Here is a 113,444-nt window from a genome sequence, read left to right as displayed (position 1 = left end):
GGGGTGACGGAAGCGAGAACCATCTCCGATTCCCTTCAAACAGGGCGAACGCTAATCCACCATCCGGACCATTGGCAGGCCCACGCCAGCCGCTACCCGTTCGCGCAGCACATCGCGGCGGAAACGGTGCAGTTCCGCCGGGCGACCGCCGGTGCGGGCTTCCTGGGCGCCGGTGGCCTCCACCAGCCCGCCGGCCAGCACCAGCCGGCGGAAATTCTGCTTATGCAACTGCACGCCCGACAAAGCCTCCACCGTCCTTTGCAGGCGGAACAGGGTGAACTGGGCGGGTAATAGTTCAAACACCAGGGGGCGGTATTTCAGCTTGCCGCGCATGCGGCCCAGCGCCACCGCCAGGATGCGGCGATTATCCTGCGCCATGGGCGTGCCCAGGGCGGCGGCCAGTTCCGGCTCGTCCAACTGGGCGCTGTCCAGCGCCAGGCCCAGACGGGCGCGGATGGCACGGTCGCGCCGTGCCTCTTCCACCAAACCGGCGCTGTAGAGCAGTTCATAGCGCTCCAGCACCCGCTCCGTATCCCACAATTCCTCTTCCGCGAAGGTGGTGGAGACACGCTCGGCCCGCTTGGCCGCCGCCGCACTGTCCGGGGCCGCCGCCACCCAGCGCCGCAGCGCCGGGGTGATGAGGCGGGTCAGGATGTCGGGCTTGCCGTCGCGCCAATCTTCCCAGGGGAAGTAATCGTACCAATCATGCCATTCGGCCGCCCCACTGCCGGACAAAGGCGCTTCCTGCACCAGCGCCATATAGCCGACCGTGACCACCCGCGCCCCGCCCTCCAGTTCCCGCGGGTCGCGGTAACGGTCGCCGAATGTGTAAAGCTGCTCGACATAGCGCAGCGGCAGGCCGGTCTGTTCTTCCACCCAGCGGCGCAATCCCTGTTCCAGGGTGCGGTCACGCTCGGCAGCGAAAGGGCCGAAAGGCAGGGAATCCAGTCCCGCCGTGGCGTCGCGCTGTTCCGGGGTGGCCAGATTATGCGTCATGCGCCGCACCACCAGCACGCGCGGCACCTCCTCCGTCACGGCGACGATGACGGCGGTCAGACCCAGGACGGTCGAGTCGGCCACTGGCACGGTACGCATCCTCCCTGGTTCATGGATGAAACGGGGGGCGATGCTGTCCCCCGCCTTCGAAAGCAAAGCCGTAGCCGCTTGTAAAGCAATGGAATGCCCGATACCAGCCCGTAGGGGAAACAACCGTTTCGGATCATACGAATGGCACCGGTAAGCCTTTGAGACGTTACGTCAGTTGGGGCAAGCTGCCTTGCCGCGAAGCCGGGCCGGGGACGCTTACCCCCCGGCGAGAACCGGCATTTTTTGGGAGAAGCGTCATGGCGTTCAAGCTCGAACAGCGCAAGTCCGAGCTGGTCGATCAGGTGGTGGCAAGGGTTCATGCCCGCCTGTCCAAGGAAAAGGCCCCGCTGGCCGAGGCTTTCGTCCGTCAGTTCTACCGCAACGTCTCACCGGTGGACATGCTGCATTCCGGCGCGGATGAACTGTATGGCGCCGCCATTGCCATCTGGCAGTTTGGCTGCACCCGCAAGCCCGGCGAAGCCCTGGTGCGGGTGCAGAACCCGCGCGTGGATGCCGATGGCTGGCACGCCCATCATACGGTGGTGCAGATCGTCAATGACGACATGCCCTTCCTGGTCGACAGCGTTTCGGCCGAACTGAACCGCCATGGGCTGACCGTGCATCTGGTCGTCCATCCGGTGATCCGCGTCAGCCGCAACGGGGAAGGCCGGATCACGGCCATCCATAGCGCCCAGGATGCGCCCGCCGATGCGGTGGCCGAATCCATGATGCATATCGAGGTGGATCAGGTGGGTGATGCCACTGATCTGGCCAAGCTGCGCAACGACGTGGCCGCCGTGCTGGCCGATGTGCGCGCCGCCGTCAGTGATTTCACCGCCATGCGGGAACGGCTGGCCGCCACCATCGCCGCCACTCCCACCCTGCCCACCCCCGTGGCGGGCGAGGATATCGCCGAGGGCCTGTCCTTCCTGCGCTGGATGGATGAGGAACATTTCATCTTCCTGGGCGCGCGGGAATATCGCTTCGGCCGCGACGGGAATGAGGAAACGCTGGATATCCAGACCGGCCAGGGGCTGGGCATCCTGCGCGATGATGATGTCAGCGTCTTTGACGGGCTGCGTCATTTCTCCTCCCTGCCGCCGGAGGTGCGGTCCTTCGTCCGGCAGCCGCGCTTCATGATGGTGACCAAGTCCAACAAGGACAGCACCGTTCATCGCCGCGCGCCGCTGGATGCGGTGATGGTGAAGCTGTTTGACGAAGCCGGCGCGGAGATCGGGGAGCGGCTGTTTGTCGGCCTGTTCACCAGCACTGCTTATAACCGGTCGGTGCGCGATATCCCGTTCCTGCGCCAGAAGGTGACGCGCCTGTTGAGCCGGGCCGGCTTCGACCCGCGCGGCCATGATGGCAAGGCGCTGGTCCATATCCTGGAAACCTTCCCCCGCGACGAGCTGTTCCAGATCAGCGATGATGAGTTGGCCGATATCGCGCTGGGCGTCCTGCATCTCCAGGACCGGCAGCGGGTTGCTTTGTTTGTCCGTAAAGACCCGTTTGAGCGGTTTGTCTCCGCCCTGATCCATGTGCCGCGGGACCGGTACGATACCGACCTGCGCAAGCGCCTGCAGGCGCTGATCGAGCGGGCCTATGAGGGCACGACCATCCAGGCCAATGTGACGCTGGCGGAAAGCGTTCTGGCCCGCGTGCATCTGATCGTGCAGACCAATACCGGCAAGGTGCCGGATGTGGATGTCGCCGATCTGGAGCGCCAGTTGATCGAAGCGGCGCGCGGCTGGCGCGACCGGCTGTCCCAGGCACTGGTGGAGGAAAAGGGCGAGGCGGCGGGGCTGACCCTGGCGCGTAAATATATCGCCGCCCTTCCCGCCTCCTTCCAGGAAGCCTACAGCGCCGATCAGGCCGTGGCCGATATCCTGTGCATTGAGCGGGTGCTGGCCGATGGCAAGGTGACGCTGAACCTGCACCGCCCTGTGGAAGCAGACAGCAACCAGCTTTTCTTCAAGGTTTATCAGGCAGGCTCCCCGGTGGAACTGTCGCAGGTTCTGCCGATGCTGGAGCATCTGGGCCTGCGCATCCGGGCCGAGGGTGGCCCGTTCGAGGTGGAGATGCCGGGCGACACGCCCAACATCTTCCTTCAGGATTTTGACATGGTGACCGCCGATGGCCGCGCCGTGGAACTGGAGAAGGTAAAGGCCGCCTTTGAGGAGGCGTTCCTGCGCGTCTGGACCGGCGATGCGCAAAGCGACGGCTTCAACCGTCTGGTTCTGATGGCGGGGCTGACCTGGCGCGAGGTGGTGGTCTTCCGCGCCTATGCCAAATATCTAAAACAGGCCAAGTTCGATTTCAGCCAGGAATATATCGAGAATACGCTGGCCACCCACAGCGCCATTGCCCGGTTGCTGATGGACCTGTTCCGTACCAGCCACGATCCGGACACCCTGGCCCGGCTGGGCCGGGACGAGGTGGATATGCGGCGCAAGGGCCTGATCCTGGAGATCGACCACGCGCTGGATGCCGTCTCCAACCTGGATGAGGATCGCATCCTGCGGCGGATGCTGAACATCATCCGCGCCACGCTGCGCACCAATTTCTTCCAGAAAGACGCAGACGGGCAGCCCAAATCCTATGTCAGCTTCAAGCTGGATAGCGGCGCCATCGATGATCTGCCCCTGCCCCGCCCCTGGCGGGAAATCTGGGTCTATTCCCCACGCGTCGAAGCCATCCATCTGCGCGGCGGCAAGGTGGCGCGCGGCGGCATCCGCTGGTCCGACCGGCGGGAAGATTTCCGTACCGAAATCCTGGGCCTGATCAAAGCGCAGATCGTCAAGAATGCGGTGATCGTGCCCGTGGGCAGCAAGGGCGGCTTCGTGGTGAAGAACCCGCCGTCACCCGCCGCCGGGCGCGAAGCGCTGATGGCTGAAGTGGTCGAATGCTACAAGACCATGATGCGCGGCCTGCTGGACATTACCGACAATCTGAAGAAAGGCGAGGTGATCCCGCCGACCGATGTGGTGCGGCTGGACAGCGACGATCCTTACCTGGTGGTGGCTGCCGACAAGGGCACGGCCAGTTTCTCCGACATCGCCAATGGCGTGTCGCGGGATTACGGCTTCTGGCTGGATGATGCGTTTGCGTCCGGCGGGTCCGCCGGGTACGACCATAAGGGCATGGGCATCACCGCCCGCGGCGCGTGGGAGGCGGTGAAACGCCATTTCCGCGAACGTGGCAAGGATATCCAGAACCAGGATTTCACCGCCGTCGGCGTGGGCGACATGTCGGGCGACGTGTTCGGCAATGGCATGTTGCTGTCCCGGCATATCCGGCTGATTGCCGCCTTCGACCATCGCCACATCTTCATTGATCCCAACCCGGATGCGGCGACCAGTTGGCAGGAGCGCAAGCGCCTGTTCGATCTCAGTCGCTCCTCCTGGGCCGATTACGACACGGCCAAGCTGTCGCCCGGCGGCGGCATATTCGACAGGGGATCGAAATCCATCCAGTTGACGCCGGAAATCCGCGAAGCGCTTGACCTGCAGGTCGACCGCATCACCCCGGCCGATCTGATGCGCACCATCCTGAAAGCAGAGGTGGAACTGCTGTGGCTGGGCGGCATCGGCACCTATGTGAAGTCACACGCAGAAAGCAACGCCGATGCCGGCGACAAGGCCAATGACGCGATCCGCATCAATGGCCGCGATCTGCGGGTGAAGGTCGTGGGCGAAGGTGCCAATCTGGGCTTCACCCAGCGCGGCCGGATCGAGGCGGCCCAGGCCGGTATCGCCATCAATACCGATGCCATCGACAATTCCGCCGGTGTGGACACCTCCGACCATGAGGTGAATATCAAGATCCTGCTGCGTGACGTGATGGACCAGGGCGGCATGACGCGCGAACAGCGTGACGTGCTGCTGGCCCAGATGACGGATGAGGTCGCGGAACTGGTCCTGGCCGATAATTACAAGCAGACCCAGGCCCTGACCATCGCCCAGGCCAGCGCAGTGGACACGCTGGAAGATCAGGCCCGTTTTGCCCGCGCCATGGAAAAGGCCGGCAAACTGTCCCGCGCCATTGAGTATCTGCCCGATGACGAGGAATTTGCCGCCCGCACCGCCGCACGCCAGGGCCTGACCCGGCCGGAACTGGCGGTGCTGCTGGCCTATGCCAAGATCGACCTGTATGACCAGTTGCTGGCCACCGACCTGCCGGATGATCCGGCGGTGGAACGCGACCTGACGCGCTACTTCCCCAAGGCGCTGCAGGAACGGTTTGGCGATGCCGTCGCCCGCCACCAGTTGCGGCGGGAGATCATCTGCACCGCCGTCACCAACGGCATGGTCAACCGGGTGGGCCCCACCTTCACCTGGGAAATGGTGGAGCAGACAGGGCGCGGTTTCGGCGATGCTGCCCGTGCCTATCTGATCGTCCGCGATGCCTTCGGCCTGCGTGGCATCTGGGACGCGGTGGAAGGGCTGGACAATAAGGTGCCCGCCGCCACCCAGACGGCGATGATGGCCTATACCGGGCATCTGATGCGCCGCGCTGTGCCCTGGGTGCTGGCCCATGGCACCTATCCGCTGGATATCGCGGCGGAAACGTCGCGTCTGGCCCCGGTGGTGGAGGAACTGGCCGGCAACCTGACCGATATCCTCTCTCCCCCTGCCCTGAAATGGGTGACCGAGCATGCCAGCCTGTGGACAGAAGCCGGAGTGCCGGCGGATCTGGCCAACCGCATCGCCTGCCTGCCCGGCCTTGCCGCCGCCACCGACATTGCCGAGGTGGCGAAGGAGATCGGCCATGCCCCTGCCGAGGTCGCCCGGATTTATTTTGAGCTGGGCGATTATCTGGGGCTGGATTATCTGCGCACTCGCACGACCGATGTGAAGGCAGAGAACCACTGGCAGCGGCAGGCCATCGCCGCCACGCTGGATGACCTGTTCAACCTGCAGGCCCGGCTGACCGCGCGGGTGCTGGCCCAACCCGCCGACGACCCGATGGCGGAATGGAGCCAGACCCGCCAGGGCCCGCTGGACCGGATCAACAGCCTGTTGACCGATCTGCGCAGCGTCGCTCAGATCGACATCGCCATGCTGGCAGTGGCCAGCCGGCAGTTGCGGGGCCTGCTGGCGGGTTAAGGCACCTACGACAGGAAAGTCATGAAGGGGGGCTGGTGGCGACACCGGCCCCTTTTCACATCCAGGCGCCCGGCAGCGCATTGACAAGGCAGCCGCAAAGTCGCAACGATAATGGTCTAATAATATATCATTATGGTGAACGGGATGGTTCAGGTGAGACGGGCCTATGTGGATGGGCCTTACGGGCAGATGCATCTGCGCATCGCACAGGCAGACAAAAGCGACAAGCCCCCCCTGCTCTGCATCCATATGAGCCCGATGAGCGGGCGCGTTTTCGAGCGGTTCCTGGGCTTGATCGGGACCGACCGCACCGCCATCGCTTTCGATACGCCGGGGTTCGGCCTGTCGGATTTCCCGCCCGCCCCGCCCTCCATCGCTGACTATGCAACGGCCCTTCTGGCGGGCCTGAAGGCGCTGGGCATTGACGGGCCGGTGGATGTGATGGGCTATCACACCGGTGCCATGACAGCGATTGAGATGGCCGCCCAGGCCCCCGGCACCGTCCGACGGCTGGTCATGGTGGCCGCCCCCATCATCACGGAGGATGAACGGGCGCAGTTCCACGCCTTCTATAAGGAAAAGCCCGTCCTGGCCGATGGCAGCCATATTCTGGATCGCTGGAAGGGCTTTGTTTATCACCATATGCGTCCCGGTGTGGATCTGGAGGAGATTGGCGAGAAATTCCCCGATGCGCTGTTGGGCGGGCACCGGGCAGCCTGGGGGCATCAGGCCGCCTTCGCCTATGACCTGGCCGGGCGGATGCCACAGGTGGCGCAACCCGCCCTGATCTTCGTCACCGGCGATGATCTGGATGTGCAGAGCCGTCGCGCCGAAGGGCTGGCCCGCAACAGCCTGCTGCTGGAATGCCCCGGCTGGGGCCATGGTTTCCTGGATATGTATGGGCAGGATGTCGCCGGTCTGGTCCGGCAGTTCCTGGATGCCGAAGGGGCTGACCCGCTGGCCGGGATCACGGCACCGGCTTCCGCCCTCGGCCCCCGCTACCCGGCCCGCGTCGGCGCTTTCCGCCCTCAGGATGGGGAGGGCTGATTACCGACAGGTGGTCAGTTCACAAAGCGAAGCATCCCCTGCCCCCGCCTTACCCCCACTCTGGACCGGCGGGAGAGACTGCCCCGGCATCCTCTCCCGCCCAACAGACAAGACGGACAAGAACAGGGGGATAGGCGATGTTTCATGAAGCGATTTTCAAATCCCTGACCCGGCGGTCGCTTTTCGGGGGTATGGCCGGGATGGGCGCCATGGCGGCGGCCCCGGCCCTGACCCCGGCCAAGGCCGCCAAGGGCGATATCCGCCCGCTGGACGTGATGGACCCGCGGGAGAACCTGTACGCCTTCGGCAAGATGTGGGGCACGCTGGGGCCCAAATCCGTGCTGTCCGGCTATCAGGGTGTGCAATATGCCATTGTTGGCGATAAGCGCGCCGTGCCGCTGTTCGGCTATTGCGGCTTTGGCAATAACCGCAACATCGTGCAGTCCGATGGATCACTGAAGGTTCTGGGCAAGGAATGCGGCTATTTCACCGATCTCGCCACCGGGGAAATCCTGGATTACTGGGACAATCCCTGGACCGGGGAGCGGGTGGAGGTTTTCCCCTTCCTGAATGACCGCTGGCGCGGCACCCTGACCCTGGAACAGAAGGTCTTCAAGATCGGGGACAGCGAGACCATCAATAATGACAATGGAACCAAGGGGCAGAAGGGCAAACCCTTCCTGCTGCCCTGGCAGCCCATTGGTGACCAGTATCTACTAAGCTGGGATTATGCCCATGAATATACCAACCCGGTGACGCCGGAGGGCTGGCCCAAGGCCTCCACCGGCCGGCGCGTCAACCCGTCAGAACATTTCACCATTTTCACACCGAGGGGCGAGATCGACGACCGGTCCCTGCCATCGGCGCGTTTCACCGCCGGCTTCATGCGCCAGGCCCCCTGGTGGCCCTGGATGCTGATGGGCAAAAGCGGCGTGCATGGCGTGCTGATGGGCCGGATGCACAGCTACAAGATCACCGGCACGGTAGAAGATATCCCGAAGGCCGTCCTGAAGCGGGTGGAGCGTGACCGGCCCGACCTGCTGGAAGAACCGACCGACGGCCCGGATGAGGGCGTGCGCGGCACCCTGGAAGCCTATGCCGAAGACGTACCGCCGGAAGTGCCGGGCTATGTCTCGCCCCTGGCGGAAAAGCGCAAGGCGATGTTGAAGGATCAGTAAGTGCATTGGGGTGGCCCGTCAACGAGCCACCCCCTCCCCACCTCACCCCCGCTCGTTCGCCACGCGCGGCATGGGTGTTACCATCTCAGCCCCCAGGCGGGCGAAATCGGCGCCGCTGGGGCTCTGGAATACGCGCAGGCCGAATTCCGGCAGGCTGGCCAGCAGATGGTCGAAAATGTCGGACTGGATCGCCTCATACGCGGCCCAGGCGACCGTGTTGGTGAAGCAATAGATCTCCATCGGCACGCCTTCCGGCGTCGGCGCCATCTGGCGCACCAGCAGGGTCATCTCCTGATGGATGCCGGGATGCTGGCGCAGATAATTTTCCAGATAGGCCCGGAAGGTGCCGATATTGGTCAGGCGGCGGGCGTTGAACGGGTCGGCATCCCCCAGGCGGGCGTTCCATTGCGCCAGTTCCAGTTCCTTCTGGTCCAGATAGGCGGTCAACGGGCGGAAGCGGCGCAGCCGCGCCATCTCTGCCGGGGTCAGGAACCGCACGCTGTTCTGATCCAGCAGGATGGACCGGCGGATGCGCCGGCCACCGGATTCCTGCATGCCCCGCCAGTTCTTGAACGGTTCGGAAATCAACTTGCGGGTCGGCAGGGTGGTGATGGTCTTATCCCAGTTCTGTACCTTCACCGTATGCAGGGCGACGTCGATCACATCGCCATCAGCATTCATCTGCGGCATCTCGATCCAGTCACCCACGCGCAGCATGTCGCTGGACGAAATCTGCACACTGGCCACCAGCGACAGCAGCGTATCCTGGAACACCAACATCAAAACCGCCGCCAGGGCGCCAACCCCCGATAGCAGGATCAAGGGCGACCGGTCCATCAGGGTGGCGATGATCAAAATGGTGGCGATGGCGAAAATCGCCAGCTTCACCAATTGCACATAGCCCTTGATGGGGCGCCGGTGCGCATCCGGCCGGCGGGCATATATCGCCGTGATGATGTTCAACAGCGCGCTGATCGCCAAGGTCAGGGTCAGGATGATGAAGGCGGCGCAGACATTGCGCACCACCAGCGTCACCGCCCCAGGCAAGGCCGGCACAAAATTGATGCCATACATGATCACCATCGCCGGCATCACATTCGCCAGGCGCGGGATCAACCCATATTGCGTGAAGGCTTCATCATGCCCCAGCCGGGTCATGGACATGGCACGACGAATACCAGAAAGGACCAATCGCTTAACAACAAGATTGGTAAAGGATGCCGCCAATATCAGCGCCACAACCCCCACGACCATACGGATGAGACCGTTATGTTCTGTCAAGAGATTATGAATATAATCCAATTCCATTGCGATTTCCTTCACCAAATAATCTCAACAAAGCACCTAAGATGATCCGAATTCGAGGTATCGGACAATGATTGTTATAACAATATTCTAAAATATGTGAACCCCTGGCATCCCTAGCGATGACCTGCGGGTCTGCCCCTTCGCACACCACCCCTGCCCGGCCGGGGCCACGGCAATCATTGCCAGACGGGCGGTCTGCCCCTATCTTCCGGCCATCCCTGAAGCTGGCCCGTGCTCCATGACCGATCTGTCGAAAATCCGGAATTTCTCCATCATCGCCCATATCGACCATGGCAAGTCCACGCTTGCCGACCGGTTGATTGAATTCTGCGGCGCCATCGAGGCGCGCGACATGAAGGCCCAGTTGCTCGACAATATGGATATCGAGCGGGAGCGCGGCATCACCATCAAGGCGCAGACCGTGCGCCTGGAATATAAGGCCAAGGATGGCAACACCTATCAGTTGAACCTGATGGACACGCCGGGCCATGTCGACTTTGCCTATGAAGTCTCCCGCTCGCTGGCGGCCTGCGAAGGCTCGCTGCTGGTCGTGGATGCCAGCCAGGGCGTGGAGGCGCAGACACTCGCCAATGTGTATCAGGCGCTGGACGCCAATCACGAGATTGTGCCGATCCTGAACAAGGTCGATCTGCCGGCTGCCGACGTGCCGCGCGTGAAGACCCAGATTGAGGATGTGATCGGGCTGGATGCATCCGACGCGGTGGAGATTTCGGCCAAGACCGGCCTGAATATCGAAGGTGTGCTGGAAGCCATCGTCACCCGCCTGCCGCCGCCCAAGGGCGACCGCGAGGCGCCGTTGCAGGCGCTGATCGTGGATAGCTGGTACGATGCCTATCTGGGCGTCATCATCCTGGTCCGCGTGGTGAATGGTGAGTTGCGGCTGGGCCAGAAGGTGCGCTTCATGGCCACTGGCGCCACGCGCGAGTTGGACCGCGTGGGTATCTTCACGCCGAAGAAGATCGCGCTGGAAAAGCTGGGCCCTGGCGAGATGGGCTTCGTCACCGCCGCCATCAAGGATATCCGCGACACCAAGGTCGGTGACACGATCACCGAGGAGCGCCGGCTGGCGCCCACCGCCCTGGCCGGCTTCAAGCCCTCCATCCCCGTCGTGTTCTGCGGCCTGTTCCCCGCCGATGCGGCGGAGTTTGAGCATCTGCGCGACAGTCTGGGCAAGCTGGCGCTGAACGATGCCAGCTTCCAGTATGAAACGGAAAGCAGCGCCGCGCTGGGCTTCGGCTTCCGCTGCGGCTTCCTGGGCCTGCTGCATCTGGAAATCATCCAGGAGCGGCTGGAGCGCGAGTTCAATCTCGACCTCATCACCACCGCCCCGTCGGTCGTGTACAAGATGCACATGACCAATGGCGATGTGATCGAGATGCACAATCCGGCTGACATGCCGGATGTGGTGAAGATCGACCATATCGAGGAACCCTGGATCAAGGCCACGATCATGCTGCCGGATGAATATCTGGGCGGCGTGCTGCAGCTCTGCACCGAACGGCGCGGCGTGCAGAAGGACCTGACCTATGTCGGCGGTCGGGCGATGATCGTCTATGAGCTGCCGCTGAACGAAGTGGTGTTCGATTTCTACGACCGGCTGAAGAGCATCAGCCGCGGCTATGCCAGCTTCGATTATCAGCTTGAAGAATATCGCGAAGGCGATCTGGTCAAGATGTCGATCCTGGTCAATGCCGAACCGGTTGACGCGCTGTCGATGATCGTCCATCGCAGCCAGGCCGAATATCGTGGCCGCCAGTTGTGCGAGCGGTTGAAGGACCTGATCCCGCGCCACCTGTTCAAGATCCCGATCCAGGCTGCCATCGGTGGCAAGGTTGTGGCGCGCGAGACCATCGCCGCCATGCGCAAGGACGTGCTGGCCAAGTGCTATGGCGGCGATATCAGCCGCAAGCGCAAGCTGCTGGACAAGCAGAAGGAAGGCAAGAAGCGCATGCGCCAGTTCGGCGAGGTGGAAATCCCGCAGAGCGCCTTCATCGCCGCGTTGAAGATGGGCGATAATTGATCGCCTGTGTCACAACAGGTTAAGAGGGGCGGTCTGCGGGCCGCCCCTTTTTCTTTCAGCCCACAGCCGCCTTAAGGGCTGAGATGTTGGCATCACCCGTAGCACAGAGCAGAACCCGGTCCAGCACACCGGGGTGCCCGGTGATGAAATCGCGAATGGTCGCCACGGCAATGGCCGCCGCCTTGTCCTTGGGGAAACGGTAAGCCCCAGTGGAGATGGCAGGAAAGGCGATGCTGCGCGCCCCCTTCTCCACCGCCAGCTCCAGCGCGCGGGTATAGCAGCGGGCCAGAACCTTATCCTCCCCCATCTGGCCGGTGACATAGACCGGTCCGATGGCATGCACCACCCAGCGGGCGGACAGGTTGAAGCCGGGCGTGATGCCGGCATCGCCACGCCGCGTCAGCTCCAGGGCTGAGGCCGCCTCGAACAAAGCCGGGCCGGCGGCATCATGGATGGCGCGCGACACGCCGGTGCCCCCGCCCAGGCCCGGTGCGGCGGCATTGACAATCACATCCACCGCCTGGGCGGTGATGTCGCCCTGGACAACGGTCAATTCGGTCATGGATCGCTCTTCAAATGGCAAAACGCAGGGTGGCGGTACGCCCGCCATCGCTGACAGTCAACCCATGCGACATGACCCGCATGATTTCCAGTCCCCGGCCGGACTTGGCATCTGGCGTGGCCGGCTGGCGCACCAGGTCACTGTCATAGCCATCGCCCTCATCGGCGATCCGGACATGAAGATGGGCCTCGGCAATCCAGGCGGACAGGTCAATCCGCTTGAGCGCACGCTCAGGCTCCGCCAGTTTTGCGCTCAAGCGCTGGCAAAAGGCATCGAACTGGCGCGGATCATCGACCAGGGAACCGCCCATGGCGAGATTGCCATGCAGCACCGCATTGATGATGGCCTCGTGCAGGCTCAGTTCCACATCATGGCGCAGCCCTTCCGGCATCATGCCACGTGCCATCAATCCTTCACAGAACTGGGCCGCTGTATCCAATGTCCAGGCCATGCGGGTGGTGAGTGACACCAGCAGATGCCCCGCTGCAAGCGCATCCCGCAACGCAGCGGCGGGCAACGCGCCCTCCGTATATTCAATGATCGCAGCGCACCGGGACCGCAGCGCGTTCACCAGTTCCCCGGCGGCGCTTTCTGTCACCAATACCACCTGAACCGCCTGGGGCGCCTTGTCAGCCAGGGGCAGGCCGAATGACGCGGATGCCCGTGCCAGATCCCCCTTTTCAAGCGAACCGCTGGCCAGCCGATAATCCATAGTGCGTAAGCCCCTCATCCGCGCTTGCCGGTCTTTAGGTCTACCGCGTTCCCGCCCGGCTCGTCACCCGCAAGATCGATCATATCGACATGGCCGGTCATGAAACCTTCAGCCGGAGGATAATGGGCCGTCAAGCGTTGACGGAAATCCTCCCCAGTGCGGGCGAAACCATAAATTTCACGGCCTTCATTCCAGGCGCCTGCGCCGGGGCCGCGACCGACTTGACGGCCCAGACTGGGGTTGATGACAAGCACGCACCAGAGACGTTCGAATCGGTGCCACTCCCGATCCAGCAGATTGACCGTGCGGCGGCGTATCCCCCGCAGATGCGCCAGACGCGCTTCTGCCTGCGCCGATTGGGACTGGAGCTGTTCGATATGGGCCTCCGCCTCCTGAATGGCATCACGGATGGCGTGGCTTTCCTTTTTTCCCGCGCGCAGGGCAGCGGCAACAACATTCTTCTCATCCACCGTGCGGGACAGGCGCCGCTCCACCTCCCGGATCACCCGCATGACACGCCGCCCGGACAGGATCAGCGCCGAACCACACACAGCAAGCGCAAGAAGGCTGACAATATTCAACCAGGTCACGATCATGGTTTCGCCACCTCCCGGTTCCCGCTGACAGCATTGATTTCCAGGACCGCATACCCATCGCGCGACGGGAATTCCGCCGCCAGCATCTGCCGGGCACGCTGTTCCGTGGGTGCCCAGATGCGAACGGAATTATCGTAACGCCAGATGACCGGCGCACTGTCAAAATCGCGCTGCGCCATATCGGCCAGCCGCCGGTTGCCCAATTTGGCGACGAACAATGTATCGCCAATGACCTGCTGCCCCAGTTCGTGCCACACCTCGGCCCGCGCCTTCTCCGCCGCTGCCAGCATCATCTCCAGCCGGCTCATCTGCGATTTCAGGCGGAAACGTTCGGCATTGCGACGATCCCGCAGGCCAGCCTGTTCCTGGTTCTGCTGGTACAGCTTTTCCAGCAGAGCACGCCCCTCCCGGATTTCCCGCTTCACCTTTTCATGGTCGGCGATCCAGGCATAGACCTCCGGCAGGACGAAGCGGATCATCTCCAGAACCACCACACCGACCAGACAGGCCGCCGCAATGGCAAGGATGATGACATCGGATTGCGCAAATTCCAGATGCATCGGTCCGGTCCCCCTCCCAAGGTCGCGCACCATGTCGCGCAACCATGATAACGCGCCATAGGCCGGTGGGAATGAAATTTTTACGCGAATTGCTGAAGGTAAGTCGCGCATTGAACCATTCAGCAGGCGGGCCGTGACAGGGCCCTTCGGCTTCGCCTATGCTGCCCGCCAACCATTGCCGCTTAATGACAGTCGAAGGTCGCAATCATGGATAAGGCCGTTCTCGATACGGGCTCTCCGAAAGCCATCCTGTTGCGGGACTATGCCGCACCGCCCTTCTGGATCGACAAGGTCGACCTGACCTTCGACCTGCGAGAGGACGAGACGATCGTCACCTCCCGCCTGACCCTGCGTCGGAATGCGGATGTCGCTGCCGCACCGCTGGTGCTGGACGGCCAGGAAATGGAACTGATTTCTGTCGCGCTGGGGGGCCGGGGGCTGACGGACCGGGACTATATCCTCACCGCCGACACCCTGACCCTGACCGGGCTGCCCGATGATGGTCAGGTAACCATCGTCACCCGCATTCATCCGGAAAAGAACACGGCCCTGGAAGGTCTTTACAAGTCCTCGGGCAATTTCTGCACCCAGTGCGAGGCGGAAGGCTTCCGCAAGATCACCTATTTCCTGGATCGCCCGGACGTGATGGCCCGCTATTCCGTCCGGATCGAGGCGGACAAGGCAGCCTATCCGGTGCTGCTGTCCAACGGCAACCTGACCGGCGAAGGCGATCTGGAAGGCGGGCGCCATTGGGCACAGTGGGACGACCCCTGGCCCAAGCCCTGCTATCTGTTCGCGCTGGTAGCCGGCAAGCTGGTTTCCATCGAAGATCATTTCACCACCGCGTCGGGCCGCGACGTGACCTTGCGCATCTATGTGGAGCCAGGGAACGAGGATAAGTGCGGCCATGCCATGACCAGCCTCATCAACTCCATGAAATGGGATGAGGAGGCTTATGGCCGCGAATATGACCTGGATATTTTCAACATCGTCGCCGTGGGCGATTTCAACATGGGGGCGATGGAGAACAAGTCCCTAAACATCTTTAATACCAAATACATCCTGGCCCGCCCCGACACGGCAACCGATACCGACTTTCTGGGCATCGAAACTGTGGTGGCGCACGAATATTTCCACAACTGGACCGGCAACCGCGTCACCTGCCGCGACTGGTTCCAGTTGTCGCTGAAGGAAGGGCTGACCGTCTTCCGCGACCAGCAGTTCAGCGCGGACATGAATTCCGCCCCGGTGAAGCGCATCCAGGATGTGACGCGCCTGCGCCAGGTGCAGTTCGCAGAGGATGCCGGGCCGACCGCCCATCCGGTCCGCCCGGAAAGCTATATCGAGATCAATAACTTCTACACCCCCACGGTTTATGAAAAGGGGGCGGAAGTTCTGCGCATGTACCACACCCTGCTGGGGCCGCAGGGCTACCGGCGCGGGACGGACCTTTATTTCGACCGTCATGACGGGCAGGCCGTGACGACGGATGATTTCCTGGCCGCGATGCGCGACGCCAACCCCGATAAGGTGGTTGATTGGGAACAGTTCCGACGCTGGTATGCCCAGGCCGGCACGCCCAAGGTGGAAGGGGAAGGCAGCTATGATGCCAGCAGCCACACCTATACGCTGACCCTGCGCCAGTCGCTGGCCCCGACGCCGGGCCAGCCGGAAAAGCTCCCCATGCTGATCCCGGTCGCGATGGGGCTGGTAGGGCCGGACGGCACCGACCTGCCCCTGCGCCTGTCCGGGGAAGCCGCGGCACAGGGCACGGAACGGGTTTTGATCCTGTCCCAGCCGGAACAGAGCTTCACCTTTGTTGATGTCGGCGCCAGCCCGGTGCCGTCGCTGTTCCGCGGTTTCTCCGCCCCGGTGAAACTGTCCTTTGATTACAGCGATGCGCACCTCGCCTTCCTGATGGGCCATGACAGCGACCCGTTCAACCGGTGGGAAGCCGGCCAGACCCTGGCCGCCCGCCTGTTGCTGGGCATGGTGGCCGACCGCGCCGCTGGCCGCGACATGGTGGTGCCCGACAGCTATATTGCCGCATTCGGCCATGTGCTGGACCGGGTGAGCGAAGATCCGGCCTTTGCCGCCCTGGCGCTGACCCTGCCGTCGGAAAACTATCTGGGTCAGTTGATGGATATCATTGATGTCGATGGCATCCATGCCGCACGCGATCAGGTGCGCGCCGCCATCGGCCAGACCCACCGGGACAAGCTGCTGGCCACCTACAGCGCCTGCCTCACCAACGGCCCCTTCAGCGTCACGCCGGATGCCATCGGGCGTCGTTCAGCCAAGAATGCGGCCCTGGCCTATCTGATGGCCGCCGGCGATGCGCAAGGCAAGGCGCTGGCCCTGGCGCAATATCGCGACGCCAGCGGCATGACGGATGTCATCGCCGCCCTGGCGCTGATCGCCGATAGCGACATGCCGGAGCGGGAAGCCGCCCTTGCCGCCTTTGCCGACAAGTGGAAGGATGAAGCGCTGGTCATGGATAAGTGGTTCATGATCCAGGCCATCAGCAGCCGCCCGGATACGCTGGACAATGTGAAGGCGCTGCTGGCCCATCCCGGCTTCACTATCCGCAACCCGAACAAGGTCTATGCCCTGGTTGGCAGCCTGACCGGCAATGCCCCCATCTTCCATGCTGCCGATGGGTCAGGTTACGAATTCCTGGCCGACCGGGTGATTGAGCTGAACAAGCTGAACCCCCAGGTCGCCAGCCGCATGGCCAAGGCCTTCGCCCGCTGGCGTCAGTATGATGCCCAGCGACAGGCCGCCGCCAAGGTGGCGCTGGAGCGGGTGGCCCACACGCCTGACCTGTCGCGCGACGTGTACGAGATCATCTCGCGCAGCCTGGAAGGGTAAGCATGATGATGCGACCTGCAGGGCCATGCCCGCAGGTCGCATCGCATCCACAGGAAATCCGAAATCCGCGCGCGGGACGGCAGCGATTAGAAGCGCAGCTTGGTCGCCAGCATGACACGGGTGTCGCCGTCCTCGTGCCAGGTCATGTCGGCGTTCAGCCGCATGGCGCTGACCTTCACCACCGGTACGGGGGCTTCCAGGCCGAAGCTGCCGCCTGCTTCGGCAAACTGGGCACGCACCGCTGACAGGCCGGTCAGGTTTGCCACCAGACTGCCCGCGACGGGGCGATATTCCATACCGATATTGGCGCGGGGGTCGATACCCAGATCGTTCATCCCGGCGGTCAGGCGCCAGCCGGCTTGGCCGCTGTTACAGGCATTGCCCCAACTTCCCTGGACACTGCCCGTCAAGGCACCAAACCCGCCGCCAACATCGCCGGAAACGGAATTTGGCAGCCAATCCTCTTCACAGCCCCGCGACAGGCGCACGGTCTGCTTCAATTCTTCTGTGCCGAGGCGCATGCCGACCTTGGAATTCATGCCCAAAGCGGAAAGCTGGGCATCGGCCTTGATGCCGGCCGCCTGATAGGCGCGCGGATCAGCCGCCAGCTTGATCGGGGTCGGCCCCGCAACATTGGGACGGTCGCCGGTGATCTTGGCCAGCACACCTTCATAAACCTTGCCCACCCAGTCGGACACCGTGGCCATCATGGCCTTGCGCCCCTCCTCCGGGTCACTTGCGCTGGCGCTGGGCGCATCCGCAAGGGCAGCCGGATATCCCAGCACCGCCGCATCCGTGCCCTGATACTGGGTCTGGCTTGGTGCAACACCGTTGAAACGGATGGCAAAAATGGTCGGCGGCTCCTCAGCGGCCAGCACAGGCAGGGTGGCTGCCGTCAAAGCCACCACGGAAAGGGCCGATGCCATGCCGGTAAGCGTCCGCATACGTTCTTCCCCTCTCCAGTCCCCAGCACCACTCGCCGTCATGCTGCACCTGCGAACAGATTGCCGCAATCCCGATCGGCGACTGCCGCCCCGGCGCATGCGGAGTACCCCACCCCTTTGGCGGGGAAATGGGGCAGAGCTATGGCAGCCGGGCAACAGTCCCAAGATTTATATGCTAAAAATTCAGGAAGAGGATGGCAACCCGCCTTTTCCCTTTTTCACCGAGAAAATCATTTTCAGCAGCGCAAAATTCATGAACTGACATAATTTGCGCCGTCAGGCGATGGGAACGCTACCATTACCCCATCGCCGCTGATCAATTCTGTCCGCCCCTCCCCTTTTCAGAGCGGACCGATTCGCCGTGAACGGCCAGGATCACCCCGGCCGCACCATCTGGGCCGGTACCACCCATTGATGGAACTGTTCCTCATTCAGCAAGCCCAGCGCCAACCCCGCCTCCAGCAGGGTCGTGCCCTCGTGATGGGCCTTCTTGGCGATCTTGGCGGCATTGTCATAGCCGATATGGGGGTTGAGCGCGGTGACCAGCATCAGGCTCTCGCCCATCAGCTTGGCGATGCGGTCCGTGTTGGCCGTGATCCCGACCACGCAATTCTCGGTGAAGCTGCGGCTGGCATCGGCGATCAGCCGGATGGATTGCAGCAGATTATAGATCAGCACCGGCTTGAAGACATTCAGCTCAAAGTGGCCGGTGGCACCGGCATGGGTGATGGTGACATGGTTGCCCATCACCTGGGCACAGACCATGGTCATGGCTTCCGACTGGGTCGGGTTGACCTTGCCCGGCATGATGGAACTGCCCGGCTCATTCTCCGGCAGGGAAATCTCACCAATGCCACTGCGCGGGCCGCTGCCCAGCAGGCGAATATCATTGGCGATCTTCATCAAGGACACAGCCAGCGTGTTCAGCACGCCCGACGCCTCCACGATGCTGTCATGGGCGGCCAGCGCCTCGAACTTGTTGGGCGCAGTGACGAAGGGCAGCCCCGTGATGGAGGCGACCTCCCCCGCAAACGCGGTATCGAAGCCGATGGCCGTATTCAGCCCCGTGCCCACCGCCGTGCCGCCCTGGGCCAGCCGCAACAGGGCGGGCATCACGGATTTGGCCCGCTCCACCCCATAGGCAACCTGCTGGGCATAGCCGGAAAATTCCTGTCCCAGCGTCATGGGTGTGGCATCTTGCAGATGCGTGCGCCCGATCTTAACAATGTCGGCGAATTCCGCCGCCTTGGCAGCCAGCGCCGCGTGAAGCTGCTCCAACGCCGGCACCAGATCATGGTGAACCTGCTCGGCCGCCGCGATATGCATGGCGGTGGGGAATGTGTCGTTGGAGCTTTGGCCCCGATTGACATGATCATTGGGGTGAATCGGCTTTTTCGATCCCATCTCCCCGCCCAGCATTTCGATGGCGCGGTTGGAGATCACCTCATTGGCATTCATGTTGGTCTGGGTGCCGGACCCGGTTTGCCAGACCACCAGGGGGAAATGGCTGTCCAGGCTGCCGTCAATCACCTCATCGGCGGCCTGCATGATGGCCTGGCCCAGCTTGGCCTCCAGCGCGCCCAGGGCCACATTGGCCTTGGCCGCCGCCTTCTTGACGATGCCAAGCGCCCGGATCAGGGGGGGCGGCATCCGCTCGCCGCCGATCTTGAAATTCTGGAGCGACCGCTGGGTCTGCGCCCCCCAGTAACGGTCGGCGGGCACCTCGATGGGGCCGAAGCTGTCAGTCTCGGTGCGGGTGGTGGTGGCCATCGGGCCAATCTCCCTGATCGTGGTAGGGACGGAACAAGCGGCGCCGGCCGCGTGTCTTCGATATGGGAAACCTGTTCCACTATTGGAGGGGCAAGCCGATGCAATGCCAAGTGGGAAATAGTCGCGGTCGCTGGCTGGCGCTCTGCTGCGCAGGCTGGCTGCTCGCCGCACAAGGCCCCGCCCTCGCCGCACATGCGCAGCCGGCCGGCAGCAGCCACGCGGAAGGGCTGGCGCAGTTCAAGCTGAAAAAGACCGCCAAGCCCCTGACCGCTGGCAAGGTGCGGGAACGGCCGCCTGTACCGGCCCGCAAGGCCCGCGTACCGGATACCGGGGCGCCTTCTTTGGCTGGCGAGGCAGCCCCCCCGGAAAACCCGTTATTGCCCGATGCACCGGGCCGCAATCCCTTTGCGGACGCCCCGCCTGAGGCTGGGGAAATGTCCAGCCGGGTCGGCGTGGCCGGGCGCGGTGTCACGCTGGGGGTGGCGATGCCGTTCTGACCGGCCTTGGCCGGCCGTACAGGGAACCGGTGCACGGGGTCACGCGCCCCGCGACTATTCCAAGTCCCCGACCGCGCAGCCCAGATGTGCGGGGAGGTGCTGCTTGACCGCCCCCGCCGGCACTGCCTACATTCCCAGATGACAGGCGGCCATCCGGTCGCGAGACAACAGGTTTTCCAGAGGATATTATGGCTGCTCCGATCGACGTGACCGACGCCAGCTTCGACGCCGACGTGCTGAAGGCATCCGGCCCCATCCTGGTCGATTTCTGGGCTGAATGGTGCGGCCCCTGCAAGGCCATCGGCCCCAGCCTGGTGGAAATTGCCGGCGCACTGGACGGCAAGCTGACCGTCGCCAAGGTGAATATCGATGACAACCCGATGACGCCGGGCCGTTATGGCGTGCGCGGCATCCCGACCCTGATGATCTTCAAGGATGGTCAGGTCGCCGCCACCAAGGTGGGCGCCCTGCCCAAGGCCCAGTTGCAGAACTGGATTGAAGCCAATCTCTGATATCCGGTCCTTGTCGGACCCTATCGTTGAGTGGCGAAGGCCGGCCCTGATCGGGGCCGGCCTTTTTGCTAGCTTTTTGCTGTAATGGCGCTACCCCCGCCCCGTCATTCATGCCCCCACGGGGCGGGCGGGACGGCGACCGGGCGCGTCAGGTCAAACGTGACGCGGAAGACACGACCGGGCCGCGCCAGTTCATAGACAAATTCCGATCCCGGCCGCACCTCCATCGCCCAGACATTCTGCTGGGCACCGGGGGCCAGTTTCTGTTCCGTGAACATCGCCTTGGAAAAGGCATCAACGGGGAATTCCTGCCGTTCCGCCGTGCCGGGGCCAGCCGTGTCACCACCATATTGGGTCACCGCATCCTCCGACCCGTCGGCATGGCGGTGATCATGCTTCAGCCGCAGCCCCTCTGCCGTGCGCGTGATAACCCAGGTGCGCGACCGATCGTCCCCCACATGGAATGGCACTTTCACGGCATCCGCCGCACATTCGCGCACATGCATTACCAGCCGCTTGCCCGTGAAGGGATCATTGGCCGCCGCCGCAGCGCTGGCCCCTGCATCCTCATTGGCGGTGATCCGCCCTTCAAAAGCCTGCCCGCACAGGCCGTTCAGCCGCGCCAGAAAATCATCCGCCGGTGCAGCAGCCACCGGCAGGGAGACGGAAAGGGAAAGGGCCGCAAGGGCCAGGAACGTGCGCATGGATCCAACCTTGTTTTTATCCACGGGCCACAAACGCGACCCGCCCGGCCCATTGCGGGCCGGTGCGCTGATCCTACTGGGAATGGGTGGGAGAGGACAAACGGCTTGGTGTGTTTATATCCTCAAGGCTGGAAAAGGGCCGCAGATTTCGCTCAGTCCCACCAGAAAGTCCACCAGTTGCGCGTTACCATGATTGCCGCAAGGGTCGACAAATTACCCGGCCCTTGATCGACAATATCTGGACAATAAAGATAAATATCTTTTGCTACAGATATTGCCTCATCCTTGTCTTTTGGAGGTCTGGAGATGCGCATATCCATGCTGTCGCCATTGATGCCAACCAGCTCAAGCCCATATTTTTCATGCCAATGCTTCAAAGCCGCGACGTGGTACTCTGGCGGGGGACAGGCATTCCAGCCTCCCCAGTATAGGAAGGCTGGTATTTCCCAGCTATTCTCTGTTGGAATAAAAATCACCTGAACCTTGTCGAGAGGCTTTCCAGTCAATGAATCGGATGCCAGGCTGATACCAGGAGCATCATCCGAAAACTCTCCTAGATTCGGCCAGTCGCCAACTTTCGCAGATAATTCCTCGGGGCTATAGGCTCCAGGCGCCTTTGAAATATCATCCGGAAATCTAATGCTGTTCGATATTTTAAGTATTTCTTCGACTGAGCGCGGCTTTGGAAAACCTTCAATATTGGATAATTCTTTATAACCTTCAGGACTAAAAATATGATATTGGTCTGCAAGTTTAATAAACTTATCCACATTCCCGACAATGACAGGCCAGCCACGCCCGAGCTTCCGAAGGCGCTCCCACTCTCCAGCGATGTCGGCGCCCGGAACCTCTATTCTTTCATAAGGAAATTCCGCAATCAGCTTCTTATAGGCGGCTTCGGCACTAGCCCTGAATTGTTCCGGAACATTACTCAAATCAGGCAGCATATCTTCTTGTCCTTGGGCTGGGATACTGGTTGCTGTACCGCTTGCCAATAAGCCGATAATGACATTGCGGCGGTTGAGTATTTTTTTCATTTAATAATCATACCAACGGTAAGCGTTTGATGAGGATGATACCGACTCTTCTCTATCACCTTATAATAGGATGACGTACCACTTAGCAAGTGGCGCAAGAAAGATACTTTTTAACCAGAAGAAAAATAAGAAATTTGCAAATTATTTTAAAATCCAAACAGTCGTTTATCAAACGGCACCCGCATCACCTCTTCGATTCTGAACATGCCCGCTTCCCGGTGAAGCGGATTCAGGATTATGTTCCACACGCCAGGGATGATAGCACTTGGCACACGGAACAAGCAGGTTTCTCCACTGGCCAGCCAGTCATCACCGACCCGGCGGGTTATTTGCGGATTGTCCAGCCAACCCTCCGCCAGCGTGGGGCAGGTGGCGATGGGGGCATCGCCGGACACTTTCAACAGGGTGTAATGGCTTGGTAAATCCTCCAGTCTTGTAACCTCAATATGGACCAGAACCTCCAGCAAGGCACCGGGCTGGCTTTCAGCCAGATAGACCACGGGGCGCCCCCGGCTGTGCCAGCGACCTGCCGCCTTGAGACCGCCAATACCGCTCAGATCGGCATGGTTGCTGATCCGCCAGAGGATCAAGCGAAGTAGCCTTCATCAATGGTGTAAAGAAGTTCTTCTACAGCCCTAGCACCGGGTTCAGTATCCAGCATGTCCATCGGTGCCTCCTCCCCCAAGCTACGCTTGGGTGTGGTAAGCCAGGACAAGGCCCGGGATCGGTCGCCCATGACGGTTTCGGCCAAGGCCAGTATATTCGCAACGCGGTAGGCCCGCTCGCTCTCTTCCTGCGTCAGGGGTTCTTGCCGTTGGCGGCGATGTTCTAAAGTGCGGCGGGGAATGACCCGGTGCAAAACATCGGTGCTGATGCCCGCACGGCCCAGTCGGGCGATCACCTCCGGCTGGAAACGCTTGCGCACCAGCCGGACGGCATCAAGATCAGACAAAGGCCGTTCCGACACCCCCAGAAGGGTGCCGACAATTTCCCACTGGCGGGATTGCAGCGACAGACCGGCCATGTACGCCTCCACAAAATGCGCACTTCAATATGGCAAGTTGCGAGGCGGTGAGCAAGGCAGCGGATGTACAGAAATGAAAAGGGGAACAGGCACGGATTGTAAGGGAGCGTAACCCGCCCCCTTACGCCGCCGTCACCGCCGCCCGATCCTCCGTCCCCGGTTCGTAATTCAGGTTGGGAGCAAGCCAGCGTTCCATGTCGGGCAGGCTCATGCCCTTGCGCTGGGCATAGTCGGCCACCTGATCGCGCTCCACCTTGGCGACGCCGAAATATTTGGCGTCCGGGTGGGCGAAGTACCAGCCGGAGACGGCGGCGGTGGGCACCATGGCGAAGCTTTCCGTCAGGGTGATGCCGGCTTGCTCCGTGGCGCCCAACAGGCGGAACAGGGTGGATTTTTCCGTATGGTCGGGGCAGGCGGGATAGCCTGGGGCCGGGCGGATGCCGCGATAGGACTCGGCAATCAACTGCTCATTCGTCAGGCTCTCGCCTGCTGCGTAGCCCCACAGCTCGGTCCGCACCCGTTCATGCAGGCGTTCGGCGAAGGCTTCGGCCAGACGGTCGCCCAGGGCCTTCAGCAGGATGGCGCTGTAATCATCATGGGCCGCCTCAAACGCCTTGGCGCGTTCTTCCAGCCCATGGCCCGCCGTGACGGCAAAGCCACCCACCCAATCGGCCAGACCGCTGGATTTCGGGGCCACATAATCGGACAGGCAGAGATGGGCGCGGTCGCGGCCGGGGTCGCGGGCCATCTGCTGGCGCAGCATATGCAGCCGTTCCAGCACCGTGCCCCGGCTATCATCCGTGTAAAGCTCAATATCATCGCCAACGGCATTGGCGGGCCAGAAGCCGACAACGCCGCGCGCCGTCAACCATTTCTCCCCCACAATCCGTTGCAGCATGGCCTGGGCATCGGCCCACAGCGCGCGGGCACTCTCGCCCACCTTGTCGTCTTCCAGGATGGCGGGGAAATTGCCGTGCAGTTCCCAGGCCTGGAAGAAGGGCTTCCAGTCAATCCGGGCCACCAGTTCGGCCAGATCATAATCTTCCAGCACCGTCAGGCCGGGCTTCAGCGGCTGGGGCGGCTGGTAGCCGGCCCAATCCAGCTTCAGCGCGTTGGCGCGGGCCTGGGCCAGGGGCAGGCGCGCGCGGGTCAACTGGTTGCGGGCGTGGGCTTCGCGCATCGCTGCGTAATCGGCCTTGATGCCGGCGATGTAGCCGGGGCCGTTATCGGCATGCAGCAGGTTCTGCGCCACGCCCACCGCCCGGCTGGCATCCAGCACATGCACCACCGGGCCGTCATAGTTGGGGTCGATCTTGACGGCGGTATGCACCTTGGACGTGGTGGCCCCGCCGATCAGCAGCGGCATTTTCAGGCCCAGGCGCTGCATCTCGCGGGCCACGAACACCATTTCATCCAGCGATGGGGTGATCAGGCCGGACAGGCCGATAATGTTGCAGCGATGCGCCTTGGCCTCATCCAGGATTTTCGCGGCGGGGACCATGACGCCCAGATCCACCACCTCAAAATTATTGCACTGGAGCACAACGCCGACAATGTTCTTGCCGATATCATGCACGTCGCCCTTCACCGTGGCCATCAGCACGCGGCCGGCGGGTTCGGACTTGCCGCCGCCCTTCTCCGCCTCGATATAGGGCAGCAGCCAGGCGACGGCCTTCTTCATCACGCGGGCGGATTTCACCACCTGGGGCAGGAACATCTTGCCGGCGCCAAACAGGTCGCCCACCACATTCATGCCATCCATCAACGGGCCTTCGATGACATGCAGGGGGCGCTCAGCAGCCAGCCGCGCCTGCTCCACATCATCGTTGATGAATTCGTCAATGCCATGCACCAGGGCGTGGGCCAGCCGTTCATTCACCGGCAGCGACCGCCAGGACAGGTCGGCGGCCTTCTTCTTCTCACCGCCCTTATATTTGTCCGCCACTTCCAGCAGCCGGTCGGTGGCATCGTCGCGGCGGTTGAGGATGACATCCTCCACCCGCTCGCGCAGTTCCTCCGGGATATCGTCATAGACCGGCAGTTCGCCGGCATTGACGATGCCCATATCCATCCCCGCCGGGATGGCGTGATAGAGGAACACGGAATGCATCGCCGCGCGCACACTGTTGTTGCCGCGGAAGCTGAAAGAAACGTTGGAGAGACCGCCGGAAATATGCGCGCCGGGGCAGTCGCGGCGGATATCGCGCGTCGCCTCGATAAAGTCGACGGCGTAGTTATTATGCTCCTCAATGCCGGTGGCGACGGCGAAGACATTCGGGTCGAAGATGATGTCTTCCGGCGGGAAGCCCACCTTGTTCACCAGCACATCATAGGAGCGCTTGCAGATTTCCAGCTTGCGGGCGCGGGTATCGGCCTGCCCCGTCTCATCAAATGCCATCACCACCACGGCGGCACCGTAGCGGCGGATCTTCTTGGCCTGGGCGATGAACAGGTCTTCGCCTTCCTTCAGGCTGATGGAATTGACGATGGCTTTGCCCTGGACATTCTTCAACCCGGCCTCGATGACACTCCATTTAGAGCTGTCGATCATCACCGGCACGCGGGCGATATCCGGTTCCGAGGCGATCAGGCGCAGGAAGCGGACCATTGCCGCCTCGCTGTCCAGCATCGCCTCGTCCATGTTGATGTCGATCACCTGGGCGCCATTGGCCACCTGATCGCGGGCAATATCCAGCGCCGCCTCATAATTCCCTTCCAGCACAAGCTTCTTGAACTTGGCCGAGCCGGTGACGTTGGTACGCTCGCCAATATTGACGAAACTGGCGGTGCGGGGGGCGTTGGTCATGGCGGCGGCTCGGGGGTTGGGGTGCTTGGGGGGAAGGAGGGGGCGTGTTATATTAGGAAATTGGCCGACCGGGAGGTGGCGATGGGATATGTGACTGTACTGACAACAAAGCTGGATGCCGATACGTTCGAGCGGTTAACCGCCCGTGCCCAACAACATGGGCGTTCGCTCGATGCTGAGGTCGAGGCCATATTGGCCGACGTTGCCAGCACCGTGCCGGACGCGGTGATGCCGGTAAGGCCCTCCAATCAGGAAGGGTTGGGGACGCGCATCGCCAACCTGTTTGCCGGCTCCGGCTATGGCTTCCGCGAAGGGGAAGTGCAGGAGTTAAGGGGCGGAAACTGGCAGACGCCTGATTATTCCAAATGATTGTTCTGGACACCAACATCATTTCCGCCGTTACAGCGGAACGGCCAGACCCGGTGATTATCAACTGGCTGAATGCGCAGAGCCCGAGTGAGCTTTTTACCAGCACAGTCACGGTATTTGAACTCTGGATCGGGGTGGAAGGCCTTCCACCTGGACGCCGCCGGGATGAGTTAGGGCATCGCACAGCCCAAATGCTGAGCGTTTTGTTTGTACAGCCCCCACTGGTTCTGTCGGAACAGGCGGCGCGGTTGGCGGCAGCCTTGATGGGCCGCCGCCGGCGCGCCGGTATCGTCGTGGACCACCGGGACACCATGATTGCCGGCATCTGCCTTGCCCATGGGGCAACACTCGCCACCCGCAACATCCGGCATTTCGCCGATGCGGGGCTGGTTTTGATCGATCCTTGGGACGAGGCGGCGGGCACCTGACGGGTTTCCCCTTAAAACGCCGGCATGGTGAACGGCTCCAGCCCCGACAGGCGCATCTGCCGTTCCGGCTGGGCTGGCTGACGGGGCGGGACACCCTTCACGCTTTCCGCAATCGCGCGGATATGGTCGGGTGTGGAGCCGCAGCAGCCGCCGACAATATTCACCAGCCCATCCTTGGCCCAGCCCTGAAGATCGCTGGCCATATGTTCGGGCTTTTCATCATACTGGCCGAACTCATTCGGCAGGCCGGCATTGGGGTATGCAGAGACATACACGTCAGCGATACGCGACAATTCCTGGATATAGGGACGCATCAGGTCGGCACCCAAGGCGCAGTTCAGCCCGATGGAGAAGGGCTTCACATGGCGCAGGCTGTTCCAGAAAGCCTCCGTCGTCTGGCCGGACAGGGTGCGGCCGGAACGGTCGGTGATGGTGCCGGAAATCAGCACCGGCAGCACCAGCCCCTTTTCCTCCAGCACTTCCTCAATCGCGAACAGGGCTGCCTTGGCGTTCAGCGTGTCGAAGATGGTTTCCACCATCAGCAGATCGGCCCCGCCATCGATCAGGCCGGCGGTCTGTTCCTTATAGGCCAGCCGCAGCTCATCAAAATCGACATTGCGGAAGCCGGGATCGGTGACCACCGGGCTGATGCTGGCCGTGCGGTTGGTGGGGCCCAGCGCGCCGGCAACATAGCGCGGGCGGCTCGGGTCGGCGGCCTCCGTCGCGTCGGCGGCCTGACGGGCCAGCTTGGCGCCGGCGAAATTCAGTTCATAGGCCAGTTCCTCCATGCCGTAATCGGCCATGGAAATGCTGGTCGAATTGAAGGTGTTCGTCTCAATGATATCGGCACCAGCGTCCAGATATTGCTGGTGGATGCCCTGGATGATGGCCGGCTGGGTGATGGAGAGCAGGTCGTTATTGCCCTTCACATCGCTGGGCCAGTCCTTGAACCGTTCCCCCCGATAATCATCCTCTTCCAGCTTGTGGCGCTGGATCATGGTGCCCATGGCACCGTCGATCACCAGGATGCGCTCACGCGCAATATCATCCAGGCGTTTCAGGCGTTCATCACGGGTCATGTCAGGTTCCTCCGCCGGCGGGCATGGGCATAAAAGCCGCTCTATCGTTTCTACCCGCCCGACGCGCCACATGCAAAGATAAAGATATCTTTATGTGATGATGGCAGACATGCCCTTTCCCTCACCTGATAGTTCGGTCCCGGTATTGATGCCGGGCAGGCGCACGGTGGCACGGGTGCCGCCGCCGGGCCTATCGGTGATGCTGATCGTGCCGCGCAGACGGCCCGCCACCAGCGTATAGACCATGTGCAGGCCCATACCCGTCCGGCCATCGGCGCGGGAGGTTGTCACGAACGGCTCAAACAGGCGGGGCTTCACCTCCGGCGCGATGCCGGTACCATTATCTTCCAGCGTCAGTTCTACATCCCCTTCCGGCGTGCGGCCAGCGACCACACGGATACGTCCGGAACAGCCAAGGGGAAAGGCGTGGTCCAGACTGTTGGTCAGAAGCTGTCCCATCACCTGGGTCAGGGCCCCGGCATAATTCTCCACCAGCAGGCCCGGCCGGGATTCCACGGCCAGTTCAATATCCGCCCCTTGAAGGCGGGCTTCCATGGCCGGGCGCATATCCGCCAGCAACTCCGCCACATCAAAACGGCGCAAACGGTCATCGGTACGGTCAGCCACGGCCAGCTTGAAGCTCTGCACCACGGCGGCGGCACGGGCCACCACGGATGTGATCAGGCCCGACGCCTCCCGCGTTTCGGCCAGAAATTCGGCCAGTTGGCGCCGGGTCAGGGTGCCGTCGCGCATGGCCTGATCCGCCTGTTCCACCTGAAGCGTCAGATGGGTGGCGGTGGTCAGGGCCGTGCCGACGGGAGTGTTCACCTCATGCGCCACGCCGGCTACCAAGCGGCCCAGACTGGCCAGTTTCTCCGACTGGACCAGCCGGTCCTGGGCCAGACGCAACCGGTCCACCGTCTCCGTCAGGTGGCGGGTGCGGTCAATCACCTGATCTTCCAGCGCCTCGTTCAAGGCGGCCAGCCTTTCATTGGCCTGCGTCGCCTGATCCAGCAGACGCCGCAGCCGGTCGATCAACAAGGCCGCCTGAAGGAACAGCATGAAGCAATAACCCGCTTCCATCACCCCGGTGAAGCCCACCCGATGGACAAGCGCCAGATTGGCCGCCCCCATTACCCCCCAAGCCAGGGCCATGGGCAGGGCCAGCCCGTCCCGCCGCCGCGTTGCCGTGATCGTCACATCCAGCAGCGTCCCCAGGGCCATGACCAGACCCAGCGTCGCCGTTGCCGTCAGCAGGCTGGGATAGGCCAGGGTCCAGAAACTGACGATGGGAACCGTCGCGATGATGATGATGGTCGGCCAGAGCAAGGCCCGCCGCATGGCGCCGGGAAACATCAGGGCGGCGGAAACCAGGGCCGAAATCCAGACGGCCGGGAACATGATATTGTTCAGCAGCCCCAGCACGCGCCCAGGCATGAAGCCGACCAACTGGTTGCCCAGCGGTGTGTTGGCGGTAAGCTGCACCATGCCAATGGACAGGGACATGATGGCGAAGACCAGACATTGCCGGTCGCGCGGGCGCAGCAGGAACAGGATCAGATACAGAATGCCGATCGACAGGCAGAGGCTGAGAAAGGCGGAGCGCAGCACCAGTTCCCATTCCCAGTCCTGATACATCGCTTCCGCATGGCCCAGTTCCAGCGCGCGCGGCATGCCGCCATACCCGCCAAAGGCCGCCACCTGCACCGTGATATCCAGCACCCCATCCACCGGCGTGACCATGCCGATGGCCTTCTGACCCACACTGTCCGTACTGTCCGGACCATAACCGACAGTGCCGGCATAGACGGCCCGGCTGCCATTCACCAGCACGTTCCAGGCGACGAAACGTTGATTGTGCCGCAAGGCCAGAGGCGGAGCATCAGGCGGCAGCAGCACGCGCAGGTGATAGGTGCCCGTGCCTTCCGACTGGAGCGGCCGGCCATCCACCTGCTGATTGGACCAGCGGCCGGGCACAGCCAGCAAGGCCGGCGGCAGGCTGTTCTCGTCGGTCAGATTTGACGTTAAAAGCCGATCCCGCCAGAACTGCCAATCCCCTTCCAGGGGCAGGCTGGTGTCACGGCGGAAATCCCAGTGGCGCAAATCCAGCACACCATCCACCGCCCGCGGGGGCGGCGAGGAAGATTGTGCCGCAGCGCCGACAGTGGCGAATAGAAAAGGCAGAATAAGCAGGCCCAACAGCGACAGCCACCGGCACACGCAATCCCCTTGGCCGGACAAACGCCGTGCCCCCATGATCAATATCCGTACCCCGTTTCCCCTGCGTGACTGTGCGACACCCATCGATCCGATGCAAATGACACGTTAAGGGAACGGTTACTTTTTCCACCCTTGCCGTGCATGTCGCGTTGGCATTCGGCCGGTGACACCCTATTTATGCGACTATGAATCAGCCATTCCGTCCCAGCGCCATGCGCCCCGCCCCCTGCCCCCGCCATATCCCGCTGGCACTCCTGCTGGGGGCATTCTTGATGGTGGGGTGGGCAACGCCGGCCCTGGCGGCCTGTACCGATCCGGCCGCCGCCGGGGTGAACTGGCGGCGCTGCTATATGGATGGGCGGGATTTGAAAAAAGCGCCCCTCGCCGGGGCGATGCTGCGGGACACGACATTCCAGCGCAGCGACCTGACGGATGCCGATCTGACCAATGTGGATGGCTACCGGGCCAAATTCATGAGTGCCAGCCTGATCGGTGCCATCTTGAAGGATGCCCGCCTGATCGAAGCGGATTTCACCCGCGCCGACATGACCAAGGTCACCCTGACAGGGGCGGATTTACGCAATGCAAAGCTGGTGGGCGCCAAGCTGACGGACGCAGACCTGACCGGGGCGCGGCTGGATGGGGCCGACCTGCGCAACACCGATCTCAGCGGGGCCTTGTGGATCGACGGGCAGCGGCGCTGTGGCGCCGGCTCCACCGGTCAATGTCATTAGATAAAAGCCGGTGGGGCGGGCACCTGCCCGCTCACCATTTGCGTTCGGTTTTCAAGCCACCCGCGTTGAGCGCATCCAGGAAGCTGCTGCCAGACGGCTTCGTCGCGCGGACCAGGCGCGGATTCGGCTTGCGCCGGGCCTGATCCATCAGCTTCACCGCACTGCTGGTTGCATCCCCCTCCACCCGGCGGCGGATATCGGCATCCAGCGTCTCAAAAGCCTGACGGGCGAAATTCAGGGCATTTTCCGACCGCGTCTCCACCACTTGGCGCAGCGCATTGGCCGCCATCAGGCATTCCAGCCGGTCCGGCCCCGTCACATCATCCAGGACGCCCGCCAAAATCCCGATTGCTTCCAGGGTCTTGGGATCGTTCAACTCCACCGACATCTTCTCTTCGCACCTGTAGGATCGGGACCACCCGTTGGCGATATAGTCCCACCGTCAGGTCAAATACGCAATCACCCGCATGCGTGCACTGCATTGCGGCGGGCCTTTACAAGCCGCCAGCGCACCGGCATGGTCACGCCTATGTCCGCGATGATCCTGACCACCACTAAGACCAAAAAGACCACCACCCTTCGGGGCGGTGCTTTTGGCTTGTGCGCGGTTCAGACCCGCTGACGATATAAGCCAGACGCCCCGCCGGTGACGGACGGGGCCACCAGGCACGGAACCCCGCCCCCGGCATTGCCCGAGATGAGGAGTGAGAGGGTTCCATCATGAGTGACAGCATCAATCACAACAACCCGTCCGCCAGCCGCCCCCTTGCCGTGGCCGTGGTGGGCGCCACCGGTGCGGTGGGCGTGGAAATCCGCCAATGCCTGGAACAGAGCGGGTTGAACCTGTCCGACGTTCGCCTGCTGGCGTCCCCCCGCTCCGCCGGGCAGAAGGTGCCGTTTGCCGGCGGCGAACTGACGGTGCAGGCGCTGGGCGAGGATAGTTTTGCCGGCATCGACTATGCCCTGTTCTCCGCCGGCAGCGGCATTTCCAAGCAATTTGCCCCCCTCGCCGTGGCCGCCGGTGCCGTGGTGATCGACAATTCCTCCGCCTTCCGCATGGATGCCGATATCCCGCTGGTGGTGCCGGAGGTGAACCCGCAGGCGATTCCGGACCAGCCCGGCATCATCGCCAACCCCAATTGCGTGGCCATCATCGCTACCGTGCCGCTGGCGGCCCTGAACGCCCGCCACCGCATCCGCCGGCTGAATATCGCCACATATCAGGCCGCCAGCGGTGCCGGTGCGGCAGCGATGGAGGAATTGCGCGCCTCCACCGCAGCCTATCTGGCCGGCGAGGCCTATGCCCCGCGCGTGCTGAAGCATCCTTACGCCTTCAACCTGTTCAGCCATGACGCCGCCATCAACCCCGATACCGGCTATAATGGGGAAGAGGAAAAGGTGGTGGAGGAGACACGCAAGATCCTCTCCCGACCTGATCTCCACATCTCCATCACCTGCGTGCGCGTGCCGGTGCTGCGCGCCCATTCCATGGCGGTGACGGTGGAGTTCGACGAGGTGGTGACGCCGGAAACGGTCAAGGCCCTGCTGGCTGATGCCCCCGGCGTGCGGCTGGTGGATGATTGGGGTGCCAACCATTTCCCCATGCCGAACGAGGCTTCCGGCCAGGGTGATGTGCTGGTGGGCCGTATCCGCCGCGATGCCGGCGATCCGTCCGGCCGTTCCATCGCCCTGTTCCTGGCGGGCGACCAGTTGCTGAAGGGGGCCGCGCTGAACGCGGTGCAGATTCTGCAACGTCTGGCCCGGTAAGGAGGGCGCAAGGGGGCGGGAAACCACTGTGAAGGATCAGCCCGCCCCCTTCTAAAGCGGGGGAATTCTGTATATGTTCTCCCTACCATGAGCGATCTCTTCTCCCCTCCCCCGCCGCCGCCGGCCCCGGCCACCCTGCACCGCCCCTATTTTGAGGGGTTGAACCCCGTGCAACGGGAAGCGGTGGAGGCGCTGGACGGGCCGGTGCTGGTGCTGGCCGGTGCCGGCACGGGCAAGACCCGCGTGCTGACGACCCGGCTGGCGCATCTGCTGCTGTCCCGCCGCGTCAGCCCGTGGAACGTGCTGACCGTGACCTTCACCAACAAGGCCGCGCGGGAGATGCGGGAGCGGGTGGATAACCTGCTGGGCAGCCAGTCGGAAGGCTGGTGGATGGGCACTTTCCACTCACTCGCCGCCCGCATCCTGCGCCGCCATGCCGAACTGATCGGCCTGAAGCCCAGCTTCACCATTCTGGACACCGACGACCAGATCCGCCTGCTGAAGCAGTTGATGGAGGCGGAGAATGTCGATTCCAAGAAATGGCCGGCGCGGATGCTGCTGTCGATCATCGAGCGCTGGAAGGACCGGGCGCTGACACCCGACAAGCTGAAGCCGGAGGAAGCGGGCGACGCCGCCAATGGCCGCATCCTGACGCTCTACCGTCAATATCAGGACCGGCTGAAAGCGCTGAACGCCTGCGATTTCGGTGATCTGCTGCTGCACAATATCACGCTGTTCCAGCAGCATAATGATGTGCTGATCGAGTATCAGAACCGCTTCCGCTATATTCTGGTCGACGAATATCAGGATACCAACGTCGCGCAATATCTCTGGCTGCGCCTGCTGGCACAGAGCCATCGCAACATCTGTTGCGTGGGCGATGATGACCAGTCGATCTACGGTTGGCGTGGCGCTGAGGTTGGAAATATACTTAGATTTGAGCATGATTTCCCTGGCGCCAAGGTGATCCGGCTGGAGCAGAATTACCGCTCCACCGCCCATATCCTGGGTGCCGCCCACGGCATCATCGCCCACAATCAAGGCCGCCTGGGCAAGCAGCTCTGGACCGAGACGGATGGCGGAGAAAAGGTGAAGGTCCGCGGCCTGTGGGACGCGGAGGAGGAAGCCCGGTGGGTGGGCGAAGAGGTGGAAGCCTTGCAGCGCAAGGGCGCCAGCCTGGGCCAGATGGCCGTGCTGGTGCGTGCCGGCTTCCAGACCCGCGAGTTCGAGGAACGGTTCATCACCCTGGGCCTGCCCTATCGCGTCGTTGGCGGCCCGCGTTTCTATGAACGTCAGGAAATCCGCGATGCGCTGGCCTATCTGCGCGTCCTGGTCAGCCCGGAGGATGATCTGGCGTTCGAACGCATCGTCAATGTGCCCAAGCGTGGCATCGGGGCGGCAACGATCCAGAATCTCTATGTCGCCGCCCGCACCCTGGGCGTGCCGGTGACGGAAGCCGCCTGGAAACTGTCCCAGACGGATGAGCTGAAGCCCAAGATGCGCTCAACCCTCTCCGGGCTGATGCAGGATTTCTTCCGCTGGCGGGGGCTGATCGACCGCATCCCCCATACCGAACTGGCCCAGATGGTGCTGGATGAGTCCGGCTATACCCGCATGTGGCAGGAGGATAAGACGCCGGAAGCGCCGGGTCGGCTGGAAAACCTGAAGGAACTCATCAACGCGATGGGGGAATTCGAAAATCTGACCGGCTTCCTGGAACATGTCTCCCTGGTGATGGAAAATGCCGCCGGGGCCGATGTCGAACAGATTTCCCTGATGACCCTGCATGGCGCCAAGGGGCTGGAATTCGATGTTGTCTTCCTGCCCGGCTGGGAGGAAGGCGTGTTCCCCAGCCAGCGCACGCTGGATGAAAATGGCATTGCCGGGCTGGAGGAGGAGCGACGGCTGGCCTATGTCGGGATCACCCGTGGGCGCAAGCGCGTTTATATCAGCCACGCCGCCAACCGCCGCATCCATGGCACCTGGGCCACGGCCATCCCCTCGCGCTTTGTCGAGGAACTGCCCGAAGAGCATGTCGAGACGGAGAATAACCCCGGCATCGGCGGGGCCGGCTTCGGCGGCGGCCGTGGTGAGAGTGGCTATGGCGGCGGATTCGGCGGTGGCTGGGGCGGTGGTGGCAGCGGCTTTGGCGACCGCTTCAACCGCATGGGCCAGAAGGCAGCACAGGCCCCTTCCCGTGGTGCCGGCCGGCTGATCGAGGGCACAGCCCTGGATGTCACGCCGCGATCCCGCCCCAACCGGCCCTACAATCCCGGCGACCGGGTTTTCCACACCAAATTCGGCTATGGCACCGTCAAGGCGGTGGAAAATGACAAGCTGGAAATCAGCTTCGATGCCGCCGGCATCAAGAAGGTGATGGATAGTTTCGTCGTACCCGCCGATCAGGCGGGTTGAGAGGGGCAGGTAAGGATGCTGCCCCCTGAGCCTTGAAAGGCCGCAGGGGGCAGTCACCCTATCCTTACTTGGCCGCTATCCTTACTTGGCAGCGTCCAGCGGCAGGGCCAGGAACTGCTGGTCGCCTTTACGTTCCACCAACAGCAGAACCGCCTTCTGTCCGGCTTCCTTGGCCTTGCCGATCAGCGACTGCACATCGCCGGTGCCGGCAACGGGCTGCTGGCTGACTTCCAGCACCACGTCACCGGGGCGAAGCTGACGCGCCTGGGCGGTGCTGTTCGGCGCCACGCGGGTGATGACCACGCCCTTGGTGCCATCGGCCAGACCATATTGCTTGCGCAGGTCCGCACTGATGGCCGCCACCGTCAGGCCCAGCCCTTCGACGTCAACCTGCCCGGCCTTGCTATCCTTGGGCGCCTCTTCTTCCGTCGCAGCGCTGGGATTGACGATATCCTCAGGCAGTTCGGCCAGGGTAACAGTCACGGTCTGACGGCTGCCCTTGCGGGAGATGACCACGGGCACCTTCTTGCCCACGGCCGTTTCCGCCACCATGCGGGGCAGCGCGCGGTTATTGGCCACTTCCTTGCCGTCGAAGGTCAGGATCACGTCGCCCGGCTTCAACCCGGCGGCAGCGGCGGGGCTGGCATCATTGACGGTGCCGACCAGGGCGCCCTTGTCGTCGGGCAAGCCCATGCTTTCCGCAATATCGGGCGTCACGCTCTGGATCTGCACGCCCAGCCAGCCGCGACGGACCTTGCCGCCCTTGCGCAACTGTTCCACCACCGTACGGGCCATATTGGCCGGAATGGCAAAGCCGATGCCCACCGAATCGCCGGTGCGGCTGAAAATAGCGGTGTTGATGCCGACAATATCGCCCTGGAGATTGACCAGCGGACCGCCGGAATTGCCCTGATTGATAGCCGCATCGGTCTGCAGGAAATCATCAAAACGGCCGGCACCGATATCGCGCGCACGGGCGGAGATGATGCCGGCGGTCACCGTGCCGCCCAGGCCGAACGGGTTGCCGATGGCCACCACCCAGTCGCCGACCTTCAGATCATCGCTATTGCCCCATTTCAGGGCGGTCAGCTTCTTCTTCGTCTCCACCTTCAGCAGCGCCAGATCCGTCTCCTTGTCGGAGCCGACCAGCGTCGCCTTCAGTTCGGTCTGATCGGCATCCTGGAAGATGACCGTGATCTCGTCCGCGCCATCAATCACATGGTTATTGGTGACGATGTAACCCGTCGCGTCGATGATGAAGCCGGAGCCCAGCGACTGCGCCCGGCGCGGCTGGCCCTGATTCTGCTGACGCTCGTAGAAGTCGCGGAAGAATTCCTCGAACGGGGAGCCGGGCGGGAATTCCGGCATCGGAATCGGCGTACGGCCGCCCGGCTTGGACTGGATCGTCTGAGAGGTGGAGATGTTCACCACCGCCGGCAGGGTCTTCTCGGCCAGGGGCGCAAAGCTTTCCGGTGCGCCGCGCTGGGCCATGGCAACGGATACGTCGCCGAACAGCAGCGAGGCCGCCACCAGCGGCAGCGCCAGGAAGCGCCCGGCCCGGGCCATGGCGGACGCCTTCTCCGCGGCGCCGTGGGAACGTGTGGAATGGGTCACGTTAATCTCCATGGGCATACATCCGGCACCGTCCGGCGGATCGCATCCGTCCGGGCAGCGCATCGGCGACCCCGCCCGACAACCGGGCCGCCAATAGCAGGACTATAGGCTGTAGAGCGTTCCGCGCGAAGCATTCCTTCGCACGGTGCGGGCAGTGGCTCCGTGGAAAATCGAGGCGGTGGCCGGGGGAGATCAGCCGCGCAGCAGCCAGACGGCCGCAACCCCGACACAGGCCGTAATCAGGCCATAGCGGCGCAGGGTTTCCGGCGGCTGGCTGGCGGCGCGGCGGGCCATGTCGGCCATGGCACCGGGGGCGATGGCGTAGAGAATGCCTTCAATCACGAAGACCAGGGCAAGGGCGGTGAGAAAGTCGGTCACGCTGTCACAGGCATCAGGTTAGGGGGATCATCCCGTACAAAACACGACCGGCCGGACGGTCGCCCGTCCGGCCGGCAATGGTACGAAGGTAAAGGCTCAGCGGCGCGGCGCAGGCCCGCCGACGCTGTCGAAATAGCGGAAGAACTCGCTGTCAGGCGACAGGACGAGGGAGGTGTTGTCCCCCTTCAAGGCCGCCTTATAGGCTTCCAGCGAACGATAGAAGCCATAGAAATCCGGGTTCTTCGACGCGGTTTCAGCCAGGATGCGGATTGCTTGGTTATCGCCTTCACCGCGCAGAACCTGGCTGTCACGCTGGGCTTCGGCCAGGATCACGGTCCGCTCACGCTCAGCGCGGGAACGGATCTGCTGGGCCTGTTCGTTACCCTGAGCGCGGGCCTCGCGGGCTTCACGCTCACGCTCGGACTGCATGCGCTGATAAACGGCCTGGGACGTGGCTTCCGGCAGGTCGGCGCGGCGGATGCGGACATCCACAATCTCCACCCCGAAGCGCTGGGCCTCCTGGTTCACCTGGGCCTTGATGTCGGTCATCACCTTGGCGCGTTCGCTGGACAGCACGGCCAACAGGGTCACATTACCCAGCACACGGCGCAGGGCGGAATTGACCACGGCGGACAGGCGCTGTTCCACCACCATCTCGCTGCCGGCGGACTGGTAGAATTGCAGCGGATCAACGATGCGATAGCGCGCGAAGGCATCCACCTCCAGGCGCTTCTGGTCGGCCAGGATCACCTGTTCAACCGGCGGGTCGATATCCAGCACGCGGGCATCGACCAGCACCACATTCTGCACCAGCGGGATCTTGGCGTGCAGGCCCGGTTCCTTGATGGTGCGTTTCCATTCACCGAACTGGAGAACCAGGGCCTGATGGGTCTGGTTCACGGTGAACAGCGACGCGGACGCGACAATCGCGGCGATGGCGGCGGTGACGCCGAGGGCGACAAGTTTACGGCTCATGGCTGTATGCCTCCCTTACTGGCGCGGCGCGGCACTGCCGCCCTGGCCGTCGTTCGCGCGCTGCGTCTGGTCCCGCAACTGGCGCGTCAACTCGTTCAGCGGCAGGAAGGGCATTACACCCGTACCGCCCCGCGGCTGATCGATGATGATCTTGTTGGTGCCGCCCAGCACTTCCTGCATCGTTTCCAGATACAGGCGGCGCGCCGTCACTTCCGGCGCCTGGGTATAGGCGGACAGAACCTGGGCGAAGCGCTGCGAATCACCCTGCGCCAAGCTGACAACCTGTTCGCGATAGGCGGAAGCCTGCTGGATAAGCTGTTCAGCCTCACCACGGGCGCGGGGAATGATGTCGTTGCGGTAGGCTTCCGCCTCGTTGCGCAGACGCTCACGGTCCTGCCGGGCGCGCTGCACATCGTTGAACGCATCGACCACCGGGCCCGGCGGGTCCACCTTCTGCAACTGGACCTGACTGATTTCGATACCGGACTGGTATTCGTCCAGCATCGCCTGCAGCAGGGTCTTGGTCGATTGCTCGATATCCTGGCGGGCTTCGGTCAAGGCGGGCTGAATTTCGGTGCGGCCGATCACTTCGCGCATGGCGCTTTCGGCCGCCTTCTTCACTGTCTGTTCCGGATCGCGGATCTTGAACAGATAGTTGCCGGCGTCCTTGATGACCCAGAAGACGGTGAAGTCGATATCGATGATATTCTCATCGCCGGTCAGCATCAGGCTTTCATCCGGCACGTCGCCACCGGCCCGCCGACCGTCACCGCTGGAGCGGAAGCCAATCTCCATCCGGTTGACGCGCGTGACCTTGGGCGTCTCCGCCACTTCGATGGGCGCTGGCAGATGATAGCGCAGGCCCGGCTGCTCGGTGCGGACATATTGGCCGAATCGCCGGACAACACCCTGTTCATCCGATTCAACCCGGTAAATGCCGGACAGGCCCCACAGGCCGACCAGCACCAGCAGACCCAGCGCGATGCCCCGGCCGCCGCCAAAGCCGCCCGGCGCGATCTTCTTGAAGCGTTCCTGCCCTTTGCGCAGCAGGTCTTCCAGGTCGGGGCCACCGGGGGGCTGGCCATTGCCACCGCCACCGGGCGGGCGCCCCCAGGGATTGTTGCCATTGCCACCACCACCCGGTGGTGACCCCCATGGCCCCCCGCCACCGCCTTGACCGCCGCCTTGATTGTTCCAGGGCATATTGATCGACCCTTTGGTAAATAGGATTGCAAACTGCCAAAACACATCCCGGCCCAGGGCCGGCCGTGCCTTCCTTACAGCCCGGAGCCACCGTATATATCACAGGGCTCGCAGGAAAGGCTCTTTGGGCCTCGGACCATAGCGAATATTGGGAAGCAATCAGGGTTTTCAACCATGGCCATACTCACCGAGGCGCAAGTTCTTGATGCTTTGCGCGGTGTCACCGACCCGGACCAGGGTAAGGATATCGTTGCGCTGGGCATGATCTCCGGCCTGGTGGTGAAAGGCGGCAATGTCGGCTTCTCCATCGAAGTGGACCCCAAGCGGGGCCCGGCGCTGGAACCGCTGCGTCAGGCTGCCGAGCGCGCGGTGGATGCGCTGGCCGGTGTCACCTCCGTCACCGCCGTGCTGACAGCGCACCGGCCCGCCCCCACCCTGTCCGGCAATCGCCCGCAGGGCCAGGGCCATAGCCATGATCATGGCGGCCACGGGCACAGCCACGGCGCCCCCGCCGCCAAGCCGGCGCCGGCGGGCAAGGCGGGCGTGCCCGGCGTGGGCGCCATCATCGCCGTGGCCTCGGGCAAGGGCGGGGTCGGCAAATCCACCACATCCGTCAATCTGGCGCTGGCCCTGGCGGCCAATGGCCAGCGTGTCGGCCTGCTGGATGCGGATATCTATGGCCCTTCCATGCCGCGCATGATGGGCATTGCCGGCAAGCCGGAAAGCCCGGACGGCAAGGTGCTGAAGCCGATGGAGAAATATGGCATCAAGGTCATGTCCATGGGCTTCCTGGTGGCTGAAGATACGCCCATGATCTGGCGCGGCCCCATGGTGATGAGCGCCATCCAGCAGATGCTGCGCGATGTCGCCTGGGGGGAACTGGATGTGCTGGTGGTGGATATGCCGCCCGGCACCGGTGATGCCCAGTTGACCATGGCGCAGAATGTGCCGCTGGCCGGCGCCGTCATCGTCTCCACCCCGCAGGACATCGCCCTGCTGGATGCCCGTAAGGGCCTGAACATGTTCCGCCGGGTCGATGTGCCCGTGCTGGGCATCATCGAGAACATGTCCTATTTCTGCTGCCCGAATTGCGGCCATCGCAGCGATATTTTCAGCCATGGCGGCGCCAGGGCAGAAGCGGACAAGCTGGGCGTCGATTTCCTGGGCGAGATGCCGCTGGATATCATCATCCGGGAAACCAGCGATGGCGGCACGCCCATCGTGGTGGAAAAGCCGGACAGCGAGCATGCCAAGGTCTATCGCGGGATTGCTGCCACGGTCTGGCAGAAGATCAGCAGCGGTGGCAGCCGCCGCACCGCCCCCTCCATCACCATCGATTGATGCCTTACCCGCGATGATCGGACCGATATATCGATCATCGCGGGTATAGGGCGCCCATACACGAAGCGCCAGTCACGGAAAGGGCCAATTTCCCTGTCGCAATGCAGCCGCCCGTATGACGGAATGCTGCACTGCGTATCGCGCAATGGATTTTTCCTTTCCCAATTGCACCCACTTTGATACATTTCGTTCGTTCACCGCTGGAGGGCGGACAGGATGTATCACGACGAACCGATCAAAGTTGCATACGCGTTTCGCGACGGGGCCCATCTCTTCCGGGCTGCCGATCCCCGTACCGGTGATGTTCAGGTCGCCCATGGCGTACCGGAAGTCGCTTATGAGGAAGTAACGCGTACGCTATCGGCACGGGTCGCGGACCATCTTGGCGCTTATGCGCAAGCCCGTCCCCAGTTGGCGTTCAAGGAATTCTGGACATGGCTGCAGATGAACCCCATCGCGGCCATGCCGAACACCCCTTGCCATGTCGAGTTCGCCTGGGAAGTCCGACCCTGAACCCGGTGTGGCAAGTCGCCATGTAGGCGGTATGTGTATGGATTGCTGAACAACTGGCACCCGGCCTCAAAACCGGGTGCCTTTTTTTATTTGGGCACCGGCAAGGAAGGGCCGTCAGCCTCACCCTTCCCCCCGGGGCAATCAGCCCTCAGCCAATCCGTGGCAGGCGTCCCGGATCGGCCGCCAACTCACCCAGAATCTCTTCCACCCGCGCCATGAAGCGGTGGATATGGATGCCATCCACCAGCCCATGATGGGCCTGGACCGCGATGGGGAAGCGCAGCAAACCCCCGGCCCTGGTGAATTTGCCGATGGCGATATTGGGGATGGAGCAATCGCCAAAACGCGCCATGGGATGCTGGATGGAGGTAAAGCGCAGCCAGGGCATGCAGGTGGTGAAAAGATAATCCCGGTGGGTCATGGGCAGAAGCCGCATCTCCCGCGCCTGGCGCGCCTGCTCCCGATCCGCCAGATAATCGGCAATGAACCGGCCCAGATCATCGGTGAAGGCGACGTTGGAGAAGTTCAGATTATCGTCCGGGCCCAGAACCGTATAGGACATCATGAGATTTCCCACCCGGTTGACGGTGCCATCCAGCACCCGCAGGCGGAAATTCTCGATCTCCATGCTGGCCCGGCCCACGGCATGCAGCATCAGGGCGAAGGGGGGAATGCCGGCCTGCTTGGCAGCAACGGTATAATCGGCACATTCCGCCTCTGCCGCGATATTGACGGCGGGCTGGTCATACTGGCCGAAAAGCGCGACCTGGCGGCTGCGGTCGATCATGGGGCATCCCTTTCATCGGGTTCTGGCGGGGCTGGATAGCCCGTGCGCCATGATCCGGTCAAGCCATGCCCCCCAGGTCAACCGGGGGTAAGGACGGGGGATAATTGCAACCCGATGGGAGAGAAAACCCGTTCCTGCGCTTCGGAACAGACAAGGTGCAGGCGCAGATCGAAGGTGCTGGCCAGCCGGGCCAGATAATATTTCTCCAGATCCAGGATGATCTGGTCTGAGACATGAATCGCAAACAGCACGACGTCATTACCATGGACGGTGAGGTTATAGGATTTCACCGTGTTGTTCATGGCGTGGTTCGACAGGACGATCTCTGCGGTAGCCCCCACCAGATCCGGGACTTCGACACAGGCCCGGATAGTCCCGCGCAAATCATAAGCGCAGCGCCAGTCCCGCCCCCCTTCATTCCACACCGTATCGAAACGCCTTACCTGAGCGGCGGCGATATCGACATGGATATCATCGACCGTAGCGGGGATATGGATCATCGTGCGGCTCCGGCATAGTGGGCAATGGTGGGCCAACATAGGGACGGCAAGAGGGAAACCGCCTTGATGAAGATCAGAAGGGGGCGGTTTCCAGCATAGTCTCCCTCAGCCTGCCAGCCGCGCCAGAAATATTTCCGGCGGAACCGGCCTCCCCGTCAGCGAGATCAATCCTCGCTCCAGCAGAAGATCAAGGTTTGCCACGAAATTATCGGCACAGGCCGGGCGTTCCCAACCTTCCAGCCAGTTCTGTTCCAGGAACGCCATGATGGCTGGCTGGCCCAGTTCCACTTCCCAGAGGATGCCGATCAGGGAGGCCAGGGCCTCCTCCTCGATCCCCGTCTCCAGGTCCACGGCATGATGCTGGTTGGCCTCTGCGATCAACCCGGTTTCCGGTCCCGCTCCCAGCCCGAAATCCCGCAGAAGACGCCGCTCTGGCGTCGCCACCAGCCAATGCCCCACTTCATGGATCAGGACATAGGCTTCCGACCGGGTGCGGATATTGTGACCATCATAAGAGAAGGCCTGGGCCGGCTCCTCATCGATGGTGCCAATGCCGAAGGCGCGGGCAAGGTCCACGCCGGCCTGACGATGTTCCGGCAGATCCACGCCCAAGGGCACCAGAGCCCAGGTGGCGGCGATCCGGTCGAATACATCCAGCGCCATGCTGCCAGCCGGCAGGTTGGCCCGCACATTTGCCAGGGCCTGGGGCAGGATCGTTTCGGGAATAGGGGTCAACTGCATGATAGGATGGGGTGATGCCAGCAGAGGGACGGAAGCCCCATCCTAGCCGCTTCGCGCGGCAAGCAGGGCATTGATCCCTTCCTGCGACAGGTATTGCCGCCTCGCGCCTTCTGCATAGAGTGCGGCTGGGAACAATGCGCGTGCCGCATCATTGACCGTGACATCCACGGCAATCATCAACCGGTCCTGATCCGTGCCATTCTCCACCTGATGCGGCTGGGAGAAATCGCCCGTCCATAATGTGCCAGCCGGGAAAGCGTGTTTTTCATGCCCGATCCAGGTGAAAGCCCCCGATGGCACCTGGACAGACAGCAGCAGCCGCGCAAGCGGCAGATGCAAGCCCTGATGATCATAATGCCAAGCCAGCACGCCCGCCGCCGGCTGGCGCAGGATATGGACACCTTCCAGCACCAGACCCGACAGGGAGAGAACAGACCGTTCCAGCAACGGCAGGTGATCCAGACCCGGATGGCACCGCAGGGCATGGCCGCTGCCATAGGCACCAGGGTTGCTTAACAGGGAAATAGCGGTCCAACCGCCGGGCGCACCGGCGAAATTGTGCTTTTCCGCCTCCGGCGTCGCTGCGATGGCCGACAGGGTCTGGCGGCGCAGCTCGTCCGGGTCAAGCGTGATCACAGATGGGGCGGCCAGCAGCAGGCCGCTGCCGACCGTCAGACGCTGCCAGGGCAGCAGATCATCCATTGCGCCGCTTCATGCGATGGAAGCGCATGACCCGGAAGGCCGGGCGACCTTCTTCCGGCTCCTGGGTGCCCAGTTCCTCCCCCAGATAACCGGTGCGGTCAAATTCGGGGAAGAAGGTATCACCTTCGGGCGTGGCCGCGATTTCCGTCAGATAGACACGGTCGGCCAAGGGCAGGAACATCGCATAAATCTGCGCACCGCCGATCACCATCACTTCCTGCACGCCGGCCTCTTCGGCCAAGCGCTTTCCTTCTGCCAGGGCGGTTTCCACATCATGGACCACAATGGCGCCCTCGGCCTGGAAAGCCCGATCATTCGTCAGCACGATATGCGGCCGGCCGGGCAGCGGCTTGCCGCCAAAACTGTCCCAGGTCTTGCGGCCCAGGATCATGGGCTTGCCCATGGTCACCTGTTTGAAGAAGCGCAGGTCGCTGGGCAGCTTCCAGGGCATCCGGCCCTGATGACCGATAACCCCATTGCGGGCGACGGCAGCGATCACGGTAATCAACAAGACTGGCTTCTCCGATAGGGGTGCGGCGCAAAAGATGACATTAGCCATGCCCCGCGTTAATGAAAAGGCTCGCAGCACGAAGCCCACCAGCGGAACCAACGATCCATGCGCCATCCTGAATACCAATATCTCGATCTGATGGCGCATATCCTGGAAAAGGGCGACCGGCGGGTGGACCGCACCGGTGTCGGCACCCTGTCCAGCTTCGGCGCCATGATCCGGTTCGACCTGTCGGACGGCACCGCCCCCATCCTGACCACCAAGCGGGTCTATTGGAAAATGGCGGTGAAGGAGATGCTGTGGTTCCTGACCGGCGGCACCAATATCCAGCCGCTGCTGAAGGAGAAGGTGACGATCTGGACGGACTGGCCGCTGGCAGCCTATCGCAAGGCCACGGGTGAGGCGATTTCCCAGGCCGATTTCGAGCGCCGCGTTGTCGAGGATGATGATTTCGCCGCCCGCTGGGGGGAGCTTGGCCCTGTCTATGGCAAGCAATGGCGCCGCTGGCTGGGGCCGGATGGGCGGGAGCATGACCAGATTGCCGGCCTGATCCATGGGCTGAAACACACCCCCGCCAGCCGCCGCCTGCTGTTCCATGCCTGGAACGTGCCGGATGTGCCGGATATGGCCCTGCCGCCCTGCCATATGGTCTATCAGTACCATGTGACCACGGATGGCAGGCTGAACAGCCTGATGTTCCAGCGCTCCTGCGACCTGTTACTCGGCGCACCCTTCAATTTCACCGGGGCCGTCGCCCTGCAATTGATGCTGGCCCAGCAGGCCGGGCTGACGCCGGGTGAGTTTGTCTGGATGGGCGGGGATGTCCATCTCTACCTGAACCATCTGGACCAGGCCCGCGAACAGATCAGCCGTGCCCCGCGGCCCTTCCCCCGCCTGTCGCTGGCCCGCAAGGCGGACAGCATCGATGGCTACCGGATTGAGGATTTCGTGCTGGAAGGGTACGACCCGCACCCGCCGATCAAGGCCGATGTGGCGGTTTGATCCATAACCCCCTTCCATTCCCCGAACCGACCGCCTATATACGATCTTGTCGGGGCAACCCGACTATGGGGATAAACGCGGTGTGGAATAGACGTTGCGGACCCGGGGGCGGTACCCGGCGCCTCCACCATTCCCCCTCCGGTCAAGCGGTTATCGTGGCTGCCGGCGGGTCAATGGGGGCGAACTAGGATCGACGCGCGTAATAAAGGCACAGTCTTCTCCCGGCATGATACCGCCGTTATCGGGTCAAACCTCATAGATGCCAACGATAACTCGGCGTCTGACCTTCGCATGGCTGCCTAATTCCCCCTAAAGGGCGTTAGTCAGTTAGCTTAGTTCGCAGCCCGGGGGGAGCTGGGCAACAGAATCCCCCCACCTTCCTCGATCTGAAATCAACATCACTGGCATTCAGCCGCCCCTCCTTTAAGGGAGCGTCGCGCAAGACTATTGCGCGCCGGTACTGCTGCGCTGCCTGTGCCAGTCAGTTATTCGCGTCCAATGCTTGATTATCGCTCGATAATAGGATTGTCTTGGCAGATATCGGGTGGCGGTCGATGGCCGGCGCCCTTGTCTTGCGGGCGCGATGTCCCGCTTTCGTTGATCGCCAGGGGTTTAGGGTACCGATGTCCGAGGATCTGATCCGCTATGACCGCATGGTCGAGGCCGCCAAGCGCAGCGTCGTGCGCCAGGCCTTGCGCGAAGCCTTGGACAGGGGCGGGGTTCTGCCAGGTGAACATCATTTCTATGTCACCTTTCGCACCGATGCGGATGGGGTGGAGATACCGGATTATCTGCGGGCCAAATACCCGTCGGAAATGACCATCGTCCTGCAGTACCAGTTCTATGATCTGACTGTGGAAGCCGAGCGGTTCGGTGTGACGCTCAGCTTTGGGGGCGTGCTGCGCCGCCTGGAAATCCCCTTCGTCTCTATCGTCACCTTCGCCGATCCGTCGGTGAATTTCGTGCTGCAGTTCCAGCCGGATGATCTGGCGGAAATCCTGCCCGAAGAGGATGAAGAAGAAATGGTCGAGATTGCCGAGACCGCTGACATCACCGCCGATGCGGAAGAAGATGCCCCCCGCCCCACCGGCACGGTTGTGGCACTGGACGCTTTCCGTAAAAAGTAAGCTCTGCATTTACGGGCTTTGAAGGGGCGGCCGCCATGCCGCCCTTTTTTATTTTCCATTTTCGCACGATCGTTCCTTTCCTCTTGACCTGCCCAGGGGCTTCAGGCGTCCTGTGGGAAACTGACAAGATCAGACCCAGGGAGGAAAAGAATGACCGAACATGTACTGGTATCGGACGACAATCGCGTCCGCCACATCACGCTGAACCGGCCGGACAAGCGCAACGCGCTGACCGCCGCCATGTATGCCCAGATGGCCCAGGCGCTGACGGAGGCGGCATCCGGTACGGATGTGCACGCCGTGCTGTTTCAGGGCAGTGGCGGCTTCTTTACCGGCGGCAATGATATCGGCGATTTCCTGGCCAACCCGCCCGCCGACGATAAGGCCCCGGTCTTCCAGTTCCTCTATGCGCTGGTTACCAGCCCGCTGCCGCTGGTGGCGGCGGTCGAGGGGCAGGCTGTGGGCATCGGCACCACCATGCTGCTGCATTGCGATCTGGTCTATGCCGCCCCTGATACCCGCTTCCATGTGCCCTTCGTCGATCTGGGGCTGGTGCCGGAAGCCGCCAGCAGCATCCTGATGCCGCGTACCCTGGGCCATGCCACGGCAGCGCGCATGCTGATGCTGGGGGAGCCGCTGAACAGCGAGGAGGCGAAGGCCGCCGGCCTGCTCTCCGGTATCGTGCCGGCGGCCGATCTGGCCGCCACCGCGAAGGCAAAGGCAGAAGCCCTGGCGGCCAAGCCCGCCAACGCCATGCGCCATACCAAGGCCCTGATGCGACCGGGCCAGGCCGAGGTGCTGGAGACGATTCGCAAGGAGGCCGATATTTTCGGCCGCTGCCTGCGCTCCCCCGAAGCGATGGCCGCGTTCCAGGCTTTCATGAGCAAGGGCCGCAAATAATCACGCATAGGCGGTAAAGGCGGGGCGGTATCACCCCTGCCTTTACCTTTAGTGGCTCTGGCGGTGTGCGTCCCTTTCGGTTAGAGCTTGTGCGCCTTCCGAATAATGGGATCTGAACACCCGATGCGTCGCCTTCTCGCCCTGTTGCTGACCGGGACCGCCGCCTTGGCCGCCTCGTCCCCTGCCCTTGCCCAATCCGCCCTGGTGGGGACGGAAACGACAAATGTCACCGCCCCTCTATGGGAAGCCGGTGTGCTGGCCGCCGGTGGGTATGTTGCCCATTATCCCGCCTCTTCCCAGGGCCAGTTCCGCGGCCTGCCGATTCCTTACCTGATTTATCGCGGCGACACGTTGCGCATCGGCGATAACGGCATCATCCGCGCCCGTAAGGAATTTGCCGATGACCGGCTGGAGCTGGATATCGGCATGGATGGCGCCTTCGATGTCGACAGCAAGGATAATAATGCGCGGCGCGGCATGCCCGACCTGGACCTGCTGATCGAAGCCGGGCCGGAAGTCACCTGGCATTTCAACCATAAGACGGACCCGCTGCAGATTGATCTCAGCCTGGAAGTGCGGGCCATGATTGCCGCGGAGTTCATCTCCTTCAGCTATGAAGGGATCACCGTCAATCCGCAGCTCAGCCTGTTCGACCGCGCTTTCCTGGGGACCAACCTGCGCGCCTATGCCTCGGTCGGGCCGGTCTTTGGCTATGATGGCGTGAACGAGTATTTCTATCAGGTGGACGCTGCCTATGCGACGCCGGACCGCCCGGCCTATCGCGCCAAGAGCGGCTATATCGGCACCGAGACCACGCTGGGCCTCGCCTACCCGGTCAATGACCGGCTGCTGGTCTTCACCGCTGCCCAGGTCGGTTACTATGGCGGCGCCGTCAACCGGGACAGCCCGCTGCACCGTGATAATGTGAATGTCAATGTCGGGGCCGGTCTGCGCTGGTCCTTCTGGCAGTCGGAAGCCCGCGTGCCGGTCTTCAACTGACCGCGGTGATGGGATGAGGGCCGGCGCCCCCATCCCTTCCGCCCCCCTGAGGCCGGGCAAAGAAAAAGGGGCTGTCCCTGACGGGCAGCCCCTTTTCAATTTACCGGTTAAGCCAAGCCTGGAAGGCTTGATCCCGACCGCTATCAGTGCAGCTTGCCCGGCAACTCGCTAATGGCCTGATTGACCAGCGCGGTGTTGCGGTTGCTGTCCAGATTATCCACCAGCAGCTTTTCCGTGGCGGCGACGGCAATGTCCACCGCCAGATCACGGACCTGCTGCAGGGCCTGGGTTTCGGCCTGGGCGATCTTGTCCATGGCCTGCTGCTGGCGACGCTTCAGCGCCTGTTCCAGATCAACCGCGGCCTCGGTACGGATACGCTCGGCTTCCTCACGGGCGGAAGCGATGATGCCTTCCGCTTCCTTCAAAGCGTCACGCTGCTTGCGCTGGAACTGCGCCAGGGCGGCCTGGGCATCCTCACGCAGCTTCTGCGCCGCTTCCAGCTCCGCCGCGATGCGACGGCCACGATCATCCAGCATGCCCACAATGGACTTGCCGGCCATCTTGGCCACCAGCAGGACGAAGATGACGAAGGAGACGCCAAACCAGAAATTGCTGTCGTGAAGCATCACGCACGCTCCTTCAGGACGGTTTCGACAGCACCGGAAACCGCCTCGGCCGGCAGGTCAACACCCACCAGACGGGAAACGGCAGCCTGCGCGGCCTCGCCCGCCACGGCGCGGACATTGCCCAGGGCAACCTGCTTGGAAGCCTGGATGCGCTCCTCGGCGTCACGGGCACGCTGTGCCAGATCGGCCGACAGCTCGCCATTGCGGCGGGCGGTCTCGGCATCGGCGGCGGCAACGGCCGTGGCCAGCACCTGCTGGGCATTGCCACGCGCTTCCGCCAGCGCCTTCTCATAGGCCTGCATCACGCTCTCGGCTTCCGCCTTCAGCGCACTGGCCTTTTCCAGATCGTTGGAAATCTTTTCCTGGCGGGCTTCCAGCACCTCGGCCACCCGCGGCAGGGCAACCTTGGACATCAGCCACAGCAGCAGACCGAACGTGACGATCAGCCAGAAAACCTGCGAGGAATAGCTCGCGGGGTTGAGCTGCGGCAGACCGCCCGAATGATGCTCCCCTTCCGGGGCGGCAAGCACGGGGCCGACCGCAAGAAGGGCCACCGTCAGGGCCGACGCGGCACCGGCGCACAGGCGCGAAAAGCGTTGCACAGGCATTGAAGCACCCATTCACTGCTGACCCTTATGACGGGCAGGACGCCCGGCATCGGATCACGCCAATTCCATCAGCTTGGGAACCAGGGAAACCATAGATCCCCATAGAGACACCGCCGCTGCCCGGCCAAGATGGTCCGGCAGCGGCGGCAATCCCGGCGCTGAAGCCCTGCCACCCGATAAGGCGGCCGGTCACGAACCTGTAAAGCGATTAGCTGAACAGGATCAGGAAGGCGATGACCAGCGCGAACAGGCCGGTGGCTTCCGTCAGGGCGAAGCCGATGAAAACGAAGGTCTTGTAGGAGTTCAGCGCGGCCGGGTTACGGGCAGCAGCCTGGAACAGGTTGGAGAACAGGTTGCCGAGGCCGATGCCGACGCCCAGCAGAGCGAACATGGCCAGGCCAGCACCGATGTACTTTGCGGCTTCAGCTTCCATTTTGAAGATCCTCTAAGTTGGAAGTGTCTCTTGGATGAAGACGGGTTGGACAACCGGAGATGCTTAGTGCATCTCCAGCGCGTCACGCAGATACACGCAGCTCAGCAGCGCGAAGACGTAGGCCTGAATGCCGGCGACCAAGAATTCCAGGGCGAACATGGCGACATTCAGCAGCACAGGCAGGATACCGATGGCAGCGCCGGCACCGCCGGCAGCCAGCAGGGACACCGTGAAACCGGCGAACACCTTCATCATCGTATGGCCCGCCAGCATATTGGCGAACAGACGCACGGACAGGCTGATCGGGCGCAGGAAGTAGGAGATCACTTCGATCGGCACGATCAGCAGGGCCACCAGGAACGGCGTGCCGTGCGGCAGGAAGAAATGGAAGAAATGCATCCCGTGCCGGGCAAAGGCCACAACCGTCACCACCAGGAACACGAACAACGCCATCACGAAGGTGACGATGATGTGGCTGGTGAAAGTGAAGGAGTAAGGGACCAGGCCCAGCACATTGCCGAACAGAACGAACACGAACAGCGAGAAGATCAGCGGGAAATATTTCCGCGCCTGCGGACCCGCATTCTCCCGCACCATGTCCGAGACAAGCTCATAAAGCATTTCCGCCATGGACTGCAGACGGCCCGGCACCATGGCGCGGCCACGCATGCCGAAAATCAGCAGCCCGGTGCTGACCAGGACGGCCAACACCATGAACAGGGCGGAATTGGTGAAGGACAGGTCGAAGTCGCCAACCGGGAGGCTGACCAAGCGCTTGACCTCGAATTGCTCCAACGGACCAGCCACGATGCCTTCACTCCCCACCGTCCTGGTCTTTCCAGGACTTTGCATACCCCGCCGCATATCCATGACCATTGGCCACGCGATACACGTTCATGAAACCCGCTATCGCCCCCAGGAGGACCATGATGATCATCCCGAAAGGCTTGGTCTCCAACCAGCGGTCAATCCCGTAGCCCACCAAAAGGCCCAGCAGGACGCCCGCAACCAGTTCCACCCCGATACGGACACCCAACGACATATCGCTGGCCGAACTGCCACCCCCTTGCGGGTCTTCGGGCTTGTCCAGGCCGGCATTGCGCCGGGCCTCCCGCAAACGGGCGTCCAGTTCCTCCAGCGAGGGGGGAGTGCGTTCATTCGTCACGAAGCGTCTCCCTTCCGCCAGGGATGTTGGTTACCATGCGAAAGCGGCGGCACCATACGGGCAGGCCCCACCCCTGTCAAGGGTGCACCCCCCTTAGTCAAACCTTTAAAAATCAATGACTTAGCACTTACGCATAGGTCCGATGCTGCACCGCATCGCATCAAATCGATAGAGGATGCCGTTTTTTCGACCAAATCGCCTGTAGTGACCATGGCGGCGTTACCTCGCATCCGTCTTTTTCGCCAGTTCGGCACGCAGGGCGGTGACCAGTTCATCCGCCGTCACCCCGTTGCGGAACAGGCTGATGAAGTGCCCGTCCCGGCCCATCAGATAGACGAAGGTCGAATGGTCCATCATGTAATCCGGCCCGTCGCCGGCTTCCTTGGACCGGGCATAATAGGCCCGATAGGCTTTCGCGGCGGCGGCGACCTGTTCGGGCGTACCCGTCAGGCCGACAATGCGGGGATGGAACAGGTTGACATATTCGGCCAGCACTGCCGGGCGGTCACGCTCGGGATCAATGGTGATGAAGAGGGGCTGAACCTGATCCTGCTCCTCGGGCGATAACTGGTCCATGGCCTGGGCAATGGTCTGCAGCTCGGTCGGGCAGATATCAGGGCAGAAGGTGAAGCCGAAAAAGACCAGCATATAGCGGCCGGCATAATCCTGATCCGTCACCGGCTGGCCGGTATGGTCTACCAGGGAAAAGGGGCCGCCCACGCTGGCCGTGCCGGTACCGGCGGCCCCGTTGGTTGCGGCGGCGCGCCTTTCATCATGGCGGATGGTAGTCCAGGCCAGAATCCCGGCAATCGCCAGGCCGAACAGACAGGCAAGCGCGATGCGCAGCAGACGGTCGCGTTTCATTCAGGTATCTCTCTGGGCACCGGCGAAGGATCTTCCCTTGGTAAAGCATCCGCTGCCGGCTGCAAAGCGGAGGTGGGATATGAATGGGAAATGGTGGCGGGGCACCGCCCTGGCGGTCATGGCGTTGGCATCCTTCGCGGCATCCCCCGCGATTCACTCCACCCAGGCAGCAACGGGCTGCGACGATAAGGGGTTCCATTGGTCGGACGGATCACCGCGCCTGAATTTGCGGCATATTTTCTGTGGTGAGATCAAGAATAACGGCGACCCTGTTGGGCTTCACAGCAAGGCGATGGCCGCCACATCCCCCATTATTGCCGGTATTGATGCCAAACCCGCCGGGCCGGACGGGCTTTATGGCGCCACGGTGCGTTTCAGCAATGGGCGGGAGAAATTCTCCAGTTTCTTCCCCGACCGGTGCAGCAGCGCGCAGATCGAGAAATCGATTCGCTTCGCGGCTTCCAATAAATATGGCGATGCAAGGCCCTGGGGCTTTCTCGGCTGCTCCGCGCCGAAGGAGCGGGATGAGGGTTATTGTGTAGGGGATGATGGCAAGCGGCTGGTCATCCGCTATGGCACCAACCGGGACGGCGACATCAACACCGCCTTCCCCCTGATCGGACAGGATTGCCCATGACGACGAACGAGGAAACCGCCGCCTGGCTGACCGACTGGCTGGAATGCGACATGCTGGGGGACGAGGCCGCCATCATCGCCTTTACCGAGGCGCTGGCAGGGCATGCTCCCTCCCCGGCCCGCCGGATCGGGAATGCCTATGCCGCCAGCGTCACGGGTGACGGGCTGGTGCTGGAAACGCTGATGCAGGACGGGCTGCCCCCGGTCACCATCCCCGCCGACACCGCCCTGTCCGCGCTGCGCCGGGCGCTTTAACCCGGCACCGGCTGAAAGCCGCCCCGCTCCCTCACAGCCGGAGCGGCAGGAACATCGCGCTGTCACCCGGTGCCAGCGCGGTTGCTTCCTCTGCCAGATCAAGCAGCCCATCACAGCCAGCAAGGCTGGACAGCGCCGCCCCCGGCCCGGCACCGGCGGGCATAGCGACGGGCACGCCCCCCTCACCCTGTTCCAGCCGGACCCGCAGAAACTCGCGCCGCCCTTCCTTCTTGCCGTGGGCAAAGCCGCTGCGAATGGGCAGGCGCAGCGGCGGCTCCAACGCTGCCCCGGACAATCGGGCCAACAGCGGGCGCACCATCAGGTGGAAGGTGACGAAACTGGCTGCCGGATTGCCGGGCAGGCCGCAGAAGGCCACCTGACCAATATGGCCCAGCGCCAGCGGCTTGCCCGGCTTGATGGCCAGTTTCCAGAAATCCAGGCTGCCCCCCAAGGCCAGCAGGGCGGCCCGCACATGATCCTCTTCCCCCACCGACATGCCGCCGCTGGTGACGATCAGGTCATGATCGGGCAAGGCTGCCGCAAGGGCCCGTTCCAGCCCGGCCTGATCATCGGCCAGAATGCCCAGGTCACTGACTACACAGCCGGCGCCGGCCAGCAGGGCCGCCAGCATGGGGCGGTTGCTGTCGGTCAGGCGACCGGCTTGGATATCGGCCCCGATATCGGTCAACTCGTTCCCGGTGGAGAACAAGGCAACCCGCAAGGGCCGCCGCACCGGAAGAGAAGAGGCACCCAGCGCCACCGCCAGGGCAATATCACCCGGGTCCAGTCGTCTGCCCGCCGGCAGGGTCACCCGCCCCACAGCCACATCCTCCCCCCGCCGCCGGCAATTCTGCCAAAGGGAGAGGCCCGGCGGCACCAGCACGGCCCCATCCTCCAGCCGCACATCCTCCTGCATCACCACCAGATCAGCCCCCGGCGGCAATGGCGCGCCGGTGAAGATGCGGGCCGCCCCGCCCGGTGGCAAGAGGCTGGTCGGCGCATCCCCCGCCGCGATCCGGAGGCTGGGAACCAGTCGCGTCCAGGCGTCGGGCATCAGATCGGCCGCCCGCAGCGCATAGCCATCCACGGCGCTGTTATCAAAGCCGGGAAAAGGTCGTTCCGCTACCAGATCAGTCGCCAGCACACGCCCCACGGCCTGCCCCACCGGCACCCGCTCCATGCTCGCCACCGGGGCAAAGCTGGATTGAAGCCGCTCAACCGCCGCATCCAGGCGCAAGAGCCCTTGTCCAGCGGCACAATCCGCCAGCGCCAGGCGCGTCGTCCCCTCCCCTTTACGGGGAGACAGGCCGCAGCGATGCAGGATCAGCGCGGCAATCGCATCGGCATCATCCAGGTCCAGCACGGGCAAGGGGCAGTCCGGCAAAGCGACATCGCTGGCGACCGCGATAATATGCGGGTCGTCGGGATAAAGCCGCGCCTTGCCATTGTCGGGGCGATGTACTTCCAGCTTGGGGTGGCGGTCACGCTTGAACCCTTCCACCAGAATGAGGTCTACCGGGGAAAGTTTGGCCACCAGATCGGCCAGGGCAGGTTCCGGCTCCCCCCGATTCTCATGCATCAGGGCCCAGCGCTGACCGGAGGCAACAAGCACTTCCACCGCGCCAGCCATACGGTGGACATAGGAATCCTTGCCCGGCTGATCGATATCGAAGGCGTGGTGGGCATGTTTCAGCGTGGCGACGCTATAGCCCCGCGCCGCCAAAGCCGGGATCAGCCGTGCCATCAGCGTGGTCTTGCCGCTGCCACTCCAGCCGGCGAGACCGAAAAGATTGGTGGGCAATGTCATGCCGGCATCGTCCTCCCCAGGACAGTATCCTTCCGGGTCCCGCGCCGGCTCTGACGACCGGCTATTTCAGCGCCAGCACCAGCAGGGCCGCCGCCGCGAGGGCCAGTGCCGCCCAGAGTGGACGGCGCTGGCGCCTATTCTCCGCCGCCTGGGCCTGGGACAGCAAGGCCAGACTTTCCGGGTGCAGCTTCATGCCGCCCCCTTCGGCCAACAGGTTGGCCGTCTGCTCCAGGTCGCGCACCAGGGATGGCAGACGAACCGCGATACCGGCGACGGCGGCAGCGGCATTGGCAATGCGCGCCTCCGGCCCCCGATTCTCGATCATCCAGCGCTGGATCAGGGGGCGGGCCAGTTCCCACATATTCACATGCGGGTTCAGCACGCGGCCCATACCCTCCGCCGTCAGCATGCTTTTCTGCAAAAGCAGTAATTGCGGCTGCGTCTCCATCTGGAACTTCTCGGTCACGGCAAAAAGCTGGGCCAGCAGCCGGCCGACAGAGATATCCGACAAGGGCCGGCCATGCAGCGGCTCCCCGATGGAGCGGACGGCCTGCTTGAACAGTTCCCGGTCCTGATCCGCCGGCACGAAACCGGCATCGAAATGGACCCGGGCCACCAGCTCATAATCCCGGTTCAGGAACCCGATCAGCATATCGGCCAGGTAAAGCCGGGTCTGCCGGTCGATCCGGCCCATGATGCCGAAATCCACCGCCACCAGCTTGCCGGCAGGGGTGACGAACATATTGCCAGGATGCATGTCGGCATGGAAAAAGCCGTCGCGGAACACCTGGTTGAAGAAGGCGTCCGCCGCATGCTGCAACAGCACGTCGGGTTCCAGACCGGCGGCGCGGATATCATCCAGCCGGTCGATGGAAAAGCCGATGACGCGGGCCTGGGTCATCACCCCCTTGGCGGTGCGGTCCCAATCAATGGTCGGCACGGCGAAGGTGGGGTCGCCCTCGAAATTCTCCGCCAGTTCGGAGGCAGCCGCCGCCTCCATCCGCAGATCCATTTCCAGCGCCACGGTGCGGGCGAACGTGTCCACCACTTCCACCGGCTTCAGGCGCCTGAGCCGTGGTTGCAGGCGCAGCAGCAGCCGCGCCAGCCACAGCATCAAATCCAGGTCGCGGCGGAACGCGATCTCGATCCCCGGCCGCAGCACCTTCACCGCAACAAGCCGACCATCCGGCGTCTCAGCGAAATGCACCTGGGCAATGCTGGCCGCCGCCACGGCCTGATCATCGAATTTTGTGAAAAGCTGGTCCAGCGACCGGTCCAGTTCCGCCTCGATAATGGCGCGGGCCTGCGCGCCGGGGAACGGCGGCAACCGGTCGCGCAACTGCGCCAGATCGGCCGCCACCTCCTCCCCCACCAGATCGGCGCGGATGGACAGAACCTGCCCCAGCTTGATGAAGCTGGGCCCCAGTTCCTGCAAGGCCGCCGCCAGCCGCTGTCCGCGCCGGCCAGGGGCCTTGGACCGGTTCATAGCGCGCAGGACAAGGGCCAGCGCCGGCGCGCTGTCGGCGAACATGTCCACCGGCAGGGCGCCATGGCGGGCCAGGGTGCGGGCGATGGTGACGAGCCGGCCCAGATTGCGGAACAGACGCAGCATGGATAGGGGCCTTAGATGCGCCAGCCGGAATGGATGCAGGCAATGCCGCCGGACAGGTTGCGCGCCTTCACCTGGGTAAAGCCCGCCGCCTCAATCCGGCGGCACAGCGCCTGCTGTTCGGGGAAACGGCGGATGCTTTCCACCAGATATTGGTAGCTGTCGCGGTCGCCGGCCACCATCTGGCCCAGCTTGGGCAACAGGTTGAAGGAATAGGCATCGTACAGGTCGCGCAGGACCGGGATCACGACATGGCTGAATTCCAGGCAGAAAAAGCGCCCGCCCGGCTTCAGCACACGCCGCGCCTCCGCCAGCGCCTTGTCGATATGGGTCACGTTGCGCAGGCCGAACGCGATGGTATAGGCATCCATCGACCGGCTGGTGAAAGGCAGCGTTTCCGCATTGCCGACGGTCCAGTCGATGCCGCCAGCCTCGCGCTGGACCTGCCCCTGATCAATGGCCCGGTCCCGCCCGACGCGGACCATGGCTTCCGTCAGGTCACAGACCGTGACGGCGGCGTCGGGGGCCTTTTTCTTCAGGCGGAAGGCGATATCGCCGGTACCGCCCGCCACATCCAGCAGCGCCTCCCCGGCGCGCGGATTGACGTGATCGACGAACATGTCTTTCCACAGCCGATGGACGCCCATCGACATCAGATCGTTCATCACATCATATTTGCTGGCAACACTGCCGAACACGCCCTGAACCAGTGGCGCCTTTTCGGTCGGGTCAATTTCCCGAAACCCGAAGAATCGCCCTTCCTCGCCAGCGGGGGGACGGGGCGGGTTGGTGCCGGCACTTTGGCCGGCGGCACCGCTGGGGGCGCCATTGTCGATGCGTGCGTCGCTCATGATGCCAGCACCATAGCCGCAACCCGCCCCCGTGGGAAGCAGGCCGGAGGGGGCACCGCCTGCGGGCATTTGGCACGGGCGGGCTTAGGCAGCACACGCCAAGCGCCATCATGGCGCCGGTTGGCTTCGCGTATAGGGTGACTATTGAAGGAAATTGGTGGGCCCGGAGGGACTTGAACCCCCAACCAGACCGTTATGAGCGGCCGGCTCTAACCATTGAGCTACAGGCCCCCACCAAGGCGGCCCGCACTCTGCCCCAAAGGCGGGGGCAAAATCAACAGTCGCAAACAGGTTGCATAACATCGCGACCAATATCCCTTTCCACATCCCTGCCCAGGGAAAGGATGGCGGGGCCGCTTGCATCGGGCGGCGGGGGCTGGCAGAGGTGGGGGATGTGATCCCTTCCTCTCTTCAAGAGCCAGAACGATGCCCGGCCCCGTCATTGTCGATTTCTATTTCAGCCCCGCCAGCCCCTATGCCTATCTGGCCGGCACGCAGATGATGAAGCTGCAAGTGGAAACCGGCTGCCGCGTGGACTGGTATCCCGTTTCCGCCCGCATGCTGATCAAGGCCGCCGGCTATGACCTGGAACAGGCCAGTCCCCATTCCGGCCAGTTCCGCCCCGATTATCGCCGCCAGGATCTGGAGCGGTTCGCGCGGCTGTATAATGTGCCCTTCCGCCATTATGCCGATGTGCTGATGCCCAACCCGCCGCGTCTGGCGCTGGCCTGCGTGGCGGCGCGGCGGTTCGATGCCGGACAGGTTTTCGCCCGCGCGCTGATGAAGGCGATCTTCGTCGATGGCGCGTCGCCCGCCGATGATGCGCTGTGCCTGCGCATTGCCAATGACACGGCCGGGATTGAGCCGCATCTGTTCGGCCCCATGATGGAAGAGGCGGAAACAGAGCGCCTGCAGGCGGAATATGTTGCCAATGCCGTCAAGGCCGGCTGTTTCGGTGTGCCCAGCTTTGTCGTGGCGGGCCGGGAAATGGTCTATGGCAATGACCGGCTGGCCCTGCTGCGCCAGGCCGTGCTGGAAGCCAAACAGGCCGGGTGATCCTGCTGGCATAGCCCAACAGGGCCGGCGGCATAGGGGAAAGGGACTGCGCGCGGCTGTAAATGGCTGCATGATGGGACCGTCCCCAGCCCCAGGAGCGCCCCGCTATGACCGGCACCGCCTTTTCCGCCGACATCATCCAGTTCGCCACCGCCCTGCAGGCCGATAAGGCGCAGATGGACACGCTTTCGGCCCTGCCCGACGCGGACGCGCGCACTGCCGCCATTATTGATCTGGCCGCCGCCCGGGGCCTGTCGCTGGAGGCGGCACAGGTAGATGAATGGATGGCAGCCCAGGGGGATGAGCTGGATGACAGTGCCCTGGAAATGGTGGCCGCCGGTCGCACCAGTGCGGTCGCGAAATACTAAGGCCCACCGCTTCCGCCAGGGTTTCAGCCATGGGCCGCCGCGGTGGCGGGACCGGTGCTGTGTGCCGGTGCCATGCTGACAATGGTGAAGCCGGCCTCCGGTGGATATCGCCGTTCCACCTTGGTGCGCACGCCCGCTTCCTCGCTGCCCCAGACGCGGAAGCGGCGAGGACCGACCCAGGGCGGCATTTCCCTGGTTTCCGGCGTCGGCGGGGCAGAATCCAGCGTCACCAGCCATGCCACATCCCCGGCGGCGCGCCGCTCATCCAGCACGAATATCCGGTTATGGGGTTGGGACAGGTCGGCCAACTCCTCCTCGTGGCGGTTCAGTTCTTCTTCCAGAAGGTCAGCGGTGCGCTGGTAATGACGAAGTTCCCGGCCCAGCACCATGCTTTCGCGGGCCGCCAGGCGCAGACGCAGGGATTGCTGACGCATCCGGGTCATCACCGCCTGAAACCGGTGCCTGGCCTGGCGCAGACGGCGCATTCCTTGCTCCGCCCCAAAGGCGAGGCCGCCAACAACGAAGATGGCGACGAGTATCAAGGAGATGGACATTTCGCTATGCCCTCCCCTTACCGCGATCAGCCATTGGCCGCGGCATCAGCGGCCACCAATTCCGGCGACAGCGCGATATTGATATTCAAGACAGCGAAACCCAACGGCATGGGGAAAAAGCGCTGAAGTTCTCGCTTGGCATCGGTCAGATTGTCAGCCCAGACCTCCACAATCTGCGGCGACGCCCATTCCGTATCCAGCAGCGGATGGTGTTTACGCTCGGCGGCGGCAGCCTGAACCTGCCGGTTGACCATCCAGGCGCGAAAGCGCAGCAGGGCCCGCCCCTCCGCACCGATCACCCGCACCGGGGCCTGCGCCTCCCGCTTTGCATCGGCCAGCAACTTATCCTGGATAAAACGGCGACGGCGCAGCTCGGCAATCTCACTCTGAAGTTGGGTCAGCCGGGCCTTGCGTTCGCTCCGGCGGTTGTCGAACTTGGCCTCCAGCAGGGACCGACGGGGCAGCACTTCTTCTGCCTGACGCAGTTCCGGCCGCGACTGAACGGAGCTTTCCATCAGCCGGGCGACAAGATAGGCGAAGATATAGGCGGCCACGCCAATCACCCCCGCTGTCAGGAAGATACCCACATAGCCCATCGTCCACCCGCCCCGTGTCGCCGGCCCGGAAAGAGTGTAGCTTCAGCACGGGTGCAGGGAAACACAATCATGCAACTGTAATCAGAAACGATTGCCACACCCCGGCGCGCCAGCCTGAACCGTCTTGGGCGGGGCAGGCATGAGCCGTCAGCACAGCGGGGGGTGCGGCGGTTCTTGCGTGTATGCCATACCCGTCGGTAGGGTAGCGCCCGCAGAACGGTTGCTCAAAAACGGGTGGGTATAAGGTGTCCTATATCAGCACGCGCGGTCAGGCCCCGGCTTTGGCTTTCGATGATGTCCTGCTGGCGGGGCTTGCCCGCGATGGCGGTCTCTATGTGCCAGCCGCGTGGCCGCGTCTCAGCGCCGATGATTTGCGCCGGTTCCGGGGGCTGACCTATGCCGAACTGGCGGTGGAGGTGATGCTCCCCTTCCTGGGCGGGACCATCAGCCGTGAGGATTTCGCACCGCTGGTCACTGCCGCCTATGGCAGCTTCGCCCACAAGGCCGTGGTGCCGCTGGTGCAGATCGACCAGCGCACCTGGATGATGGAACTGTTCCACGGGCCGACCCTGGCCTTCAAGGATGTGGCGCTCCAGTTGCTGGGCCAGTTGTTCGACCATGTGCTGGCCAAGAAGGACAGCCGCGTCACCATCGTCGGTGCCACCAGCGGCGACACCGGCTCGGCCGCGATTGAGGCGTGCCGCGATCGGGAGCGGGTGGATATCGTCATCCTGCATCCGCAGGGCCGCACGTCAGAAGTGCAGCGCCGGCAGATGACGACGGTGCTGTCCAGCAACGTGCATAACGTCGCCCTTCAGGGCACGTTTGATGATTGCCAGGACGCCGTGAAGGCGATGTTCAACGACCAGCCGTTCCGCGATGCGCTGAACCTGTCGGCGGTCAATTCCATCAACTGGGCCCGCATCATGGCCCAGATCGTTTATTACGTTGCCGCTGCCGTGGCATTGGGCGCACCGGATCGGGAAATGGCCTTTGCCGTGCCCACGGGCAATTTTGGCAATGTCTATGCCGCCTATGCCGCCCGCCAGATGGGCGTGCCGGTGAAGCGCCTGATCGTCGGCACCAACGAGAATGACATTCTGGCCCGCTTCTTCGCCACCGGTGCGATGCAGGCCGATGGGGTGCAGCCGACCATCAGCCCGTCGATGGATATCCAGGTTTCCAGCAATTTCGAACGGCTGCTGTTCGATCTGATGGACCGCGACGGTGCCGCCGTGGCCCAGTGCATGGATGGTTTCCGCAAAACTGGTCGGTTTGAGGTGAGCCAGGGCCAGTTGGACCGCGTGCGGGAGCTGTTTGAGGGCTATCGCTGCGACACGGAAGAGACATTGGCCGTGATGAAGCAAGCCTATGAAGGGTCGGGCTATCTGGTTGATCCGCACAGCGCCGTGGGCGTGGCGGCGGCCCAGGCCAGCGACCTGGACCCGTCCATCCCCGTGGTGGTGATGGGCACGGCGCATCCGGCCAAGTTCCCCGATGCGGTGGAAAAGGCCACGGGTGTGCGCCCGCCCCTGCCCCGTCACCTTGCCGATCTCTATGATCGTCAGGAGAGGATGGACATCCTGCCTAATGATATCCAGATTTTGAAAAACCATGTCCGTGCCCGCGCCCGCGTGGCCCGTACCGACGCCTGATGGAAGATTACCTGAACGTGAGCGAAAGCCCCTTCCCCCTTCCCGCCAATATCCGCATCACCACCCTGCCGAATGGCTTGCGCGTGGCCACCGATACGATGCCGCATGTGGAAACCGTGACCACCGGCGTGTGGATCGGGGTCGGCAGCCGGCATGAGCCGCTGACCGCCAATGGCGTGGCCCATCTGGTTGAACATATGCTGTTCAAGGGCACGCCCACCCGCGATGCCTTCGCCATCTCGGCGGAGATTGAGAATGTGGGCGGCCATCTCAACGCCTATACGGGGCGTGAGCAGACCACCTATTACGCCAAGGTGCTGAAAGAGGATTTCGGCTTGGCGCTGGGTATCCTGGCCGACATGGTGCAGCATCCGCTGTTCGATGAAGGGGAGTTGGAGAAGGAACGCCAGGTCATCTTGCAGGAGATCGGTCAGGCGGAGGATACGCCCGACGATATCGTCTATGACCATTTCCTGGCCACCGCCTTCCCGCAGCAGCGGCTGGGCCGCCCGGTGCTGGGCACGGCGGAGATCGTGTTCTCCCTGCCGCGCGCGTCCCTGTCCGATTATGTCCGTGGCCGCTATGTCGCCAGCAACATGGTGCTGGCGGCGGCCGGCAATGTGCGGCACGAGGATGCGGTGGAAATGGCCCTGCGCCTGTTCGCCGATCTGCCGACCGGCGAGATGGCCGACAGTGAGGCGGGCCGCTATCAGGGCGGGGAGTTCCGCGAGGATCGCGACCTGGAGCAAACCCACCTGCTGCTGGGCTTCAACGGTATCGCCAGCACCGATCCCGACCTTTACAATGCCATGGTCCTGTCTACCCTGCTGGGCGGGGGCATGTCGTCGCGCCTGTTCCAGGAAGTGCGGGAAAAGCGCGGGCTGGTCTATTCCATCCACAGCTTCAACTGGTCGATGAGCGATAGCGGCGTGTTTGGCATCTATGCCGGCACCGGCCCGGAAAGCACATCTGAACTGGTGCCCGTGGTCTGCGAGGAAGTGCGCAAACTGTCCCGCACCCTGACGGCGGAAGAACTGGTCCGCGCCCGTGCCCAGTTGAAGGCCAGCCAGTTGATGGGGCTGGAAAGCACCACCAACCGGGCCGAACAGTTGGGCTCCCACCTGCTGACCTATGGCCGCCTGATTCCCCCGGCGGAAATCGTGACCCGGCTGGATGCGGTGACGCTGGAAAATGTGGCGGCCTGCGCCGACCGCATCTTCGGCACCACCCCCACCGTCACGGCGCTGGGGCCGCTGGAAGGGCTGGAAAGCTACGGCGACATTGCCGGCCGGCTGGCGGCCTGATCCCAGGATGCGGCGGGGGAACAACCGGTTAAGGGGAGGTGCCAGGGCATGATCCGACTGATCCCCGACGGGTTGCTCAGCCCGCCGCCCATGCGGGTGGATGGCCCCCATGTCCATATCCGCCCCGCCCAGCCGCGTGACTGGCGGGAATGGGTGGCCGTGCGGGAGGAGAGCCGGGATTTCCTGGCCCCGTGGGAGCCGACATGGCCCCCGGACGCCCTGACCCGCGACAGTTTCCTGCGCCGCCTGCGCCGGCAGGCCTCGGAATGGCGGGAGGATGAGGCTTACAGTTTCCTGGTTTTCGCCCAGGGGGATGAAAAGCTGGTCGGCGGCATCAGCCTGACCAATATCCGCCGCGGCGTGGCCCAGATGGGTACCATGGGCTATTGGGTCGGCAGGCCCTATGCCCGTCGTGGCTATATTTCAGAAGCGGCAAAGCTGCTGCTGTCTTTTTCCTTCGGGCAATTGGGCCTGCACCGGGTGGAAGCCGCCTGCCTGCCGACCAATGGCCCCAGCAGCGGCCTGCTGGAAAAGGTGGGCTTCACCCGCGAAGGCTATGCCCGCGCCTATCTGCGCATCGACGGCAAATGGGCCGACCACCTGCTCTATGGCATCCTGCGGGACGATTGGGCGACGATGCCGGATGTCACGGTGCGGGATTTGTAGCGGGGCGCGAAATTTGTTGGGTGCAGATGGAAAGGGTTTTCCCGTCACCCCGGCGAAGGCCGGGGTGACGGTAGAAGTTGATCCAACCTGACCTGACCAACTCTAAAACCTCAATGCGCCCCGCCTTCCAGATAGGCCGCCCGCACCTCTGGATTGGCCAGCAGTTCCGGCCCCGCCCCCTGCAGCACCACCTGGCCCTGGGCCAGCACATAGGCGCGGTGGGCCAGTTTCAGGGCGTGATAGGCGTTCTGCTCCACCAGCAGAATGGTCATCCCCCGCGTCTTGTTCAGATCGGCGATCACATCGAAGATACGGCGGATGATCAAGGGGGCCAGCCCCAGCGAGGGTTCATCCAGCAGCAGCAGGCGCGGACGGCTCATCAGCGCGCGGGAAATGGCCAGCATCTGCTGTTCCCCGCCCGACAGGGTGCCCGCCCGCTGGTCCCGGCGCTTTTGCAGGATGGGAAACAGGTCGAAGCAATAGGCGATGTCGGCGTCGAAATTGGCCGGGTCGCCCAGCGTGGCCCCCAGTTGCAGGTTTTCAAACACCGTCATGCGCGGGAAGATGCGCCTTCCTTCCGGCACCTGGGCGATGCCCAGCTTGGCGGTTTCATGCGGCGGCAGATCGACGATGGAACGCCCGTCAAAGACGATGCTGCCCGCTGCCGGCTTGGGCTGGCCGCAGATGGTCATCAACAGGGTGGATTTGCCAGCCCCATTGGCGCCGATCAGGGTGACGATCTCCCCCTGCTCCACCGTCACATCCACGCCGCGCAGGGCCTCGATGGGGCCGTAATTGGTACGGACCCCCGTCAGTTGCAGCAGGCTCATACCCGGTCTCCTTCGCCCGCAGCCACTTCGGCGATATCGGCAGCCACAACGGCTGGCAATTCTTCCTCATCCGGTTCGCCCAGATAGGCCTTGATCACGCGCTCATCGGTGCGGATCTGCTCGGGCGTGCCCTCCGCGATCTTGCGGCCATATTCCACCACATGGATATGGTCGGAAATGCCCATCACCAGCTTCATGTCATGCTCGATCAACAGGATGCCGATGCCGAATTCAGCCCGGATACCCTGAAGCAACTCCCCCAGCGCCGCCGTCTCCCGCGGGTTTAGACCGGCCGCCGGTTCATCCAGGCACAGCAGCAGCGGATCGGTATTCATGGCGCGGGCGATTTCCACCCGCCGCTGCATCCCATAGGAGAGGTTGCCCGCCTCCTCATTGGCGACGGCTGCCAAATCCAGCCGGTTGATCCAGAAGCGGGCCCGCTCGATGGCTTCTTTCTGGGCTGTGCGCCAGCCCTTCAGGCCCAGCAGCCCGGCAACACCCAGTACAGATTTCCGCATCAGCCCGACATGCTGGGCGACCAGCAGGTTTTCCAGCACCGTCATGCGCGGGAACAGGCGGATATTCTGGAAGGTGCGCACCACCCCGTGGCGGGCCACCTGATAACCCGGCAGCGTCTGCAAGCTGACCTTGCCGCGGGTGGGGTGTGACAGGGACAGCTCGCCCGAGGTGGGTTTGTAAAACCCGGTCAGGCAGTTGAAAATGGTGGTCTTGCCGGCCCCGTTGGGGCCGATCAGGGCGGTGATGCGGCCGGTATCAGCCGACAGGTTCACGCCATCCACCGCCACCAGCCCGCCGAACCGCATGGTCAGGCCGGTGACATTCAGCAATGGTTCGCTCATGTCTCAGGCCCCCTTCTGATCCAGCTTCACGGTCGGCACGCGGGTGGAGAGCAGCCCACCGGGGCGCCAGACCATGATGGTGATCATGGCAAGGCCGAAGACGATCATGCGGTAATCGGCAAATTCACGCCCCAGTTCCGGCAGCATGACGATGAACAATGCTGCAATCACCACCCCCACCTGACTGCCCATGCCGCCCAGCACCACAATGGCCAGGATCAGGGCGCTTTCGATGAAGCCGAAACTTTCCGGGGAGACAAAGCCCTGGCGGGCAGCAAAGAAACAGCCGGCAAAGCCGCCCATCATGCCGCCAATGGCATAGGCCGACACTTTGCTGGCCGTGGGGTTGATGCCCAGCGACCGGCAGGCGATTTCATCCTCGCGCAGCGCCTCCCACGCCCGGCCCACCGGCAGGGCGCGTAAACGGTTGATCACCCAGGCCGCCAGACAGACCAGTGCCAGCACGATCAGGTACAGGAACATCAAACGGTGTTCGCCGGAAAAACCGATGCCCGTCACCTCATGAAAGCTGACCATCCCTTCCGGGGGCCGCCGTTCAAAGGACAGGCCGAACAGGCCGGGACGCGGGATACCCGACACGCCGTTCGGCCCCCCGGTCAGGCCCTGCCAGTTCAGGATGACGATGCGGGTGATCTCCCCGAAACCCAGCGTGACGATGGCCAGATAATCCCCGCGCAGCCGCAGGATGGGCAGCGACAGCAGCACCCCGAATCCAGCCGCAATCAGGCCTGACAAGGGCAGGCAGACCCAGAAATCCAGCCCGAAGAATTTGGAGAGCAGGGCGAAGCTGTAGGCACCGATGGCATAAAACGCCACGAAACCCAGATCCAGCAGCCCGGCCAGCCCGACCGTCACATTCAGCCCCAGGCCCAGCAGGATATAGATCAGCACCGTGGTGCCCAGATCGATAATGTAACGGTCGCTATAGGGCATGAAAGGCAGCGTCACCGCGAACAGCAAGGCTGCCACCATGAAAGCCCGGGTCAGTCGGGTACCAACTGACGAACGGTCCACTTTCTTCAGGGCAGGCAGAACAAATCCACCCAAAATGTCCAGAAAAAATCCAATCAAAAGACAAATAACCAACGCCAATATTATCTGTATACCCGAAGCACCTCCATAAATCAGGAAGAAAACTGGAACAATGAAAACTACAAAACCTATAGCAATCCCACGCAAAATACGATTATTTTTATGATGATTCGTTAGATCGATATGCTCATTGTTTTTCCTATTAGCACGCGCGGCCAGGGCGTCGCGCCCGGCCCCCAGCAGAAGTCGTCCGGCAAAGACCAGCCCCACGGCCCAGGCGACCCAGGACCAGCGGCTGTTAACCACCAACCCCTGATCGGTGGAGACGGTGAAAAGGCCGATGAAAGGAATGGCGAGAACCAGCGCCAGACCGGCGGCGATGGCGGCATCTTTCAGCCGCGTCGGCAATGCAACAGTCGCCATCTCACACCTTCTCGATGTCAGGGCGGCCCAGCAGGCCGGTGGGGCGGAACACCAGCACGGCGATCAGCACACTGAAACTGGCCACATCCTTATAGGCGCCGGAAATATAGCCGGTGAAGAAAGCCTCGATCAGCCCGATCAGCAACCCGCCCAGCATCGCGCCCGGCAGGGAGCCGATGCCCCCCAGCACGGCGGCGGTGAAGGCCTTCATCCCCGCCAGGAAGCCGATATAGAAATCGATCACCCCATAATACATCGTCACCAGCACACCGGCCACGGCGGCCAGCGTCGCCCCCATGACGAAGGTCAGGCTGATGGTCCGGTCCACATTGATGCCCAGCAGCCCGGCCATGGTCCGGTCCTGCTCACAGGCCCGCTGCGCGCGGCCCAGCGCCGTGCGGCCGATCAACTGGGTGAAGCCCAGCATCAGAACCAGGGTCAGCAGGATGATGAAAAGCTGGATATAGGAGATTGAAAGGGTGAAACCGTCCCCATTCCACAGCGTGATCCCGCCATTCATCACCGGCGCCAGGGGCTTGGGCCGGGAACCTTGCGTCTGCATCACATAATTTTGCAGGAAGATCGACATGCCGATGGCGGAGATCAGCGGCGCCAGCTTGGGCGCGCCGCGCAGCGGACGATAGGCGATGCGTTCCACCGTCCAGCCATAGGCAGCGGTGAAAAAGATCGATACCAGCAGCACCAGCAGCAGGGCCAGCGGTACCGCTGTGACGCCCAATGACGCCAGCAGCGAGAAGGTCGTCACCGCGACGAACGCGCCGATCATGTAAATCTCGCCATGGGCGAAATTGATCATCCGGATAATGCCATAGACCATCGTGTAGCCGATGGCGATCAACCCATAAATAGCCCCTAACGTCAGGCCATTGATGAGATATTGGAGAAACGTCCCCAGCGCTGACGCGTCCATTAGTTCCCCTGTCCGACCCGCCGGCGGTTCCCTTCCCTGTGGCCGGTGGCGACGGCCTTGTCTGGAACTTCTCCCGGCATCTTGATGCGCACGGTAACCAACCCGCGCCTCCCCAGCAAGCACGGCGCGAATTGTCGGGGAGACATTTGGCCCCCCCGCCCCTGCGTGCCCCGCCGGTTGCCTATGCGGTGGGCGCTTCTACGCGGGATTTGCCAGACCTGTCCTTTGCTGTTAGGTTCCGCGCCGCTCGATTCCAAAGTTTGAGAAGCGTGTCATGAAGGTCAATGCGAACACCATGCGCAAGGGTCACATCCTTGAGCATAACGGCCGTCTCTACGTCATCACCGGCACCCAGATCGTGCAGCCCGGCAAGGGCGGCGCCTTCATCCAGCTGGAAATGAAGGACGTGAAGAGCGGTAACAAGAATATCGAGCGCTTCCGCACCGGCGAAGCCGTCGAGCGTGCCCGTCTCGACGATCACGAGATGACGTTCCTGTTCGCCGAAGACGATAATTTCACCTTCATGGACAAGGAAACCTTCGAGCAGGTCACCATCGCCGGTGAGATCATCGGCGACGGCAAGATCTTCCTGCAGGACGGCATGGAAGTTGTCGTGCAGTCCTTCGAAGGCACCCCGCTGTCGGTTGAACTGCCGCAGACCGTGACCTTGATGATCACCGAGGCTGACCCGGTGGTGAAGGGGCAGACCGCTTCTTCCTCCTACAAGCCGGCTGTGCTGGAAAATGGCGCCCGCGTCCTGGTGCCGCCCCATATCGAAGCCGGTACCCGCATCGTCGTCAATATCGAGACGGGCGAGTATCTGGAACGCGCCAAGGATTGATCCGCTTCATCCCGGTTGCCGGCTGACGGCGACCGGTTGAGACGTGCCTTCGCATAAGACGCCCGCGCTGAACACAAGGCGCGGGCGTTTTGCTTTTTGATATAAGACTCTTAAAGGCGGCTGCGGTGATCGCGGCCCTGAGAGTTCGACCCGTTCTTAGACATTGTGGAGTGTTCGACCATGGCAGCCCGTTCGGCCATCCTGAACGTCATGACCCGTGCGGCGGAAAAGGCCGGCAAGGCCATCCTGCGCGATTTTGGTGAGGTCGAGCATCTCCAGGTCTCCCGCAAGGGTCCGGCCGATTTCGTCTCCGCTGCCGATCAGAAGGCCGAGCGCATCGTGCGCGAAGAACTCCAGAAGGCCCGCCCCGATTTCGGCCTGCTGATGGAAGAGACCGGCGAGATCAAGGGCAAGGACACGTCCCACCGTTTCATCGTCGATCCGCTGGACGGCACCACCAATTTCCTGCACGGCCTGCCGCACTGGGCCATCTCCATCGGTCTGGAGCGTGAGGGCGAAATCATCGCCGGCGTCGTCTATGAGCCGGTGCATGACGAGATGTTCTGGGCGGAAAAGGGCGCCGGCGCCTTCCTGAACCACCAGCGTCTGCGCGTTTCCAACCGTCGCACCCTGGCCGACAGCCTGATCGCCACCGGCATCCCCTTCAAGGGCCATGGCAATGCCAAGGAATTCATGGTGCAGTTGGAAGCGCTGATGGGCCAGGTGTCCGGCATCCGCCGCTGGGGCGCCGCCTCGCTCGACCTCGCCTATACCGCCGCCGGTCGTTATGACGGCTTCTTCGAAGCCAGCCTGAAGCCGTGGGATCTGGCCGCCGGCATGTTGATGGTGACGGAAGCCGGCGGCTTCGTCAGCGAGATCGGCCCCGGCAAGAGCCCGCTTTCCAGCGGTTCCATCCTGGCCGCCAACCCCAACCTGCATTCCCATCTGGCCGTCGTGCTGCGGAATGCCGGCAAGCCCAAGGCCGCGCCCGCCGCCGCCCCGGCCAAGGCCTGATCCCCCGATCCGGGTCACGCCCCGCCCATGCCGGGCGGGGCGTGACCGGTATAAAAAATCCCACCAGGGTTGAGCCGACCGGCCCCCTCCACTATGGTCCCAACATCCCGTCGCGATGGAACATTTGACTTCCTCGCGACATGACAGGGCCATAATTGCGAGGTCCCATGCCGGTCGTGATGACGCGCCCGCCCTTTTCCGACCGCACGCCGGTCCTTCTCCGTGGTGCCGCCCTGGCGGCCCTGATGCTGGCCTGCGCCTGGACGCCGACAGCGATGGCGCAAAGCGGCACTGACCTGCCCGGCCGGCCGGGCACGCCCCAGCAGCGCGCGCCCCTGCCCGTGCCCAAGACACCGGATATCGAGCCGGGCCCCCTGCCCGCCCCCCCGGATCAGACCGGCATCCCCCCGGCACCCCTGTCAGACCTGCCGCCGCCGCGGATCGGCACCGCTGCCGCCACGCTGGCACCGGTGCCAGCACGGGTGGCGGGTGGCAGTTTAAGCCTGACCTATCAGCCCCAGGCCGAACAGGTACCCGCCAATGTCGATCCGCTGATCGTGGATATTGTCGCCCGTCTGACGGCCCGCCCCAATGAAAGGCTGGAGATTAAGGCCCATGCCACCGGCCCCGCCGACCGTGCCAATGATGCGCGGCGTACCGCCCTGGTCCGTGCCCGCCTGCTGCGCGACCGGCTGGTGACGGCAGGGGTGGACCCGCTGCGCCTGATCATTTTCGCCCAGGGAACCCCCGTGCCAGCCGTGGGCACCGCCAGCGCGCCGGCACCGGAAGCCCCCTCCCCCGACCGCGTCGATCTGGTGTTCCGCACATGACCAACCTGTCCGCCGACCGCCGTCAGCCCTCCCCCCCGCAAGCGAACGATCTGGCACCGGCAACCCGGCCCCAGCGGTTCCTGACCCGGATGGGGGCCTTCACGCTGGCGGTGGCGGTGGTGGCCGCCATCCTGTCCCCGGCCTTGTTCAGCGCCTTCATGGCCAACCCGGCCCTGAATGCGCTGATCCTGTTCACGCTGCTGCTGGGCATCTGGTTCATTTTCCGGCAGGTGACGGTACTGAAGCCGGAAGTGGAATGGCTGGAAGCCTTCCAGGCCGGGCAGCAGCCATCCCAACAACCCCGGCTGCTGGCCCCCATGGCCCGCATGCTGGGCGAGCGCCAGGGTGGGCGCTTCACCCTGTCGGCGGTGGCCAGCCGGTCGCTGCTGGATGGCGTCGGCTCCCGCCTGGATGAAGGGCGGGAAATTTCCAAATATCTGATCGGGCTGCTGATCTTTCTCGGCTTGCTGGGCACCTTCTGGGGCCTGCTGGCGACCATCTCCTCCATCGGGGGGGTGATTGGCGGGTTGAGCCTGGATAATGATGATGTCGGCCAGATGTTCACCAACCTGCAGCAGGGGCTGGCGGCCCCGCTGGCGGGCATGGGCACGGCCTTCTCCTCTTCCCTGTTCGGTTTGGCCGGCTCGCTGGTGCTGGGTTTCCTGGAGCTTCAGGCCAGCCAGGCACAGAACCGGTTTTATACCGAGCTGGAAGACTGGCTGGCCAGCGTGACCCGCCTGTCCAGCGGCGCCCTGGCGGAGACGGGCGAAGGTGGCGGCTCCGTCCCCGCATATCTCCAGGCCCTGCTGGAACAGACGGCGGAGAATATCGAGCGGCTGCAATATACGATGGCCGGCACCGAGGATGGCCGCAAATCCCAAAACCAGCATCTGATGCAGTTGACCGAGCGGCTGGCCACCCTGACTGACCAGATGCGCACCGAACAATCGCTGATGGTCCGGCTGGCGGAAAGCAATCTGCAAATGCGCCCGATCCTGGAGAAGCTGGCCGACGGCCTGTCTGGCGGCGGTAGCCTGGGCATTGATGATGCCACCCGCACCCATATCCGCAATCTGGAGCTTTACACCGCCCGGCTGCTGGAAGAGACGGTGCAGGGCCGCCAGCAGACGACGCAGGAATTACGCAACGAGATCAAGATCCTGGCCCGCACCATTGCGGCCAATGGCACCGCCAATGGCACAGCCCGCAACCCCGAGGGGGAACGCTGATCCATGGCACGGTTCGGCCGGCGCGGCGACCGCGAGAAGGTGGATATCTGGCCCGGCTGGGTGGATGCGCTGTCCTCCCTGCTGATGGTGGTCGTCTTTCTGCTGATGGTGTTCGTGGTCTGGCAATTTTACCTGTCCACGGCCCTGCAGGGCCGCGACCGGCAATTGGCCGATCTGAACAGCCGCATCGCCGCCCTGGCCGACGCGCTGGCGCTGGAGAAGGATAATTCCGCCAAGCTGCAAAGCGACATTGCCGCCCTGACGGAGCGCCTGCGCGCCACGCTGGCGGAGCGGGAGGATTTGCAAGGCCGCTTGAACGTGCTGGGCACGGAGCGCGATACGCTGTCAGCGCAACTGGCCGCCGGCGACGGAGAAAAGGAACAGCGCGAAGCCGCCCTGTCCGAGGCGCAGGAACAGGTGGCCCTGCTGAACCAGCAACTGGCCGCCCTGCGCCAGCAACTGGCGGAACTGGCCGCCACCCTGGATGCCTCGGAAACCAAAGCCAAGGAACAGGAAGTCCAGATCGCCGATCTCGGCAAGCGCTTGAATGCCGCCCTGGCCGGCAAGGTGGCGGAGCTGGCGAAATTCCGGTCGGAATTTTTCGGCCGGCTGCGGGAGGTGCTGGGCAACCGGGATGATGTGCGCATCGTGGGTGATCGCTTCGTCTTCCAGTCAGAGGTGCTGTTCGCCAGCGGCAGCGCCGATCTGGGCGAGGCGGGTCAGGTGCAGCTTGGCAATCTGGCCCGCACCCTGCTGGATATCTCCACCAAGCTGCCCAAGGATCTGAACTGGATTCTGCGGGTGGACGGGCATACCGATGTCGTGCCCATCCGGTCCCCCCGCTATGCCAGCAACTGGGAACTGTCCACCGCACGCGCCATCTCAGTCGTGAATTTCCTGATCAGCCAGGGCATCCCGCCGGAACGGCTGGCCGCCACCGGCTTTGGCGAATATCAGCCCCTGGAACCGGGCAACAGCGCCGATGTGCTGGCCCGTAACCGCCGGATCGAAATGAAACTGGATAGCCGCTAGAGCCGTGTGCGTTTAATCGGAAACGCACACGGCTCTAAGCCCTTGTTCGGCGAGCAGATTCACGCTCCAAAGCGATTCCGCTTTTCCGCGATCTGCTCTAGCGCCGGTCCCTTATCCAGCACCAACCAGCGGCAGGTGGAACCAGAAGATTGATCCTTTCGGTTCCCCCGGCTGGTAGCCGATTTCCCCACCCATCACCTGTACCAGATAACGGGCGGTCGCCAGGGACAGGCCGCTATTGCTCCCCTCCCCTTTCCCCTCGTCCGCGCTTGCGCGCAGGACGAACGGGTCGAACAGCCGGTCCAGGAGAGATTCAGGAACGCCCTGGCCGCTATCCTTGACCTGGAAGCGCAATGCCGGACTGCCCGCCATCATGGTCGCGGTGATCGCCAGTTCGATACTGCCACGATGGGTGAAGCGCACGGCATTGCCCAGCAGGATGCTCAAAACCTGCTGGATGCGGATCGGGTCGCCCTTCACCCGGGCCGGCAGATCAGGCGCGAAGCTGTGGCGCAGAGCCACGCCCTTGCGGCGGGCGATGCGGCCGGCGCTCCTGATGGCGTGCAGCGCCATCTCCTGAATCGGAAAATCCACATTTTCCAACCTAAGCGCCGTGCTTTCCATCCTTGCATAGCCGATGGCATCCCTGAAAATCGTCCCCAGATCGCGCGCCGTACCGTGCAGGGTGCGGGCATAATCGGCCAGGGGTTCAGGCAGGTGCTCCTGCGTCAGCATCTGGCTGAAACCCAGCATGGCATCCAGGGGGCTGCGTACCTCCCGATCCAGGGTCGTCAGGAAATCATGATGCGAGCGGGAAATCCGTTCCGCCATCAGCAGGTTGCGCTGGGCTTCCCGCTGGGCGCGCTGCAGGGCCAACTGGTCCATGATGATATCGGCCAGCATTTCCAGCGACCGGCGGGCGGAAGCATCGAAATCGGGCCGGGGCTGGCGGTCCATGACGCAGAATACCCCCAGCACATGACCGGCGGGGCTGCGCAGGGGCGCACCAGCATAAAAGCGCAAGGCCAATGGCCCGGTAACCGCGGGATTGTCCTTGAAAGCCGGATCGGCGGCCAGATCAGGCAGCACCAGGGAATCGATGCCGCTCATCACCAGATTGCAGATCGACTGTTCCCGCGGGATGGGACCAAGCGCGATGCCATCCTCCGCCACCGGCCACAAGGTCCGGTCATCGATCAGATTGACCATGGCGCTGGGCATGCGAAACATGTGTCGCGCCAGAGCGGTCAGCGGCAGGAACCGTTCATCCGGGCCGGGGGCGGTCCCACAATAGCCGTTGAATTCCAGTAATCGTACCGGCTCCAGCCCGTCTTGGGCATCCATGGGTAACCGCCTGGGATAAATCTAACCGCGTGCCTGTTGACACTGGGGTCAGAGGCCAAGGGGTGTCAACCTGACCAAGCGCGTATAAAGGTGCCGGCGAACGGCCCCTTTCGGCCACTTCGCCGGCACCTCCCGGATGCTTAAAGCGCCTGTACCCCCTTCAACACGGCATCCACATGGCCGGGCACCTTCACCTTGCGCCAGATCTGGCGGACGATGCCGTCCTTGTCGATCAGGAAGGTGCTGCGCTCAATCCCCATATATTTGCGGCCATACATATTCTTTTCCACCCAGGCGCCGTACCGTTCGGTCACGTCGCCCTCAGCATCCGATGCCAGGGTGAAGGGGAGATTATACTTGGCCTTGAACTTGTCGTGGCTGGCGACGCTGTCCTTGGAAATGCCGATGATCGTGGCATCCACCTTCTCGAAATGAGGAAGCTGCTCCCCGAATCCGCAGGCTTCCGCCGTGCAGCCGGACGTATCATCCTTGGGGTAGAAATAGATCACCACGGCGCGGCCCCGCAGCGCCGACAGGGTGACAGAACCATTGCCATCGGTCGGCAGGGTGAAATCCGGCGCAGGCGCGCCAACGTCAAGGGTCATGCTGCTCTCTCTGGCGGCGGGGGACGATCAGAGAGGCAGAATTGTGATGCCGGGCGGCATAGTCAACCCGCCCGGCCAGATTAAGGAGGGGAAATGATCAGCCTGGATTATGTGCGCACCATGGTGGCCTATGGCACCTGGATGAACCGCACCCTGGTGGATGCGGCGGCCCGCCTGTCCGATACCGACCGCAAGCGCGACATGGGGGCTTTTTTCAAGTCCCTGCACGGGACGATGGATCACCTGCTCTGGGGCGATTTGATCTGGATGCAGCGCTTCGACGGCAAACCCGCCCCCACCGCGGCGGTGGGCGACATCCTTTATCCTGACTGGGAAGAACTGGTCGCCCAGCGTCAGGCCACCGATGCGCGTATGCGGGACTGGGCGGCAGGGGAACTGACGGCGGACTGGCTGGCCGCCCCTTACGCCTATGTCAGCAAACTGACCCGCCGCCGCAGGACCCTGCCGGCCTGGGTGATGGTGACCCATATGCTGAACCATGGCACCCATCATCGCGGACAGGCGACCACGCTGCTGATGCAGCTTGGCATTGATCCCGGCGTCACCGATCTGGTGGCGATGCCGGCCCTGTTCGATGGATCGCTGGGGCTGGATGCCCGCGATGAAGGGGCGGCCTGAGCCGCCCCGAACCACCTAGTCCCGCCACCCGATATCGCGCCGCAGATGCGGGGATAAGCCATATCGATGGGTTTCACCCGCCAGCAATTCGGCCAAGACCGACTGTATCTGGCCGGCCAGACCGGCCAGGATGGTCACCCGCCGTGAGGGGGGAACCGTCGCCACACCGAGTCGCGCCACAGGAAAGCTGATTTTTTCCGTCACCATAATCATCCCGCCTCCAGGTAAGGATTGCATCCCGGCATGGCAGGAGATTGGGACGAATCAGGATCGACGACAAACGAGTAATCCGGATAGAATGCAAAAGCTGATTTTATCCATGTAAGAGTTCACCCTGATGGCCGACCGTCGCCTGCCCCCGCTGAACGCGCTGCGCGCCTTCGCGTCTGCTGCCCGCCATCTTTCCTTCACCCGCGCAGCGGATGAATTGTCGGTGACCCAGGCGGCGATCAGCTATCAGGTCCGCCAGTTGGAGGAGCATATCGGCCGCGACCTGTTCCGCCGCCTGACCCGCAAGCTGGAACTGACACCGGCGGGGCTGGAGCTTCAGGCGGCGGTGGATGATGCGTTCGACCGGATACGCGGCACGGTCGCCCGGCTGACGGAAGCGCAGGAGGACAAGGTTCTGTCCATCACCACGCTGATGACCTTTGCGTCACATTGGCTGGTGCCCCGCCTGGGTCATTTCCAGCTACAGCGGCCGGATCTTGCCGTGCGGCTGGAAAACAGCGACCGCATTGCCGATCTGGATCATGAATTTGATATCGGCATCCGATCCGGCCATGGGCAATGGCCGGGGGTGGTGGCGGAAAAGCTGGTGGAATTCGCCCTGACCCCGGCGGTCAGCCCGCTGCTGCTGGAGCGGGCCGGCGGGGTGGAAAGCCCGGCCGATCTGGCCCGGCTGCCGCTGCTGGATTGCCAGCATCCTGACGACATTGCCTTCTGGCGGCACTGGTTCGCGCTGGCGGGGGTGGAGCTTGATCCCAGAGGGCGCGGCACCCAGTTCGACGTGCATGGCTTTACCGGACAGGCCGCCGCCATGGGCCAGGGGGTGGGGCTGATCTGCCCCGCCTTTTTCGGCCCGGATATCGCCAGCGGCCGGCTGGTCCTGCCCTTCCCGCGCATCATATTGCGGACCAACCGGTCCTATTGGCTGACCTATGCCGAACGCCGGGCGGATGAGCCCAAGATCAAGGCTTTCCGCGACTGGATCGTGTCGGAGGTGAATGCCTGTGCCGGCCAATGCGGCTTGCCCGCACCAGCCTGACCGGACAGGATACTCAGCCTTTACGGGCCCTCGCCTTCAGCGCCGCCTTGGCGATGCGGTAGCGGGCGGCCCAGCCCTCCTTCACCACCTCATCCGCGCGGCTGATGACCAGCGCATCATCCGGCACGTCGCGGGTGACGATGGTGGCCGCCGCCGTGAAGGCGCCATCGCCCAGCGTCACCGGCGCCACCAGCGTGCTGTTGGACCCGACGAACACATCCCGGCCAATCACCGTGCGATGTTTCAGATAGCCGTCATAATTGCAGGTGATGGTGCCCGCACCGATATTGCTGGCAGCGCCAATATCGCTGTCGCCCAGATATGTGAGGTGGTTGGCCTTGGCGCCTGCGCCCAGCACAGTGTTCTTCAATTCCACGAAATTGCCGACATGGGCGTCCTCTCCCACGTCGCTGCCGGGCCGCAGCCGGGCGAAGGGGCCGATAATGGCGCGCCGGCGCACCACCACCCCTTCCAGGTGGGAAAAGGCGCGGATTTCCACCCCATCTTCCACCACCACACCGGGGCCGAACACCACATTCTGGCCCACGGTCACATCCCGGCCCAGCACGGTATCAGCAGCGAACCAGACCGTATCCGGGTCCAGCAGGGTGGCGCCATTGGCCATGGCGGCCAGACGCAGGCGGCGCTGGAATATCTTCTCAATCCCGGCAAGTTCGGCGCGGGAATTGACGCCCAGCGCATCCTCCACCGGGCCTTCCACCACGGCACAGGCATGGCCCTGGCCACGGGCGACGGCCACCGCATCAGTCAGGTAGAATTCGCCTTTGGCATTATCATTGCCGATAGCGGCGATCAGGCCGGGCATGCGGGCACCATCGAACGCCATGAAGCCGGCATTGCACAGGCCCACGGCCCGTTCAGCCTCGCTCGCGTCCAGGAATTCGACAATCTTTTCCAGCCCGCCATCGGCCCCCTGGATCAGGCGGCCGTAAGCGCCGGGTTCGGCGGGGCGCATGCCCATCACCACCACCGCCGGATCGCTGTCCCCATTGCGGCTGTCCACCATGGCGCGCAGCGTCGCCACTGTGATCAGCGGCGTGTCGCCATAGAGCACCAGCACATCACCGGCAAACCCGTCCAGCAGCGGCAAAGCGGCCTTCACCGCATCGCCCGTGCCCAACTGATTTTCCTGCACAACCGTGGCATGGGGGGCAACGGCCTGGGCCACATTCTCCATGCCCGGCCCCACCACCACCACGATATGGGCGGGGTCCAGCGCCGTGGCGGCGGCCAGCACATGGCGCACCATGGGCAGGCCGCCCAGCGGGTGCAGCACCTTGGGCAGGTCGGACTTCATCCGCGTGCCCTTGCCGGCGGCAAGGATGATGCAGGCAAGCTGTCTTTCGGTCATGGCAATCGGCCACTGGCTGCGATAGGGGATGGTTGGGGTCCGGTTTAGCATGAAGGCCCCGGTTCGCGACAAGATGCTTCCGTTACCGAGGTGTACCCCATGTCCGTTTTGTCACGCTTCCCGGCCCTGCTGTTCGATTTTGACGGCACCCTGATCGACAGCGCGCCGGAAATTGCCGAGGCGCTGAACCTGCTGCTGACCGAACAGGGCCGCCCCAGCCTGACCCTGGCACAGGTCCAGGGCCTGATCGGCGATGGCGCGCCCCGGCTGGTGGAACAGGCCATGGCCGTGACGGGTGCGGCACTGCCCGCCGCAGAACTGGCACCGCTCACCGCGCGCTATCTGGAACTCTATGCCGCCATCCCGGTCACCCCCGCCTGTGTCTATCCCGGTGTGGTGGAAACGCTGACACGGCTGAAGGCGGCGGGGCACCGTCTGGCGCTCTGCACCAACAAGCCGGGTGCCATTTCGGTGGAGGTGCTGGAACAGGTCGGGCTGGGCGGGCTGTTTGAACAGGTGGTGGGCGGCGACACCGCCCCCCGGCGCAAGCCCTGGCCCGATCCCCTGTTCTGGGCGCTGGAGCGGATGGGCCTGTCTCCGAAGCAGGCCGTGATGGTGGGGGATAATGCCAATGATGTGGCGGCGGGCCATGCCGCCGGCATGCCGGTGGTGGCCGTGGCCTATGGCTATCCCCGCATGGCGCTGGCCGATCTGGGGGCGGAGTTGATCATCGACCGCTTCGCCGATCTGCCGGCAGCGTTGGAGCGGCTGGTATCACAGGGATGACGCCGGCCCTCACCGCACCCGGTCCAGCTTGGCCAGATGGACCATGACCGGCCCCAGCGGGCTGGCCATTTCCAGCCGCACCGGCACCATCGGCTGGCCCGGTGCGGCGGGGGCGATCCAGAGGGAGACATCACGCCCGCTATTGCGCCGCCCATCGCCATCCCGGTCGCGGCGGTTATTCTGTTCCTTCCAGCGACCGGCAACGGGCTTGTAGGTAACGGCGCAGCGCTGCGCCTCTCCCGCAAAGGCAGAGAGGTTGCTGGCGGCCAGTGTCTCCCGCCCCTTGTCGGCAAATTCCAGATCATAGCGCTGGCGCCCGTCATAGACCGGGACCGTCAGGTCGCAATTACCCGTCCGCTGCACCTGATCCAGCACGGCAACGATGGCGGATACCGGGTCCAGCGTGTCCTTGCGCAATTCCTCCGGCACGGGCTCTCGATCCTTCTCCGGCACCGGCTCGGCCAGGGTGATCTGGGGCATGCCATCGGGCTGGTAATCCAGGGTCGTCATGCGCAGTTCCTCCCGCCAGGCGCCATGGGCGGTGAAACGGGCCGGTTGGGGTATGTCCGCCGCCAGGCTGCCCTGGGCGCGCACATCGGTCTTCCAACTGGCGACACGTCCCAAGAAACCCTGTGTCTCCAGGGCCAGCCCCACACGGTAAATCTCATCGACAATGCCCATATGGGCCTGGGCATCCAGCACATGCATGCCGCCGACATGGATGGAATAGGTCAGCGCCGCATCCCCCGCCTGCGCCTGGGTGGCGGGATGCCGGGGGGATGGCAGCGGCGACGCGGCCCAGGCAGCACCTGCCGCCAGCAGGGCCAGGGCAGCACAAGCCGTCAGGGACCGCTTGGCCACGGGACGCGCAAGGACGGGGAACGGGGGCATGGGCGACTTCCCTTCTCCAGAACAGAACAGCATAGGGCGATGCCGGGACAAACCCGCACCCAGCAGGATGGGGCCTGTGGACCTCAGGTCAATCGGCCACTCGGCCAAGCGGCATCGGAAATTTTTCCGAAGCCGCTGTTTTTTCCCTTTGACACCCCCCCGTAACCCCTTTATAAGCCCGCTCCACCGACGACGGATGGGCGCGTAGCTCAGCGGGAGAGCATCGCCTTCACACGGCGGGGGTCGCAGGTTCAATCCCTGCCGCGCCCACCATCCGGTCCGAGATTAGCGCCAAAAGCGCCGAAGCCCCACCTGGGAAACCGGGTGGGGTTTTTCGTTTCCCGCCCCTGACAGAACAGCATCATGCCGGCGACGGGGGAAACCATCCCGACGAGTCGAAGCCCATCGTATGCCAAGCTGGGGTGCGACAGGCCGCCGCACGACCTTGGTCCCATTTTCTTCCGCGTTGCACCCTGCGATCCCTGAGATGTTTTTCTTTATGTTTCAGGGGGTAAGCGGTGTCCGCCCTTGCGGGGGCAAAAGGCGGGCATCTCCCCTTGAGGCGAAAATGCGGGCGGTGCTGGCCTTTATCCCCTTCGCGGCGTTTCAATCGCCTTGGGGGAAATGGGGCCGGCATGCAGGCCCCCGCGCCTGGGAGACCAATGAATGCCCAAATTCGCGCAAAATCTCATATGGATCGCCATCGGGGTTTTCGGCGCCGCCTGTCTGGGTGGCATCGCGTTGCATCGTGGGGAAACGATCAACGCCTTCTGGTTCATCGCGGCGGCCTTCGGCATCTATGCCGTGGCCTACCGGCTTTATGCCGGCTGGATCTGCGCCAAGGTCCTGACCCTGGACCCCAGCCGCGCCACGCCGGCGCTGCGCATCAATGATGGCAGGGACTATGTACCCACCCATCGCTGGATCACCTTTGGTCACCATTTCGCCGCCATCGCCGGCGCCGGCCCGCTGGTCGGCCCCACGCTGGCAGCGCAGTTCGGCTATCTGCCGGGCACGCTGTGGCTGCTGACGGGTGCCGTTATCGGCGGCTGCGTGCAGGATATGGTGGTGCTGTGGGCATCCACCCGCCGCGATGGACGGACCCTGGGCCAGATGGCCCGGGACGAGCTGGGGCCCATAGCCGGCGGTGCCGCCCTGGTCGGCACGCTGCTGATCATGGTGCTGATCGTCGCCGTGCTGGGCCTTGTCGTCGTCAATGCCATGAAGCACAGCCCCTGGGGCACCTTCACCGTGGCCATGACGATCCCGATCGCCATCCTGGTCGGCATCTATATGCGCAATATCAGGCCGGGGCGGGTGCTGGAAGGCTCGCTGATCGGGCTTTTCCTGCTGCTGGCCGCTACGGCGGGCGGCGGCTGGGTTGCGCATCACCCCGTCCTGGGGCCGATGTTCAATTTTGAAGGCACGACGCTGGCGCTGCTGGTCATCGGTTATGGCTTCTTCGCCGCCATTATGCCGGTCTGGCTGCTGCTGGCCCCGCGTGACTATATCTCCACCTTCATCAAGATCGGCGCCATCCTGCTGCTGGCCTTCGCGGTCGTCATCCTGCGGCCGGAACTGCACATGCCGGCGCTGACCCAGTTCACCGACGGCACGGGCCCGGTGGTAGCGGGCGGACTGTACCCGTTCCTGTTCATCACCATCGCCTGTGGTGCCGTCTCCGGCTTCCATGCGCTGATCAGCTCTGGCACCACGCCCAAGCTGATCATGTCGGAACGCGACCTGCGTCTGGTTGGCTATGGCTCCATGGCCATGGAAAGCTTCGTCGGCGTCATGGCACTGATCGCCGCCTGCGTGCTGGACCCTGGCGTTTATTTCGCCATCAACAGCTCCGCCGGCATTGTCGGTTCCACGCTGGAGCAGGCCACCGCCACCATCAGCGGCTGGGGCTTCCCCGTCACCGCCGAACATATGACGGAACTGGCCCGCGAGATGGGCGAGACCACGCTGCTGGCCCGTACCGGCGGCGCGCCGTCGCTGGCGGTCGGCATGGCGCAGATCTTCGCCGGCGCCTTCGGGCAGAGCATGCTGGCGCTCTGGTACCATTTCGCCATCATGTTCGAGGCTTTGTTCATCCTGACGGCCGTGGATGCCGGCACCCGTGTCGGTCGCTTCATGCTGCAGGATCTGCTGGGCAATATCTGGAAACCGCTGGGCAATACCTCCTCGCAGATGTCCACCATCATCTGCTCTGCCCTGTTCGTCGCCAGTTGGGGCTATTTCCTCTATATCGGCGTCATTGATCCCTATGGCGGGATCAATATCCTCTGGCCCTTGTTCGGCATTTCCAACCAGATGCTGGCAGCCATCGCACTTGCCATCGTCACCACCATCCTGGTGAAGAAGGACAAGGCGCGCTATGCCTGGGTGCCGGGCCTGCCCATGGTATTCCTGGCTGTCACCACCACCTATGCCTCCTGGCTGAAGCTGTTTGATGCCGATCCCCGCGTCGGCTTCCTGGCCGGTGCCAACGCCCTGGAAGCCAAGCTCCAGGCCGGCACTTTGACCGGGGCCGCCCTGGAATCGGCACCGCACATCATCTTCAACCAGCGGCTGGATGCCGGGCTGACGGTGTTCTTCATCATCGTGCTGTGGGTCACCATCATCGAGATGGCGCGCATCTCCCTGCGTCACCTGCAGGGCAAGCCCGTGCCGCCGCTGTCGGAAACGCCCTATGTCGATGAGGCGACGCTGCCGCATCCGACCGGCGTGGGGGGGCACTGACCATGATGGCGGGGCCTGCCAGCTTCCTGAAGACGGCCTGGACCGTTCTGCGGGAAGTGTCCGGCGACGCGGCGTATGAGAATTATCTCACCCGCCATCGTGAACGCCACCCGGACCAGCCGGCGCTGGACCGGGAAGCGTTCTACCTGTCGGAACTGGACCGGCGGTGGAGCGGCATCAACCGCTGCTGCTGAAGCCGAATCATGACGGAAAAGGCGCCGGGGGAGCGATCCACCGGCGCCTTTTTTATGCGCGTCACCTAACCCGTTATGCCCCATCCAGCCGGGCCAGAATTTCCGCCGCCAGCGCGTCCAGTTCTTCCACCCCGCGTGACCTTGGCTCGGTTTCCATCAGCCCCGCCCCTTCCATCAGGGCGGCGGCAAAGCCGATACGGTTGCCCAGATGGGCTTCGGCCAGGGGTACGCCCAGTTCCGCCGCCTTCTCCGCCACCGCATCCACCAGCCGGCCACGCGCCGGCACCCGGTTCAGCACCAGCAATGCTGCCCGCTTTTCCGCCTTGACCAGATCCAGCGTCGGCCGCGTGGCCCACAGGTCCATGGGGCTGGGCTGCACAGGCACCACCACCAGATCGGCGGCACGCACAGCGATACGGGCATCGGTTTCCGCATGCGGCGGGCTGTCGATCACCACCAGATCATGGTCGCGGGCCAGCTTCTCCACCTCGCGCGGGGTGCGCCAGCCGGAAAGCTGGGCGTGGGTGACGGTCAAAGCCGCATCCGGCCGCATCGCCACCCGCTGGGCATGCCAGTAGCTGAGCGAGCCTTGCGGATCGATATCCACCAGCGCCACAGACCGGCCAGCCGCCGCCCAGGCCAGCCCCAGATGGATGGCCAGGGTGGTCTTGCCGGCGCCGCCTTTCTGCTGTGCAATGGTGACGGTGCGACCTGCCATGGCATTTCCCCCTGATTTCGCAGATTGTTCAACGGTTCTGCTATCGGGGACAGTGTGCCCCCAGCCCGCAGGGGCGGCAAGTGTTGCGCTGCACAAAACCGATAGGATCATCCGAAATGGCGACACAATGGCCCGATCACCTGCCCATCACCCGGTTGCGCGTGGCACGCCCGACCGACAAGATGGACGCGCTGATCGGTTTTTACCGGGATATTCTGGGCCTGCCCGTGCTGGGCGGCTGGAAGGATGAGGGCGGCAACCATCATGGCTATGACGGGGTGCTGATCGGCCTGCCCGGCATTGATACCCATCTGGAATTCACCCAGCATCGCGATGGGAGCCCCTGCCCCGCCCCTTCACGCGACAATCTGCTGGTGCTGTATGTCGATGACCGGGCAGCACTGGAAAAGGTGCGCGAGGCGGTGATTGCGCGCGGCGGCCAGCCTGTGCCACCGGATAATCCCTATTGGCGCGAGCGTGCTGTCTGTTTTGAAGATCCGGACGGTTGGGGCATCGTCTTCTCCCTGAAGCCGGGCGTGGCCTGACCGGGAAAAGCCGGGACCTGTGGGCAGATGGCGCCCCTGCGTGATTTGCCCGTGTTCCCGCCGGCCCCGGCCCCTATCTTGGGCACCTGAACCCTTAAAGGCTTCGCGCGAAGGATAGCGGACGTGCCCCACGATCATTCCCATTGCTGTGACGATCCCAGCCATCATCACGGGCATGGGGGCGAAGCGGCGGCCCCGGTGGCAGAGACGGCCCCACCCCATCCCGACCGCCCCGCCGTGGCCACGGCCAGCCCCGCCACCTTCACGCAGGCAGCACAGGTGCTGGCGGATGGCCATCTGGTCGCCTTCCCCACGGAAACGGTCTATGGGCTGGGCGGCGATGCCGGCAGCGACCAGGCCGTGGCCGCCATCTTCGCCGCCAAGGGCCGCCCCAACTTCAACCCCTTGATCGTGCATGTGCTGGATGAGGCGGCAGCCGAACCGCTGGTCCATCTGGATGAGCGCGCGCGCCGCCTGATTGAGTTTTACTGGCCCGGCCCCTTGACGCTGGTCCTGCCGCGCCGGGCCGATGCGCCCCTGTCGCTGCTGGTCAGTGCCGGCATGGATACGGTGGCGGTGCGCAGCCCCGCCCACCCTGTGGCGCGTGCCCTGCTGGCGGCATCCGGGCGGCCCGTGGCGGCCCCCAGCGCCAACCGGTCCGGCCATGTCAGCCCGACCAGCCCGCTGCATGTGGCAGAAGAATTTCCCGAAGGCGGGGGCGCGCGGCTGAAACTGATCGTCGCCGCCGGGCGCTGCGGCATCGGCGTGGAATCAACCGTGCTGGACCTGACCGGCCCCGTGCCGCTGCTGCTGCGCCCCGGATCGGTCACGAAGGAAGAGTTGGAATCCGTACTGGGTCCTGTGGATGTCGCCGGGGCCAAGGATGGCATCAAGGCGCCGGGCATGATGACCAGCCATTACGCCCCCGGCCTGCCCGTGCGGCTGGGTGCCACCAGCGTCGCGGAAGACGAGGCATTGCTGGCCTTTGGGCCGGATGCCTTCCTGCGGGGCGGGGCCATGCGGATGAACCTGTCACCCAAGGGCGATCTGGCGGAAGCGGCTTCCAACCTGTTCGCCATGTTGCGGGCGCTGGACCGGCCCGGCCTGTCCGGTATCGCCGTGATGCCGGTGCCGGAACAGGGCTTGGGCGCCGCCATCAATGACCGGCTGCGCCGGGCCGCCGCCCCACGGTAAGCCGGGTTCAGGCCAAGGCTTCCGCCGTCGGCTTCACCATGGCCTTGCGCGGGCCGGCATCAAACCAATGCAGCACACGGTTATGGTGGGCGATGATCTGCTCAAAAGTCAGCGCGCCGATATCGCAGGTCATGTGCCCATCTTCCAGCAGCGTCACATCGAAGCCATGGGCCACGGCGCTGCGCACGCTGGTATCAATGCAATAGGGCGTCATGCAGCCGCCGACCACCAGATGGTCAATGCCCTGCTCGCGGAGGTGCTGCGCAAGCCCGGTGCCGAGAAAAGCGTCGCAGGCGCTTTTGTTGAAAACCGGCTCCCCCGCTGCCGGCCCCAGTTCGGCCCTGATCTTCCAGCCCTCGCTGCCTTTTTCCAGCCGGTGCCCCGGTTCGCCATCATGCTGCACATGGATGACCGGCAGGCCCTGGGCGCGGGCCTGATCGGCCAGGGCAGCAAGGCGATGCACCATGGCATCCAGGGCCGCCAGCGTCTCCACCCCGCGCGGGTCCGTGCCCAACAGGATATTATTCTGTACATCAATGATCAGCAGCGCCTTGCCCATCGCTTTTCTACCTTTTAGCCAGAATTTTGGCAGCAAAGGTGCTTCATCGGCAATGGCGCGCGCCAGGGATGATTTGCGGCAGCCGCCATGCCGGGACACCATTTGCACCCGGCACCAGCTGGGGTAGCCTGGACAGCCGTGCCCGCCCTATCCAGCCAGAGAGAAGCGCCATGCTCTCCCCTGATCTGCTTGACCGTTTGCGTTCCCTGATCGGTGCTGCCCATGTGCTGACGGAGGCGGATGCCATCGCCCCCTTCGCCCAGGACCAGCGGCAAATCCAGCAGAGCCACCCGGTCGCCGTGCTGAAGCCTGGGACGGTGGAAGAGGTGGCCGCCATCGTCACCCTGGCACGGGAAAACGCCCTGCCCCTGATCCCCCAGGGCGGCAATACCGGGCTGGTCGGCGGCACGGTGGCGGTGGCCGGAACGGGCGCCATCCTGCTCAATCTCAGCCGCCTGAATCGTATCCGCGACCTGGACGCCGCCGATTACACCGTGACGGTGGAGGCCGGCTGCATCCTGGCCGAAATCCAGCAGGCCGCCAGCGGCGCCGACCGCTATTTCCCCCTGTCACTGGGGGCAGAGGGAAGCTGCATGCTGGGGGGTAATCTCTCCACCAATGCCGGCGGCATCCTGACCCTGCGCTATGGCAATGCCCGCGATCTGGTGCTGGGGCTGGAAGTGGTGCTGCCCGATGGGCGGGTGTGGAACGGGCTGCGCCGCCTGCGCAAGGACAATACCGGCTACGACCTGAAACACCTGTTCTTAGGCGCGGAAGGAACGCTGGGCATCATCACCGCCGCCACCCTGAAGCTCTACCCCAAGCCCAGGCGGGTGGAAACCGCCCTGGTGGGGCTGGACAGCCCGGCCGCCGCCGTGGCCCTGCTGGCCCAGGCGCGGTCGGGCACCGGCGACATGCTGTCGGCCTTCGAATTGATGCCGCGCTTCGCCATTGACGGGGCGCGGGAATTGCTGGGTCGCGACCATGACCCGCTGCCCACCCGCTGCCCCTGGTATGTGCTGCTGGAGGTGGCCAGCGGGCTGGACGGCACCATCGTGCGCGACATGCTGGAAGGCATCCTGGGCGACGCGCTGGAACAGGGTCTGGTCATGGATGCCGTACTGGCGGAAAGCGAGGACCAGCGCCGCCGCCTGTGGCTGATCCGGGAGGGCCTGCCGGAGATTGGCCGGGCCGTGCGCGGATCGGTCCATACCGATGTGTCCGTGCCGATCAGCCGCATCCCGGATTTTCTTTCGACCGTGATGGCCAATCTGGAAGCCTATATGCCCGGCATCCGCCCCTACCCGTTCGGCCATGTCGGCGACGGCAATATCCATTGCAATGTCGCCCGACCGGCTGCGATGGCGACGGAAGATTTCAAGCCCCATGCCGACGCCATCACCGCCATCATCCATGAACAGGTGCTGGCAGAGGGCGGCAGCATCAGCGCCGAACATGGCATCGGCAACCGCAAGGTAGCGGAAATGGCCCTGGCAAAAGACCCGGTGGAACTGGACCTGATGCGGCAGGTGAAGGCCCTGCTGGACCCGACCGGGATCATGAATCCGGGCAAGGTGTTGGAATAGGCGGCTCGCTACGGCCCGGACCTGCGCAGCCAGCTTTCAGCCTGCGCCCGGCCATGGGCTTTGAGCATCAGCAGATAATCGCGGTCCACGCGCAGGCCGCTTAAATTCCCCATGCCTTCACTGGCGGGGTCGATTGCCAGCAGGCTCAGGCGTTCGGGCCGGTCGCGATGGTTCAGCTTCTCCCGCACGAGGTCCATCTCCGCTTCCAGCGGGCGGGAGAAGGTGATCTCGTTCAGCCGCTCCCGGATGGCGGTGGCGGTGCGCGGTACGGTGGCCGTGCGGTTGGGCATGGCCTGCACCACCAGGATATCGCCAATCGCCGGGCCGTCCAGCAGCGCGGCAACGGGTGGGTTTAAGGTGTACCCCCCATCCCAGTAGGCTTCACCATCAATGTCCACCGCCTGATGCAGCGTCGGCAGGGTGGTCGATGCCAGCAGCACATCCAGCCCGATCTGACCGTTGGAAAAAACGCATGCACCACCATCGCTCACCCGCGTGGCCGAGATGAACAGGCGCGGTGCTGCCTTCTGGCGCAAAGCGTCAAAATCCAGCTCCGCCGACAGGATGTCGCGCAACGGGTTGATCCCAAGCGGGTTCAGCGCATAGGGGGAGAAAAAGCGCGTTGCGAACTGGAACGCGGCATTGTTAGCGGCCCGGACCATACCATTATTGGCCCAGGTCGGGCAGAAGCCCAGAGACTCGGCCCCGCACTCCCCGACACGGTGCCAAATCCGCTCCAGCGCATCGCGGGCCCCCGCCGCCCCACCGGCGGCCCAGCCACACGCGAAAGCAGTGGCATTGACGGCCCCGGCACTGGCCCCGGACAGGCGCAGCGGCGCGAAGTCAGGCTCGTCCAGCAAACGGTCCAGCACACCCCAGGTAAAAGCCCCCAGGGAGCCACCGCCCTGAAGGGCCAGGGCCATGCCGGTAGGGCGATTGGGCTTAGGCGGAGGGACATCAGGGCCGGCGGGCACAGGTACGACGGGTGCCGCTGCCTTGGCCCGCCCCGTCAATCCCCCCATCAGCTTCTTCAGCATCACGCTTCGCCCTTTATTGCTGCATTGCACAATAATGGGGATGGAGGGCTTGGCGGACAAGTCTGCCAAAGGTGGGCCTGCCAAAGGCAGGCCGCTCCCGAGACTGATCAGGCGGCCATGGCCGCGTCATTCGCCTTCTTGCGCATGCGGCTATAGGCGAATTTCGACGCCATATCGTGCAGCCAGCCCTGCGGCTTCAACCCGCTGGCCTTGAACACCATGGCGACCATCCGGTCCAGATGTTCGGGCTGGTAATAGGAATAGGCCAGCTTGGTATATTCGTTGTTATTCTCTTCCCGCTGATAGGGGCGGGTCCAGTAATTGGCGGCATAGAAGGCGTAGGACAATTCATCGTCCTCCGTCTCATTGATGCGCGACAGGCTGATCCAGAGACGCTGGAAGCGGTTCAGCTTCTCCTGCTCCAGATAGCGCTTCAAGTGATCATAGAACAGCTTGTAATGGCGGAGCTCATCAGCGGCGATATGGCGGCAGAGCTGCTTGAATACCGGCTCCTCCGTATCATCGGCCAGCGCCGTGTAATAGCTGGAGGTGCCCGTCTCCACGATGCAGCGGCTCACCAGTTCGCCGGCGCGGCTGCCGCGCTTGGAGGTTTCCACCCCCGTCTCGATCTTGTAGCCATCACGGAAGCGCTGCACAGCGGCCTGGAAGTCCCAGGTCGGATCGACACGGGCGGCCCAGGTGCCCAGGGCCTCCCCATGCTGCACTTCCTCCACCGCCCAGTCGCGGGCGATACGGCAGAATTCCGGATCGTCGCGGAAGACGTTGCACAGATAGTCGGCATAGATGTGGCCGTTATATTCGACCAGCGCCGCAGCCTTGGCCAGCTTCACCTTGTCGGGATCAACCTTCGACAGGTCCAGCTTGTCCCAGGGGAGGCCTTCGATGGTCCAGTGCGTATACGCCATATCGGCAGACTTTCCTGAAGCAATAGCGATCCGGCCCATATGCCGCCGGTTGATGCACAGATTGGCAAGCTGGGCCAAAAAAGCAACGGGGGCGCCAAGCGCCCCCGTGATAATCGCTCTCAAAAACGACAAGACGTGACAGAATTGTTACGCCTCACCGCTATTGATCAATGCAGGGTTTCGCCCTGGGCATTCAGCTTGGCCAGAACGATGCCCAGCTTCTGCTCAATCAGATGGCGTTCCGTTTCGGTCTTGGCGTCGGCCAGATCCTCGTTCAGATCGGCCAGATCCTTTTCCAGGCCGGCGCGGTCCAGCGACTTCAGCGCCGCCAGATCGGATGCCTCTTCAGCCAGGACCGTCACGCGGCCACCGGTGATCTCGCAGAAACCCCCGGCGACGAAGATGCGCTGGGTGATGGTCGTCATGTCATTGGCATAGATGTCGATGACACCCGGCTTGACGGTGACGATCATCGGCGCATGGCCCGGCAGCACACCCAGGAAACCCTCGGCCCCCGGCACCACCACCATGGTCACCGGCTGCGAAACCAGCAGCTTCTCCGGCGATACCAGCTCGAATTCAACCTTGTCGGCCATGGCTCACACCTTGAAAATACCGAAAAGGAGGGGCTGCCCCCTCCTGTGGATCACCCTTCCACCGGCAAGCGGCGGAAGGGCTTTCCGAATGACGGACCTTAGGCGGCCTCAGCGGCCATCTTGCGGGCCTTCTCGACAGCCTGCTCGATGGTGCCGACCATGTAGAAGGCGGCTTCCGGCAGGTGGTCATAGTCGCCGTTGACGATGCCCTTGAAGCCCTTGACCGTGTCTTCGATGGACACCAGCACGCCCGGCGTACCGGTGAACACTTCGGCCACGTGGAACGGCTGGGACAGGAAGCGCTGGATCTTACGGGCACGGGCCACGACCAGCTTATCCTCTTCCGACAGTTCGTCCATGCCCAGGATGGCGATGATGTCCTGGAGCGCCTTGTACTGCTGGAGAACCTGCTGCACGCGGCGGGCGATGGTGTAATGCTCTTCACCCACAACGCGCGGGTCCAGCGCACGGCTGGTGCTGTCCAGCGGATCCACGGCCGGGAAAATGGCCATTTCAGCGATGGAACGGCTCAACACCGTGGTGGCGTCCAGGTGGGCGAACGAGGTGGCGGGCGCCGGGTCGGTCAAGTCGTCGGCGGGCACGTACACGGCCTGCACCGAGGTGATCGAACCCTTCTTGGTGGAGGTGATACGCTCCTGCAGGGCGCCCATGTCGGTTGCCAGCGTCGGCTGGTAACCCACGGCGGACGGGATACGGCCCAGAAGTGCGGACACTTCGGCGCCGGCCTGGGTGAAGCGGAAGATGTTGTCCACGAAGAACAGCACGTCCTGGCCTTCCTGGTCGCGGAAATATTCCGCAACGGACAGGCCGGTCAGGGCGACGCGGGCGCGGGCGCCCGGCGGCTCGTTCATCTGACCATAGACCAGCGCCACCTTGGAACCGGCGGTGTCGTTCTCGTTCAGCTTGATAACGCCCGAGTCCACCATTTCGTGGTACAGGTCGTTACCTTCACGGGTACGCTCACCCACGCCGGCGAACACGGACACACCGCCGTGCGCCTTGGCGATGTTGTTGATCAGTTCCTGAATGGTCACGGTCTTGCCGACGCCGGCGCCGCCAAACAGGCCGATCTTGCCGCCCTTCAGGTACGGGGCCAGCAGGTCGATGACCTTGATGCCCGTCACCAGGATCTCGGCCTCGGTCGCCTGTTCGGAGAAGGCCGGGGCTTCACGGTGGATGGCCGCGACATTGGTCTGGTCGACCGGACCGCGCTCGTCGATCGGCTCACCGATCACGTTCAGGATGCGGCCCAGGGTGGCCGGGCCGACCGGCACGGTGATCGGGGCGCCGGTATCCTTGACCTCCTGACCACGGATCAGACCATCGGTCGTGTCCATGGCGATGGCGCGGATGGTGTTCTGGCCCAGGTGCTGCGCCACTTCGAGCACGAGGGTCTTGCCCTCGTTCACCGTGTGCAGGGCGTTCAGGATGGGCGGCAGTTCGGCGTCGAACTGAACGTCCACGACGGCGCCCAGCACCTGGGTGATGCGGCCGACCGCGTTGCTCGTATTAGCCATGGGGCAAGCTCCCTCGGAACCCGATATCTAGACTTCGTCTTGGAACAGACCTTAAACCGCTTCCGCGCCGGAAATGATCTCGATCAACTCCTTGGTGATCGAGGCCTGGCGGGTACGGTTGTAGATCAGCGTGTACTTCTTGATCATTTCGCCGGCATTGCGCGTGGCACTGTCCATCGCGGTCATCTGCGCGCCGAAGAAGGAGGCTGCGCTCTCCAACAGGGCGGAATAGACCTGGATGGCAAGATTACGCGGCAGCAGGTCGGTCAGGATCGCTTCTTCGGTCGGTTCAAACTCGTAAACCGACCGGCCGGCGACCTCACCCGCATCGTTCGACACTTCCGGTGCCGCGAACGGGATGACCTGCTGGAGCGTAACCTCCTGCGTCATGGCCGACTTGAACTTGTTGTAAACGATCGTGGCAACGTCGAACGCGCCCGTATCAAACAGTTCAAGCAGCTTGTTCGTCACCATATCGGCATCGGCGAAGGAGAGGCGCTTCTTGCCCACATCCTCGAACGACGCGACGATCAGGGAGGGAAACTCGCGACGCAGCAGGTCGCGGCCCTTGCGGCCCACGCACAGGAGCTTCACGGTCTTGCCCTGCGCCTGCAAGGACTGGATCGTCCGCTTGGTGGCGCGGACGATGGAGCTGTTGAAACCACCGGCCAGACCGCGGTCGGCCGTCATGACCACCAGCAGATGCACCTTGTCCTCGCCCGTGCCCACCATGAGACGGGGAGCCTCCAGGCTACCCGCCACATTGGCAGCAAGCGAAGCCAGCATGCGGCCCATACGCTCCGCATAGGGCCGGCCAGCCTCCGCCTGCTCCTGGGCGCGGCGCAGCTTGCTGGCCGCGACCATCTTCAGGGCGGAGGTGATCTTTTGCGTCGACTTGACGCTGGTGATCCGGTTTCGGATGTCCTTCAAGCTCGGCATAACGGCCCTACGCTTTCAAAGACCCGTTCGATCGGGACTGTTGGATCAGGCGAAAGCCTTGGAGAAATTCTCGAGGAAAGCCTTCAGCTTGTCCTCGGTCCCCTTGGAAATCGCCTTCTCGGTACGGATCGCGGTCAGGATGTCGGCACCCTTGGCGCGGATCTCGCTCAGGAAGCGGGCCTCAAAGCGGCTCACATCCTCAGTCTTCACCTTGTCCAGGTAGCCCTTCACACCGGCGAAGATCGACACAACCTGCTCTTCCACCGGCAGCGGGCTGAACTGGGGCTGCTTCAGCAGCTCCGTCAGGCGCGCACCGCGGTTCAGCAGACGCTGGGTCGAGGCATCCAGATCGGAAGCGAACTGCGCGAAGGCAGCCATTTCACGATACTGGGCCAGTTCCAGCTTGATGGTGCCGGCAACCTGCTTCATCGCCTTGATCTGCGCGGCGGAACCGACGCGGGACACAGACAGACCCACGTTGATGGCCGGGCGGATACCGCGATAGAACAGACCGGTTTCCAGGAAGATCTGACCGTCGGTGATCGAAATCACGTTGGTCGGAATGTAGGCGGACACGTCGCCGGCCTGGGTTTCGATGACCGGCAGAGCGGTCAGCGAGCCAGCGCCCTGCTCGTCATTCATCTTGGCGGCGCGTTCCAGCAGACGGCTGTGCAGATAGAACACGTCGCCGGGATAGGCTTCACGACCCGGCGGACGACGCAGCAGCAGCGACATCTGACGGTAGGCGACGGCCTGCTTGGACAGGTCATCGTACACGATCAGGGCGTGCATGGCGTTGTCGCGGAAGAATTCGCCCATGGCCGCACCCGTATAGGGGGCCAGGAACTGCAGCGGCGCCGGCTCCGAAGCGGTGGCGGCGACAACGATGGAGTATTCCATCGCGCCGTTTTCTTCCAGGGTCTTCACGATCTGCGCGACGGTGGAGCGCTTCTGGCCGACCGCAACATAGATGCAGTACAGCTTCTTCGACTCGTCGTCGCCCTTGTTGATCGGCTTCTGGTTGATGAAGGTGTCCAGCGCGATGGCGGTCTTGCCGGTCTGGCGGTCACCGATGATCAGCTCGCGCTGGCCACGGCCCACCGGAACCAGGGCGTCAATCGCCTTCAGGCCGGTCTGCATCGGCTCATGCACCGACTTACGCGGGATGATGCCGGGAGCCTTCACTTCCACGCGCTGACGGACAACGTCGGTCAGCGGGCCCTTGCCGTCGATCGGGTTGCCCAGACCGTCAACCACGCGGCCCAGCAGGCCACGGCCAACGGGGACTTCCACGATGGCGCCGGTGCGCTTGACGGTGTCGCCTTCCTTGATCTCACGGTCGGAACCGAAAATCACGACGCCGACATTGTCGGACTCGAGGTTCAGGGCCATGCCCTTGACCCCGCCCGGGAATTCGACCATCTCGCCGGCCTGCACATTGTCCAGACCATGGACACGCGCGACGCCGTCGCCAATCGACAGCACCTGGCCAACCTCGGCGACATCGGCTTCGGTGCCGAAGTTCGCGATCTGCTGCTTCAGGATCGCGGAAATCTCAGCGGCGCGGATTTCCATTATCCAACCCCTTTCATGGCGAGTTTCAGCTTGTTCAGTTTGGTGCGCACGGAGCTATCGACCATGCGGGAGCCGACCTTGACGATCATGCCGCCAATCAGCGAGGGATCGACCCGGACGTCGAGCTTGACCTTGCCGCCGGCGCTCTTGTCGATCGCAGCGGCCAGCGCGGCCCATTGCTCATCGGTCAAGGGCTGCGCGACCGTGACGCGGGCGGTGGACTCACCACGACGGCGGGCGATCTCGGCCAAGAAGCCTTCGATCATGCCCGGCAACGTCGCCAGTCGGCGGTTGCGCGCGACGAGCCCGATAAATTTGCGCACAAGCTCACCCACGCCAGCAGCAACCAGGACCGCTTCAAATGCGCGTTCCTGATCGCCAGAGGCGAGCAGCGGGTTGCTGATCAAGCGGCGGAGATCCGCGCTTTCAACAAGCAGAGCCTTGACGAGCGAGAGATCCTGGGCCGTTTGGTCCAGGGCCTGCTGCCCATCTGCGAGATCGAACAAGGCGCTCGCATAGCGAGAGGCGAGTTCGGAGACGCCAGTCCCTTCGGTTGCCACCTGGTAACCCCGGTTGTGTCCGTGGACCCTGAATAATTTCAGGATATTAGCAATAAGCCGCCTTACCGGAAGAGGGCCCTCCGGTGTCGAGCGAGCGTGCATGTAACACAGGCCCCGCCCCTACGCAACAGGACCGGCATGGATTGGGGGTATGCGGTTTTGCACCGCCCCCACCTGAAAAAGCGCGGTGCCGGGCCATAATCAGCCTGTAGCAGCGCGATATGTTGTGCAGATGCGAAAATTGACATCTGCCTTGTCCGTGACGCACACCCTATACCTAGGTCCACTATCCGAACGTGTCGGGAGCGGTTAAGTCGCCCTTAACTGTCCTGGCGCGAACGTGTGCTCATCGAACACACCTTTTCTCGTGGTGCAATCATGGGCCTCGTCATTCCCTTCTCCATCGCGCGCTTCACCCCCGGCGACCTTGCGGTCTGGAACCGCCTGGCGGACGACAAGGTGCGTCGGGGCCTGTGGGAGCCGACAATGCGGGAAACCGGCCGCGACCATGACCGCATCCTGGTCCGCTTCCCCGGTTTGGATCGCCCGGCCTTCCGGTTCGAGCGTGACCGCCAGGGCCAATATCATCTGTGCTTCAACGACCGGCGCGGCTGGCATGAGATCGGCGTGGGCAACACGGCGGATGAATGCCTGTCCGTCTGGGACAATTTCCGCGACCGCAACCCCACGCCCAAGCGGCTGGACCAGGAAGCCGGCTGAGCCGCGCGCATACTATATAAGGATAGGGATCAGGACGGCGCCAGGACGGGCAAAATACCGCCCACCAGCGCGACGGTCAGGGGCAGATGGGCAATGATGTCACCATCCCCCTGCACCGGTTCCGCCGCCGGCCCCTCCACCGAAACCGCTAGTGCCGGCAGGATCGTTACATCCCGCCGGCGCGGGATTGTGCCAAGGACCATCGCGGCGGCATAGGATAGGGCTGCCATCCGGCCCGGCCGCTGGAACAGCACCACCTGGAAGGCGGCATCGCTCAGCCGTGCCTGCGGGGCCAGCACGAAGGTGCCGCCATAATAGTGACCATTGCAGATGATGCAGCTTGCCGCCTTATGATGGCTGACCGTGCCATCCGGTGATGTGACCGCCACGCGGTAATCCAGCCCCGGCCCCTGCATGATCTCCCGCAGGGAGCCCAGCGCATAGGCGCCCTTGCCCAACCGGCGTTTCACCGCCGGGTCAATGCCGGCCACAACACGGGCATCCATGCCCACCCCGGCCATCATGGTGAACAGGCGGCCATTGGCCTGCCCGGCCCGTACGGCGACAGCCGCGCCGGTGGCGAGCAAACGGCCTAGAGCCCCGGCGCGGAATGACAACCCCAGTTCATGCGCCAGCACATTGGCCGTGCCCAGCGGGATGATGCCCAACGCACAGGCCCTGGCCCCCTTGCGGCTGGCGGCAGCCAGACCGTTCACCACCTCGTTGATGGTGCCATCCCCGCCGGCCGCGACCACGACATCCGCCCGGCCGGCACAGGCACATTCCATGGCCATGCGCTCCGCATCGCCGGCGGCCCCGGTTTCCCAGATTTCGAGTCCGGCCCCTTCCGCCCGCGCCGCCGCCGCGACGACGTCGAGAAAGCCGGGACGGCGGCTTCCCGCCACGGGATTGAAGATCACCACCAGCCGCCTGCCCGTCACCGGCAAGTCCGATCCCGGAGTTTCGTGAATATCGGATGACAAACCCATGTATCCATCATGACTGTCTGAAGACGTTTTCAGGAACATAGGGTTTTTCACCGTAAGTCGGGTGGCAGAAATTCCTGTTAAGCGATATAGGCCCATTGCAGGCGTGATGGCTAGTCTTGTCGCATGACAATAATATAGCGACGACTTTCCATCATGTCCGTTCACAGTTTGACCGGCAAGTGGGGGCAGTCATGCTGGGCGACGAAGAGGTGACGCGGTATCGTGCCATCTGGATTTCCGACATCCATCTGGGCACGCGCGGCTGTCAGGCTGACATGCTGCTGGATTTCCTGAAACATACAGAATCCGACCGGCTCTATCTGGTTGGCGATATTGTGGATGGCTGGCGGCTGAAGAAAAGCTGGTACTGGCCGCAAAGCCACAATGACGTGGTGCAGAAAATCCTGCGCCGCGCCCGCAAGGGGGCCCAGGTCTTCCTGATCCCCGGCAACCACGACGAAGCGTTCCGGGAATATATCGGGCTTCAGTTCGGTGGCGTAACGATCCTTGAGGATACGGTGCATACCGCCGCCGACGGCAAGCGCTATCTGGTAATCCATGGCGACCAGTTCGACGCCGTGGTGCGCTATGCCAAGTGGTTGGCCTTCGTGGGCGACAGTGCCTACACCTTCCTGCTGTGGCTGAACACGGCGGTGAACAAGGTCCGGCGCAAGCTGGGTTTCCCTTACTGGTCGCTGTCCGCCTATCTGAAGCACAAGACCAAAAAAGCCGTGGAATTCATCGGTGATTACGAAACCGCACTGACCGACGAGGCGCGGCGGCGGCAGGTCGATGGCGTCATCTGTGGCCATATTCACCATGCCGAGATGCGCGACATGGACGGCGTTCTCTATGTCAATGACGGGGATTGGGTCGAATCATGCACCGCTTTGGTCGAGCATCCGGATGGGCGGCTGGAAATCCTGCGCTGGGCGGATATTGTCGCCTCCCGCACGGCCCTGAAGGCGGCAGCGTGAAGCTGGTGATCGTGACGGATGCCTGGCATCCGCAGGTCAACGGCGTCGTCCGCACCCTGACGACGACGCGGGCCGAACTGGAACGGCTGGGCCATAAGGTGGAGGTGATTGCACCTGACCGGTTCCGCACCGTGCCCATGCCGACATATCCGGAAATCCGGCTGGCCCTGGCACCGGGCCGGCGGCTGCGGCAGATGATCGACGATGCCAAGCCCGACGCGATCCATATCGCCACTGAAGGGCCGCTGGGCTTTGCCGCACGGCGTTATTGCCTGAAGCGCGGCCTGCCCTTTACCACCGCCTATCACACCCGTTTTCCGGAATATGTGCGCGACCGGGCCCCGGTGCCACTGCGCCTGTCCTATGCCTTCGTCCGGCGGTTCCATTCACCGGCCCATTCGGTGATGGTGGCGACGGCCAGTATCGAGGCCGATCTGGTGAGCCGAGGCTTCACCAATATCCGCCGCTGGTCGCGCGGGGTGGATACGGACCTGTTCCGCCCGCGTGAGAAAAGCCTGTTCGACCATCTGCCCCGCCCCATTTTCCTGTCGGTCGGTCGGGTGGCGGTGGAAAAGAATATCGAGGCCTTCCTGTCGCTGGACCTGCCGGGCTCCAAGGTCGTTGTCGGCGACGGGCCGCAGAGGGCTGAATTGCAGGCGAAATATCCTGGCGTCACCTTTGTTGGTGCCAAGCATGGCGAGGAACTGGCCCGGCATTATGCTGCCGCCGATGTCTTCGTCTTCCCGTCGCGCACCGACACGTTCGGGCTGGTGCTGCTGGAAGCGCTGGCCAGCGGCCTGCCGGTGGCGGCCTTCCCTGTGCCGGGACCGCTGGATGTCATTGCCGACAGCCCCGCGGGCGTGCTGGATACCGATCTGCGCACCGCCTGCCTGAAAGCGGTGGGGATCAGCCCGGTGATCTGCCGCGACCATGCGCTGACCTTCTCCTGGCAGGCCTGCGCCCGTCAGTTTCTGGCCAATCTGCGCCCCTTCACACCGGAGGGGCTGGCCGATCAGGCAGCATAACGGGGCAAGGAACGCACATCACCCCCTAGCGAAACGCAACATTCGGACATTGCCCGTAAATAATGTTTCGATTATCCCTGTCTGCGGTGGTGTTAACCACACCATCCATCAACGCGCCGGTACCGGGAACGCAGTGCGGGTCAACTGATCCTAATCTGAGGCTATCCCTGTAACTGTAAGCGGCGAGTGTGACCTGCGGGCGGGGGCTATACCTCCGCAACCACTGGAAAGGCCCTGATGGGGCCGATCTGGGAAGGTGCAGGCCATGCGAGGACCCGTGAGCCAGGAGACCGACCGGCGGCGTGTCGCTCTCTGCTTTGGCTCAGGGGTTGGCCGGGGCACGGGTTTACTCTCGTCTTGAGCGACGAACGAGCGGCGGGAGCCGCATCGGACCATGCCGACGGGCGCCTTGATGATAAGGGCGTCCGCCTGTCGGCGTGCCCGACCGTTCGCGCGGACGCTCCCGTCAAATCGACTGACGCTGACGGTTGAGTTGTAATGATGTCGATTTCCCTGCGTTTCCGGCTTGCCGCCACAACCATGCTGGCGGCGCTGCCGGCTGCCGCCACCACCGCCCCCGTCATGGAAGCGGAAATCATCGTCACTGCCCGGTCCCTGGAGGAAACCCTGCCCCAGGAACTGGCTGCTTATGGCAGCGATGTAGAGACGGTGACCGACAAGCAAATCCGCGATGGCGGCTTTCGCGACGTGTCCCAAACACTTCAGATGCTGACGCCGGGCCTGCATATCGCCCCGCGCAGCGGCCCCTTCTCCTATATCGATGTCTCGCTGCAAGGCTCCCGCACGCAGGATGTGCTGTGGCTGGTGGATGGGGTGCGCATCAATAACCGGCTGTATAATTCCACCACCCCGGTCGACACATTGCCGGCCAGCATGGTGGAGCGGATCGAGGTGCTGAAGGGTGGGCAAAGCCTGTTCTACGGCACCCAGGCGGCGGCGGGTGCCGTCAATGTCGTCACACGCGGCTTTTCCGACACGCCAGACGGGCAGATCAATGCCGGCGGCGACAGCCGGGGCGGCTGGCATGTGGATGGCTATGCCCGTGGTGCCATGGGGCCGCACAAGCTGGTGGTCTATGGCACCAAGGACAAGGCGGATGGCTACCGCCCCTTCAGCGTGGTTCAGCCCAGCGCCACCGACACCAGGCAGAGCTATGATGTGCAATCCATCGGCGCCAAGTACCGGATCGATCTGGCCGAAGATCTGCGCCTGGACCTGCAATACCAGCACACCGATGCGACGCTGGACAATATCCAGCCCCGCGTGACCAAGCGCAGCTATAACCGCCGGGACGAGGAAATTGCCAGCCTGCGCCTGGATTATACGCCCACCGGGATCGCCCAGTTCTTCCTGAAGGGCTATTTCCATGATTGGGACACGACTTACGCCAATATCCAGAACAACCCGGTGACAGGCGCGGAGGTAGTGGTTTATCCCCCCGGCACCTATTGGGGCTATCAGGATTACGGCCTGAACGGGGTGGTGAAGCTGCATCCCCATCAGGGGCTGGATTATCTGCTGGGCTATGATTTCCAGAATTTCAAAGGCCGGGACGAGGTGCTGTTGATCGACGGCAAGACAGAACAGGTCCATGCCGGCATCCTGCAGATCCGTACCGACGATGATTTCTCCAAAAAGCTGAAGCTGGCCGCCGGCCTGCGCCACAATATCAGCGAGGGATCGGAGACCACGGTCTGGAATGTCAGCGGTCGCTACACGATCTCCGACGCGCTGTATGTGGAAGGGGTGGGTGGCACGTCCTTCCTGCTGCCGGATGCGGAAAAGCTGTTCGGCATCGACCCGTGCTGCGCACGCGGCAACCCCGATCTGGAAGCGGAGGAAAGCCGGTCGATCAATCTGTCCGTTGGCGGGGAGGCACCGGGACTGGCGGCCCTGTCCTGGCAGGCCACCTTCTTTGCCCGTGATATCGACAATCTGATCACCGATGATTACAGCAACCCCGCCTTTCCCGACGGCATCTACATCAATGTTGATGAGAAGGTGACGGTGCGCGGCGGGGAGTTCCAGCTCAACGCCCAACTGGGGGATGATTGGCGGGCCGGCGCCAGCTATACCATCACCCGCGCCCGCGACCAGGGATCTGACCGCCAGCGCGACCGCACACCCAAGCATTTCGGCAAGACATCACTTTATTACGAACCGGCGGACAGGCCGCTGGGGGCCAATCTGGCGCTGAACTGGGTGGGCAAAAGCTGGCAGACCGTCAGCGGCTTCGGTCGGCAAAGCTATGGCGATTACGTCATCCTGGATCTGGGACTGCATCTCTATCTGGATGGGGCGGACAGGCGGCACCGGCTGGGCCTGCGGCTGGAGAACGCCACGGGCAAGGAATATGCAACCCGCCTGGGATCAGCCCTGATTGACGGCAGCAGCCAGCGCTTCCTCTATGCCAACCGGGGCGTGCCGCGCACGCTGCATGTCAATTACGGCGTCAGCTTCTGATGGCCTTTGCCAAAGCCCGGAACGGGGGATCGACCGCGATGCGGTCGATCCTGTTCGCCCACCGCTGGCTGGGGGTGGTGCTGGGGCTGGTCATGACGGTCTGGTGCCTGTCCGGCTTCGTCATGCTGTATGTCGATTATCCCCGCCTGCTGCCGGCAGAGCGGTTGCAGGGGCTGGCACCGCTGGACCTGTCCGCCTGCTGCACCGCGCCGGCGGGGCTGGCAGAGGGGGCGGAATGGGCGGCAGCCCGGATTGAGATGCGGGACGGCAACCCGGTGCTGCGCCTGCGCCCGGCCAGCGATCCTGGCCGGCTGCGCAATGCCGAACAGGCCCGCGCCATGCCGCTGCTGACCGACCTGAACACGGGTCGCCAGCCGGAAGCACTTGAACCCGAAAGGGTGCGCATGCTGGCCCAGAATTTTGCCGAACGAATCGGTGTTCAGGGCGATGCCGGGCAGCCTGAACAGATCATCCAGGATCAATGGACGGTGCAGAATGCCAGGCGGCACCAGCCGCTTTACCGTGTGCCCTTTGATGATGATGCTGGCACGGTGATCTATATTGCCGCCGCCAGCGGCGAGGTGGTGCAGCAGACCACGGCCCATGAACGGTTCTGGGGCTGGCTGGGGGCTGTGCCGCACTGGCTGTACCCGACGCTGCTGCGCCAGGATACGGCCTTATGGGCGCAGGTGGTGATCTGGTTGTCGCTGGCCGGGTGTTTTCTGACCATCACCGGGTTGGTGGTGGGCATACAGCGCCTGCGCCGGCGGGATGGCAGCCTGTCCATCCCCTATCGCGGGCTGTGGCGCTGGCACCATATCACGGGGCTGACGGCAGGCGTGCTGACCCTGACCTGGGTTCTGTCAGGCCTGCTGTCCATGAACCCCTGGGGCCTGCTGGACAGTACGGCGGGCGGCCTGTGGCGGGCGCGGCTGGCCGGCGGGATCAGCGGGGCCGACATTGCCCGGATGCTGGCCATCGCCCCTACCCTGCCCTTGCCCCCGGATACGGTGGAGATGGAGGCAACCCCGCTGGACGGGCGCCTCTACCTCACCATCCGGACGGGGAACGGCATCCAGCAACGGTTTGACGCGCAGGGGCACGCGGCCCCGTTACAGCAAACTGATCTGGCCGCGGCCCTGGCCGGGCTGGGGCCTGTGGCAGAACTGGCGCTGATGCAGGGTCCGGATGATTATTATTACAGCCACAAATTCCCCATCCGGCTGCCGGTCTACCGGGCCATCCTGGCGGATGCCGACCAGACACGGCTTTATATTGATGCCGAGAGCGGCCAGCTTCTGCGCGCCGTGGATGGGCCGGCACGGGCCTTCCGCTGGTGGCAGGATGGTTTGCACAGTCTGGATTTTGCCTGGATGCGGGCCCGCCCGCTCTGGGATCTGATCATCCTGCCCTTGCTGGCGGCGGTGACGCTGGTGTGCGCTACCGGGACCTGGATGGGCATCCGTCGGCTGCGGCGTGACCTTCGTTCACGGCGCCGGAAATGAAGATCGGCGGCGCGGGGAAACAACCCGGCGCCGCCGACACTCATGCCTATTTCACGATGAAGCTCTCAAACCCGCCATAGATCATGCGCTTGCCGTCGAATGGCATTTCGGTGAAGGAACCCTTGATGCGGGGATCTTCCATCACCTCGGCATTGATCCGGTCCCGGTCCGCGCGGGAAGCGTAGGTGATCCAGGCGAAGACCACCACTTCATCCGCCGTAGCCTGGACGGACCGGGGGAAAGAGGTCAGCTCCCCATAGGGCACATCATCGCCCACCGCCTCGACATAGGAGAGGGCGCCCTTCTCCATCCACACTTCGGACGCGACGCGGGCCATTTCCTTATAGGCATCCATATTCGCCTTGGGCACTGCCAGGATGAAACCGTCAACATAGGGCATGGCATTTCCTCCTTCCGATTGGTTAATGAACCAAGGACGCAGCAGGACACCCGCAGCCGACAGGGCAGATCAAAAAAATCCGCCCTGCCCGATTTTTCCCTTCAACAGGGCCTGTCAGGCGCGCGATGCCGTCCAGGTACCGCCCCCTTCGATCTGGCCGCTGATCTTCTTGCCCGTCTCATCCACGGTGCCGGTATAGCGCTTGCCGTCAACGAAGAAGCTGATCTCCGCCCCGTTCATCCGGGCATCGCTGATTGCCAGGGTCTTGCCATCGCGGCGCAGGTTGCCGGCCAGCATCTGATAGGTCTGGTCCAGGCGCAACTCACCATTTTCCAGGCGCCAGCGCCCATCCACCTTGGCGGGGATGATCCATTTCAGCGCCTCGCAATAGCTGACGCAATCACCGCCGGCTTCGGCCCGCGCATCCGGCAGCCAGTCCCCCATATCGAAGGAGTTGGAGAGGACACGGGTGCCGGGCTTCATTTTCAGCAGGGTCGGGCGCAGCCGCACATTCAGGTCCGGCAGCAGGAACAGGGTGATGATGGTGGCCTTGGAGAAATCGGACTCAAAGATATCCGCCTTCTCGAACGTGGCGCGCTCGGCCACGCCCTCAATCTTGGCCGCCCGCTGCGACAGGGCCACCATGTCGGGATTATATTCAATGCCATGCGCCCGCGCGCCGCGCTTGGCGGCGGTGATCACGGTACGCCCATCGCCGGAGCCAAGGTCGATCAGGTAATCCTGGTCGGTCAGTTCGGCCATTTCCAGCATCCGGTCCACCAGCGCCTGCGGCGTCGGCACCCAGACAACATCCTTGCCCGCCTGGCCGGAACTGGGGGTGTAATTGTTGGCCGGCGGCGTATCGGCCAGGGCGGGGCCGAAAGCGAACAGAGAGATGGCGCTGGCAAGGGCAAGCCGGGGGAGAAGGGTCATGTCAGGTCTCTCTTCTGGTTGGAGGGGGGAGTGATCAGACCGGGATCAGGCTGCCCCACCCCGCCCTCGCGGCGGCGGAACAGCAGAAGGGGGGTGCCCGCCGCCAGCACGGCAAGGCCCAGCAGCGCCGACATGCCGGTATAGACGATGCTGGCATGGAGCATGTAGGCACAGGTCAGGCAGAACAGGATCGGGGTCAGCGGGTAGAGCGGCACCCGGTAGGGCAGCGGCCGGTCCGGTTCCCGCCAGCGCAGCATGAACAGGGCCAGCCCGACCAGCAGCAGGAAGCCCCAGAAGACAGGGGCGGTATAATCCACCATGGCCTTGAATCCGTCCGGCGTGGTAGCGCCCAGCGCCACCAGAACCAGGGACAGGACGGCCTGCAGGATCAACCCGTTGACCGGATTCTTGCCCCGCGCATTCCATTCCCCCACCCGCGGCAGCAGGGTCAGATCCCGCGCCATGGCGAAATAGATGCGCCCCCCGGTGAAGATGGTGGCGTTCAGGGTGGAGATACCGGCAACCACGATGCCGAGGCTGACAATCATGGCCCCGGACGGCCCGGCTGCCAGCCGCATCATATCCGCCACCACCGTGTCGGACGCGCGCAGCCCCTCCAGTCCCAGGATGGACAGGAGCGCCATATTGGCCAGCACATACAGCGCCACCAGGATGGCCGTGCCCAGAACCAGCACCTTGGCGATATTGTGGGGCGCGTTTTCCAACTCACCCGTCAGATAGGCGGCCTCGTTCCAGCCGCCATAGGTCAGCAGCACGAAGATCATCGCCATGCCCAGGGCCGCGGTTTCCGGCGCGACCGGCCGGGGAACAGCCGGCGGTTCGGCTGAACTGAAAAAGCCGAAACCGATAATGGCGACGATGGCCACGATCTCGATCAAGGTGACAATGACCTGAAGCCGTTTGCCCTGGACCGTGCCAATGACATTGACCCCGGTCAGAAGGATGATGGCGATTGCCGCATAAAGCGCCGACCCGTGCGGCCCCAGCGGGAAAACCGCGCCGGCATAATCGCCCAGCAGAAAGGCCACACCGGCAATGGCACCGGCCTGGATGACACCGCAGCGCGCCCAGCCGAACAGCATCGCCACCCGCTTGCCATAGGCCCGGGACAGGAAATGATATTCCCCCCCGGCATGGGGATGCGCGGCGGAAAGCTCGGCATAACAAAGCGCCCCCACCAGGGTGATGACACCGCCTGCGACCCAGACGGCGATGAAGCTGAACTCCGTCCCCACATTGGCCGCCACAATGGAAGGGGCACGGAAGATGCCGATCCCCAGCACCAGCCCCACCATGATGGTCACCGCGTCGAAGACGGACAGCGATGATTGGGGCTCGGCACGGGCTTGGGACGGCATACGGGAACCTCATCGGTCATGACGGCACGCCCACGGGAACCGCACAAGGCATTTCGCCTTGAACACACCAGCGGCCTGCACCAACAGGAATTTAGGATGCAGAAGCCGATAAAGTATGCCGCCCCTGATGATAATTTATGTCAGGAGATGTCAATATACTCATGCTCTACAATCCCTTAACAGTAATATTCCTTATGCCATATAAGGCGTATTCCCTTTATTCGGCACTCCTTCTTATCCTTTAATTGACCACTTTCTGACTGGACCTATCTCTAATAGAGGTATGCCACTTCATGTTTTCAGATATTTGGGATGAAGAGAAGCCTGCACGGGACGTTATCGAAATGGCTTCCAGGTTGACGGTTCGCAATTAGGAAAAGGCGGCCCCGGAACAGGGCCGCCTGCATCACTCAGATATGTGCAGGAATCTCCAGGGCTTCGCTTGGAATCGGTCAGATTTAGGCTAAGTGTCTGTCCGGAAGATTTTCGTTATTTATCAACATGTTAATGCTTTAATCCCGTCACCCCGGCGAAGGCCGGGGTCCAGTTCGTAGAGCAAAGCGCCTGTGATTCTGGACCCCGGCCTTCGCCGGGGTGACGGTAGCGTTTAAAAATAAGACGTGTAAGACGTTGAGATAACGTGAAACTTTCCGGACGGACTCTAAAGCAAATGGTGCTTTCCTACCGTCATTCCCGCGAAGGCGGGAATGACGAAAAAAGGGGCTTCTGCCTATCCCTGACAAACGCTAATTGCCCTGATGCCCGGTGGTGCCAGCCCCGATATGGGCGGCCAGGAACCGTTCCCAATTTTCCAGTACCGTCTGCATGTCGGCGGTATTGAGCGGGGAATGGTCCATTCCCTTGATCTCAACATATTCCACCTGTTTGCCGGCCTTGCGCAGGGCGGAGTCCATGTCGCGGCTATGCTGGACGAAAGCCTGGGCGTCACGGTCGCCATGAATCAGCAGCACCGGCACCTTGATGCGGTCGGCCAGATGGACGGGGGAATTGACCAGTAATTGCGCCGGCCCCTCGCCGAAGATGCGGTCGCGGTTGTAGTTCTTGGCGCGAATCCAGGCCAGCTCGTCATAAAGCCGTTCCATATTGGCGACCGGCGCCGTGGCGACGGCGCATTTGAACAGGTCCGGTGTCTTGATCGCCCCCATCAGGGCGGCGTAACCGCCATAGCTCCAGCCCAGGATGCACATGCGCTGCGGGTCGGCATAGCCTTGGGAAATGACCCAATGGGCCGCATCAGTGACATCATCCTGCATCACCCCGCCCCATTGCCGGAAGCCGGCCGCCTGGAAGGCCGTGCCATAACCGCTGGACCCCCGGAAATTTGGCTGGATCACGCCATAGCCCCGGCTGGCCAGGAACTGGGCCAACCGGTCAAAGCTGCCCGTATCCCTGACATAGGGCCCGCCATGGGGCATGATGATGAAAGGCAGATTGCGTCCGTCACTGCCCACGGGAAGGGTCAGGTAGGCTGGAATATCCAGCCCGTCGCGGGCCTTGAACTGGACCGGCTGGTGGGTGGCGACCAGATCCTGGGGCAGGTTGGGATAGGTATCGCCAAACAGGCTGAACTGCTTGGTTTCACGGTTGAACAGGCGATAGGTGGTGGGTTGGTTGGTGGCATAGCTGGCGATAAGGATCAACCGGTCATCCTTGGACGCATCAACGATGATTTCCCGGCTGTCCGGCAGCGCCTTGTCTAACAAATCTTGCAACTGCTGGCGGGCGGGGTCGATCCAGTGCCGCCGGGGCAGATCATCCACCCAGTCAAAGGCGACAACCGCCCCCCGCTCAAGAACGGCATCATCCACATCATACCGGTCATCGCCCAGCACCTTCTCCCCGATCTCATCCTTCTCCATATCGTAGAGATAGATGGAATCGCGGCCCTGCTCGTCCGGGGTGGAGACATAGAGCTTCTGGCCGTCTGCCGTGAAGCCCAACACGCTGAAAAGGCCTTCCCGGATGATATTGCTGCGGCGCATCGGTTTGTACATGCCACCCGCATCGCGCATCAGAAAGGACGCCACGCCTGACCGGTCATTATAGGTATAGGCGATCCGTACCTCCCCAGTCGGGTCGGGAAGATAGCCGCTGGCATTGCGTAAACCGCGGGAAACTCGGTTGAACCTCCCTGTATAAATATTTAGCTTTACAATATCCGGGTCCGGGCGACCGCTGGTTGGAAATAGTGCAAGAACATTTTCATTGTCAATATATTGCAATATTGGGGTGTGCTGAACATAGTAATTCCCGGCATTAGCGCCACGATTCAGCAAAACTTTGACGTTGCTGCCATCCCGATTGATGGCGACCATGCGCATGAACCGGATCGGCATCATGCCGGCAGTGGTTGCCAGCCGTTCGGTCGCCATGATGGTGAGGATCAGACGCTCATCATTCGCCCAATCAATGGCGATGATCTCCGCCTCATCCGGCGGGGCAAAGGCGGCGGGACGGGTGCCGGGCTCGGGGAGGGTTTTGTTGATCACCACATGCTGCCGCCCGCCCAGCGGCGCCAGATAGGCGACATGGCTGCCATCGGGTGACATTTCCACCGACGCCATTTCTGGCGGCTGGGCATAAAGCGTGACTGGCACCGTGGCCGCGACAGCCGGCATCATCCACAAGCTGGCAATCAAAACCCCAACCGACAGAAGGGAGCGCATACCCGACACCTTTCCCCAAAGACTGTTCTACTCATCAGGGAAATTATCGGGTCGCCATGCCACCATCAATATCAATTGGCGAAATTACACGTGATATGCACTCATTAGAAAATGATCTGGACTTATAGAAAACTATAAGGATCGATATCCACCTGCACACGCACGGATGCCGGGATTTCCACCTGGGCCAGCCAGTCTGCGAGAATGGGCTGAAGCGCCACATTCTTCGGCCCTTTCAGCAGCATCCGGCGGCGATGACGGCCGCGCAGCACCGCCAGCGGTGCCGGCGCAGGCCCCAGGATGGTTAAATCCTCACGGGCGCGGGGGGCCGTACGGCCCAGGCGGGAGGCTATCTGGTCCACCGCCCTTTCATCCTCACCAGAGATGATCAGCGCCGCCATACGGCCAAAGGGCGGCATTTCCATCGCGCGGCGCTGGTCGGCCTCCAGCGCCAGGAAACTGTCGCGATCATGCGCCGCCAGTGCCTGCATCACCGGGTTTTCCGGCATATGGGTTTGCAGCATCACCCGGCCTGGCCGGCTTTCACGCCCGGCGCGGCCCGCCACCTGGTGCAGAAGCTGGAAGGTCCGCTCCCCCGCCCGCAGATCGCCGCCGCCCAGCCCCAGATCGGCATCAACAACCCCCACCAGGGTCAGCAGCGGGAAATGGTGGCCCTTGGCCATGACCTGGGTGCCGATCAACAGGTCGATCTCCCCCGCCTTCACCTGTTCGATGACATTCTGCATGGCACGCGGGCCAACCAGCGTGTCCGATGTCATCACCGCCACGCGGGCCTCGGGGAACAGGTTGGTCACCTCCTCCGCCACCCGCTCCACGCCAGGACCGCAAGCGACGAAGCTGCCTTCCGCTTCGCATTGCGGGCAATGGTCCGGGCTATGGGCATTATAGCCGCAATGATGGCATTGCAGCCGCCGCGTCAGCCGATGTTCCACCAGCCAGGCGGTGCAATGCGGGCATTGCAGCCGGTGACCGCAGGACCGGCACAGTGTCAGGGGCGCATAGCCGCGCCGGTTCAGGAACAGCATCCCCTGTTCGCCGGCCAGCATCGTCTCCGCCAGCGCTTCGCGCAGGATGGGGGACAGCCAGTGCCGGGCGGGGGGTGCCGCCTCTTTCCGGCGCAGGTCGATCAGGGTGACATCCGGCATGGAGGCCCCGCCATGGCGGGCCGGCAGGTCGATCCGGGCATAGCGCCCGGCTTCCGCATTGGTCAGCGTTTCCAGTGACGGCGTGGCGCTGGCCAGCACGATGGGGATCTGCCCCAGATGGGCGCGGACCACCGCCATGTCGCGGGCATGGTAGACAACCCCCTCCTCCTGCTTGAAGGCGGCCTCATGCTCCTCATCCACCACGATCAGGCCCAGATCAGGGTAGGGCAGGAACAGGGCAGACCGGGCACCGACGATCACACGCGCCTCCCCGCTGGCCACGGCCCGCCAGGTATGGCGGCGCAAGGGTGGCGCCATGTCGGAATGCCATTCCGCCGGCCGCACGCCGAACCGGCCGGCAAACCGGTCCAGCCATTGCGCCGACAAGGCGATTTCCGGCAGCAGCACCAGCACCTGCCGACCGTTGCGCAAGGCTTCCGCCACCGCCTCGAAATAGACCTCCGTCTTGCCGGACCCGGTCACCCCATCCAGCAGGGTGGCGGAATAGGCGGCCGCATCCACCCGTGCCGTCAGCATATCGGCGGCAATGCGCTGATCCCCCGACAGGGTTTTCGGCGAGGCGGCGGGATCGGGCACAGGAAAGCGCGGTAAAGCCCGCATGGGCACCGGCATCAGGGCGCCAGCATCGGCGAGCGAGCGGATCACGGCAGGGCCACACCCGGCCTCTGCCGCCAGATCGGCGGCCAGACGCGGCGGCCCGTCCAGCAGCAATTCCAGCACCCGCTTGCGCGCGGGCGTCAGGCGCAGGCCGTCCGGCAACTCCTCCCCCTCGGCCCGCATATAGGCGGTCAGGGCCCGCGGCTCCTCCAGCGCGGCGGAAACGGATACCGCCATGCGCATCACCGCCCCCACGGGCGACATGGTGTAGCTGGCCACCCATTCGATGAAGCGGCGGGTCACCGCCGGCATGGGCGGCAGGTCAAAGGTTCGGACGAGGCCGCGCAGCTTGGTATCGGCCACCCGGTCGCCGGGCGCGGCCTGGGCGTCTGGCGCATCATCCCAGACCACACCGAACAGGCGGCGCGGGCCCAGCGGCACTTCCACATAGGTGCCAGGGGGGGCTGCCATGCCGGGCGGCACCTTGTAATCATAGGGTTCCGGCAGCGGCAAAGGCAGCAGCACGCGCACACGCCGCACCGGTGCGGCGGCGGCAACAGCCGGCACCGCATTGCCCAGAAGATCGCCCTGTCCGTTCCCGTCCGTCACCCAGCTACCCCGGTCACCATCATTGGTCCCGACCGGTTGTTACCATTGCCGGCGGTCACTTCACCAGCAGGCGATGGATGACCAGCCCGGTCAAGGCGCAACCGGCCAGCACCAGGCACATGGGCAGCGGCGTGCCATCGGACAACAACCCCACAAGGGCGCCAGCCCCCGCCCCCAGGCAAAGCTGCATCGCCCCGGACAAGGCGGAGGCGGAGCCCGCCAGATGCGGGAAAATAGCCATGGACCCGGCCATGCCATTCGCCCCCACCAGCCCCATCCAGCCCAGATAGCAAAAAAGCGGGATGGCGATGCCGACGATGCCGCCAATGCCGGTGACCGCCAGGGTCAGCAGCACCAGACCGGTTGCCGCCGTGGCAAACAGGCCCAGCATCATCAGCCGGTCCACGCCCAGCCGCAGCACCAGCCGGCTGTTGACGATGGACATCATCATCATGGCCAGCACATTGACACCAAACAGGTAGCCGAAATGCTCCGGCGCAACCTTGAAATACTCGATATAAATAAAGGGCGTGCCGGAGATATAGGCGAACATGCCGGCAGAGACGAAGCCCCCCGACAGGGCATAGCCGAGATAACGGCGATTCCCCAGCAGGGTCAGATAATTACGCAGCAAGTTGCCGCCCGATGATGAAACGGGTTTGGTTTCCGGCAAGGTCAGCAGACCCAGGCCGGCAATGAAGCCAAACCCGCAGAGCAGCCAGAAAATCGCCCGCCAGCCCACATGCGTCAGGATCTGGCCGCCGATCACCGGGGCCACCAGCGGCGCCGCCCCCATTACCAGCATCATCAGCGACATGACCGAAGCACCCTTGTCCCGGTCAAAGGCGTCACGGACCATGGCGCGGGCCAGGACGGGGGCGGCGCAAGCGCCGATGCCCTGCATCATGCGCCAGCCGGCCAGCGCCCAGATATTGCCAGCCAGCGCACAGCCGGCGCTGGAGATGATGAACAGGGCGATACCCGCCGCCGCCGGCTTGCGCCGGCCGAAACGGTCGCCCATCGGCCCCCACATCAACTGCGCTACGCCATAACCAATGAGGAACAGGGACAGGGTCAGCTGCACCGTCGCCTGATCGGCCCCCAGGTCGCGGCCAATGGCCGGCAGGCCGGGCAGATACATGTCGATCGCCATCGGGCCGAACATGGTCAACACGCCCAACACCACGACGAACCACGTCATGCTGACACCCGGCGGAAGACCGGTGGGTGGGGGGACGGCCTGACCGCCGGCGGAAATGGCGGAAGCTCCCGCGGCATCGTCGCGGTTACGCATGGGGCTAATCTCTCGAACGGATCGGGTATGGGGTCTTTAACCGGCTATCCCAGCTGCCCCTTCAATTGACCTAACAATTAACATTGCCGTCCCGGCACGGGCAGGCCAGCCCCGCCATGGCAGCCGCCCGCCTGCCGCATGGCGCCCATGGCCGGCCGGAGGCTGCGGCACGCTGGCAGGTCTGGCGGCACTTGGCTATTGTCCGGCCCCAAGCCGACGGGCGTGGCCCGTCACCCGCCCCACGCCCGTCAGGACGATCCCCATGAAGTTCTTCGTCGATACCGCCGACCTCGCCGAAATCCGCGATCTGGCCGCCACCGGCCTGCTGGATGGCGTCACCACCAACCCGTCGCTGATCGCCAAGGCCGGTCGCAACTTCATCGATCTGGTGGCGGAAATCTGCGAAGTCGTCTCCGGTCCGGTAAGCGCCGAAGTGGCTGCCACCGACTATGAGACGATGCTGGCCGAAGGCAAGCACCTGTCCAAGATCGCCCCGAACGTGGCCGTGAAGGTGCCGCTGACCCCCGCCGGCCTGAAGGTCTGCCGCGCCCTGGCCAATGAAGGCACCATGGTCAATGTGACCCTGTGCTTCTCCGCCGCCCAGGCCATCCTGGCCGCCAAGGCCGGTGCCGCCTTCGTGTCGCCCTTCGTTGGTCGCCTGGATGATATCGGCCAGAACGGCCTGGGCCTGATCCAGGAAATCGTGGAAATCTACAACGCCTACCCGGCCTTCACGACCGAGGTGCTGGTGGCTTCCGTGCGCAACCCGATCCATGTTGTGGAATCGGCCCGCATGGGCGCCCATGTCGCCACCATGCCGCCGAACGTGATCCGCCAGTTGGCCCACCACCCGCTGACCGACAAGGGCCTGTCCCAGTTTGTGGCCGATTGGGCCAAGACCGGCCAGTCCATCCTTGACCAGAAGCTGCCGGTCCGCGACTAATCGGCATCTGCTAGGCAAGATCAAAGGCCGCCGATGACATCCGGACCGGAAAACCTCGTCCCCCATCCCATGGATGAGTTGACGGCCGACGATGTGGCGGCCTTCCTGCAGGACCATCCGGATTTCCTGTCGCGGCGGCCCGATCTGGTCCGCCACCTGCTGCCGCCGCCATCCGAACATGGCGGCGGCGTGGTGGATATGCGGGATTTCCTGCTGGAAAGACTGCGCGGGGATGTGAACCGGCTGACCGATCAGCAGAAGCTGCTGGTCGATGCCACCCGCGCCAATCTGTTGAACCAGCGCCGTGTGCATGCCGCCGTGCTGCACATGCTATCCAGCCCCAGCCTGGAAGCGCTGGTGGAAACCATCACCGCCGATCTGGCCGTGCTGCTGGACCTGGATGCCGCCATCCTGCTGATGGAACAGCAAAGCGATGATGTGCTTTCCCTGGGCCCCGCCGGGGTGACCATGGCTGCCAGGGGCGCCGTCAACCGCCTGCTGGGCCGCGCCGATGTGGCCTTGCGGGCCGATATCCAGGGTCATGCCGATCTGTGGGGCGACCGGGCCGGCACGATCCGGTCAGAAGCGCTGGTCCGCCTGCGCTTTGGCGACGATGACACGGAAGAAACACTGGGCCTGCTGGCCTTCGGATCAGTGGAACCGGCCATGTTCCATCCCGGACAGGCGACCGACCTGCTGATGTTCCTGGCCGGCGTGGTGGAACGCACCATCCACCAGCATCTGGATTGATGCCATGGCAGCGCCCAGCCTGGGCTTTGCCGCCCAACCCGACCTTCTGGACGCAATTGCCCGCTGGCAGCGCTGGCTGCTGACGGAGAAGGGCTGCGCGCCCGCCACGCTGCGGTCCTACAATACCGACCTGCAGGGTTTCCTGGCCTTCATCACGGATTATCGCGGCAAGGCGCCGGGGCTGAACGACCTGTCGCGCCTGACCCTGGCGGATTTCCGCGCCTGGCTGTCGGCACGCGCCGGCGGTGGCGCCGGGGCCGCCACCCGCGCCCGCGGGCTGGCTGGGGTACGCAACCTGTTCCGCTGGCTGGACCGGGACGGGATCGTTCATAACCCCGCCATCCAGATCCTGGGCAGTCCCAAGGTCAAGCGCCCCCTGCCCCGGCCCCTGACCGCGCCGGATGCCGCCGGCCTGCTGGAAGCCGCCGCCGACCAGCATGACGCGCCCTGGGTGGGCCTGCGCGACCGTGCCCTGTTCACCCTGCTTTATGGCTGCGGCCTGCGTATTTCCGAAGGGTTGGCCCTGAACCGGAATGATCTGCCGCCGGGCGCCAGCACCGTCCGGGTGCTGGGCAAAGGCTCAAAGGA

General features: G+C 63.5%; 107 protein-coding genes, 2 tRNA genes, 1 other RNA gene and 1 riboswitch (1 of these 111 running past the window's edge). Of the genes, 48 read left to right on the top strand and 62 right to left on the bottom strand.

The features are described 5' to 3' along the window. Positions 1 to 51: 51 nt before the first annotated feature. Positions 52 to 1,095, bottom strand: a complete 1,044-nt coding sequence (locus tag G473_RS0115590) for an NUDIX hydrolase (RefSeq protein ID WP_035707476.1) — start codon at positions 1,093 to 1,095, stop codon at positions 52 to 54. 248 nt (positions 1,096 to 1,343) lie between these two features. Between G473_RS0115590 and G473_RS0115585 the strand changes: the two genes are divergently transcribed. From G473_RS0115585 to G473_RS0115575, 3 genes are all read left to right on the top strand, one after another. Then, positions 1,344 to 6,191, top strand: a complete 4,848-nt coding sequence (locus G473_RS0115585; RefSeq protein ID WP_029013867.1) for an NAD-glutamate dehydrogenase — start codon at positions 1,344 to 1,346, stop codon at positions 6,189 to 6,191. Between the two features lie 153 nt (positions 6,192 to 6,344). Next, positions 6,345 to 7,238 carry an alpha/beta fold hydrolase gene (locus G473_RS0115580; protein WP_161630997.1) on the top strand — a complete coding sequence of 298 codons (894 nt, stop codon included), beginning with the start codon at positions 6,345 to 6,347 and terminating at the stop codon, positions 7,236 to 7,238. Between the two features lie 137 nt (positions 7,239 to 7,375). After that, positions 7,376 to 8,416 carry a DUF1838 family protein gene (locus tag G473_RS0115575; RefSeq protein ID WP_029013865.1) on the top strand — a complete coding sequence of 347 codons (1,041 nt, stop codon included), beginning with the start codon at positions 7,376 to 7,378 and terminating at the stop codon, positions 8,414 to 8,416. A 42-nt stretch (positions 8,417 to 8,458) separates the two neighbouring features. Here G473_RS0115575 and G473_RS27210 read toward each other — a convergent pair whose 3' ends face one another. Continuing rightward, a complete protein-coding gene (locus G473_RS27210; RefSeq protein ID WP_210163331.1) occupies positions 8,459 to 9,580 on the bottom strand; it encodes a mechanosensitive ion channel family protein in 1,122 nt (373 codons plus the stop codon). Between the two features lie 382 nt (positions 9,581 to 9,962). On the opposite strand from G473_RS27210, the gene lepA reads away from it, so the two are divergent. Further along, positions 9,963 to 11,765 carry a translation elongation factor 4 gene (gene lepA, locus G473_RS0115565; protein WP_029013864.1) on the top strand — a complete coding sequence of 601 codons (1,803 nt, stop codon included), beginning with the start codon at positions 9,963 to 9,965 and terminating at the stop codon, positions 11,763 to 11,765. A gap of 55 nt (positions 11,766 to 11,820) precedes the next feature. Here the strand turns inward: lepA and G473_RS0115560 are convergent, their stop codons facing one another. Genes G473_RS0115560 through G473_RS0115545 form a run of 4 tightly spaced genes read right to left on the bottom strand, consistent with a single transcriptional unit; the run spans position 11,821 to position 14,195 of the window. Continuing rightward, positions 11,821 to 12,327: a macro domain-containing protein gene (locus tag G473_RS0115560; protein WP_029013863.1), complete on the bottom strand. Its 507-nt coding sequence runs from the start codon at positions 12,325 to 12,327 to the stop codon at positions 11,821 to 11,823. A gap of 10 nt (positions 12,328 to 12,337) precedes the next feature. After that, entirely contained in the window at positions 12,338 to 13,039 is a 702-nt protein-coding gene (locus tag G473_RS27205; RefSeq protein WP_051330334.1) for an ATP-binding protein, read from the bottom strand. A gap of 14 nt (positions 13,040 to 13,053) precedes the next feature. Further along, positions 13,054 to 13,635 carry a hypothetical protein gene (locus tag G473_RS0115550; RefSeq protein ID WP_029013862.1) on the bottom strand — a complete coding sequence of 194 codons (582 nt, stop codon included), beginning with the start codon at positions 13,633 to 13,635 and terminating at the stop codon, positions 13,054 to 13,056. Continuing rightward, the gene (locus G473_RS0115545) at positions 13,632 to 14,195 is read right to left on the bottom strand and encodes a hypothetical protein (RefSeq protein WP_029013861.1); all 564 of its coding nucleotides are present in this window, start codon (positions 14,193 to 14,195) and stop codon (positions 13,632 to 13,634) included. Before G473_RS0115545 ends, G473_RS0115550 begins: the two co-directional genes overlap by 4 nt. Positions 14,196 to 14,402: 207 nt before the next feature. Between G473_RS0115545 and pepN the strand changes: the two genes are divergently transcribed. After that, positions 14,403 to 17,066: an aminopeptidase N gene (pepN, locus tag G473_RS0115540; protein WP_029013860.1), complete on the top strand. Its 2,664-nt coding sequence runs from the start codon at positions 14,403 to 14,405 to the stop codon at positions 17,064 to 17,066. Positions 17,067 to 17,152: 86 nt separating this feature from the next. Here pepN and G473_RS0115535 read toward each other — a convergent pair whose 3' ends face one another. Further along, positions 17,153 to 18,010 carry a hypothetical protein gene (locus G473_RS0115535; RefSeq protein ID WP_029013859.1) on the bottom strand — a complete coding sequence of 286 codons (858 nt, stop codon included), beginning with the start codon at positions 18,008 to 18,010 and terminating at the stop codon, positions 17,153 to 17,155. Between the two features lie 375 nt (positions 18,011 to 18,385). After that, positions 18,386 to 19,780: a class II fumarate hydratase gene (fumC, locus tag G473_RS0115525; protein ID WP_029013858.1), complete on the bottom strand. Its 1,395-nt coding sequence runs from the start codon at positions 19,778 to 19,780 to the stop codon at positions 18,386 to 18,388. A 110-nt stretch (positions 19,781 to 19,890) separates the two neighbouring features. Between fumC and G473_RS0115520 the strand changes: the two genes are divergently transcribed. Continuing rightward, positions 19,891 to 20,277, top strand: a complete 387-nt coding sequence (locus G473_RS0115520; protein ID WP_154667427.1) for a hypothetical protein — start codon at positions 19,891 to 19,893, stop codon at positions 20,275 to 20,277. Between the two features lie 188 nt (positions 20,278 to 20,465). After that, positions 20,466 to 20,789, top strand: coding sequence for a thioredoxin TrxA (gene trxA / locus G473_RS0115515; protein ID WP_029013856.1), 324 nt, complete (start codon positions 20,466 to 20,468; stop codon positions 20,787 to 20,789). Between the two features lie 104 nt (positions 20,790 to 20,893). Here the strand turns inward: trxA and G473_RS0115510 are convergent, their stop codons facing one another. The 5 genes from G473_RS0115510 to metH all read right to left on the bottom strand — a co-directional run bounded on the left by G473_RS0115510 (position 20,894) and on the right by metH (position 26,360). Continuing rightward, the gene (locus G473_RS0115510; RefSeq protein ID WP_029013855.1) at positions 20,894 to 21,493 is read right to left on the bottom strand and encodes a hypothetical protein; all 600 of its coding nucleotides are present in this window, start codon (positions 21,491 to 21,493) and stop codon (positions 20,894 to 20,896) included. A 152-nt stretch (positions 21,494 to 21,645) separates the two neighbouring features. Next, positions 21,646 to 22,530, bottom strand: coding sequence for a DUF4253 domain-containing protein (locus G473_RS29975; protein WP_084438204.1), 885 nt, complete (start codon positions 22,528 to 22,530; stop codon positions 21,646 to 21,648). A 146-nt stretch (positions 22,531 to 22,676) separates the two neighbouring features. Continuing rightward, complete coding sequence (locus G473_RS0115500) at positions 22,677 to 23,120, bottom strand: RES family NAD+ phosphorylase (protein WP_029013853.1); 444 nt, start codon at positions 23,118 to 23,120, stop codon at positions 22,677 to 22,679. Next, positions 23,117 to 23,554 carry a type II RES/Xre toxin-antitoxin system antitoxin gene (gene parS, locus G473_RS0115495; protein WP_035707472.1) on the bottom strand — a complete coding sequence of 146 codons (438 nt, stop codon included), beginning with the start codon at positions 23,552 to 23,554 and terminating at the stop codon, positions 23,117 to 23,119. Before parS ends, G473_RS0115500 begins: the two co-directional genes overlap by 4 nt. Positions 23,555 to 23,675: 121 nt before the next feature. Next, entirely contained in the window at positions 23,676 to 26,360 is a 2,685-nt protein-coding gene (gene metH / locus G473_RS27200; RefSeq protein ID WP_084438202.1) for a methionine synthase, read from the bottom strand. Between the two features lie 81 nt (positions 26,361 to 26,441). Between metH and G473_RS27195 the strand changes: the two genes are divergently transcribed. Together G473_RS27195 and G473_RS0115480 are read left to right on the top strand one after the other, a co-directional pair. Beyond that, positions 26,442 to 26,729, top strand: coding sequence for a FitA-like ribbon-helix-helix domain-containing protein (locus G473_RS27195; protein WP_154667426.1), 288 nt, complete (start codon positions 26,442 to 26,444; stop codon positions 26,727 to 26,729). Continuing rightward, the gene (locus G473_RS0115480; protein ID WP_029013851.1) at positions 26,726 to 27,157 is read left to right on the top strand and encodes a type II toxin-antitoxin system VapC family toxin; all 432 of its coding nucleotides are present in this window, start codon (positions 26,726 to 26,728) and stop codon (positions 27,155 to 27,157) included. Before G473_RS27195 ends, G473_RS0115480 begins: the two co-directional genes overlap by 4 nt. A gap of 11 nt (positions 27,158 to 27,168) precedes the next feature. Here G473_RS0115480 and G473_RS0115475 read toward each other — a convergent pair whose 3' ends face one another. Next, positions 27,169 to 28,236, bottom strand: coding sequence for a homocysteine S-methyltransferase family protein (locus tag G473_RS0115475; RefSeq protein WP_029013850.1), 1,068 nt, complete (start codon positions 28,234 to 28,236; stop codon positions 27,169 to 27,171). Positions 28,237 to 28,326: 90 nt separating this feature from the next. Continuing rightward, complete coding sequence (locus tag G473_RS29410) at positions 28,327 to 30,492, bottom strand: sensor histidine kinase (RefSeq protein ID WP_051330333.1); 2,166 nt, start codon at positions 30,490 to 30,492, stop codon at positions 28,327 to 28,329. 236 nt (positions 30,493 to 30,728) lie between these two features. On the opposite strand from G473_RS29410, the gene G473_RS0115465 reads away from it, so the two are divergent. Beyond that, positions 30,729 to 31,190 carry a pentapeptide repeat-containing protein gene (locus tag G473_RS0115465; protein WP_154667425.1) on the top strand — a complete coding sequence of 154 codons (462 nt, stop codon included), beginning with the start codon at positions 30,729 to 30,731 and terminating at the stop codon, positions 31,188 to 31,190. Positions 31,191 to 31,221: 31 nt separating this feature from the next. Here the strand turns inward: G473_RS0115465 and G473_RS29405 are convergent, their stop codons facing one another. Continuing rightward, positions 31,222 to 31,578 (bottom strand): hypothetical protein, encoded by a 357-nt coding sequence (locus G473_RS29405; protein WP_051330332.1) that lies wholly within the window; start codon positions 31,576 to 31,578, stop codon positions 31,222 to 31,224. Between the two features lie 332 nt (positions 31,579 to 31,910). On the opposite strand from G473_RS29405, the gene G473_RS0115455 reads away from it, so the two are divergent. Next, on the top strand, positions 31,911 to 32,957 hold the full coding sequence (locus G473_RS0115455) for an aspartate-semialdehyde dehydrogenase (RefSeq protein ID WP_051330331.1): 1,047 nt from the start codon (positions 31,911 to 31,913) through the stop codon (positions 32,955 to 32,957). An 87-nt stretch (positions 32,958 to 33,044) separates the two neighbouring features. Next, the gene (locus tag G473_RS0115450; RefSeq protein WP_029013847.1) at positions 33,045 to 35,372 is read left to right on the top strand and encodes an ATP-dependent helicase; all 2,328 of its coding nucleotides are present in this window, start codon (positions 33,045 to 33,047) and stop codon (positions 35,370 to 35,372) included. An 81-nt stretch (positions 35,373 to 35,453) separates the two neighbouring features. Here G473_RS0115450 and G473_RS0115445 read toward each other — a convergent pair whose 3' ends face one another. The 4 genes from G473_RS0115445 to hflK all read right to left on the bottom strand — a co-directional run bounded on the left by G473_RS0115445 (position 35,454) and on the right by hflK (position 39,542). After that, the gene (locus G473_RS0115445) at positions 35,454 to 36,986 is read right to left on the bottom strand and encodes a DegQ family serine endoprotease (protein ID WP_029013846.1); all 1,533 of its coding nucleotides are present in this window, start codon (positions 36,984 to 36,986) and stop codon (positions 35,454 to 35,456) included. Between the two features lie 192 nt (positions 36,987 to 37,178). Beyond that, a complete protein-coding gene (locus tag G473_RS0115440) occupies positions 37,179 to 37,364 on the bottom strand; it encodes a DUF2065 domain-containing protein (RefSeq protein WP_029013845.1) in 186 nt (61 codons plus the stop codon). Between the two features lie 96 nt (positions 37,365 to 37,460). Beyond that, positions 37,461 to 38,339: a protease modulator HflC gene (gene hflC, locus G473_RS0115435; protein WP_029013844.1), complete on the bottom strand. Its 879-nt coding sequence runs from the start codon at positions 38,337 to 38,339 to the stop codon at positions 37,461 to 37,463. A gap of 15 nt (positions 38,340 to 38,354) precedes the next feature. Further along, positions 38,355 to 39,542, bottom strand: a complete 1,188-nt coding sequence (gene hflK, locus G473_RS27180) for an FtsH protease activity modulator HflK (RefSeq protein WP_051330452.1) — start codon at positions 39,540 to 39,542, stop codon at positions 38,355 to 38,357. A gap of 174 nt (positions 39,543 to 39,716) precedes the next feature. Here hflK and apbC point away from each other — a divergent pair, with 174 nt between their 5' ends. Both apbC and G473_RS0115420 read left to right on the top strand, forming a co-directional pair. Continuing rightward, on the top strand, positions 39,717 to 40,883 hold the full coding sequence (gene apbC, locus G473_RS0115425; RefSeq protein WP_029013843.1) for an iron-sulfur cluster carrier protein ApbC: 1,167 nt from the start codon (positions 39,717 to 39,719) through the stop codon (positions 40,881 to 40,883). Between the two features lie 216 nt (positions 40,884 to 41,099). Then, positions 41,100 to 41,396: a hypothetical protein gene (locus G473_RS0115420; RefSeq protein WP_029013842.1), complete on the top strand. Its 297-nt coding sequence runs from the start codon at positions 41,100 to 41,102 to the stop codon at positions 41,394 to 41,396. Between the two features lie 148 nt (positions 41,397 to 41,544). Here G473_RS0115420 and G473_RS0115415 read toward each other — a convergent pair whose 3' ends face one another. From G473_RS0115415 to G473_RS27170, 5 genes are all read right to left on the bottom strand, one after another. Then, on the bottom strand, positions 41,545 to 42,183 hold the full coding sequence (locus G473_RS0115415) for a CatA-like O-acetyltransferase (RefSeq protein ID WP_029013841.1): 639 nt from the start codon (positions 42,181 to 42,183) through the stop codon (positions 41,545 to 41,547). Between the two features lie 77 nt (positions 42,184 to 42,260). Then, entirely contained in the window at positions 42,261 to 42,683 is a 423-nt protein-coding gene (locus G473_RS0115410) for a hypothetical protein (RefSeq protein ID WP_029013840.1), read from the bottom strand. A gap of 105 nt (positions 42,684 to 42,788) precedes the next feature. Beyond that, complete coding sequence (locus tag G473_RS27175; protein WP_051330330.1) at positions 42,789 to 43,424, bottom strand: elongation factor P hydroxylase; 636 nt, start codon at positions 43,422 to 43,424, stop codon at positions 42,789 to 42,791. A 42-nt stretch (positions 43,425 to 43,466) separates the two neighbouring features. Next, complete coding sequence (locus tag G473_RS0115400; RefSeq protein WP_029013839.1) at positions 43,467 to 44,126, bottom strand: aspartyl/asparaginyl beta-hydroxylase domain-containing protein; 660 nt, start codon at positions 44,124 to 44,126, stop codon at positions 43,467 to 43,469. Next, entirely contained in the window at positions 44,119 to 44,637 is a 519-nt protein-coding gene (locus G473_RS27170; RefSeq protein ID WP_051330329.1) for a dihydrofolate reductase, read from the bottom strand. The genes G473_RS0115400 and G473_RS27170 overlap by 8 nt, the downstream gene beginning before the upstream one ends. A gap of 105 nt (positions 44,638 to 44,742) precedes the next feature. Between G473_RS27170 and thyA the strand changes: the two genes are divergently transcribed. From thyA to G473_RS0115375, 5 genes are all read left to right on the top strand, one after another. Continuing rightward, on the top strand, positions 44,743 to 45,639 hold the full coding sequence (thyA, locus tag G473_RS0115390) for a thymidylate synthase (protein ID WP_029013838.1): 897 nt from the start codon (positions 44,743 to 44,745) through the stop codon (positions 45,637 to 45,639). Between the two features lie 8 nt (positions 45,640 to 45,647). Then, positions 45,648 to 46,016: a transfer-messenger RNA gene (ssrA, locus tag G473_RS29970) on the top strand. Positions 46,017 to 46,262: 246 nt separating this feature from the next. Next, entirely contained in the window at positions 46,263 to 46,766 is a 504-nt protein-coding gene (locus G473_RS0115385; RefSeq protein WP_029013837.1) for an SspB family protein, read from the top strand. Between the two features lie 150 nt (positions 46,767 to 46,916). Next, a complete protein-coding gene (locus G473_RS0115380) occupies positions 46,917 to 47,666 on the top strand; it encodes an enoyl-CoA hydratase-related protein (RefSeq protein WP_029013836.1) in 750 nt (249 codons plus the stop codon). 123 nt (positions 47,667 to 47,789) lie between these two features. After that, entirely contained in the window at positions 47,790 to 48,665 is an 876-nt protein-coding gene (locus G473_RS0115375) for a MipA/OmpV family protein (protein WP_029013835.1), read from the top strand. A gap of 143 nt (positions 48,666 to 48,808) precedes the next feature. Here the strand turns inward: G473_RS0115375 and atpF are convergent, their stop codons facing one another. The 6 genes from atpF to G473_RS0115345 all read right to left on the bottom strand — a co-directional run bounded on the left by atpF (position 48,809) and on the right by G473_RS0115345 (position 52,361). Next, a complete protein-coding gene (gene atpF, locus G473_RS0115370; protein WP_029013834.1) occupies positions 48,809 to 49,291 on the bottom strand; it encodes a F0F1 ATP synthase subunit B in 483 nt (160 codons plus the stop codon). Continuing rightward, on the bottom strand, positions 49,291 to 49,899 hold the full coding sequence (locus G473_RS0115365; protein ID WP_051330328.1) for a F0F1 ATP synthase subunit B family protein: 609 nt from the start codon (positions 49,897 to 49,899) through the stop codon (positions 49,291 to 49,293). The genes atpF and G473_RS0115365 overlap by 1 nt, the downstream gene beginning before the upstream one ends. A 208-nt stretch (positions 49,900 to 50,107) precedes the next feature. Next, positions 50,108 to 50,332 carry a F0F1 ATP synthase subunit C gene (locus G473_RS0115360; RefSeq protein WP_029013832.1) on the bottom strand — a complete coding sequence of 75 codons (225 nt, stop codon included), beginning with the start codon at positions 50,330 to 50,332 and terminating at the stop codon, positions 50,108 to 50,110. Between the two features lie 63 nt (positions 50,333 to 50,395). Continuing rightward, positions 50,396 to 51,139, bottom strand: a complete 744-nt coding sequence (locus G473_RS0115355) for a F0F1 ATP synthase subunit A (RefSeq protein ID WP_029013831.1) — start codon at positions 51,137 to 51,139, stop codon at positions 50,396 to 50,398. Between the two features lie 7 nt (positions 51,140 to 51,146). Continuing rightward, a complete protein-coding gene (locus G473_RS0115350) occupies positions 51,147 to 51,497 on the bottom strand; it encodes an AtpZ/AtpI family protein (RefSeq protein ID WP_029013830.1) in 351 nt (116 codons plus the stop codon). 219 nt (positions 51,498 to 51,716) lie between these two features. After that, a complete protein-coding gene (locus G473_RS0115345; RefSeq protein WP_029013829.1) occupies positions 51,717 to 52,361 on the bottom strand; it encodes an SCO family protein in 645 nt (214 codons plus the stop codon). A gap of 79 nt (positions 52,362 to 52,440) precedes the next feature. On the opposite strand from G473_RS0115345, the gene G473_RS0115340 reads away from it, so the two are divergent. Beyond that, entirely contained in the window at positions 52,441 to 52,998 is a 558-nt protein-coding gene (locus G473_RS0115340) for an EndoU domain-containing protein (protein WP_029013828.1), read from the top strand. Continuing rightward, positions 52,995 to 53,252 (top strand): hypothetical protein, encoded by a 258-nt coding sequence (locus tag G473_RS0115335; protein WP_029013827.1) that lies wholly within the window; start codon positions 52,995 to 52,997, stop codon positions 53,250 to 53,252. Before G473_RS0115340 ends, G473_RS0115335 begins: the two co-directional genes overlap by 4 nt. A gap of 31 nt (positions 53,253 to 53,283) precedes the next feature. Here G473_RS0115335 and G473_RS0115330 read toward each other — a convergent pair whose 3' ends face one another. The 4 genes from G473_RS0115330 to G473_RS0115315 form a co-directional block, all read right to left on the bottom strand. Further along, a complete protein-coding gene (locus G473_RS0115330; protein WP_029013826.1) occupies positions 53,284 to 55,059 on the bottom strand; it encodes a bifunctional molybdopterin-guanine dinucleotide biosynthesis adaptor protein MobB/molybdopterin molybdotransferase MoeA in 1,776 nt (591 codons plus the stop codon). A gap of 61 nt (positions 55,060 to 55,120) precedes the next feature. Then, the gene (gene ubiB / locus G473_RS0115325; protein WP_029013825.1) at positions 55,121 to 56,671 is read right to left on the bottom strand and encodes a 2-polyprenylphenol 6-hydroxylase; all 1,551 of its coding nucleotides are present in this window, start codon (positions 56,669 to 56,671) and stop codon (positions 55,121 to 55,123) included. 11 nt (positions 56,672 to 56,682) lie between these two features. Then, positions 56,683 to 57,519: a bifunctional demethylmenaquinone methyltransferase/2-methoxy-6-polyprenyl-1,4-benzoquinol methylase UbiE gene (ubiE, locus tag G473_RS0115320; RefSeq protein WP_029013824.1), complete on the bottom strand. Its 837-nt coding sequence runs from the start codon at positions 57,517 to 57,519 to the stop codon at positions 56,683 to 56,685. Positions 57,520 to 57,674: 155 nt separating this feature from the next. Beyond that, a tRNA-Ile gene (locus G473_RS0115315) sits at positions 57,675 to 57,750 on the bottom strand. 195 nt (positions 57,751 to 57,945) lie between these two features. Here G473_RS0115315 and G473_RS0115310 point away from each other — a divergent pair. Beyond that, a complete protein-coding gene (locus G473_RS0115310) occupies positions 57,946 to 58,575 on the top strand; it encodes a 2-hydroxychromene-2-carboxylate isomerase (RefSeq protein WP_029013823.1) in 630 nt (209 codons plus the stop codon). Positions 58,576 to 58,682: 107 nt separating this feature from the next. Then, positions 58,683 to 58,943 (top strand): hypothetical protein, encoded by a 261-nt coding sequence (locus tag G473_RS0115305; RefSeq protein WP_029013822.1) that lies wholly within the window; start codon positions 58,683 to 58,685, stop codon positions 58,941 to 58,943. 23 nt (positions 58,944 to 58,966) lie between these two features. Here the strand turns inward: G473_RS0115305 and G473_RS0115300 are convergent, their stop codons facing one another. Both G473_RS0115300 and G473_RS0115295 read right to left on the bottom strand, forming a co-directional pair. Continuing rightward, positions 58,967 to 59,497, bottom strand: coding sequence for a hypothetical protein (locus tag G473_RS0115300; RefSeq protein ID WP_029013821.1), 531 nt, complete (start codon positions 59,495 to 59,497; stop codon positions 58,967 to 58,969). A 26-nt stretch (positions 59,498 to 59,523) separates the two neighbouring features. Next, positions 59,524 to 60,093 carry a hypothetical protein gene (locus tag G473_RS0115295; protein ID WP_029013820.1) on the bottom strand — a complete coding sequence of 190 codons (570 nt, stop codon included), beginning with the start codon at positions 60,091 to 60,093 and terminating at the stop codon, positions 59,524 to 59,526. Between the two features lie 245 nt (positions 60,094 to 60,338). Between G473_RS0115295 and thrC the strand changes: the two genes are divergently transcribed. From thrC to G473_RS27165, 3 genes are read left to right on the top strand one after another with little or no spacing between them, the layout of a single operon-like run. Beyond that, positions 60,339 to 61,748, top strand: a complete 1,410-nt coding sequence (gene thrC / locus G473_RS0115290; RefSeq protein WP_029013819.1) for a threonine synthase — start codon at positions 60,339 to 60,341, stop codon at positions 61,746 to 61,748. A gap of 17 nt (positions 61,749 to 61,765) precedes the next feature. Then, positions 61,766 to 63,052, top strand: a complete 1,287-nt coding sequence (locus G473_RS0115285) for a M16 family metallopeptidase (protein ID WP_029013818.1) — start codon at positions 61,766 to 61,768, stop codon at positions 63,050 to 63,052. A gap of 48 nt (positions 63,053 to 63,100) precedes the next feature. Further along, positions 63,101 to 63,718: a GNAT family N-acetyltransferase gene (locus G473_RS27165; protein WP_051330325.1), complete on the top strand. Its 618-nt coding sequence runs from the start codon at positions 63,101 to 63,103 to the stop codon at positions 63,716 to 63,718. Positions 63,719 to 63,828: 110 nt separating this feature from the next. Here G473_RS27165 and G473_RS0115275 read toward each other — a convergent pair whose 3' ends face one another. Genes G473_RS0115275 through G473_RS0115260 form a run of 4 tightly spaced genes read right to left on the bottom strand, consistent with a single transcriptional unit; the run spans position 63,829 to position 67,815 of the window. Beyond that, positions 63,829 to 64,542 (bottom strand): ABC transporter ATP-binding protein, encoded by a 714-nt coding sequence (locus G473_RS0115275; RefSeq protein WP_210163353.1) that lies wholly within the window; start codon positions 64,540 to 64,542, stop codon positions 63,829 to 63,831. Positions 64,543 to 64,544: 2 nt separating this feature from the next. Then, positions 64,545 to 65,408, bottom strand: coding sequence for a high-affinity branched-chain amino acid ABC transporter ATP-binding protein LivG (gene livG / locus G473_RS0115270; protein ID WP_029013816.1), 864 nt, complete (start codon positions 65,406 to 65,408; stop codon positions 64,545 to 64,547). A 3-nt stretch (positions 65,409 to 65,411) separates the two neighbouring features. Then, entirely contained in the window at positions 65,412 to 66,884 is a 1,473-nt protein-coding gene (gene livM, locus G473_RS0115265; protein ID WP_051330324.1) for a high-affinity branched-chain amino acid ABC transporter permease LivM, read from the bottom strand. A 1-nt stretch (position 66,885) separates the two neighbouring features. Beyond that, positions 66,886 to 67,815, bottom strand: coding sequence for an ABC transporter permease subunit (locus G473_RS0115260; RefSeq protein ID WP_029013814.1), 930 nt, complete (start codon positions 67,813 to 67,815; stop codon positions 66,886 to 66,888). 274 nt (positions 67,816 to 68,089) lie between these two features. Between G473_RS0115260 and efp the strand changes: the two genes are divergently transcribed. From efp to G473_RS0115235, 5 genes are all read left to right on the top strand, one after another. Then, positions 68,090 to 68,656 carry an elongation factor P gene (gene efp / locus G473_RS0115255; protein ID WP_029013813.1) on the top strand — a complete coding sequence of 189 codons (567 nt, stop codon included), beginning with the start codon at positions 68,090 to 68,092 and terminating at the stop codon, positions 68,654 to 68,656. A gap of 180 nt (positions 68,657 to 68,836) precedes the next feature. Next, positions 68,837 to 69,670, top strand: coding sequence for an inositol monophosphatase family protein (locus G473_RS0115250; protein ID WP_029013812.1), 834 nt, complete (start codon positions 68,837 to 68,839; stop codon positions 69,668 to 69,670). Positions 69,671 to 69,837: 167 nt separating this feature from the next. Next, positions 69,838 to 70,500 carry a hypothetical protein gene (locus G473_RS0115245; RefSeq protein ID WP_029013811.1) on the top strand — a complete coding sequence of 221 codons (663 nt, stop codon included), beginning with the start codon at positions 69,838 to 69,840 and terminating at the stop codon, positions 70,498 to 70,500. Continuing rightward, a complete protein-coding gene (locus G473_RS27160) occupies positions 70,497 to 71,729 on the top strand; it encodes a flagellar motor protein MotA (RefSeq protein WP_245580079.1) in 1,233 nt (410 codons plus the stop codon). The genes G473_RS0115245 and G473_RS27160 overlap by 4 nt, the downstream gene beginning before the upstream one ends. A gap of 3 nt (positions 71,730 to 71,732) precedes the next feature. Then, on the top strand, positions 71,733 to 72,761 hold the full coding sequence (locus tag G473_RS0115235; protein ID WP_029013810.1) for a peptidoglycan -binding protein: 1,029 nt from the start codon (positions 71,733 to 71,735) through the stop codon (positions 72,759 to 72,761). A 111-nt stretch (positions 72,762 to 72,872) separates the two neighbouring features. Here the strand turns inward: G473_RS0115235 and G473_RS0115230 are convergent, their stop codons facing one another. Beyond that, positions 72,873 to 74,105, bottom strand: coding sequence for a GAF domain-containing sensor histidine kinase (locus G473_RS0115230; RefSeq protein ID WP_029013809.1), 1,233 nt, complete (start codon positions 74,103 to 74,105; stop codon positions 72,873 to 72,875). A 140-nt stretch (positions 74,106 to 74,245) separates the two neighbouring features. Next, on the bottom strand, positions 74,246 to 74,710 hold the full coding sequence (locus G473_RS0115225) for a peroxiredoxin (protein ID WP_029013808.1): 465 nt from the start codon (positions 74,708 to 74,710) through the stop codon (positions 74,246 to 74,248). Positions 74,711 to 74,803: 93 nt separating this feature from the next. On the opposite strand from G473_RS0115225, the gene G473_RS0115215 reads away from it, so the two are divergent. Beyond that, positions 74,804 to 75,349: a DinB family protein gene (locus G473_RS0115215; protein WP_029013807.1), complete on the top strand. Its 546-nt coding sequence runs from the start codon at positions 74,804 to 74,806 to the stop codon at positions 75,347 to 75,349. Positions 75,350 to 75,364: 15 nt separating this feature from the next. Here the strand turns inward: G473_RS0115215 and G473_RS0115210 are convergent, their stop codons facing one another. Next, the gene (locus tag G473_RS0115210; RefSeq protein ID WP_035707459.1) at positions 75,365 to 75,562 is read right to left on the bottom strand and encodes a hypothetical protein; all 198 of its coding nucleotides are present in this window, start codon (positions 75,560 to 75,562) and stop codon (positions 75,365 to 75,367) included. A gap of 124 nt (positions 75,563 to 75,686) precedes the next feature. Here G473_RS0115210 and gcvA point away from each other — a divergent pair, with 124 nt between their 5' ends. Further along, complete coding sequence (gcvA, locus tag G473_RS0115205; RefSeq protein WP_029013805.1) at positions 75,687 to 76,616, top strand: transcriptional regulator GcvA; 930 nt, start codon at positions 75,687 to 75,689, stop codon at positions 76,614 to 76,616. Positions 76,617 to 76,629: 13 nt separating this feature from the next. Here gcvA and glmU read toward each other — a convergent pair whose 3' ends face one another. Next, positions 76,630 to 77,988, bottom strand: a complete 1,359-nt coding sequence (gene glmU / locus G473_RS0115200) for a bifunctional UDP-N-acetylglucosamine diphosphorylase/glucosamine-1-phosphate N-acetyltransferase GlmU (protein ID WP_029013804.1) — start codon at positions 77,986 to 77,988, stop codon at positions 76,630 to 76,632. 99 nt (positions 77,989 to 78,087) lie between these two features. Here glmU and gph point away from each other — a divergent pair, with 99 nt between their 5' ends. After that, a complete protein-coding gene (gene gph / locus G473_RS0115195) occupies positions 78,088 to 78,774 on the top strand; it encodes a phosphoglycolate phosphatase (RefSeq protein WP_035707456.1) in 687 nt (228 codons plus the stop codon). Positions 78,775 to 78,783: 9 nt separating this feature from the next. On the opposite strand, the gene G473_RS0115190 is transcribed toward gph, so the two are convergent. Then, entirely contained in the window at positions 78,784 to 79,665 is an 882-nt protein-coding gene (locus G473_RS0115190; RefSeq protein WP_029013802.1) for a DUF3108 domain-containing protein, read from the bottom strand. A gap of 198 nt (positions 79,666 to 79,863) precedes the next feature. Here G473_RS0115190 and G473_RS0115185 point away from each other — a divergent pair. The 3 genes from G473_RS0115185 to G473_RS27155 all read left to right on the top strand — a co-directional run bounded on the left by G473_RS0115185 (position 79,864) and on the right by G473_RS27155 (position 82,604). Then, positions 79,864 to 79,938, top strand: a tRNA-Val gene (locus G473_RS0115185). Between the two features lie 393 nt (positions 79,939 to 80,331). After that, positions 80,332 to 82,410, top strand: coding sequence for a carbon starvation CstA family protein (locus G473_RS0115180; protein WP_029013801.1), 2,079 nt, complete (start codon positions 80,332 to 80,334; stop codon positions 82,408 to 82,410). A 2-nt stretch (positions 82,411 to 82,412) separates the two neighbouring features. Next, positions 82,413 to 82,604: a YbdD/YjiX family protein gene (locus tag G473_RS27155; protein WP_051330323.1), complete on the top strand. Its 192-nt coding sequence runs from the start codon at positions 82,413 to 82,415 to the stop codon at positions 82,602 to 82,604. A 73-nt stretch (positions 82,605 to 82,677) separates the two neighbouring features. Here G473_RS27155 and parA read toward each other — a convergent pair whose 3' ends face one another. Continuing rightward, complete coding sequence (parA, locus tag G473_RS0115170) at positions 82,678 to 83,322, bottom strand: ParA family partition ATPase (RefSeq protein ID WP_029013800.1); 645 nt, start codon at positions 83,320 to 83,322, stop codon at positions 82,678 to 82,680. Positions 83,323 to 83,438: 116 nt separating this feature from the next. On the opposite strand from parA, the gene G473_RS0115165 reads away from it, so the two are divergent. Continuing rightward, entirely contained in the window at positions 83,439 to 83,867 is a 429-nt protein-coding gene (locus G473_RS0115165; protein WP_029013799.1) for a VOC family protein, read from the top strand. A 237-nt stretch (positions 83,868 to 84,104) separates the two neighbouring features. Then, complete coding sequence (locus G473_RS0115160) at positions 84,105 to 85,061, top strand: L-threonylcarbamoyladenylate synthase (RefSeq protein ID WP_029013798.1); 957 nt, start codon at positions 84,105 to 84,107, stop codon at positions 85,059 to 85,061. Between the two features lie 7 nt (positions 85,062 to 85,068). Here G473_RS0115160 and G473_RS0115155 read toward each other — a convergent pair whose 3' ends face one another. Next, positions 85,069 to 85,620 (bottom strand): cysteine hydrolase family protein, encoded by a 552-nt coding sequence (locus G473_RS0115155; protein ID WP_029013797.1) that lies wholly within the window; start codon positions 85,618 to 85,620, stop codon positions 85,069 to 85,071. A gap of 170 nt (positions 85,621 to 85,790) precedes the next feature. Between G473_RS0115155 and G473_RS0115150 the strand changes: the two genes are divergently transcribed. Further along, positions 85,791 to 87,206: an FAD-binding oxidoreductase gene (locus G473_RS0115150; RefSeq protein ID WP_029013796.1), complete on the top strand. Its 1,416-nt coding sequence runs from the start codon at positions 85,791 to 85,793 to the stop codon at positions 87,204 to 87,206. Positions 87,207 to 87,214: 8 nt separating this feature from the next. On the opposite strand, the gene G473_RS27150 is transcribed toward G473_RS0115150, so the two are convergent. The 7 genes from G473_RS27150 to G473_RS0115115 form a co-directional block, all read right to left on the bottom strand. After that, a complete protein-coding gene (locus G473_RS27150; protein ID WP_084438194.1) occupies positions 87,215 to 88,243 on the bottom strand; it encodes a patatin-like phospholipase family protein in 1,029 nt (342 codons plus the stop codon). A gap of 107 nt (positions 88,244 to 88,350) precedes the next feature. Continuing rightward, on the bottom strand, positions 88,351 to 89,169 hold the full coding sequence (locus tag G473_RS0115140) for an acyl-ACP desaturase (RefSeq protein WP_029013795.1): 819 nt from the start codon (positions 89,167 to 89,169) through the stop codon (positions 88,351 to 88,353). 167 nt (positions 89,170 to 89,336) lie between these two features. Next, positions 89,337 to 89,765, bottom strand: a complete 429-nt coding sequence (atpC, locus tag G473_RS0115135; RefSeq protein WP_029013794.1) for an ATP synthase F1 subunit epsilon — start codon at positions 89,763 to 89,765, stop codon at positions 89,337 to 89,339. A gap of 98 nt (positions 89,766 to 89,863) precedes the next feature. Then, entirely contained in the window at positions 89,864 to 91,303 is a 1,440-nt protein-coding gene (atpD, locus tag G473_RS0115130; RefSeq protein ID WP_029013793.1) for a F0F1 ATP synthase subunit beta, read from the bottom strand. Positions 91,304 to 91,354: 51 nt separating this feature from the next. Next, entirely contained in the window at positions 91,355 to 92,242 is an 888-nt protein-coding gene (locus G473_RS0115125) for a F0F1 ATP synthase subunit gamma (protein WP_029013792.1), read from the bottom strand. 45 nt (positions 92,243 to 92,287) lie between these two features. Further along, complete coding sequence (atpA, locus tag G473_RS0115120; RefSeq protein ID WP_029013791.1) at positions 92,288 to 93,817, bottom strand: F0F1 ATP synthase subunit alpha; 1,530 nt, start codon at positions 93,815 to 93,817, stop codon at positions 92,288 to 92,290. Beyond that, complete coding sequence (locus G473_RS0115115; protein ID WP_029013790.1) at positions 93,817 to 94,377, bottom strand: F0F1 ATP synthase subunit delta; 561 nt, start codon at positions 94,375 to 94,377, stop codon at positions 93,817 to 93,819. The genes atpA and G473_RS0115115 overlap by 1 nt, the downstream gene beginning before the upstream one ends. Positions 94,378 to 94,755: 378 nt before the next feature. Here G473_RS0115115 and G473_RS0115110 point away from each other — a divergent pair, with 378 nt between their 5' ends. After that, entirely contained in the window at positions 94,756 to 95,097 is a 342-nt protein-coding gene (locus tag G473_RS0115110) for a hypothetical protein (RefSeq protein WP_035707453.1), read from the top strand. Positions 95,098 to 95,126: 29 nt separating this feature from the next. Here G473_RS0115110 and G473_RS0115105 read toward each other — a convergent pair whose 3' ends face one another. Continuing rightward, positions 95,127 to 96,086: a diacylglycerol/lipid kinase family protein gene (locus tag G473_RS0115105; RefSeq protein WP_051330448.1), complete on the bottom strand. Its 960-nt coding sequence runs from the start codon at positions 96,084 to 96,086 to the stop codon at positions 95,127 to 95,129. A gap of 191 nt (positions 96,087 to 96,277) precedes the next feature. Between G473_RS0115105 and G473_RS0115100 the strand changes: the two genes are divergently transcribed. The 4 genes from G473_RS0115100 to G473_RS0115085 all read left to right on the top strand — a co-directional run bounded on the left by G473_RS0115100 (position 96,278) and on the right by G473_RS0115085 (position 102,077). After that, on the top strand, positions 96,278 to 97,063 hold the full coding sequence (locus G473_RS0115100) for a UDP-2,3-diacylglucosamine diphosphatase (protein ID WP_029013787.1): 786 nt from the start codon (positions 96,278 to 96,280) through the stop codon (positions 97,061 to 97,063). Further along, positions 97,060 to 98,088, top strand: coding sequence for a glycosyltransferase family 4 protein (locus G473_RS0115095; protein WP_029013786.1), 1,029 nt, complete (start codon positions 97,060 to 97,062; stop codon positions 98,086 to 98,088). Before G473_RS0115100 ends, G473_RS0115095 begins: the two co-directional genes overlap by 4 nt. Positions 98,089 to 98,155: 67 nt before the next feature. Then, positions 98,156 to 98,401, top strand: a riboswitch (cobalamin riboswitch). 185 nt (positions 98,402 to 98,586) lie between these two features. Beyond that, positions 98,587 to 100,572 (top strand): TonB-dependent receptor plug domain-containing protein, encoded by a 1,986-nt coding sequence (locus tag G473_RS0115090; protein ID WP_029013785.1) that lies wholly within the window; start codon positions 98,587 to 98,589, stop codon positions 100,570 to 100,572. Positions 100,573 to 100,610: 38 nt separating this feature from the next. Further along, positions 100,611 to 102,077, top strand: coding sequence for a PepSY domain-containing protein (locus G473_RS0115085; protein ID WP_029013784.1), 1,467 nt, complete (start codon positions 100,611 to 100,613; stop codon positions 102,075 to 102,077). 46 nt (positions 102,078 to 102,123) lie between these two features. Here G473_RS0115085 and G473_RS0115080 read toward each other — a convergent pair whose 3' ends face one another. From G473_RS0115080 to G473_RS27140, 6 genes are all read right to left on the bottom strand, one after another. Further along, positions 102,124 to 102,477: a DUF1428 domain-containing protein gene (locus G473_RS0115080; protein WP_029013783.1), complete on the bottom strand. Its 354-nt coding sequence runs from the start codon at positions 102,475 to 102,477 to the stop codon at positions 102,124 to 102,126. Between the two features lie 114 nt (positions 102,478 to 102,591). After that, positions 102,592 to 103,410, bottom strand: a complete 819-nt coding sequence (locus G473_RS0115075; RefSeq protein ID WP_029013782.1) for an SAM-dependent methyltransferase — start codon at positions 103,408 to 103,410, stop codon at positions 102,592 to 102,594. Then, positions 103,407 to 104,789, bottom strand: a complete 1,383-nt coding sequence (locus G473_RS27145; RefSeq protein ID WP_051330321.1) for an APC family permease — start codon at positions 104,787 to 104,789, stop codon at positions 103,407 to 103,409. Before G473_RS27145 ends, G473_RS0115075 begins: the two co-directional genes overlap by 4 nt. Before the next feature lie 746 nt (positions 104,790 to 105,535). Beyond that, entirely contained in the window at positions 105,536 to 107,476 is a 1,941-nt protein-coding gene (locus G473_RS0115065) for an alpha/beta hydrolase family protein (RefSeq protein ID WP_029013781.1), read from the bottom strand. A gap of 122 nt (positions 107,477 to 107,598) precedes the next feature. Beyond that, positions 107,599 to 109,869, bottom strand: a complete 2,271-nt coding sequence (locus tag G473_RS0115060; RefSeq protein WP_084438191.1) for a primosomal protein N' — start codon at positions 109,867 to 109,869, stop codon at positions 107,599 to 107,601. A gap of 55 nt (positions 109,870 to 109,924) precedes the next feature. Then, positions 109,925 to 111,163 carry a Bcr/CflA family multidrug efflux MFS transporter gene (locus G473_RS27140; RefSeq protein WP_245580078.1) on the bottom strand — a complete coding sequence of 413 codons (1,239 nt, stop codon included), beginning with the start codon at positions 111,161 to 111,163 and terminating at the stop codon, positions 109,925 to 109,927. Positions 111,164 to 111,425: 262 nt separating this feature from the next. Here G473_RS27140 and fsa point away from each other — a divergent pair, with 262 nt between their 5' ends. The 3 genes in view from fsa to G473_RS0115040 are tightly spaced (at most 33 nt apart) and all read left to right on the top strand, a layout consistent with a single transcriptional unit that may run on beyond the window. Beyond that, on the top strand, positions 111,426 to 112,106 hold the full coding sequence (fsa, locus tag G473_RS0115050) for a fructose-6-phosphate aldolase (RefSeq protein ID WP_029013779.1): 681 nt from the start codon (positions 111,426 to 111,428) through the stop codon (positions 112,104 to 112,106). 33 nt (positions 112,107 to 112,139) lie between these two features. Further along, positions 112,140 to 112,856 carry a DUF484 family protein gene (locus tag G473_RS0115045; RefSeq protein WP_029013778.1) on the top strand — a complete coding sequence of 239 codons (717 nt, stop codon included), beginning with the start codon at positions 112,140 to 112,142 and terminating at the stop codon, positions 112,854 to 112,856. A 4-nt stretch (positions 112,857 to 112,860) separates the two neighbouring features. Beyond that, positions 112,861 to 113,444: the 5' portion of a tyrosine recombinase XerC gene (locus G473_RS0115040; RefSeq protein ID WP_029013777.1), read on the top strand. It continues 361 nt past the right edge of the window; the window shows 584 of its 945 coding nt (coding positions 1–584); its start codon is at positions 112,861 to 112,863; the stop codon falls past the right edge of the window.

This window comes from Niveispirillum irakense DSM 11586, assembly GCF_000429645.1.
In the GTDB taxonomy this organism is placed as follows: domain Bacteria; phylum Pseudomonadota; class Alphaproteobacteria; order Azospirillales; family Azospirillaceae; genus Niveispirillum; species Niveispirillum irakense.
Note: the sequence above shows the minus strand (reverse complement) of the source record. Positions and strands in the feature narration are given on the sequence as shown.

What these genes read in the sequence shown, in the direction of transcription:
- fumC (WP_029013858.1), bottom strand. Translation starts at nt 19,780, where the DNA reads ATGGCCACCACCACCCGCACCGAGACTGACAGCTTCGGCCCCATCGAG.
- atpF (WP_029013834.1), bottom strand. Translation starts at nt 49,291, where the DNA reads ATGCTTCACGACAGCAATTTCTGGTTTGGCGTCTCCTTCGTCATCTTC.
- G473_RS0115375 (WP_029013835.1), top strand. Translation starts at nt 47,790, where the DNA reads ATGCGTCGCCTTCTCGCCCTGTTGCTGACCGGGACCGCCGCCTTGGCC.
- G473_RS27145 (WP_051330321.1), bottom strand. Translation starts at nt 104,789, where the DNA reads ATGCCGTCCCAAGCCCGTGCCGAGCCCCAATCATCGCTGTCCGTCTTC.
- G473_RS0115585 (WP_029013867.1), top strand. Translation starts at nt 1,344, where the DNA reads ATGGCGTTCAAGCTCGAACAGCGCAAGTCCGAGCTGGTCGATCAGGTG.
- lepA (WP_029013864.1), top strand. Translation starts at nt 9,963, where the DNA reads ATGACCGATCTGTCGAAAATCCGGAATTTCTCCATCATCGCCCATATC.
- ubiB (WP_029013825.1), bottom strand. Translation starts at nt 56,671, where the DNA reads ATGCTGCGTCTGTTCCGCAATCTGGGCCGGCTCGTCACCATCGCCCGC.
- G473_RS0115245 (WP_029013811.1), top strand. Translation starts at nt 69,838, where the DNA reads ATGCCGGTCGTGATGACGCGCCCGCCCTTTTCCGACCGCACGCCGGTC.
- G473_RS0115310 (WP_029013823.1), top strand. Translation starts at nt 57,946, where the DNA reads ATGCCCGGCCCCGTCATTGTCGATTTCTATTTCAGCCCCGCCAGCCCC.
- G473_RS27210 (WP_210163331.1), bottom strand. Translation starts at nt 9,580, where the DNA reads ATGTCCATGACCCGGCTGGGGCATGATGAAGCCTTCACGCAATATGGG.
- gph (WP_035707456.1), top strand. Translation starts at nt 78,088, where the DNA reads ATGTCCGTTTTGTCACGCTTCCCGGCCCTGCTGTTCGATTTTGACGGC.
- G473_RS0115065 (WP_029013781.1), bottom strand. Translation starts at nt 107,476, where the DNA reads ATGCGCTCCCTTCTGTCGGTTGGGGTTTTGATTGCCAGCTTGTGGATG.
- G473_RS27140 (WP_245580078.1), bottom strand. Translation starts at nt 111,163, where the DNA reads ATGCGTAACCGCGACGATGCCGCGGGAGCTTCCGCCATTTCCGCCGGC.
- G473_RS0115305 (WP_029013822.1), top strand. Translation starts at nt 58,683, where the DNA reads ATGACCGGCACCGCCTTTTCCGCCGACATCATCCAGTTCGCCACCGCC.
- ubiE (WP_029013824.1), bottom strand. Translation starts at nt 57,519, where the DNA reads ATGAGCGACGCACGCATCGACAATGGCGCCCCCAGCGGTGCCGCCGGC.
- G473_RS0115380 (WP_029013836.1), top strand. Translation starts at nt 46,917, where the DNA reads ATGACCGAACATGTACTGGTATCGGACGACAATCGCGTCCGCCACATC.
- G473_RS0115335 (WP_029013827.1), top strand. Translation starts at nt 52,995, where the DNA reads ATGACGACGAACGAGGAAACCGCCGCCTGGCTGACCGACTGGCTGGAA.
- G473_RS0115165 (WP_029013799.1), top strand. Translation starts at nt 83,439, where the DNA reads ATGGCGACACAATGGCCCGATCACCTGCCCATCACCCGGTTGCGCGTG.
- G473_RS0115105 (WP_051330448.1), bottom strand. Translation starts at nt 96,086, where the DNA reads ATGGGTTTGTCATCCGATATTCACGAAACTCCGGGATCGGACTTGCCG.
- metH (WP_084438202.1), bottom strand. Translation starts at nt 26,360, where the DNA reads ATGACCAACGCCCCCCGCACCGCCAGTTTCGTCAATATTGGCGAGCGT.
- fsa (WP_029013779.1), top strand. Translation starts at nt 111,426, where the DNA reads ATGAAGTTCTTCGTCGATACCGCCGACCTCGCCGAAATCCGCGATCTG.
- G473_RS27195 (WP_154667426.1), top strand. Translation starts at nt 26,442, where the DNA reads ATGGGATATGTGACTGTACTGACAACAAAGCTGGATGCCGATACGTTC.
- atpA (WP_029013791.1), bottom strand. Translation starts at nt 93,817, where the DNA reads ATGGAAATCCGCGCCGCTGAGATTTCCGCGATCCTGAAGCAGCAGATC.
- thyA (WP_029013838.1), top strand. Translation starts at nt 44,743, where the DNA reads ATGCGCCATCCTGAATACCAATATCTCGATCTGATGGCGCATATCCTG.
- parS (WP_035707472.1), bottom strand. Translation starts at nt 23,554, where the DNA reads ATGGCCGGTCTGTCGCTGCAATCCCGCCAGTGGGAAATTGTCGGCACC.
- G473_RS29410 (WP_051330333.1), bottom strand. Translation starts at nt 30,492, where the DNA reads ATGGGGGCACGGCGTTTGTCCGGCCAAGGGGATTGCGTGTGCCGGTGG.
- G473_RS0115360 (WP_029013832.1), bottom strand. Translation starts at nt 50,332, where the DNA reads ATGGAAGCTGAAGCCGCAAAGTACATCGGTGCTGGCCTGGCCATGTTC.
- G473_RS0115250 (WP_029013812.1), top strand. Translation starts at nt 68,837, where the DNA reads ATGGCAGCCCGTTCGGCCATCCTGAACGTCATGACCCGTGCGGCGGAA.
- hflC (WP_029013844.1), bottom strand. Translation starts at nt 38,339, where the DNA reads ATGAGCCGTAAACTTGTCGCCCTCGGCGTCACCGCCGCCATCGCCGCG.
- G473_RS27165 (WP_051330325.1), top strand. Translation starts at nt 63,101, where the DNA reads ATGATCCGACTGATCCCCGACGGGTTGCTCAGCCCGCCGCCCATGCGG.
- glmU (WP_029013804.1), bottom strand. Translation starts at nt 77,988, where the DNA reads ATGACCGAAAGACAGCTTGCCTGCATCATCCTTGCCGCCGGCAAGGGC.
- gcvA (WP_029013805.1), top strand. Translation starts at nt 75,687, where the DNA reads ATGGCCGACCGTCGCCTGCCCCCGCTGAACGCGCTGCGCGCCTTCGCG.
- parA (WP_029013800.1), bottom strand. Translation starts at nt 83,322, where the DNA reads ATGGCAGGTCGCACCGTCACCATTGCACAGCAGAAAGGCGGCGCCGGC.
- G473_RS0115345 (WP_029013829.1), bottom strand. Translation starts at nt 52,361, where the DNA reads ATGAAACGCGACCGTCTGCTGCGCATCGCGCTTGCCTGTCTGTTCGGC.
- G473_RS0115225 (WP_029013808.1), bottom strand. Translation starts at nt 74,710, where the DNA reads ATGACCCTTGACGTTGGCGCGCCTGCGCCGGATTTCACCCTGCCGACC.
- G473_RS0115545 (WP_029013861.1), bottom strand. Translation starts at nt 14,195, where the DNA reads ATGCATCTGGAATTTGCGCAATCCGATGTCATCATCCTTGCCATTGCG.
- G473_RS27150 (WP_084438194.1), bottom strand. Translation starts at nt 88,243, where the DNA reads ATGCTGAAGAAGCTGATGGGGGGATTGACGGGGCGGGCCAAGGCAGCG.
- G473_RS0115100 (WP_029013787.1), top strand. Translation starts at nt 96,278, where the DNA reads ATGCTGGGCGACGAAGAGGTGACGCGGTATCGTGCCATCTGGATTTCC.
- livM (WP_051330324.1), bottom strand. Translation starts at nt 66,884, where the DNA reads ATGGCGACTGTTGCATTGCCGACGCGGCTGAAAGATGCCGCCATCGCC.
- G473_RS0115215 (WP_029013807.1), top strand. Translation starts at nt 74,804, where the DNA reads ATGATCAGCCTGGATTATGTGCGCACCATGGTGGCCTATGGCACCTGG.
- G473_RS0115450 (WP_029013847.1), top strand. Translation starts at nt 33,045, where the DNA reads ATGAGCGATCTCTTCTCCCCTCCCCCGCCGCCGCCGGCCCCGGCCACC.
- G473_RS0115140 (WP_029013795.1), bottom strand. Translation starts at nt 89,169, where the DNA reads ATGGCGTATACGCACTGGACCATCGAAGGCCTCCCCTGGGACAAGCTG.
- G473_RS0115475 (WP_029013850.1), bottom strand. Translation starts at nt 28,236, where the DNA reads ATGACCCGTGATGAACGCCTGAAACGCCTGGATGATATTGCGCGTGAG.
- G473_RS29405 (WP_051330332.1), bottom strand. Translation starts at nt 31,578, where the DNA reads ATGTCGGTGGAGTTGAACGATCCCAAGACCCTGGAAGCAATCGGGATT.
- G473_RS0115300 (WP_029013821.1), bottom strand. Translation starts at nt 59,497, where the DNA reads ATGTCCATCTCCTTGATACTCGTCGCCATCTTCGTTGTTGGCGGCCTC.
- G473_RS27160 (WP_245580079.1), top strand. Translation starts at nt 70,497, where the DNA reads ATGACCAACCTGTCCGCCGACCGCCGTCAGCCCTCCCCCCCGCAAGCG.
- G473_RS0115340 (WP_029013828.1), top strand. Translation starts at nt 52,441, where the DNA reads ATGAATGGGAAATGGTGGCGGGGCACCGCCCTGGCGGTCATGGCGTTG.
- G473_RS0115465 (WP_154667425.1), top strand. Translation starts at nt 30,729, where the DNA reads ATGGTGGGGTGGGCAACGCCGGCCCTGGCGGCCTGTACCGATCCGGCC.
- G473_RS27175 (WP_051330330.1), bottom strand. Translation starts at nt 43,424, where the DNA reads ATGCAGTTGACCCCTATTCCCGAAACGATCCTGCCCCAGGCCCTGGCA.
- G473_RS0115110 (WP_035707453.1), top strand. Translation starts at nt 94,756, where the DNA reads ATGGGCCTCGTCATTCCCTTCTCCATCGCGCGCTTCACCCCCGGCGAC.
- G473_RS27155 (WP_051330323.1), top strand. Translation starts at nt 82,413, where the DNA reads ATGATGGCGGGGCCTGCCAGCTTCCTGAAGACGGCCTGGACCGTTCTG.
- G473_RS0115190 (WP_029013802.1), bottom strand. Translation starts at nt 79,665, where the DNA reads ATGCCCCCGTTCCCCGTCCTTGCGCGTCCCGTGGCCAAGCGGTCCCTG.
- hflK (WP_051330452.1), bottom strand. Translation starts at nt 39,542, where the DNA reads ATGCCCTGGAACAATCAAGGCGGCGGTCAAGGCGGTGGCGGGGGGCCA.
- G473_RS0115090 (WP_029013785.1), top strand. Translation starts at nt 98,587, where the DNA reads ATGATGTCGATTTCCCTGCGTTTCCGGCTTGCCGCCACAACCATGCTG.
- G473_RS0115550 (WP_029013862.1), bottom strand. Translation starts at nt 13,635, where the DNA reads ATGATCGTGACCTGGTTGAATATTGTCAGCCTTCTTGCGCTTGCTGTG.
- G473_RS0115180 (WP_029013801.1), top strand. Translation starts at nt 80,332, where the DNA reads ATGCCCAAATTCGCGCAAAATCTCATATGGATCGCCATCGGGGTTTTC.
- atpC (WP_029013794.1), bottom strand. Translation starts at nt 89,765, where the DNA reads ATGGCCGACAAGGTTGAATTCGAGCTGGTATCGCCGGAGAAGCTGCTG.
- G473_RS0115125 (WP_029013792.1), bottom strand. Translation starts at nt 92,242, where the DNA reads ATGCCGAGCTTGAAGGACATCCGAAACCGGATCACCAGCGTCAAGTCG.
- G473_RS0115150 (WP_029013796.1), top strand. Translation starts at nt 85,791, where the DNA reads ATGCTCTCCCCTGATCTGCTTGACCGTTTGCGTTCCCTGATCGGTGCT.
- efp (WP_029013813.1), top strand. Translation starts at nt 68,090, where the DNA reads ATGAAGGTCAATGCGAACACCATGCGCAAGGGTCACATCCTTGAGCAT.
- G473_RS0115210 (WP_035707459.1), bottom strand. Translation starts at nt 75,562, where the DNA reads ATGATTATGGTGACGGAAAAAATCAGCTTTCCTGTGGCGCGACTCGGT.
- G473_RS0115420 (WP_029013842.1), top strand. Translation starts at nt 41,100, where the DNA reads ATGTATCACGACGAACCGATCAAAGTTGCATACGCGTTTCGCGACGGG.
- G473_RS0115590 (WP_035707476.1), bottom strand. Translation starts at nt 1,095, where the DNA reads ATGCGTACCGTGCCAGTGGCCGACTCGACCGTCCTGGGTCTGACCGCC.
- G473_RS29975 (WP_084438204.1), bottom strand. Translation starts at nt 22,530, where the DNA reads ATGAAAAAAATACTCAACCGCCGCAATGTCATTATCGGCTTATTGGCA.
- G473_RS0115365 (WP_051330328.1), bottom strand. Translation starts at nt 49,899, where the DNA reads ATGCCTGTGCAACGCTTTTCGCGCCTGTGCGCCGGTGCCGCGTCGGCC.
- G473_RS0115575 (WP_029013865.1), top strand. Translation starts at nt 7,376, where the DNA reads ATGTTTCATGAAGCGATTTTCAAATCCCTGACCCGGCGGTCGCTTTTC.
- trxA (WP_029013856.1), top strand. Translation starts at nt 20,466, where the DNA reads ATGGCTGCTCCGATCGACGTGACCGACGCCAGCTTCGACGCCGACGTG.
- pepN (WP_029013860.1), top strand. Translation starts at nt 14,403, where the DNA reads ATGGATAAGGCCGTTCTCGATACGGGCTCTCCGAAAGCCATCCTGTTG.
- G473_RS0115260 (WP_029013814.1), bottom strand. Translation starts at nt 67,815, where the DNA reads ATGGACGCGTCAGCGCTGGGGACGTTTCTCCAATATCTCATCAATGGC.
- G473_RS0115235 (WP_029013810.1), top strand. Translation starts at nt 71,733, where the DNA reads ATGGCACGGTTCGGCCGGCGCGGCGACCGCGAGAAGGTGGATATCTGG.
- G473_RS0115155 (WP_029013797.1), bottom strand. Translation starts at nt 85,620, where the DNA reads ATGGGCAAGGCGCTGCTGATCATTGATGTACAGAATAATATCCTGTTG.
- G473_RS0115415 (WP_029013841.1), bottom strand. Translation starts at nt 42,183, where the DNA reads ATGATCGACCGCAGCCGCCAGGTCGCGCTTTTCGGCCAGTATGACCAG.
- G473_RS0115385 (WP_029013837.1), top strand. Translation starts at nt 46,263, where the DNA reads ATGTCCGAGGATCTGATCCGCTATGACCGCATGGTCGAGGCCGCCAAG.
- G473_RS0115410 (WP_029013840.1), bottom strand. Translation starts at nt 42,683, where the DNA reads ATGATCCATATCCCCGCTACGGTCGATGATATCCATGTCGATATCGCC.
- G473_RS0115455 (WP_051330331.1), top strand. Translation starts at nt 31,911, where the DNA reads ATGAGTGACAGCATCAATCACAACAACCCGTCCGCCAGCCGCCCCCTT.
- G473_RS0115560 (WP_029013863.1), bottom strand. Translation starts at nt 12,327, where the DNA reads ATGACCGAATTGACCGTTGTCCAGGGCGACATCACCGCCCAGGCGGTG.
- livG (WP_029013816.1), bottom strand. Translation starts at nt 65,408, where the DNA reads ATGAGCGAACCATTGCTGAATGTCACCGGCCTGACCATGCGGTTCGGC.
- G473_RS0115085 (WP_029013784.1), top strand. Translation starts at nt 100,611, where the DNA reads ATGCGGTCGATCCTGTTCGCCCACCGCTGGCTGGGGGTGGTGCTGGGG.
- G473_RS0115330 (WP_029013826.1), bottom strand. Translation starts at nt 55,059, where the DNA reads ATGACATTGCCCACCAATCTTTTCGGTCTCGCCGGCTGGAGTGGCAGC.
- G473_RS27205 (WP_051330334.1), bottom strand. Translation starts at nt 13,039, where the DNA reads ATGGATTATCGGCTGGCCAGCGGTTCGCTTGAAAAGGGGGATCTGGCA.
- G473_RS0115480 (WP_029013851.1), top strand. Translation starts at nt 26,726, where the DNA reads ATGATTGTTCTGGACACCAACATCATTTCCGCCGTTACAGCGGAACGG.
- G473_RS0115295 (WP_029013820.1), bottom strand. Translation starts at nt 60,093, where the DNA reads ATGGGCTATGTGGGTATCTTCCTGACAGCGGGGGTGATTGGCGTGGCC.
- G473_RS0115510 (WP_029013855.1), bottom strand. Translation starts at nt 21,493, where the DNA reads ATGCGCACGTTCCTGGCCCTTGCGGCCCTTTCCCTTTCCGTCTCCCTG.
- G473_RS0115400 (WP_029013839.1), bottom strand. Translation starts at nt 44,126, where the DNA reads ATGGATGATCTGCTGCCCTGGCAGCGTCTGACGGTCGGCAGCGGCCTG.
- G473_RS0115230 (WP_029013809.1), bottom strand. Translation starts at nt 74,105, where the DNA reads ATGGATGCCCAAGACGGGCTGGAGCCGGTACGATTACTGGAATTCAAC.
- G473_RS0115075 (WP_029013782.1), bottom strand. Translation starts at nt 103,410, where the DNA reads ATGACCCTTCTCCCCCGGCTTGCCCTTGCCAGCGCCATCTCTCTGTTC.
- G473_RS0115045 (WP_029013778.1), top strand. Translation starts at nt 112,140, where the DNA reads ATGACATCCGGACCGGAAAACCTCGTCCCCCATCCCATGGATGAGTTG.
- G473_RS0115535 (WP_029013859.1), bottom strand. Translation starts at nt 18,010, where the DNA reads ATGCGGACGCTTACCGGCATGGCATCGGCCCTTTCCGTGGTGGCTTTG.
- atpD (WP_029013793.1), bottom strand. Translation starts at nt 91,303, where the DNA reads ATGGCTAATACGAGCAACGCGGTCGGCCGCATCACCCAGGTGCTGGGC.
- G473_RS0115080 (WP_029013783.1), bottom strand. Translation starts at nt 102,477, where the DNA reads ATGCCCTATGTTGACGGTTTCATCCTGGCAGTGCCCAAGGCGAATATG.
- apbC (WP_029013843.1), top strand. Translation starts at nt 39,717, where the DNA reads ATGGCCATACTCACCGAGGCGCAAGTTCTTGATGCTTTGCGCGGTGTC.